Origin of the sequence: Pyxidicoccus caerfyrddinensis (genome assembly GCF_010894405.1) — a bacterium.
GTDB classification, from domain to species: domain Bacteria; phylum Myxococcota; class Myxococcia; order Myxococcales; family Myxococcaceae; genus Myxococcus; species Myxococcus caerfyrddinensis.
On record NZ_JAAIYA010000014.1, the window covers coordinates 1 to 113,617 of the forward strand.

General features: G+C 70.6%; 95 protein-coding genes, 1 tRNA gene and 2 pseudogenes (1 of these 98 cut by a window edge). 43 read left to right on the forward strand and 55 right to left on the reverse strand.

The annotated features are described in order from the left end of the window. The 6 genes and pseudogenes from G4D86_RS30485 to G4D86_RS30510 form a co-directional block, all read right to left on the reverse strand. Nucleotides 1-310 (reverse strand): annotated as a pseudogene (locus tag G4D86_RS30485) (TolC family protein); the annotation flags it as partial. A 215-nt stretch (nt 311-525) separates the two neighbouring features. Further along, on the reverse strand, nt 526-1,278 hold the full coding sequence (locus tag G4D86_RS30490) for a hypothetical protein (protein WP_163997595.1): 753 nt from the start codon (nt 1,276-1,278) through the stop codon (nt 526-528). A 126-nt stretch (nt 1,279-1,404) separates the two neighbouring features. Beyond that, nucleotides 1,405-2,214 carry a LytR/AlgR family response regulator transcription factor gene (locus tag G4D86_RS30495; RefSeq protein ID WP_163997596.1) on the reverse strand — a complete coding sequence of 270 codons (810 nt, stop codon included), beginning with the start codon at nt 2,212-2,214 and terminating at the stop codon, nt 1,405-1,407. Further along, nucleotides 2,211-3,389 carry a sensor histidine kinase gene (locus tag G4D86_RS30500; protein ID WP_163997597.1) on the reverse strand — a complete coding sequence of 393 codons (1,179 nt, stop codon included), beginning with the start codon at nt 3,387-3,389 and terminating at the stop codon, nt 2,211-2,213. The genes G4D86_RS30495 and G4D86_RS30500 overlap by 4 nt, the downstream gene beginning before the upstream one ends. Nucleotides 3,390-3,601: 212 nt before the next feature. Next, a complete protein-coding gene (locus G4D86_RS30505) occupies nt 3,602-4,180 on the reverse strand; it encodes a hypothetical protein (protein ID WP_163997598.1) in 579 nt (192 codons plus the stop codon). A gap of 252 nt (nt 4,181-4,432) precedes the next feature. Beyond that, nucleotides 4,433-6,247, reverse strand: a complete 1,815-nt coding sequence (locus G4D86_RS30510) for an acyl-CoA dehydrogenase (RefSeq protein WP_163997599.1) — start codon at nt 6,245-6,247, stop codon at nt 4,433-4,435. Nucleotides 6,248-6,417: 170 nt separating this feature from the next. On the opposite strand from G4D86_RS30510, the gene G4D86_RS30515 reads away from it, so the two are divergent. Continuing rightward, nucleotides 6,418-7,032 carry a hypothetical protein gene (locus tag G4D86_RS30515; RefSeq protein ID WP_163997600.1) on the forward strand — a complete coding sequence of 205 codons (615 nt, stop codon included), beginning with the start codon at nt 6,418-6,420 and terminating at the stop codon, nt 7,030-7,032. Nucleotides 7,033-7,120: 88 nt separating this feature from the next. Here G4D86_RS30515 and G4D86_RS30520 read toward each other — a convergent pair whose 3' ends face one another. From G4D86_RS30520 to G4D86_RS30545, 6 genes are all read right to left on the reverse strand, one after another. Next, nucleotides 7,121-8,245, reverse strand: a complete 1,125-nt coding sequence (locus tag G4D86_RS30520) for a slipin family protein (RefSeq protein ID WP_163997601.1) — start codon at nt 8,243-8,245, stop codon at nt 7,121-7,123. A gap of 336 nt (nt 8,246-8,581) precedes the next feature. Further along, nucleotides 8,582-8,655 (reverse strand) — tRNA-Ser (locus G4D86_RS30525). A gap of 304 nt (nt 8,656-8,959) precedes the next feature. Continuing rightward, the gene (locus tag G4D86_RS30530) at nt 8,960-9,964 is read right to left on the reverse strand and encodes a hypothetical protein (RefSeq protein ID WP_240360549.1); all 1,005 of its coding nucleotides are present in this window, start codon (nt 9,962-9,964) and stop codon (nt 8,960-8,962) included. A 334-nt stretch (nt 9,965-10,298) separates the two neighbouring features. Then, nucleotides 10,299-11,066: a PYX family subclass B1 metallo-beta-lactamase gene (gene blaPYX / locus G4D86_RS30535; RefSeq protein WP_163997602.1), complete on the reverse strand. Its 768-nt coding sequence runs from the start codon at nt 11,064-11,066 to the stop codon at nt 10,299-10,301. Nucleotides 11,067-11,288: 222 nt separating this feature from the next. Then, nucleotides 11,289-12,854: a mucoidy inhibitor MuiA family protein gene (locus tag G4D86_RS30540; RefSeq protein WP_163997603.1), complete on the reverse strand. Its 1,566-nt coding sequence runs from the start codon at nt 12,852-12,854 to the stop codon at nt 11,289-11,291. A gap of 10 nt (nt 12,855-12,864) precedes the next feature. Continuing rightward, nucleotides 12,865-15,054: a mucoidy inhibitor MuiA family protein gene (locus G4D86_RS30545; protein ID WP_163997604.1), complete on the reverse strand. Its 2,190-nt coding sequence runs from the start codon at nt 15,052-15,054 to the stop codon at nt 12,865-12,867. A 592-nt stretch (nt 15,055-15,646) separates the two neighbouring features. On the opposite strand from G4D86_RS30545, the gene G4D86_RS30550 reads away from it, so the two are divergent. Next, entirely contained in the window at nt 15,647-16,831 is a 1,185-nt protein-coding gene (locus tag G4D86_RS30550; RefSeq protein ID WP_163997605.1) for a hypothetical protein, read from the forward strand. A 21-nt stretch (nt 16,832-16,852) separates the two neighbouring features. Here the strand turns inward: G4D86_RS30550 and G4D86_RS30555 are convergent, their stop codons facing one another. The 4 genes from G4D86_RS30555 to G4D86_RS30570 all read right to left on the reverse strand — a co-directional run bounded on the left by G4D86_RS30555 (nt 16,853) and on the right by G4D86_RS30570 (nt 21,761). After that, on the reverse strand, nt 16,853-17,503 hold the full coding sequence (locus G4D86_RS30555) for a class I SAM-dependent methyltransferase (RefSeq protein WP_163997606.1): 651 nt from the start codon (nt 17,501-17,503) through the stop codon (nt 16,853-16,855). 67 nt (nt 17,504-17,570) lie between these two features. Next, nucleotides 17,571-18,209 (reverse strand): zinc ribbon domain-containing protein, encoded by a 639-nt coding sequence (locus tag G4D86_RS30560; protein WP_163997607.1) that lies wholly within the window; start codon nt 18,207-18,209, stop codon nt 17,571-17,573. Nucleotides 18,210-18,296: 87 nt separating this feature from the next. Next, nucleotides 18,297-20,420, reverse strand: coding sequence for a glycogen debranching protein GlgX (gene glgX, locus G4D86_RS30565; RefSeq protein ID WP_163997608.1), 2,124 nt, complete (start codon nt 20,418-20,420; stop codon nt 18,297-18,299). A 69-nt stretch (nt 20,421-20,489) separates the two neighbouring features. Beyond that, the gene (locus G4D86_RS30570; protein WP_163997609.1) at nt 20,490-21,761 is read right to left on the reverse strand and encodes a hypothetical protein; all 1,272 of its coding nucleotides are present in this window, start codon (nt 21,759-21,761) and stop codon (nt 20,490-20,492) included. 257 nt (nt 21,762-22,018) lie between these two features. On the opposite strand from G4D86_RS30570, the gene G4D86_RS30575 reads away from it, so the two are divergent. Then, nucleotides 22,019-22,231, forward strand: coding sequence for a hypothetical protein (locus G4D86_RS30575; protein ID WP_205519845.1), 213 nt, complete (start codon nt 22,019-22,021; stop codon nt 22,229-22,231). An 86-nt stretch (nt 22,232-22,317) separates the two neighbouring features. Here G4D86_RS30575 and G4D86_RS30580 read toward each other — a convergent pair whose 3' ends face one another. The 5 genes from G4D86_RS30580 to G4D86_RS30600 all read right to left on the reverse strand — a co-directional run bounded on the left by G4D86_RS30580 (nt 22,318) and on the right by G4D86_RS30600 (nt 28,750). Next, nucleotides 22,318-24,027: an NAD-dependent malic enzyme gene (locus G4D86_RS30580; RefSeq protein WP_163997611.1), complete on the reverse strand. Its 1,710-nt coding sequence runs from the start codon at nt 24,025-24,027 to the stop codon at nt 22,318-22,320. Nucleotides 24,028-24,153: 126 nt separating this feature from the next. Further along, complete coding sequence (locus G4D86_RS30585; RefSeq protein ID WP_205519847.1) at nt 24,154-24,735, reverse strand: hypothetical protein; 582 nt, start codon at nt 24,733-24,735, stop codon at nt 24,154-24,156. A gap of 159 nt (nt 24,736-24,894) precedes the next feature. Next, entirely contained in the window at nt 24,895-25,593 is a 699-nt protein-coding gene (locus G4D86_RS30590) for an MOSC domain-containing protein (protein WP_163997612.1), read from the reverse strand. 126 nt (nt 25,594-25,719) lie between these two features. Then, entirely contained in the window at nt 25,720-26,187 is a 468-nt protein-coding gene (locus tag G4D86_RS30595) for an Erp protein (RefSeq protein WP_163997613.1), read from the reverse strand. 37 nt (nt 26,188-26,224) lie between these two features. Next, nucleotides 26,225-28,750, reverse strand: coding sequence for an efflux RND transporter permease subunit (locus tag G4D86_RS30600; protein ID WP_163997614.1), 2,526 nt, complete (start codon nt 28,748-28,750; stop codon nt 26,225-26,227). Nucleotides 28,751-29,150: 400 nt separating this feature from the next. Between G4D86_RS30600 and G4D86_RS30605 the strand changes: the two genes are divergently transcribed. Both G4D86_RS30605 and G4D86_RS30610 read left to right on the forward strand, forming a co-directional pair. Beyond that, nucleotides 29,151-31,625, forward strand: a complete 2,475-nt coding sequence (locus G4D86_RS30605; protein ID WP_163997615.1) for an efflux RND transporter permease subunit — start codon at nt 29,151-29,153, stop codon at nt 31,623-31,625. A gap of 92 nt (nt 31,626-31,717) precedes the next feature. After that, nucleotides 31,718-31,990 carry a hypothetical protein gene (locus G4D86_RS30610; RefSeq protein WP_163997616.1) on the forward strand — a complete coding sequence of 91 codons (273 nt, stop codon included), beginning with the start codon at nt 31,718-31,720 and terminating at the stop codon, nt 31,988-31,990. A 7-nt stretch (nt 31,991-31,997) separates the two neighbouring features. Here G4D86_RS30610 and G4D86_RS30615 read toward each other — a convergent pair whose 3' ends face one another. Together G4D86_RS30615 and G4D86_RS30620 are read right to left on the reverse strand one after the other, a co-directional pair. Then, nucleotides 31,998-33,044, reverse strand: a complete 1,047-nt coding sequence (locus tag G4D86_RS30615) for an LLM class flavin-dependent oxidoreductase (RefSeq protein WP_163997617.1) — start codon at nt 33,042-33,044, stop codon at nt 31,998-32,000. A gap of 115 nt (nt 33,045-33,159) precedes the next feature. Next, nucleotides 33,160-33,996 carry a hypothetical protein gene (locus tag G4D86_RS30620; RefSeq protein WP_163997618.1) on the reverse strand — a complete coding sequence of 279 codons (837 nt, stop codon included), beginning with the start codon at nt 33,994-33,996 and terminating at the stop codon, nt 33,160-33,162. 152 nt (nt 33,997-34,148) lie between these two features. On the opposite strand from G4D86_RS30620, the gene G4D86_RS30625 reads away from it, so the two are divergent. Together G4D86_RS30625 and G4D86_RS30630 are read left to right on the forward strand one after the other, a co-directional pair. Next, nucleotides 34,149-35,069, forward strand: a complete 921-nt coding sequence (locus tag G4D86_RS30625; RefSeq protein ID WP_163997619.1) for an NAD(P)/FAD-dependent oxidoreductase — start codon at nt 34,149-34,151, stop codon at nt 35,067-35,069. 40 nt (nt 35,070-35,109) lie between these two features. Beyond that, nucleotides 35,110-36,000, forward strand: a complete 891-nt coding sequence (locus tag G4D86_RS30630) for an AraC family transcriptional regulator (protein WP_163997620.1) — start codon at nt 35,110-35,112, stop codon at nt 35,998-36,000. Between the two features lie 82 nt (nt 36,001-36,082). Here G4D86_RS30630 and G4D86_RS30635 read toward each other — a convergent pair whose 3' ends face one another. The 7 genes from G4D86_RS30635 to G4D86_RS30665 all read right to left on the reverse strand — a co-directional run bounded on the left by G4D86_RS30635 (nt 36,083) and on the right by G4D86_RS30665 (nt 42,665). Continuing rightward, the gene (locus G4D86_RS30635; protein WP_163997621.1) at nt 36,083-36,511 is read right to left on the reverse strand and encodes a hypothetical protein; all 429 of its coding nucleotides are present in this window, start codon (nt 36,509-36,511) and stop codon (nt 36,083-36,085) included. Between the two features lie 96 nt (nt 36,512-36,607). Next, on the reverse strand, nt 36,608-37,189 hold the full coding sequence (locus tag G4D86_RS30640; protein ID WP_163997622.1) for a protein-tyrosine phosphatase family protein: 582 nt from the start codon (nt 37,187-37,189) through the stop codon (nt 36,608-36,610). After that, nucleotides 37,186-38,178, reverse strand: a complete 993-nt coding sequence (locus G4D86_RS30645; RefSeq protein WP_163997623.1) for a hypothetical protein — start codon at nt 38,176-38,178, stop codon at nt 37,186-37,188. Before G4D86_RS30645 ends, G4D86_RS30640 begins: the two co-directional genes overlap by 4 nt. Then, nucleotides 38,168-39,412 (reverse strand): GtrA family protein, encoded by a 1,245-nt coding sequence (locus G4D86_RS30650; RefSeq protein ID WP_163997624.1) that lies wholly within the window; start codon nt 39,410-39,412, stop codon nt 38,168-38,170. The genes G4D86_RS30645 and G4D86_RS30650 overlap by 11 nt, the downstream gene beginning before the upstream one ends. After that, nucleotides 39,405-40,334: a phosphatase PAP2 family protein gene (locus G4D86_RS30655; RefSeq protein WP_163997625.1), complete on the reverse strand. Its 930-nt coding sequence runs from the start codon at nt 40,332-40,334 to the stop codon at nt 39,405-39,407. The genes G4D86_RS30650 and G4D86_RS30655 overlap by 8 nt, the downstream gene beginning before the upstream one ends. Next, entirely contained in the window at nt 40,312-41,646 is a 1,335-nt protein-coding gene (locus tag G4D86_RS30660) for an inositol-3-phosphate synthase (RefSeq protein WP_163997626.1), read from the reverse strand. Before G4D86_RS30660 ends, G4D86_RS30655 begins: the two co-directional genes overlap by 23 nt. Before the next feature lie 494 nt (nt 41,647-42,140). After that, nucleotides 42,141-42,665, reverse strand: a complete 525-nt coding sequence (locus G4D86_RS30665) for a pyridoxamine 5'-phosphate oxidase family protein (RefSeq protein WP_163997627.1) — start codon at nt 42,663-42,665, stop codon at nt 42,141-42,143. Between the two features lie 158 nt (nt 42,666-42,823). Here G4D86_RS30665 and G4D86_RS30670 point away from each other — a divergent pair, with 158 nt between their 5' ends. Continuing rightward, nucleotides 42,824-43,318 (forward strand): hypothetical protein, encoded by a 495-nt coding sequence (locus tag G4D86_RS30670; protein WP_163997628.1) that lies wholly within the window; start codon nt 42,824-42,826, stop codon nt 43,316-43,318. A gap of 23 nt (nt 43,319-43,341) precedes the next feature. On the opposite strand, the gene G4D86_RS30675 is transcribed toward G4D86_RS30670, so the two are convergent. After that, nucleotides 43,342-44,340 (reverse strand): aldo/keto reductase, encoded by a 999-nt coding sequence (locus G4D86_RS30675; RefSeq protein ID WP_163997629.1) that lies wholly within the window; start codon nt 44,338-44,340, stop codon nt 43,342-43,344. A gap of 250 nt (nt 44,341-44,590) precedes the next feature. On the opposite strand from G4D86_RS30675, the gene G4D86_RS30680 reads away from it, so the two are divergent. The 10 genes from G4D86_RS30680 (at nt 44,591) to G4D86_RS30725 (ending at nt 54,171) form a co-directional block, all read left to right on the forward strand. Beyond that, nucleotides 44,591-46,078, forward strand: coding sequence for a TrbL/VirB6 family protein (locus G4D86_RS30680; RefSeq protein WP_205519852.1), 1,488 nt, complete (start codon nt 44,591-44,593; stop codon nt 46,076-46,078). A gap of 147 nt (nt 46,079-46,225) precedes the next feature. After that, nucleotides 46,226-47,233 (forward strand): zinc-dependent alcohol dehydrogenase family protein, encoded by a 1,008-nt coding sequence (locus G4D86_RS30685; protein ID WP_163997630.1) that lies wholly within the window; start codon nt 46,226-46,228, stop codon nt 47,231-47,233. A 113-nt stretch (nt 47,234-47,346) separates the two neighbouring features. Further along, the gene (locus G4D86_RS30690; RefSeq protein ID WP_163997631.1) at nt 47,347-47,973 is read left to right on the forward strand and encodes a DUF1360 domain-containing protein; all 627 of its coding nucleotides are present in this window, start codon (nt 47,347-47,349) and stop codon (nt 47,971-47,973) included. 228 nt (nt 47,974-48,201) lie between these two features. Continuing rightward, the gene (locus tag G4D86_RS30695; RefSeq protein WP_163997632.1) at nt 48,202-48,540 is read left to right on the forward strand and encodes an HPF/RaiA family ribosome-associated protein; all 339 of its coding nucleotides are present in this window, start codon (nt 48,202-48,204) and stop codon (nt 48,538-48,540) included. Between the two features lie 186 nt (nt 48,541-48,726). Next, nucleotides 48,727-49,164, forward strand: a complete 438-nt coding sequence (locus G4D86_RS30700; protein WP_163997633.1) for a response regulator — start codon at nt 48,727-48,729, stop codon at nt 49,162-49,164. Nucleotides 49,165-49,444: 280 nt separating this feature from the next. Next, nucleotides 49,445-50,872, forward strand: a complete 1,428-nt coding sequence (locus tag G4D86_RS30705) for a sensor histidine kinase (RefSeq protein ID WP_163997634.1) — start codon at nt 49,445-49,447, stop codon at nt 50,870-50,872. After that, nucleotides 50,869-51,633 (forward strand): response regulator, encoded by a 765-nt coding sequence (locus G4D86_RS30710; protein WP_163997635.1) that lies wholly within the window; start codon nt 50,869-50,871, stop codon nt 51,631-51,633. The genes G4D86_RS30705 and G4D86_RS30710 overlap by 4 nt, the downstream gene beginning before the upstream one ends. Nucleotides 51,634-51,637: 4 nt before the next feature. Next, nucleotides 51,638-52,381: a sensor histidine kinase gene (locus G4D86_RS30715; RefSeq protein ID WP_163997636.1), complete on the forward strand. Its 744-nt coding sequence runs from the start codon at nt 51,638-51,640 to the stop codon at nt 52,379-52,381. Next, complete coding sequence (locus tag G4D86_RS30720) at nt 52,381-52,761, forward strand: response regulator (protein WP_205519855.1); 381 nt, start codon at nt 52,381-52,383, stop codon at nt 52,759-52,761. Before G4D86_RS30715 ends, G4D86_RS30720 begins: the two co-directional genes overlap by 1 nt. Before the next feature lie 18 nt (nt 52,762-52,779). Beyond that, nucleotides 52,780-54,171: an aminopeptidase P family protein gene (locus G4D86_RS30725; protein ID WP_163997638.1), complete on the forward strand. Its 1,392-nt coding sequence runs from the start codon at nt 52,780-52,782 to the stop codon at nt 54,169-54,171. A gap of 37 nt (nt 54,172-54,208) precedes the next feature. On the opposite strand, the gene G4D86_RS30730 is transcribed toward G4D86_RS30725, so the two are convergent. From G4D86_RS30730 to G4D86_RS30740, 3 genes are all read right to left on the reverse strand, one after another. Then, nucleotides 54,209-54,556 carry a helix-turn-helix transcriptional regulator gene (locus tag G4D86_RS30730; protein WP_163997639.1) on the reverse strand — a complete coding sequence of 116 codons (348 nt, stop codon included), beginning with the start codon at nt 54,554-54,556 and terminating at the stop codon, nt 54,209-54,211. Between the two features lie 35 nt (nt 54,557-54,591). After that, nucleotides 54,592-55,170 (reverse strand): carboxypeptidase-like regulatory domain-containing protein, encoded by a 579-nt coding sequence (locus G4D86_RS30735; RefSeq protein ID WP_240360551.1) that lies wholly within the window; start codon nt 55,168-55,170, stop codon nt 54,592-54,594. 339 nt (nt 55,171-55,509) lie between these two features. Next, nucleotides 55,510-55,941 (reverse strand): nuclear transport factor 2 family protein, encoded by a 432-nt coding sequence (locus tag G4D86_RS30740; protein WP_163997640.1) that lies wholly within the window; start codon nt 55,939-55,941, stop codon nt 55,510-55,512. Between the two features lie 241 nt (nt 55,942-56,182). Between G4D86_RS30740 and G4D86_RS30745 the strand changes: the two genes are divergently transcribed. The 3 genes from G4D86_RS30745 to G4D86_RS30755 all read left to right on the forward strand — a co-directional run bounded on the left by G4D86_RS30745 (nt 56,183) and on the right by G4D86_RS30755 (nt 60,202). Next, nucleotides 56,183-57,268 (forward strand): aldo/keto reductase, encoded by a 1,086-nt coding sequence (locus tag G4D86_RS30745; protein WP_163997641.1) that lies wholly within the window; start codon nt 56,183-56,185, stop codon nt 57,266-57,268. Nucleotides 57,269-57,785: 517 nt separating this feature from the next. Then, a complete protein-coding gene (locus G4D86_RS30750; protein ID WP_163997642.1) occupies nt 57,786-59,702 on the forward strand; it encodes an AgmX/PglI C-terminal domain-containing protein in 1,917 nt (638 codons plus the stop codon). A gap of 179 nt (nt 59,703-59,881) precedes the next feature. Next, nucleotides 59,882-60,202: a hypothetical protein gene (locus G4D86_RS30755; protein ID WP_163997643.1), complete on the forward strand. Its 321-nt coding sequence runs from the start codon at nt 59,882-59,884 to the stop codon at nt 60,200-60,202. Here G4D86_RS30755 and pdxA read toward each other — a convergent pair. The 5 genes from pdxA to G4D86_RS30780 form a co-directional block, all read right to left on the reverse strand. After that, a complete protein-coding gene (pdxA, locus tag G4D86_RS30760) occupies nt 60,126-61,148 on the reverse strand; it encodes a 4-hydroxythreonine-4-phosphate dehydrogenase PdxA (protein WP_163997644.1) in 1,023 nt (340 codons plus the stop codon). The genes G4D86_RS30755 and pdxA overlap by 77 nt on opposite strands. A 40-nt stretch (nt 61,149-61,188) precedes the next feature. Continuing rightward, a complete protein-coding gene (locus tag G4D86_RS30765) occupies nt 61,189-62,157 on the reverse strand; it encodes a peptidylprolyl isomerase (RefSeq protein ID WP_205519883.1) in 969 nt (322 codons plus the stop codon). 61 nt (nt 62,158-62,218) lie between these two features. Beyond that, the gene (locus G4D86_RS30770; RefSeq protein WP_163997645.1) at nt 62,219-63,211 is read right to left on the reverse strand and encodes a peptidylprolyl isomerase; all 993 of its coding nucleotides are present in this window, start codon (nt 63,209-63,211) and stop codon (nt 62,219-62,221) included. A gap of 74 nt (nt 63,212-63,285) precedes the next feature. Then, the gene (locus G4D86_RS30775; RefSeq protein ID WP_163997646.1) at nt 63,286-64,284 is read right to left on the reverse strand and encodes a peptidylprolyl isomerase; all 999 of its coding nucleotides are present in this window, start codon (nt 64,282-64,284) and stop codon (nt 63,286-63,288) included. Nucleotides 64,285-64,355: 71 nt separating this feature from the next. Beyond that, entirely contained in the window at nt 64,356-65,375 is a 1,020-nt protein-coding gene (locus G4D86_RS30780) for an alpha/beta fold hydrolase (protein ID WP_163997821.1), read from the reverse strand. Between the two features lie 145 nt (nt 65,376-65,520). Between G4D86_RS30780 and G4D86_RS30785 the strand changes: the two genes are divergently transcribed. The 3 genes from G4D86_RS30785 (at nt 65,521) to G4D86_RS30795 (ending at nt 66,729) form a co-directional block, all read left to right on the forward strand. Further along, nucleotides 65,521-65,862 carry a CBS domain-containing protein gene (locus G4D86_RS30785; protein WP_205519863.1) on the forward strand — a complete coding sequence of 114 codons (342 nt, stop codon included), beginning with the start codon at nt 65,521-65,523 and terminating at the stop codon, nt 65,860-65,862. Nucleotides 65,863-65,932: 70 nt separating this feature from the next. Continuing rightward, nucleotides 65,933-66,187: a GIY-YIG nuclease family protein gene (locus G4D86_RS30790; RefSeq protein WP_163997822.1), complete on the forward strand. Its 255-nt coding sequence runs from the start codon at nt 65,933-65,935 to the stop codon at nt 66,185-66,187. Nucleotides 66,188-66,360: 173 nt separating this feature from the next. Further along, nucleotides 66,361-66,729 (forward strand): hypothetical protein, encoded by a 369-nt coding sequence (locus tag G4D86_RS30795; protein WP_240360552.1) that lies wholly within the window; start codon nt 66,361-66,363, stop codon nt 66,727-66,729. 3 nt (nt 66,730-66,732) lie between these two features. Here the strand turns inward: G4D86_RS30795 and G4D86_RS30800 are convergent, their stop codons facing one another. Beyond that, nucleotides 66,733-67,047 carry a hypothetical protein gene (locus G4D86_RS30800; RefSeq protein WP_163997648.1) on the reverse strand — a complete coding sequence of 105 codons (315 nt, stop codon included), beginning with the start codon at nt 67,045-67,047 and terminating at the stop codon, nt 66,733-66,735. 87 nt (nt 67,048-67,134) lie between these two features. Here G4D86_RS30800 and G4D86_RS30805 point away from each other — a divergent pair, with 87 nt between their 5' ends. Continuing rightward, nucleotides 67,135-67,416 (forward strand): hypothetical protein, encoded by a 282-nt coding sequence (locus tag G4D86_RS30805; protein WP_163997649.1) that lies wholly within the window; start codon nt 67,135-67,137, stop codon nt 67,414-67,416. A gap of 16 nt (nt 67,417-67,432) precedes the next feature. Then, on the forward strand, nt 67,433-67,858 hold the full coding sequence (locus G4D86_RS30810) for a hypothetical protein (protein WP_163997650.1): 426 nt from the start codon (nt 67,433-67,435) through the stop codon (nt 67,856-67,858). A gap of 5 nt (nt 67,859-67,863) precedes the next feature. Here G4D86_RS30810 and G4D86_RS30815 read toward each other — a convergent pair whose 3' ends face one another. The 4 genes from G4D86_RS30815 to G4D86_RS30830 all read right to left on the reverse strand — a co-directional run bounded on the left by G4D86_RS30815 (nt 67,864) and on the right by G4D86_RS30830 (nt 71,074). Next, a complete protein-coding gene (locus tag G4D86_RS30815; RefSeq protein WP_163997651.1) occupies nt 67,864-68,556 on the reverse strand; it encodes a radical SAM protein in 693 nt (230 codons plus the stop codon). Between the two features lie 162 nt (nt 68,557-68,718). Next, nucleotides 68,719-69,555 carry an NAD(+) diphosphatase gene (gene nudC, locus G4D86_RS30820; protein WP_163997652.1) on the reverse strand — a complete coding sequence of 279 codons (837 nt, stop codon included), beginning with the start codon at nt 69,553-69,555 and terminating at the stop codon, nt 68,719-68,721. Between the two features lie 47 nt (nt 69,556-69,602). Next, nucleotides 69,603-70,568 carry a polysaccharide deacetylase family protein gene (locus tag G4D86_RS30825; RefSeq protein WP_163997653.1) on the reverse strand — a complete coding sequence of 322 codons (966 nt, stop codon included), beginning with the start codon at nt 70,566-70,568 and terminating at the stop codon, nt 69,603-69,605. A gap of 26 nt (nt 70,569-70,594) precedes the next feature. Continuing rightward, nucleotides 70,595-71,074 carry a MauE/DoxX family redox-associated membrane protein gene (locus tag G4D86_RS30830; protein WP_205519871.1) on the reverse strand — a complete coding sequence of 160 codons (480 nt, stop codon included), beginning with the start codon at nt 71,072-71,074 and terminating at the stop codon, nt 70,595-70,597. A 105-nt stretch (nt 71,075-71,179) separates the two neighbouring features. On the opposite strand from G4D86_RS30830, the gene G4D86_RS30835 reads away from it, so the two are divergent. The 3 genes from G4D86_RS30835 (at nt 71,180) to G4D86_RS30845 (ending at nt 73,835) form a co-directional block, all read left to right on the forward strand. Continuing rightward, entirely contained in the window at nt 71,180-72,100 is a 921-nt protein-coding gene (locus G4D86_RS30835; RefSeq protein WP_163997654.1) for a LysR family transcriptional regulator, read from the forward strand. 92 nt (nt 72,101-72,192) lie between these two features. After that, nucleotides 72,193-73,488: a SitA5 family polymorphic toxin gene (gene sitA5 / locus G4D86_RS30840; protein ID WP_163997655.1), complete on the forward strand. Its 1,296-nt coding sequence runs from the start codon at nt 72,193-72,195 to the stop codon at nt 73,486-73,488. Further along, nucleotides 73,485-73,835 carry a DUF2019 domain-containing protein gene (locus tag G4D86_RS30845; RefSeq protein ID WP_163997656.1) on the forward strand — a complete coding sequence of 117 codons (351 nt, stop codon included), beginning with the start codon at nt 73,485-73,487 and terminating at the stop codon, nt 73,833-73,835. Before sitA5 ends, G4D86_RS30845 begins: the two co-directional genes overlap by 4 nt. Nucleotides 73,836-73,869: 34 nt before the next feature. On the opposite strand, the gene gloA is transcribed toward G4D86_RS30845, so the two are convergent. From gloA to G4D86_RS30885, 8 genes are all read right to left on the reverse strand, one after another. Further along, nucleotides 73,870-74,256, reverse strand: coding sequence for a lactoylglutathione lyase (gene gloA / locus G4D86_RS30850; protein WP_240360553.1), 387 nt, complete (start codon nt 74,254-74,256; stop codon nt 73,870-73,872). A gap of 85 nt (nt 74,257-74,341) precedes the next feature. Beyond that, entirely contained in the window at nt 74,342-76,654 is a 2,313-nt protein-coding gene (locus tag G4D86_RS30855; protein WP_163997658.1) for a hypothetical protein, read from the reverse strand. A gap of 19 nt (nt 76,655-76,673) precedes the next feature. Then, nucleotides 76,674-77,066, reverse strand: a complete 393-nt coding sequence (locus G4D86_RS30860; RefSeq protein ID WP_163997659.1) for a hypothetical protein — start codon at nt 77,064-77,066, stop codon at nt 76,674-76,676. 20 nt (nt 77,067-77,086) lie between these two features. Further along, entirely contained in the window at nt 77,087-78,259 is a 1,173-nt protein-coding gene (locus G4D86_RS30865; protein WP_163997660.1) for an NAD(P)H-dependent flavin oxidoreductase, read from the reverse strand. A gap of 120 nt (nt 78,260-78,379) precedes the next feature. Further along, nucleotides 78,380-78,829 (reverse strand): GNAT family N-acetyltransferase, encoded by a 450-nt coding sequence (locus G4D86_RS30870; protein ID WP_163997661.1) that lies wholly within the window; start codon nt 78,827-78,829, stop codon nt 78,380-78,382. An 8-nt stretch (nt 78,830-78,837) separates the two neighbouring features. Then, nucleotides 78,838-81,672 (reverse strand): TonB-dependent receptor domain-containing protein, encoded by a 2,835-nt coding sequence (locus G4D86_RS30875; RefSeq protein WP_240360554.1) that lies wholly within the window; start codon nt 81,670-81,672, stop codon nt 78,838-78,840. Between the two features lie 79 nt (nt 81,673-81,751). Further along, the gene (locus tag G4D86_RS30880; protein WP_240360555.1) at nt 81,752-86,149 is read right to left on the reverse strand and encodes an AAA domain-containing protein; all 4,398 of its coding nucleotides are present in this window, start codon (nt 86,147-86,149) and stop codon (nt 81,752-81,754) included. Nucleotides 86,150-86,244: 95 nt separating this feature from the next. Next, a complete protein-coding gene (locus G4D86_RS30885; RefSeq protein WP_163997663.1) occupies nt 86,245-86,688 on the reverse strand; it encodes an HIT family protein in 444 nt (147 codons plus the stop codon). A gap of 253 nt (nt 86,689-86,941) precedes the next feature. On the opposite strand from G4D86_RS30885, the gene G4D86_RS30890 reads away from it, so the two are divergent. The 9 genes from G4D86_RS30890 to G4D86_RS30930 all read left to right on the forward strand — a co-directional run bounded on the left by G4D86_RS30890 (nt 86,942) and on the right by G4D86_RS30930 (nt 103,638). Then, nucleotides 86,942-88,603: a carboxypeptidase-like regulatory domain-containing protein gene (locus tag G4D86_RS30890; RefSeq protein WP_163997664.1), complete on the forward strand. Its 1,662-nt coding sequence runs from the start codon at nt 86,942-86,944 to the stop codon at nt 88,601-88,603. A 266-nt stretch (nt 88,604-88,869) separates the two neighbouring features. Continuing rightward, entirely contained in the window at nt 88,870-90,765 is a 1,896-nt protein-coding gene (locus G4D86_RS30895) for an Ig-like domain-containing protein (RefSeq protein WP_163997665.1), read from the forward strand. Between the two features lie 127 nt (nt 90,766-90,892). Then, a complete protein-coding gene (locus tag G4D86_RS30900) occupies nt 90,893-91,363 on the forward strand; it encodes a response regulator (RefSeq protein ID WP_163997666.1) in 471 nt (156 codons plus the stop codon). 117 nt (nt 91,364-91,480) lie between these two features. Beyond that, nucleotides 91,481-95,308 carry a bifunctional serine/threonine-protein kinase/formylglycine-generating enzyme family protein gene (locus tag G4D86_RS30905; protein ID WP_163997667.1) on the forward strand — a complete coding sequence of 1,276 codons (3,828 nt, stop codon included), beginning with the start codon at nt 91,481-91,483 and terminating at the stop codon, nt 95,306-95,308. Nucleotides 95,309-95,518: 210 nt separating this feature from the next. Continuing rightward, complete coding sequence (locus G4D86_RS30910) at nt 95,519-96,493, forward strand: ADYC domain-containing protein (RefSeq protein ID WP_163997668.1); 975 nt, start codon at nt 95,519-95,521, stop codon at nt 96,491-96,493. A 210-nt stretch (nt 96,494-96,703) separates the two neighbouring features. Continuing rightward, entirely contained in the window at nt 96,704-97,972 is a 1,269-nt protein-coding gene (locus G4D86_RS30915; RefSeq protein ID WP_240360556.1) for an efflux RND transporter periplasmic adaptor subunit, read from the forward strand. A gap of 39 nt (nt 97,973-98,011) precedes the next feature. After that, nucleotides 98,012-101,200 carry an efflux RND transporter permease subunit gene (locus tag G4D86_RS30920; RefSeq protein WP_163997669.1) on the forward strand — a complete coding sequence of 1,063 codons (3,189 nt, stop codon included), beginning with the start codon at nt 98,012-98,014 and terminating at the stop codon, nt 101,198-101,200. A 146-nt stretch (nt 101,201-101,346) separates the two neighbouring features. Next, nucleotides 101,347-101,583: a hypothetical protein gene (locus G4D86_RS30925; protein ID WP_163997670.1), complete on the forward strand. Its 237-nt coding sequence runs from the start codon at nt 101,347-101,349 to the stop codon at nt 101,581-101,583. 87 nt (nt 101,584-101,670) lie between these two features. Further along, the gene (locus G4D86_RS30930) at nt 101,671-103,638 is read left to right on the forward strand and encodes a 4-alpha-glucanotransferase (RefSeq protein WP_163997671.1); all 1,968 of its coding nucleotides are present in this window, start codon (nt 101,671-101,673) and stop codon (nt 103,636-103,638) included. A 164-nt stretch (nt 103,639-103,802) separates the two neighbouring features. Here the strand turns inward: G4D86_RS30930 and G4D86_RS30935 are convergent, their stop codons facing one another. Both G4D86_RS30935 and G4D86_RS30940 read right to left on the reverse strand, forming a co-directional pair. Continuing rightward, on the reverse strand, nt 103,803-104,585 hold the full coding sequence (locus tag G4D86_RS30935; RefSeq protein ID WP_163997672.1) for an AMIN-like domain-containing (lipo)protein: 783 nt from the start codon (nt 104,583-104,585) through the stop codon (nt 103,803-103,805). Nucleotides 104,586-104,672: 87 nt separating this feature from the next. Then, complete coding sequence (locus G4D86_RS30940; protein WP_163997673.1) at nt 104,673-105,680, reverse strand: DUF1028 domain-containing protein; 1,008 nt, start codon at nt 105,678-105,680, stop codon at nt 104,673-104,675. A 431-nt stretch (nt 105,681-106,111) separates the two neighbouring features. Here G4D86_RS30940 and G4D86_RS30945 point away from each other — a divergent pair, with 431 nt between their 5' ends. The 4 genes from G4D86_RS30945 to G4D86_RS30960 all read left to right on the forward strand — a co-directional run bounded on the left by G4D86_RS30945 (nt 106,112) and on the right by G4D86_RS30960 (nt 111,948). Continuing rightward, nucleotides 106,112-107,413, forward strand: a complete 1,302-nt coding sequence (locus G4D86_RS30945) for a pyridoxal phosphate-dependent aminotransferase (RefSeq protein WP_163997674.1) — start codon at nt 106,112-106,114, stop codon at nt 107,411-107,413. Nucleotides 107,414-107,641: 228 nt separating this feature from the next. Beyond that, on the forward strand, nt 107,642-108,934 hold the full coding sequence (locus G4D86_RS30950) for an NTP/NDP exchange transporter (RefSeq protein WP_163997675.1): 1,293 nt from the start codon (nt 107,642-107,644) through the stop codon (nt 108,932-108,934). A 57-nt stretch (nt 108,935-108,991) separates the two neighbouring features. After that, nucleotides 108,992-110,179 (forward strand): SDR family oxidoreductase, encoded by a 1,188-nt coding sequence (locus G4D86_RS30955; protein ID WP_163997676.1) that lies wholly within the window; start codon nt 108,992-108,994, stop codon nt 110,177-110,179. A gap of 206 nt (nt 110,180-110,385) precedes the next feature. After that, complete coding sequence (locus G4D86_RS30960) at nt 110,386-111,948, forward strand: hypothetical protein (protein WP_163997677.1); 1,563 nt, start codon at nt 110,386-110,388, stop codon at nt 111,946-111,948. 436 nt (nt 111,949-112,384) lie between these two features. Here the strand turns inward: G4D86_RS30960 and G4D86_RS54315 are convergent. Continuing rightward, a pseudogene (locus G4D86_RS54315) lies at nt 112,385-112,507 on the reverse strand (30S ribosomal protein S18); the annotation flags it as partial. 523 nt (nt 112,508-113,030) lie between these two features. Here G4D86_RS54315 and G4D86_RS30965 point away from each other — a divergent pair. Further along, a protein-coding gene (locus G4D86_RS30965) for a DNA topoisomerase 3 (RefSeq protein ID WP_240360557.1) crosses the window boundary here: on the forward strand, nt 113,031-113,617 show its 5' end (the start). It continues 4,117 nt past the right edge of the window; 587 of the gene's 4,704 nt are visible here — the first part of the coding sequence; the start codon lies at nt 113,031-113,033; its stop codon lies off the right edge, out of view.

Genomic DNA, 113,617 nt, shown 5'->3' on the forward strand with positions numbered 1-113,617 from the left:
CGCTCAGGTCCACCACCGACTGCGTCAGCGTCGCGGTGAGGGTGGCCACGGGCGTGGTGGCGGTGCGGCCGTCGCCAGCGGCCCCCGGGCTCACGCCCGAGGCGACATCCGGATTGAGCAGGTCATGCGCTACGCCAGCCTGCGCGCGTGCATTGGGCAGCAGCGTGCCCAGCGCCTGGCGCCAGCGACCACCGGCGCGCTCCACCCCGGCCTCCGCGCCTCGCAGGTCCGTGGAGCGCTCGCGCACGAGGGTGAGCGCCTCGTCCCAGGTCTTCACCAGCCGGGGCGCCGGCGGCACGGGGGTGAGCATCGCGTCCTCCCCTCGCGGCTGGACGACGGCCGCGGGGAGGCCGGAGGAGGTCGGCTCGGACTGTACCGAGGTGACTGCGAGCGCCAGGAGGAGGACGGGAGGGGGTGCCATATGCCGGACGTGGAAGAAGGAATTCAGTGACCGAGCGGAGTCACCGCGCACGCATCCCGAGGGAGCACCGAGCCCCCTCCGGGCGCAGAGGCGTCAGGCGCGGCTCAGCTGCGCGGGGCCGCCGGCTTGAACACCGAGGCCTCGATGGGCGCGTCGTAGTGGGCGCTCTGGATGACCTTCTCGCCCTTCTTGCCGTCGGCCTCCCACTGCACGCGGTGGCTCAGCTTGATGCCGTCCACGTCGCGGTAGTCGGAGAAGAAGGCCGTCTTGTTGTACGCCTTGCCCTCGTGCGTTCCCGTAGAGGTGCGGCGCACCTCCAGGAACGACTGCTGGTCGATGAAGCGGACTTCGGTGTTGCCACCCCGGGTGAGGACCAGCCTGAACGCGGGCGCGCCGTTCACCTGCTCCACGCCGTCCAGCTTCAGCGCCACGCCCTGGGCCTTCGGGTCCACGAGGGCGTCATCGAAGGCCGCGTACTCGGCCATCGTCGCGCTCTTCTCCTTGTCCAGCCGCTGCGGCGCCGCCGAGCCCTCCACCATCCAGCCGTGCTGGCCGTCGAACACCTTGCTCGTCCGGGTGCCGTTCTTCTCCATGTCGTAGCGCACGAGGTTGGGACGCGCGCGCTGCACGGTGGAGGTGGTGACGGTTTCGCCGTCTCGGGAGATGCTGGTGACCTGGAAGGACTTCGCGGCCTTGAGTCGCTCCTTGCCGCCCACGGCCTTCAGGTGCTTGTCCACGAGGGACTGGAGCGACAGCTGGCCCTGGTGGCACTCGGCACCCTCGCCTGCGGCGGCGATGGCGGGGGCGAGCGACAGACCGAGTGCGAGGAACGAGGAAACGAGGGACTTGTGCAGCATGGGGTGTGCCTCCGGGTAACGGTGTTGCGGGAGACACAGTGCCCTCGGGAGGGGCGCGGCGCTGGAGTGTTCAGCCGGTGGGGACGGGCGTGCGGCGAACGGGCCCCCTCATGCGGCGAACGGGCTTCAGCGCAGGTGCTGGAACTTCTCGCGATGGCTGCGGGCCACGCGCAGCTCGGCGCCGCCGGTGAGCACCACGACCAGGTCTCGCCGGCCTTCGTTGCGCAGCTCGCGGATGCGCCGCGAGTTGACGATGGCCGAGCGGTGGATGCGCATGAAGCGCTCCGGGTCCAGGCGCGCCTCCAGGCTCTGCATCGTCTCGCGGTGGAGGTACGCCTTCCCGCCCGCGTGAATCTGCACGTAGTAGTCGGCGGCCTCGATGTATTCGATTTCGTCCACGTCGAGGAACACCACGCGCCCCGTGTCGCGGATGGCGAGCCGGTGCACCCATGGCTCCGGCGCGGCGGCGGGCGCGGGAGCCGGAGGCGGCGTGACTTCACGGTCGCCGTAGGTGGAGAGCACGGACAAGAGCCGCTGACTGAGGTCGGACATGCGCGCCTGGCGAATCTGCGCCTTGGCGCGGCCCACGGCGTCGTGGAAGCGGTCGTCCCGGAAGGGCTTGAGGAGATAGTCGAGCGCGTGGATGTCGAAGGCGCGCAGGGCGTAGCGGTCGTACGCGGTGACGAAGATGACGGCGGGGACCTCGGTGGGGCCGAGGTGGGCGAGCACCTCGAAGCCGTTGAGCTCGGGCATCTGCACGTCGAGCAGGACGAGGTCGGGCCGCTGCTCGCGGATGAGGCGCACGGCCTCCGGACCGTTGCCGGCCTCGCCCACCACGCTGACCTCCGGGTCCGTGGCGAGCAGCAGGCGCAGGCCCTCGCGCGCCAGGGGCTCGTCATCCACGACGAGCGTGCGGATGCTGGCGGGCACGTTCATGACACGGGCACCTGCTCCGAGGCGGACTGGAAGGGCAGCTCCAGGCGGGCACGCACGCCGCCTCCGGGGCGGTTCTCCAGCGTGAAGGTGTGGCGGTCTCCGTAGAGCTGGTGCATGCGGGCGCGCACGTTGGCCACGCCGATGCAGCCGTCATGGGTGTCCCAGCCGGGCGCGAGTCCGGGGCCGTCGTCGAGCACCTCCAGCACCAGCCGCGCTCCTTCGCGCGAGGCGCGCAATTCCACGCGTCCGGCACCGGAGCGGGCGGAGAGGCCGTGCTTGATGGCGTTCTCCACCAGCGGCTGGAGGATGAGGCTGGGCACGAGCGCGCCGAGCGTGGCGGGGTCGATGGCGCGGACCACCTGGAGCCGGTCCTGGAAGCGGGTCTGCTCGATGTCGAGGTAGCGCTCCAGGAAGTCGAGGTCCTCGTGGAGCGGGACGTGCTGCCGGCCGGTGTTGTTGAGGGCCATGCGCAGCAATTCGCTCACGCCGGTGAGCATGCGGATGGAGCCGGCGGTGTCCTGCTTGCGCACGAGGACGGAGATGGCGTTGAGCGTGTTGAAGAGGAAGTGCGGGTGGAGCTGGGCGCGAAGGACGTCGAGCTGGGCGTGGACCAGGCGCGTCTCGAGCTGCGACTGGGCCAGCTCTCCCTCGCGGTAGCGGCGGTGGTACTCCACGGCGTAGCCGACGGAGAGGATGCCGCCGTAGATGAGCAGGTCGGTGACGATGTACTTGCTCAGCATCATCGGCAGGATTTGAGGCAGTGGGTTGTCGATGTACCACTGCTCTCCACAGGCCTTGGAGACGGTGTGGACGAGGACCACGTGGGGGAGCATGAGCGAGAAGAACGTGGACACGTGGACCGCGAGGCTTCGGGGCCAGGCGCCACGTTCCAGTCGCCAGCGCCGTCCCAGCCAGAGGATGAGCGGGGTGGCGAAGGCCCAGTACTCCCAGGCCGGGAGAATCATCATCAGGGCCCGGCTGAACGGATAGGTGGGGTCCTTGGCCTGCGCGTAGATGTAGTTCTGGCTCGCGCCGATGATGCCCGGCACGGCCCAGATGAGCAGGAGCGGCGGCAGGCGGCGCAACAGCCGGAGCAGCCCGGACGGCGCGGACACGGAGGACACCGGCCGCGGCGTCACGGCGGAGGACGGCAGGGCGGGAGAGGTGGATTCCACGGCGGCCTGAGTCTACGCCCGCGCCAGGGCCCCTTCCGAACCGGTGCAGCCAAAGGGCTCCGGGGTGCAGCGAACGGGAACGCCTGCCTGCTCCCCGACTTTCCGCCTGTGTGCGCGGGGAGGGCGGACCCGTGGACGTCAGCGGGAGGCCAGCCGGCCCAGCGACTGCGACACGTGCGCGCCGGGATGGTGTGTCCCCGGGAGCCTGGGTGTCAGCGCGAGGCGAGTCGGCCCTGGGTGTCGATGAAGAACGCGCCGTCACCCGCGACGACCTGCACGCCCTGACGCTCTTCCTCGATGAGCCGCACCGCACCGGCGACGCTCCAGGCGCGCTCGGTGCCCAACTCCAGCACACGTCCGTCGGCGGTGCCCGCGTACCGCGAGGTCAGCACCGTGTACGTGGCGTCCGGGGGCAGCACCTTGGCGAGCAGGCCCAAACGCTCCACGTACTCGGCGGCGCTCGCTTCCTCGGCGGGCGGCAGGGCCTGCCAGCTCACGTCGAGCACGGGCTCCAGGTGGAAGTCGGAGTCGAGCGAGACGATGCCCGCGTCCGTGGCGGCGAAGAGCTGCTCACCGGCGACCTCCAGGGCGAGGCACGTGGTGCCCGGCAGCCCTTCCTCCGTGCCGAGCACGCGCACGGGCTGACCATCGGAGGTGAGCACCTCCAGGCCCTCGGTGGTGCAGGCGATGAGGTGGCCCGCGAAGGGCTGCATCGCGTACACGGCGCCGGGCAGCGTGGCGGGAGAGGAGAGGGCGACGGCGGCGGCGATGGAGAGGGCGGAGAGCATCACGCCCGTCCCTCATTGCGAACGCCGGGCCAGCCACCGTTCCCAGGAAGGACGCGGGGATACGGGCGACACGGTGTGCGCCCCCGGCCACAGGTGCGGCCGGGAGCCAGCGGTGACGGTCCGCGTCACCGGCTCATCCAGGACGCAGGTACGGCCTGCACGGAATGAGGAGCCCCCGGCGACCGGTAGCCGCGGAAGGAAGCTTCATTCCACGAGGCCTCCGCCCGACGGGGACGGAGGCGCCCGCGTCCCGAATCAGAACGACTCTTCCGGCACGTCCATCAGGTCCAGCGTGCCCTGCTCCACCATGCGCGCGGCGTGCGCCAGGCCCGGGAGCACCTCGTGGCAGTACCAGCGCGCGCTGGCGAGCTTGCCCGCGTAGAAGGCCCTGTCACCGGGGTTGCTCTTCATCCGCTCCAGCGCCACCTGCGCGTGCCGCACCAGCAGCCAGCCGATGACCAGCTCCGCCACGGACATCAGCACGCGGTTGCCCTGAAGGCCCACGTGGTAGAGCGACTCGCCGAGCTTCCCCATCAGCGTGCCGAGCATCGTCTCCAGGTCGCCCAGCGCCCGGCCTAGCGCGGCGCGCTCGGCCTCCAGCTCCTTCCCGCCTCCGCCGCCCTCGGCCGTCTCGCGCACCTGGGTCAACAGCCCCTGCAGCGTCGCCCCGCCGTCCTTCGCCACCTTGCGCATGAGCAGGTCGAGCGCCTGGATGTGCGTGGTGCCCTCGTAGAGCGTGTCGATCTTCTGGTCCCGGATGTACTGCTCCACCGGATAGTCCGTCAGGAAGCCCGAGCCGCCGTGCACCTGGAGCGACAGCGCCAGCATCTCGTACGCCTTCTCCGAGCAGTAGCCCTTCACCAGCGGCAGCAGCATGTCGTTGAGCGCGTCCAGCTCGCCGGCCTCGGTGGCGCGGTGGCCGCCCTTCAACTCCACGCCGTCCTGCATGGAGGCGGTGAAGAGGCACAGCGCGCGCATCCCTTCCGCGTGGGCCTTCTGCGCCATCAGCATGCGGCGCACGTCCGGGTGGCGGAAGATGGGCACGCGCGGCGCCTTCTTGTCCCGCGCCTGCATCAGGTCCGCGCCCTGGAGCCGGTCCTTCGCGAAGGCCAGCGCGCGCTCGTAGCCCGCGGACAGCGTGGCCATGGACTTCACGCCCACCGCCATGCGCGCCTGCTCGATGATGTAGAACATCTGCCGCATGCCGTCGTGGACCTCGCCCAAGAGCAGGCCGCGCGCGGGCTTCCCGTCGCCGAACGTCAGCTCACACGTGACGGAGCCCTTGAGCCCCATCTTCTTCTCCAGCTTGGTGCACACCACGCCGTTGAGCTCGCCCAGGCGGCCGTCCTCCTCCACCCAGTACTTGGGCACCACGAACAGCGACAGCCCCTTGGTGCCCGGCCCCGCGCCCTCCGGCCGAGCCAGCACCATGTGCAGGATGTTCTCGGACATGTCCGAGTCACCGTTGGTGATGAAGCGCTTCACGCCTTCAATCTCCCAGACCTCGCCGCCCACGTGACGCGCCTTCGTGCGCGCGGCGCCCACGTCGCTGCCGGCGTCCGGCTCGGTGAGCACCATGCTGCCCTGCCAGCGGCGCTCCAGCATCAGCGGCAGGAAGCGCCGCTTCTGCGCGTCCGTCCCCAGCCGGTCGATGATGCGCGCCAGCAGGTTGCCCAGCGTGTAGAAGGCCAGCGCCGCGTTGGCGCCCGCCAGCAGCTCGAAGGCGGCCCAGCCCAGCGACGGCGGCGCGCCCAGACCGCCCAGGTGCGGCGGCTGCTCCAACAGGTGCATGCCCGCCTCGTAGAACGCGCTCATGGCGTTCTTCAGGCCCGGCGGCAGCGTCACCTTCCCGCCCTCCAGCTTCGGCGGGTTGTGCTCCGACTCGTCGAACGACGCCGCCAGCTCGCCCGTACACAGCTGGGCGAACGTCTGGAGCATCTGCCGCGCCGCCGTCTCGTCCAGGTCACCAAAGGGCGCCCGGCCGAGCGAGCTGTTCCCGATGTCGAGGAACTCGAAGAGGTTGAACTCGATGTCGCGCAGGTTGGGGACGTAGTGGCTCGCGGAAGTCATGGGCCGCGAAGCTAGCCGAGGTTGATTCGAGAGTCAGTCCTCGGGTGGGAGTCGGGATTCACCCATAGTGAAATCCAATTGCGAATGCTGGTGAAGCCTGCTTAGCCTCCAAAAGCCGTCATTCACGGCGGCGCATCGGCTCGCGGTCGGAGCCGCAAAAGGGGCCACTCATGACTCGTTGTCCTGTCGTGTCCGTCTTCCGTTCGTTGGCATTGCTGCTCGTGGTCGGCGCACCGCTCACCGCGGCCGCGCAGGTCTGTGACGACAATGCGCGCACGGCGTATCAGAACGCGGTGAACGCGGGGGCCACGGAGTCGGAGCTGGAGGCCCAGTTCGGTCAGTGTCGCGGCACGGTGACGCAGAGCGTGGTGGCGACGAGCACCAACTTCAACATCTTCTACGAGAAGATGAACAGCTGCGGCCTGCACCCGCAGCAGCGGCGTCCCGCGTGTGACGTGGAGATTCGCCAGGTCGGCGGCTACGGCGCCTTCCCCGCGGGCAGCAACGAGTTCGTGCGGTTCTGCTTCGACTGCGACCTCAACGGCGTCTTCGAGTACAGCGTGGTGGGCAGTGTGCACGTGACGAACAACATCTCGCCGCAGGGGCCGTCCTGGTACCACTCGGCCAACGCGGTGGCCGCGAACACGCCGGCCACGTGCGCGTGGGGCAGCGGCCGCACCATCCGCATGCGCGCCATCCTGTCGTGGGCCGCCCAGCCGGCGAGCTGCACGTCCAAGCCCATCTGGGGCAACTGGATTGACTTCCAGGCCCGCCTGGACCCGTGAGCCTCGCGCTGTCCTGAGGCACTGAAGCACGAAGGGCCTCCGGGGCATGTTCCCCGGAGGCCCTTGTTGTTTCGTCGAGCGGCTTCGCTCAGGAGCCCTTGAGCTGCAGCGTGGGCACCGCGCCCTCGCCGAGCACCAGGTGCACCTGGCCGACCTTGGAGGCCAGGTCCTTGTACGCCTCCAGCTCCTTGAGGCGCACCAGCAGCGGGTTCTCCGCGAGCACCTTCGCCGTCTGCGCCATGGAGCGCGTCGCGGCCGTCTCCTCGCGGCGGAGGATGACGTTGGCCTCCGCCTCCTTCTGCGCCTGGATGACCCGGTTGAGCAGCTCCTTCATCTCACCCGGCAGCACCACGTCCTTGATGCCGAAGCGCAACAGCTCCAGGCCCACCGTGTCCGCGCGGTCCTTCACGTCGGCGAAGAGGGACTCGGCCACCGCCTCACGGGAGGCGAGCAGCTCGTCCAGCGTGCGCACCGCCACCGCCTCGCGCGCCGCCAGCTGCATGGCGAGGTAGAGGATGTCATCCGGCGAGCGGGCCACCACGGCGAGCCGGCGCGCGTCCGCCACGCGGAAGGCCGCGGAGAGGTTGAGGCGCAGGCTGACGCGGTCCTTCGTCATCACCTCCTGGCCCGTGACGTGGAGCAGGCGCTCACGCAGGTCGATGGCCGCGAGCTGCACCTTGCGCGCGACCGTCCACGCCGCATGACGGCCGGCGGGCAGCACCGCGTCCAGCGAGCCGTCCACGTAGCGCAGCACGACGCTGCCCTCCGCGGCGATGGCCTCCACGTAGTCGCTCGCGGGCACGAGCGCGCGCACGTCGTCGCGCAGCGGGGCCGTGGCCACGCCGGACGTGTCCACGCGCTCCACGCGCACGGCGGGCGAGGCGGGCACCAGGGCGCGGCCGGGGATGCGCTCCACCGTCCACACCTGGTGCTGACCGCGGCCGAGCCACTTCGCGGGGCGGCCCTTGTGGAAGAGGACGGCGCGCTCGTCGGCGCCGAGCTCCACCACCTGGAGGTCCGCCTCCGGCACGAGGGCCAGCAGCGACGTGTCGAGGTTGACGAGGGGCTGCTCGGTGCTCACGCGCACCAGCCGCACCTTGCTGAAGGGGTAGACCAGCCAGTACCGGCCGGGCACGAGGTAGCGCGTCGGCAGCTCGTCCACGAGGACGAACGCCCGCTCGTTCTGCCCGACATCCACATGCAAGATGCTCATCGCGCACCTCCCTTCTCCCCGTTCAGGGGAGCCTGATGACCGGGACTGAGATTGCGCGCCTGCGCGCGCGGGTCCCGGGTACGACTGAAAAGTGAGAGCCCCACCCTTCACGGACTGAAGCGCCGACTGCGTGCCCGTTCCGCTTCCGGCCTCTCCGCGCTCGCGGGCCAGGCCATTCCACGGACGGCGGCAGGGGCTCCCGCTGACGGCTCGGGGTGGCCCTGTCGCCCTGGCGGAGGGCCGGGCGTCACAGCGGGGGAAGGTGGAAGTGGCGGACCAGCGTTCGCGTCAGCTCCGGGCAGGGCCCCCTGGTGGATGACCGATTTTGCAGATCGGATCAGAACGAAGGATTTGAACCTTCAACCCCAAGATTTCGAATCTTGTGCTCTTCCCAGTTGAGCTAGTTCTGAAAGGCCCCCGGAACGCCGGGAACCCTTCGTGGGCCTCACGGCGGCCCGGCCGGACGGCCCGATGTGAGGGAACCACCGCGAGCAATGGACCCGGGGACACCCTGTCCGGTGCACGAGCGCAGCGCGCCCACGCCCGGACCCGGGAGCCCGAGGACAGCCCCGTGGCACCTCTGGATTCCGTCAGTTCGCAGGGACGCCGCGGTGGCAGGGTGTCTGACAGCCCGCATGAATGCGACGGCCCTCGTCATCCAGTGCTCGGGTGAAGAGGGCCCATGCTGCCCGGGTTGCGGTGAGGCGGCCGTGCCTATTCGGGCGTGCCGGGCGGCTCGATGTCGGGCTCGAGCGGCGCCGGGGCCTTGGCGGCCTGCGGAGTCGGCGTCGCGAGGACGGACTGCACGGCCGGATAGGGCTCGAAGGCCTCGGAGGGTGCCGGGGGCTTGCAGGCCGTGGTGTCGTTCGACGCGCTCAGGAACGGGGTGCTGGTGTTCGCCTGGAACTGCCTCGCCGCCGAGGGCAGCGGGCACATGGGCAGAGGAGTGCCGGACGTCGGCTTCGCCACCGTGGGCCCGCGCGACGTGGACCTGGAGTCGGAGTTGCGCCGGGACGCGGCGTCACCGCGCGACGAGGAGTCACCCCGCGACTTGGAGTCCCCCTGCGCGAGCGAGTCGCTCTGCGTGTTCGCCTTGCCCTCGCTGGTGGAGGTGGACGTGGCCGTGGCAATCGCGGAAGGCGCGGGCTTCTTCGCCGCCTCGCCCAGCACCTCCGTCAGGCGGTTGTTGCTGTCGTGCAGCTGGTCCAGCGCATGGCCCATCGTGGCGTCGTGCTGCGTGCGCGTGCGCTCCAGGCTGGAGTCGTGCTGCGTGCGCTCCTTGTCGAGGTTCGCCTGATACTCCGCGCGGTCCTTCTCGAGGCTGGCCTTCAGCGTGTCCCGCTCCCGCGAGACTTCGCTCAGGCGCTGCTCCAGCGCGCTCTTCTCCGTGTTCATCACCGACTCCGCGCGGGCCATGCAGGCGCCGAGCACCTTCTCCTCGGGCTCGCGCTCCGGCATCGGCTCGCCGCGGTTCCAGGCCACCATCGCCATGCTCTGCCAGCGGTAGTCCGCGTGCATGACGCACTCCTGCACCAGGCGCGTCAGCCGGTCCTCGGACCAGATGGGCGTCGGCCGTGCACAGGGGCCCACCTCTTCCTTGATCGTAGAGGGAAACGTGCGGACCTGACGGACCCAGCAACCGTTTCGCTGCTCCAGCTTCGATGCCGTACACCCCGCCAGCCCCAACGCGAGCACCACCACCGCCGCCACCCGTTTCATGTCACCCCTCCATCCCCAACGCCGGCCCGCGTTCGCTGCGGGCACGGTAGGGACGGTGCGATCCACCGCCCATTCAATGGAGTCACACGGCATGCATGGGATGTCCGGGGTCCAACGAACCAGGGCAGGCAGCCGAGCGTGAAGTGACCCATTGCGCGTGCGCTGGCCAACGCTCACACGGCGGAGCGGGTGGAGAGAAGACTCCTCACCAGGGCCGCGATTGCACACCCGAGGCCCGCGAAAGCGCTTCCCGAGTGGCGCGCTTCCAACAGTGGCGACCCGGCACGGTGGTGCGGTGTACCGGGCCACGGCTGTTGGGAACTTGTGGAGGACTTCAGCGCAGCAGGGCCTGCGTGTGCGTGAGCAGCTCGGGCCCGCCGGGCTGGCCGTGGCCGGGCACCACCACCCGCACGTCGGGGAAGTGCTGGCGCGTGCGCTCCAGGCTCGCGGGCCAGGCGGCTACGTCCGCGTCCGACAGGTTGCCCAGGTCCTTCGCGGCGCCGTCCTTCACGAAGCAGCCACCGAAGAGCACCCCGCTGTCGCGGTGCCACACCACGATGTTGTCCGGCGCGTGGCCCGCGCCGGGGAAGAACACCTCCACCGGGCCCAGGGACTGTGACGGGGACACGGTGTCCGGAGGCACGGGCATGCCGCGCTCCTTCGCGAGCTTCGCCGTCTCCTCCAGCCCGTACACGGGAATGCCCTGCGCCACGAGCGCGGGCACGCCGCCCGTCCGGTCCACGTGGAAGTGTGTCACCACGGCCGCGCGCACCGGGCGGTGCAGCGTGTCGCGGGCCCAGGTCATGAGCTGCTCGGCGTGCCGCGCGTTCCACCCCATGTCCACGAGGAGCGCCTCACTGCCATCCTCGATGAGCAGCCCATTGGCGGGGTAGCGGTCGAAGTCCGCGCCCGCCAGTGTGGTGTGGAGCCACACGCCGGGCGCGAGCCGGCGCACGTGGATGTCTTCAGCCACCGTGTACTCAGACTGCATCGACGGCGTGGCGTCGGTGCCGCGCTCCGGCGTGGAGGCACATGCGACGCCGAGCAGGAGCACGGCGCAGAGGCGGAGTCGGAGTCGGAGGAGGGGGCGGGGCGGCGTCATGGTGAACCTCTGCGGGTGTGGTCCTGCGCCCGCGTTTCGGGGAGGACGCGCCCGGATGCAAACCATATGCGCGGTGGCGTGCGGAGGTTCATGTAGCGACGGTGGGCTTCGTCTCGTGCATCCCACTCCCGTGGCGCCCCCCTGCGGCCGCTCGGTGTCATGGCGGGAGAGGGACGCGATGACGGGAGCGGACCGTGAGGCCCGCTCCCGAAGCGCGAGCGCCTACAGCCCCCCGGTGTCGTAGTCAGAGGGCGCGTCCACGTGGAAGACGAGGTCCACGGTGCGCTGCTCCCCCGGGGCCAGCGCCACCTTCCACGTGGCGATGCCGTCCTCCGCCGCGAGCGTGTAGCCAGCCGTGGACTCCGGCTCCAGCTCCACCTTCACGTCGTCCAGCTCGGACACGGGGATGTGCTCGGCCAGCTCCACCTTCTCGGGGCGCGCGCGGAGGTTGGCGAGCTGGAAGCGGTAGACGTAGCGGAAGCGCTGCTTCCCACCGAAGAGCCCCTTCGGCCGCTGCACTTCCTCCACCACGGTGCGCTTCACGCGCAGGCCCTCTTCCAGTCCGAAGGTGAGCTCGAAGGGAGCGCCCTTCGCCACGCGCTCCAGCTGTTGGTGACCCAGGAAGCCCGTGTCGCGGAAGATGCTGACCGGGCCACCCAGCAGCGGGAAGGGCGTGCCATTGGACAGCCGCGCCACGCGGAAGACCACCGGGTGGAGCTTGGGCGCCGTGCGCCAGGAGAAGTCCGCCTTGAGCCGGTGGCGGCCCAGGCGCACCCGCACCGCGCTGCCGTCCCCGGGCACCCGCGTCGCCTCCTGCGCCTCCCACTGCACGGAGAGGCCCTGCGACACGACGCGCAGTCCCTCTCCCCCGGCCTCCCGCTCACCGGGGCCGGCCTCGGCGTGCCGCTGCTGCTCGTCGCGCCGCACCAGCACCTTGCGCTCCTTCGGCCGCTTCCAGGCGGAGACGTACAGCGGCGTCACCTCGGGCGGCGTGGCGTCCTGGCGCGGCAGCGCGGTGGAGAGGAAGAGCTTCGCGCCCGCCCAGTCCTCGCCCGTCGCCTGGCGCACGGTGGCCAGCGACGTCAGCTCGACGACTCCCGCGGCCTCTTCCGCGCGAGCCTCGTAGAGCGGCGTCCAGGACGTGCCGCCCACCAGGTACGTCAGCTCCACGGAGACCTGCGTGCCCTCGGGACACGACAGGCGCACCTCCACGCGCTGCTCGCTGCGCTCGGCGAGCGTCTTCAGGCGCGACAGCTCCGACTCCACCTCGGCCAGCTTCTGCTTGAGCACGCGCTGCTTCTCCGCGACGTCTCGCGCCTCCTTCACGCCGCGCAGCCGCACCGCCATCGCCGAGTCGAAGGCCGCGGCCCACGCGCGCGGGTCCGGCTTCGGCCCCGTGAGCTCGTGCGTGACGCGGTCCACGGCCACGTCGGTGAAGCCCTTGGACAGCCGGGCCAGGTCCCCCGCTCGCGCGGCGGCGGCCTCCAGCACCGCCTGCTCGCGGTCCAGCTCGAGGCCTCGGGCCTCCCACTTCTGGCGCTCGGGCTCCAGCGAGGCTTCGAGCGTCACGGTGTCGGCGGTGAGGCCCTCCAGGGTGGCGCCGGCGGCGCGGGCGCGGAAGCTCTCGCGCGAGGCCGCCTGGGGCAGGTGGTCGAAGACGGCGGTGGTGGCGCCAGTGCACGCCACTGTCTGTGCGCGAGTCACCTGCGCGCGGTCCGGGTAGATGACGACGGAGGACACCTGGGACGTGTTCACGAGCGCCAGGAGGGTCAGGGGCAGCAGGGTCATTGGAGGTTCCTCACGGGCTCTGGTTGAGGCGCCAGTGCTGCGGGCGGCGCAGGGTGTATTCGAAGGACACGGTGCTCTTGCTGGAGGGCGGCACCACCAGGTCCCACTGCAGCTCGCCCTTCTGCTCGTCCTGGCGGGCGGCGGGCGAGGTGCGCACCAGCTTCACCTCCACCTTGCCGTCCTGGCTGAGAGGCCATTGGTCCACCACGCGCACCTGTATGGGGAACGGATAGGGATTGGGCACCTCCAGCGTGACTTCGTAGGTGTTGAGGTCGTCCTTGGAGATGAAGCCCTCCCTGGCCTGCACCAGACGCACGTTGCGCGCGGTGCGCACGGCGGGGTCCACGCCGAGCGGCAGGGTGAAGGCCTCGCCGGGGACGACGAGCTTCAGCGCCGCGGTGCCGGCCGGGTCGGCCCCGACGAAGAGGGTGGCGTCACCGCCCGGCAGCACGGTGCGTGACGGGCTCTTGAGCTGGGCGACGAGGAAGGCGTCCTCCGCGAGGGCGGGGAAGACGTGGCGTTCCACCTGCACGGGCCAGGACTCGATGAGGAGGGGGACGACGCGCTCGCCCTGACAGCTGCGCACCGTCTCCGGACGTGGCGCGGTGAAGGCCAGGTCGTAGCCGCCGGCGAGCGAGGCGGGCAGGTCCTCCGACAGTTGCGGAGGCTGCCAGCCGGGCGGCGGCGCGAGGCCCACGTAGGAGTCCACGACGGGCTCGGGCCGGTAGGTGCTCGGGGAGGGCGGACCGCCGAGAGAGAAGCCCACCCCCGTGTTGGTGCTCCCCACGTCGACGGTGGGAGGAGCGCCCATGATTTCGACGACCTCGCCCAGGCTCTCCGGGAGCAGCTCCACATTCACCCGAAGGGTGTTTTCGCCCCGGAGTTGGATGTCGGATCGGGCGTAGGGCCGGTACTGCTCCTTCTCGAACCGGAGGGTGTAGACGCCGGGGGGCAGGAAGGGGATGCGGTAGTTGCCCTGCGCGTCCGTCACCACGGTCTCCTCTCCCCCGAGGCTGACGGCGGTCGCGGTCACGACGAGGTCGGGGACGGGCCTCCGGTCCTGGGCGTCGATGACGGTGCCCAGGAGGGTGCCACCGCGTGTGCCGGGGAAGAGGCGGCGCGCGCTCCGGGAGGGCTGTGGCGCCGACGCCTGGGAGGGACCGGAGGACTGCACCGTGGCGGAGGAGGACGGCCCGGAGGACACCGTCTCCGGGGCCTCGGAGGGAAAGGGCCTGCCCGCGCGCGTCAGCAGCTGCTGGCGCAGTGAGCGCACCAGGTCCGGCTCTGGTGTGCTCGGGGGCAGGGGCGGAGGTGCGCTGGCGCGCTCTTCCTGCCTTCGTGGCTCGGGGATGAAGCGCTCGAGGGTGCCGAGCTTCCACGTGGCGAACCGGGGCAGCGACGTGGCGGTGGAGGGCAGGGCGGTGCTGAGCGTAAGCTTCGCGCCCTCCCAGTTCTCGCCCGTGTCCTGGCTGACGCGGCCGGAGAAGGCCACCTGCACGCGCTGCTTCTCCGGCTGGAGCTGGAGCTCGTAGCGCGGGTACCAGCGGACGCGCTCGGGGACGAGATACGAGAGCTGCACCTTCGTGAGCCCCGTGCCGGAGAGGGTGACGGCCACCTCGATGCCTGGCTTCCGCGGCCACGTGCCGAGCTGGCCCGCCTCTTCGAGCCGCTTCTCGCGCAGGTCCTTGAGCGCGAGGGCACGGTCCTCCAGCTCGAGCATGCGCGCCTCCAGCTTCGCGGCGGTGTCGACGAGGAAGCCGGCGGAGGCGCTCCACGTCGTGGCCGGGGAGGGCGGCCGCTCGCCGGTGGCGGGGTTCATGGCGTACTGGTTGACCTCCGGCTGCACCCGGCGGAGCGCTTCGAGCTGGAGGCCCACGGCGGCGCGCTCGGCCTCGGCGCGGGCGAGGTCGTCATCCAGTCCGTCCAGCGTGGCGAGCAGCTTGCGCGCCTCCTGCTGGGGGAATGGCGGGGCGCTGGCGGGGCGCACGTCCACCGAGGAGACCTCGGCGCCCTGGGCCTCGACGCGGATGGAGTCGGGGTCCACGAAGTCCGGCAGCCGGGGCAGCTCCACCCGCTGGGTGCCCGAGACGGTGAGGGTGGCGGTCCGCACCACGCGGGCCCGGTCGCTGTACACGGTGACGGCGCTGATGGGCGCCTCGGTGGTGGCGTGGAGAAGGCTCGCGAGTCCGAGGAGGAGCATGGCGCCAAGCTATCCAGCGGGGCGCGGGCGCATCTTCACGGAGTCATCATGATGCGAGCACGAAAGGCTCATTCCTTGGAGGCGCGACGCTCGATGTCTGACTTTGGAGGGCCGGTACTGGCGAGGGATTGCCCCGGAGGTCCAGGCTTCTGTCAGCCCAGGAGCGTTTCTCCTCCACTTTCGGGCGTTGCCAGGATTCCAAGCCTTGCACAGGATGCATGTCCACAGCCGGGTGGCTTGTCCGCTTCCTCTGAGCGTGTTACCTGCGAGGTCATCTGGAGCGGAAGTGGAAGGCAAGACCTCGAAGGTTGAGTCCTGGATTGCTGGTCTTGACGGTCGTTCTGAGCTGATTGAGAGTTCCTGGTCTGCGGTTCGGTAAAGGCTGTGTTGCAGGGGGGAAACACATGGCGACGCTCAAGACTCAACTGCGCCGTTGGGTGGTGATTGTCGGGACGGCGGCCGCGCTGGGCGCGGGCACTGCATACGCGCAGATACGTGAAGCGATGTGCTGCTATCCCTGCACGTGCATGCCGAATGGCAGCATGGGCTATTGCTGTGGGCCCTGCTAACGCCGCTGTTCCGAGCGCGCGTCATGCCTCTGGCCATCCGACTCCTCCGAGCCTCCGCCGCGCCGATGGTCTTCGTCGCGGTCACCGCGCTTTCGTGGTTCCTCGTCACCGCCTGGTTCGGTTCGCATGAGCCCGAGGTCTGTCCCCCTGGCGCTACGGTGGAGTCACCACCCCCGGAGACGCCGCCTGCCACCGTCTCCAGGGTGGGCTACCAGTCCGCCGTGAGCGGCTCCGGCTTCACGCAGTCCCACGTCAGCACGGACGTGCGCTTCGCCTCCTCGCGGACGGAGGGTGTGCGGACTTCTTCCAGTTCCCTCCTCGACGAGCGTGAGGGCGCGTCCGAGGAGCTCGCCACGCTGTTGGATGGGCGCAAGGGGCCGCGCCCCGCCCACTTGATGGATTGCTCCCGCGACGGAGGCACCTTCCGCTGTGGCGCGTGCACGACGGACAGTGACTGTCCCGCCGGTCAGGGATGCATCATCAATTATGGCAAGGGCTCCTTCGAGTGCGCCGCAAGCGAGTGCGAGGATGATTCAGGTTGCTTCCCCGGCTCCGTCTGCCGTGTCGCCGCGGGAGGAGCTCCGGGACCGGTGATTCGCCGGTGTCTGCTGGCGGGAGTCCGCCTCGCGGGGGAGTCCTGCAGCCGGTGGCCCGCGACGCGCGAGGAGGCATGCGAGGAGGGGCTGCTGTGCATCAACCATCGCTGCGGAGCGCCCTGCGTACCGGGGGAGCCGGGGTCGTGCCCGGAAGGGTCCATCTGTGAGGAGGCGCCCAGTGGCGCGGCCTGCGTTTCGGATTGCCGCGAGCAGGGGTGCCCCACGGGCAAGCAATGCGCGGCGCTCAACGGTGGCGTCCACCAGTGCCTGGACCTCATCGTGGACGAGTGCTCCGACGAGAAGCCCTGTGCGCAGGGGGAGAACTGCATCGTCCGGGGACGCATCGGACGCGCGGGTCGGTTCTGCGCGGCCGCCTGTGATTCGTGGAAGACGGACAGCTGCTCCGGGAATCAGGTGTGCGGGATGGGCGGGCCCACGGGGAGCGCGTGTTATGCGAAGTGCGACCCGCAGGACCTGAGCACCTGTCCCCAGGGCTGGCTCTGCACGACGGTGACGGAGGACCTCCAGTCGTGGGGATGCCTGCCGGACTTCCTGAGCAGCGTTCCCGCGCCTCCGCGTCCTCGTCCCTCCGCAAGGCCCACGGCTCCGTGAAGTGAGCGTGGACGGGGCCGGCTACCGCCGCTCCACGTCCCACCAGCCGAACCACATCGTCCGTTGCTCCGTGAGGTGGACCCAGCCGGGCGCATGCACATACGCACGGGGCAGCAGGCCCGCGTCCGTCACCGCTCGCGCGGTCTCCTCGAACGAGTACAGGTGCAGCGCCACGGAGGGGCCCGCTGTCTGGACCTCGCGCGTGGACGCCTCGTGTCCCTCGAGCCCGGGCCGCCGCTCCAGCACGGTGAAGAGCAGCCGCCCTCCCGGCTCCAGCGCCGCGGAGAGATGGCCGAGCACGCGCGGCAGGTCTTCACAGAAGTCCAGGCAGCCGATGGCCAGCGCGACGTGGAAGCGGCCCCACTCCGCGGGGAAGGGCTGGTGGTAGCTGTGCAGGTGCCACGCGCCTTGCGGCCGCGCACGCCGCGCCAGCTCCAGCATCTCCTGTGACAGGTCCGTGCCCACCACGTCCACGGAGGCGTCCAGTCCCCGCGTGTGCAGCCCCGGCCCGCACCCCACGTCGAGCACTCGGCACCCGGGCTTCACCGCGTCCGCGAGGAAGCGCTCCACCCGGTCCTCGTAGCGGTGCAGCACGGGGAAGAGCGCCTCGTAGGCCGGGGCAATCTCCCCGTACACCTGACGCACTCCGTCTTCCTGCGTGTCCCGGGACATGGTGGCCGCAAGCCTACGCAGGACGAGGACCCGCATGGAGAAGAACCCACGCGAGCCCCCCGACGGCTCACCCGCTCCGGGGCGTGCCGCACTCCGGGCAGAACTTCGCGCGCTCGGGAATCTCCTGGCCGCACTTGCCGCAGCCCACCTTCTGCACCGCCAGCGGCTTGCCGCACTCGCCGCAGAACTTCCCGCCGTCCACCTTCGCGCTGCAGTGCGGGCAGGCCGCCACGCGCGTCGCTGTCACGTCGAGCGACGCCACCTGGTCCACCTTGCGCACCTTCTCGCGCGCCTGCTCCACCGCCACGTGCGCCTGGATGGAGGCCGCCTCCTCCGCGAGGTCCGGCGCACACGCCTCACACAGGCTGCGCGAGTCGTTCCAGCACGACTTCGGGCACACCCACTTCCCGCACCGCGTGCAGTTCTTGAAGTGCTTGCGCCCTTCCTCCACCGCCTCCGCGTAGGCCTCGTCCCAGCCCTGGCCGCGCAGCGCGTCCTTCAGGTGTGTGCCCGCGTGCGCCGCCCGGCCAATCGTCCCGCCGAAGAACGAGCCCGCCGCGCGGAGAATCCCCGTGGCCACGCCCACCTTGCTCGCGATGAACGGCGACATGTGCCCGTTGCCGCACTTGTCGCAGAAGAACTCGAACTGGAAGCCGTAGTCGTTCGAGCGGTCCGTGTAGTTCCGGGTGAACTGAATCATCGACATGCCGCGTGTGCCCCCTGGCAACTCATGCGGCACGCTAACACGGACGCGGCGCGCCCCTCACCGAGGGACGCGCCGCCGTATCTCCGCTCAGCCCTGGACCTGCCGGAACACCGCCAGCGAGCGGCCCGTCGCCTCGAACTTCCCGGGCGCCGGCTCCCCGCTCCGGTTGTCATCCGCCGTGTACAGCTCCAATTCCCACCGCTGCCCGGCCGCCGCCGGAGGCAGCTTGAAGGACACCGGCTCGTGGTGCGAGTTGAGCAGCACCAGCAGCGCGTCGCCGTAGATGCGCTGCCCGCGCTCGTCCGGCGTCGGAATCGCGTCGCCTCCGAGCAGGAACGCCAGCGAGCGCGTGAAGGGCTTCTGCCAGTCGTCCGCGCCCATCTCCGTCCCGTCCGGCCGGAACCACGTCAAATCCTTGTGCTCCGAGTCCCACAGGTGCGCGCCCTTGAAGAAGCGGCGGCGCTGCAGCACCGGCTGCCCGTGCCGGAACTGGATGAGCTTGCGCGTGAAGGCGAGCAGCTTCTGCCGCCGCTCGTCCAGGTTCCAGTCCACGTAGGACAAGTCATTGTCCTGGCAGTACGCGTTGTTGTTGCCCTTCTGCGTGCGGCCCATCTCGTCGCCCGCGACAATCATCGGGACGCCGGTGGACAGGAAGAGGGACGCCAGGAGGTTGCGCTTCTGCCGCTCGCGCAGGGCCACGACGTCCGCCTTGTCCGTCTCGCCCTCCACGCCGCAGTTCCAGGACTGGTTGTCGTCCGCGCCGTCGCGGTTGTGCTCGCCGTTGGCCTCGTTGTGCTTGTGGCTGTACGTCACCAGGTCGTGCAGCGTGAAGCCGTCGTGCGCGGTGACGAAGTTGATGCTCGCCTGCGGCTTGCGCCGCGCCTCCGCGTACAGGTCCGCGTTGCCCGTGAGCCGGTAGCCCATCTCGCCCGCGAGATTCTCATCGCCCTTCCAGTAGCGGCGCAGCGCGTCCCGGTACTTGCCGTTCCACTCGCGCCACGGCGCCGGGAAGCCGCCCACCTGGTAGCCGCCGAGCCCCACGTCCCACGGCTCGGCAATCAGCTTCGTGCGCGAGAGCACCGGGTCCTGGTGGATGATTTGGAACAGCGCCGCGTTCCGGTCGAAGCCGCCCTCGCCCGTGCGCCCGAGCACCGGGGCCAGGTCGAAGCGGAACCCGTCCACGTGCATCTCGTTCACCCAGTAGCGCAGGCTGTCGGCAATCAGCCGCGCCGTCTGCGGGTGGGACGCGTTGACGCTGTTGCCGCACCCGGTGAAGTCCAGGTAGTGACGCTTCTCCGGCATGAGCCAGTAGTAGGCCGCGTTGTCGATGCCCTTGAGCGACAGCGTGGGGCCCAGGTGGTTGCCCTCGCACGTGTGGTTGTAGACGACGTCGAGGATGACCTCGATGCCGGCCGCGTGCAGGTCCCTCACCATGGCCTTGAACTCGGCCACCGCGGCGCCGGGCGTCTTGCGGCTGGCGTAGTACTGCTCCGGCGCGAAGTAGCCGAGGGTGTTGTAGCCCCAGAAGTTGGACAGCTTCTTGTCGTTGAGGAACGAGTCGTCCGCGAAGGCGTGCACCGGCAAGAGCTCCACCGACGTGACGCCCAGCGCCTTCAGGTGGTCGATGACGGCCGGCGAGCCCAGGCCCGCGTAGGTGCCGCGCAGGTGCTCGGGCACGCCGGGGTGGCGCATGGTGAGGCCGCGCACGTGGGCCTCGTACAGCACCGTCTTGCGCCAGGGCACGTCCGGACGTCTGTCATTGCCCCAGTCGAAGAAGTCGCTCACCACCACGCTCTTGGGCATGCCGGCGGCGCTGTCCCGCTCGTCCTTCGCCAGGTCCTGCTGAGCGTTGCCCAGCGGATAGCCGAAGACGGGCTGGCGCCAGTCCACGTCGCCGTAGAGCGCCTTGGCGTACGGGTCCACCAGCAGCTTGTGGGGGTTGCAACGATGTCCGTTGGCCGGGTCATACGGGCCGTGCACGCGCAGGCCATACAGCGCCCCCGGCTCCAGGCCCGGCACGTAGCCGTGGAAGACGTTGTCCGTCACCTCGTGCAGCTCGAAGCGGTCGGTTTCCTTCGCTGGGTTGGCGGAGTCATAGAGACAGACCTCCACCTTGGTCGCCACCGAGGAGAAGACGGCGAAGTTGACTCCGGTGCCGTCGAACGTCGCACCACGTGGCCAGGGCTTGCCCGGCCATACTTCCCTACTCATACGGGCTCTCGATTCCTCTGAAGGAAATTGCCCGCTGAATGTGGGAGTGCCCCTCCGGGCCGGCAACCGTCAGGCGGCGGCAGCGTGGTCCAGTGAGCGCCAGGTCCCCAACGCCCAGTCCTGCTCCTCCGGGTCGTCGAAGCTCACCACGCAGAGGGCCCGCCGCCTGCCGGAGCTGCACACGGCGGTCAGCCGGCACTCGCCCGGCTCCATGTGCAGGGAGGCCCGGCCACTCACCCGCTCGCCGCGGTGCTCCAGCTCCAACGCCCGGCGCTCGGCGCTGGTGGGGGCCAGGCTCTCCTCGGCGCCATCCTCCAGCGGCATGAAGCGCACGCTGCGGCGGTGGTCCCTCGCCACCCACGTGCCGTCCTGCAGGTGCGCCTCCGCGAGCGAGCCGGGGATGCGAATCTCCCAGCCCTCCGGCAGCGCCACCTGCACCGCGCCGCGCCGGTAGCCCATGGGCAGGCCTCCCGTCACACCGGCCGCGCGGCGACGGACCTCCTCGGCCAGGGTGCCGCCGATGCCCAGATAGCCGAGCACCTCCTGCCACTCGCGCCAGGGGTAGGGCAGGGACGGGTCCTCGCGCCAGGCCGACTCCAGCAGGCGGGCCACGTCGCGGAAGAGGGCGCGCTCCTCGTCGAGCAGCGGCGGGCGCCACACCACGTCCGTCCACATGCGGCACAGGGCGCGGCTCAGACGCGTGCGCGCGTGCAGGCCCGGCTTCCACCAGGGGAACACGTCCATGCCGCGGCGCGGGTCCTCGTAGACGTTGCGCAGCCAACGCTCGTCGCGGGGCCCCAGCGGCGTGAGCAGCGCGCCGGGGTGCTCGAAGGTGTGGCCGAAGCGCATGGACAGTCCGAAGCCGGACTCTCCCTGGCGGCGCATGCGCAGCACCTGGGCCACGGACTCCTGGAGCGAGGCCAGCATGTAGACCTCCACCGGGCCCTCGTCGCCCGTGTGGAAGTAGCCCGTCGGGTCGCCCACGCCGGCCGCCTCGTCCGGGTCCGCCCAGGTGAGGCCGAGCTCCTGGCCAAGGCGCTTCACCATGTCGCAGAGGAAGATGTGGTAGCCGGGGCCCCCCGCGGACGTCTCGGCGGAAATCACCACCCGGGCGCCGCTGGCCGCGAGGACGGACACCTCACCGGCGGCCGGGTGCAGGCGCAGCCGGAGCAGGGGTGCGCCCTGGGGGCCGGTGCCCATGCGGACGCTCTCCAGCAGCTCCTCCGCGTGCTCATGGAACCAGGCGAGGGCCCGCCGCAGCCAGGGCTGGCCTGCCTCGGGGGGCGAGAAGGGGTTCCCGTCCACGTCGCGTCGGCCGGCCAGCAGCAGCTTCACACTCATTTGCCCCACCCGAGTTCAAGCTTCGGTTCCCTCTTTCCGAATAGCGTGTCTTGCCTCGAAGGTGCCACCGACGCGCAGTGCCTGCTCGCCCGTCCTCCACGTCGCCCGGAGTTGCGGGCGGGGCGGCGAGCGCACGGTGGGTTGTCTGTCCTTCGTGAACAAACAAGTCCAACTGTGTTGCAGCCGTGCAAGCAGGCGCTCGGATGGCGGGTGACCATGGACCGGAGGGCACACAGCTTGGTGGGCAGGAGGCTGCCATGAGCAAGAAGGACGTCCTGCACATTCCACCGGAAGCCCTGCCCACCGCGCCCGACCGCATCGCCAGCACGGAGGAGGAGCACCCGCACCGCGGTCCACCGTTACTGCAACCGGATGGCGGTCCCGGCAACAACCCCGGCTCCGGCGGCAACCCACGCATCATCGAGCCCGTGGGAACGCCCCGCCCGTATCCCGGCACCAGCGTGCAGTGAGCGCGCGGTAGCGCACGTGTGAGGGCCGCTCCCCAACCCGTTCGCATGAGGACGCGGGTGGGGAGCGGAGCAGTTTCCATCGTGCTTCAGCGCGCCTTGCGGATGGGCAGGAACACCGGCTTCCACATCCGCTGCTCCAGGTGTGCCTCCAGGTCCTCCGGGAGCTGCTCGCCGCAGACGCCTTCCTTCACCGCCTGGCGGATGACGGCAATCGCCACCTGCTTGCTCGCGGTGTGGATGCGGTCCATGCGCGGGTAGAGGCCGCCCTGCGCCAGCCGCTGCGCGTCCACGAACTCACCGAGCGCGAGCGCCGCCGCGGTGAGCATGCCATCCGTCACCCGCTTCGCGCGGCACGTGAGCACGCCCAGCCCCAGGCCCGGGAAGATGAACGCGTTGTTGCCCTGGCCCACCGGGTACAGCGCGCCGTTGAACTCCACGTCGTCGAAGGGACTGCCCGTGGCCACGAGCGCCCTGCCGTCCGTCCACCGGTACACGTCCGAAGGAATCGCCTCGCTGTTGGCCGTGGGGTTCGACAGCGCGAAGACCACCGGGTACGGCGTGTTCCGGGCCACCTCGCGCACCACTTCCTCGCCGAAGGCGCCGCGCTGGCCGGACAGCCCGAGCAGCACCGTCACCTTCGCCTCGCGCACCGTCTCCAGCAGCGAGGGAATGGCGCCCTGCACCTTCCAGCCCGCCACGCGCGAAGGCTCCTGGGCCAGCTCGCGCTTGTAGGGCTCCAGTCCCTTGCGGTCCTTGAGGATGAGCCCCTTGGAGTCGATGAGGAAGATGCGCTCGCGCGCGGCCTGTGCGCTCAGCCCCTGCAACTGGAGCCCGCGCACAATCTGCCGTGCGACACCTACGCCGCCCGCGCCCGCGCCGTGGATGACGAAGGTCTGCTGCGTCAGCGGCTGCTGGCTGCGCCGTGACGCCGCGAGCAGGCCCGCGAGCACCACCGCGCCCGTGCCCTGGATGTCGTCGTTGAGCGAAGGCAGCACGTCCTGGTAGCGCTCGAGCACGTCGAAGGCCTTCTGCTTGCTGAAGTCCTCCCACTGCAACAGCACGCGCGGGAAGCGGCGCTGGAGCGCGGTGACGAAGCGGTGGATGAAGTCGTCGTAGGCCTGGCCCTCCAGGCGCTTCATCCGCACGCCGAGGTACAGCGGGTCGTCGAGCAAATCTTGCCGGTTGGTGCCCACGTCCAGCTCCACGGGCAGCGTCACGGCGGGGTCGATGCCCGCGGCCGCCGTGTACAGCGACAGCTTGCCGATGCAGATGGCCAGCCCGCCGAAGCCCTGGTCGCCGATGCCGAGGATGCCCTCGTTGTCCGTGGCGACGATGAGCTGCACGTCGGGGAAGGGCGTCTCCTCCAGCAGCGAGTCGATGCGGTCGATGTTCTCCGGGTTGACGACGAGCCCGCGCGGGAAGCGGTAGATGCGGCTGAACTGCTCCACCGCCTGCGCCACCGTGGGCGTGTAGATGATGGGCATCATCTCCTGGATGTGCGTGTCCAGCAGCGCGTAGAAGAGCACCTCGCTGCGGTCCTGCAGCGCGCGCAGGAAGACGTGCTTCTCCAGGTCCGTCTTGAAGGACTTGAAGTTGGCGTAGGCGCGCGTCACCTGCTCCTCCAGCGAGGAGACGTGCGTGGGCAGCAGGCCCAGCAGGCCGAAGGCCTCGCGCTCCTCCCGCGTGAAGGACGTGCCCTTGTTGAGCAGCGGGAGCCGGGTGAGCAGCAGTCCCGGCAGGGACGTCTCCAGGTAGGGGCGGCCGTCGGCGTCGTACTTCTTCTCGTATTGTTTCATGGCGGAAGCGTTCCCTCTTCGCGGTGGCCACGCCAGCACGTCTTTTCAACCACCCCCTGGAAATGGCGATGCCCGCGCAGGGCCTGCGCGGGCACCGTCCACCCAGTCATGTGCGCCGGGCCGGGACTACTTGGTGCGCGTACCGGACTCCGGCACAGTGGTGCTGTCGTTGGACGTGTCCGTGGAGTTGCTGGTGTCCGGCGTCGTCATGTCGCCGCCCCTGTCACCCGTGCCGGCCGGGTCCAGCGTGGTGTCGTCGCTCGGCTCGGTGCTCACGTCGCTGCCGGAGCCGCCGGTGCCGGGGTCCAGGGTGGTGTCGGAGCCGGTGCCGCCCGTGCCCGGCTCGGTGGTGGTGCCGGCGCCGGTGGTGCCAGGGCCGGTGCCCGGGTCCACGCTGCCGGAGTTGATGTCGCTACCGGTGCCGGTGCCGCCTGTGCCCGGGTCCATGGTGCCGCCCGTCTCCGGGCTCATGCTCGGTTCATCCATGCCCGTGCCGCCCGTGCCCGGGTCGGTGGTGGTACCGGTACCGGTGCCGGTGGTGTCACCTCCCGGGGTGCCCGTGCTGGTGCCGCTGGTGTCACCGCCCGTGGTGGACGGCGCCGTCGGCTCTTCCTTGGTGGCGCCCGAGTCCGACTTGCAGCCGGTGCCCAGCGCGAGGATGCCGGCGGACAGAGAAGCGAGAACGAGCTTGGTCTTGAGGAACTTCATGTGGGTAGCTCCCAGTGAGTGTGAGGGGTTTGGCTGCTGCTGGTGGGGAACGTGAGCAGCCAGATTCCGGTGTGCAGGGGCCGCTCTTCTGGCTGCCTGCTCTTCGGGGTGGCACTGGGAACAAGACCCGGGGGTGACTCCCCGGGTCGGTACTGTGTGTCAGTCAGCGGTGTTGGGGCCCTGCAGCCGGGGGCGGTCATCACCCCGGGTGCCCCGCGCGCGGCGGCGCAGGGACTCGCGCCAGCCGGGGGCCAGTAGCTCGCAGTCGGCCAGCGCGGCCGCGGCGTCGGGCGCATGGCCGTGCATGGCGTGGTTGGCGAAGGCGATGGTGAAGGAGGGGAAGGGGCGCTCGAGGAGCTCCAGCGCATCGCCCTCGCGCACGGGGCCTTCCTCCAGCACGCGGAAGTACCAGCCGGTGCGGCCCGTCTCCTGGATGAGCAGCGCCAGGTCCTTGCGCTCCCAGCGGCGCGCGGGCTTCCAGCACGGCTGGCGCGGCTGGGACACCTGCACGCGGGCGCCGCCCACGCGCAGCACGTCACCGATGCAGACGGCGTCCTCCGTGCCGCCGGAGAGGACCCAGTTCTCGCCGAAGGCGCCCGGGCCCACGTCGTCGCGCTCCAGGCGCTCGCGCCAGAAGGCGTAGTGCGAGGCGGGGTAGGCGAGCACGGCCTTCTCGAAGCCGCCGTGGACCCGGAGGTCCGCCTGCCCGTCTCCAGCGAGGCCCGTGCGGGACAGCCACAGCGGCCCGGGCACCGGCTCCTTGAAGATGGCGCTCGTCCACGCCTGCGCCAGCGGCGACGCGGCTCCAGGCGTGCCCAGCTCGCGGGGCAGGCCCACTCGCAGCGAGAGGATGTTCATGGCTCCCGGGACAAAGCAGGCGCGAAGCCGGGTGTCCAGCGGGGCCGGGCCTGCCTCCAGCGGGAGTGCACGCAAGACCGCCGGGCGCATGGAGCGCGCCCGGCGGCCGCGTGTTTCAACCGTCGCCTAGAACCCGGTGCCGGCGTCGATGACGGAGCCACCGGTGGGCGGCTGGAACGTGCTGGACGAGTCGCTGGGATTCGGATTCAGCCCGGGCGTCGTGCCGGTGCCGGTGCCGGAGCCGCCCATGCCCACGCCCGCGTCCGTGCCGGTCACCGACGGGGTGCCGCCGGTGCCCGAGCCGCCCATCCCCGTCCCCGTCGTCCCGGGAGCCGTGGTGGGGGTGCCCGGCGGCGTGTACACGGGCGACGTGCCCGTCGTGGTGCTCCCCGTCGACGTACCCGTTGCGCCCGGAGCCGTCGTGTCCGGCGTCTGGGTGCCCGTGGCGGTGCCCGTGCTGGTGCCCGTGCCCGTGCTCGGCGTCGCCTGCGCCAGCGTCACCGGCGCCTCCGTCGCGCTGCATGCCGTCCCCAGCGCCAGGGTGCCCGCCAGCGCGCCTGCCCACATCCAACCCCGCTTCGTGTGCTTCACCATTGCTGCCTCCCTTCGTGGGTGTGCGTCCTTCAGCGTTTCAGCTCGTGTGCGTGGCGGGCTTCGAGCCCGGAGTCCCCGCCACCGTCGTCTCGTTCTCGTTCACCCGGCACGCCCGGCGGCGCCGCTGTCGGCGCTCGGAGAGCACGAGCAGCAGGGCCGGGAAGGCCACCAGCATGATGAGCAGGTTGCTGGCGAAGCCCAGGTTGGCCACCGCGCCAATGGAGTTGAGGCCTGGGTGGTCCGCGAGGAAGAGCGCGCCGAAGCCCATGGCGCTCGTCAGCAGGCCCCCGCAGATGGCCCGTCCCGTCTCCGAGTAGACAGCCACGAAGTCGCTGCCTGGCGACGACAGGCGCGTGAGCAGGTGCACGCCCGCGTCCACCGTGGTGCCGATGAGCACCGGCACGATGAGAATGTTGAGGTAGTTGAACTTCGCGCCCATCAGCGGCATCAGCCCCACCAGCGCCAGCAGCGACACCACCGTGGGCGCCAGGCACAACAGCGCCATGCGCAGCCCGCCCAGCGTGGCCCACATGGCCAGCAGCACCGCCAGCGTCGCGCCGCCGAGGATGAGCGGCCCCTCGTGCGTCACCATGTCCAGGATGTCCGCCATTACCATCGCTTCACCCGCGATGGGGCTGCGCTGGACGCCCTCGGGGTCCACGCCGCGCACCTCGCGCGCCATCGCGCGGACGGCCTTCCCGTCCGACAGGCTCACCGACGGGTACACCATGACGAAGCCGCCCGTGCCGCCCTGCCGGCTCTGGAACTGCTGGCGCACGCTGGCCGGCAAGTCGTTCCGCGTGAAGGGCTGTGCCCTGGCCTCGCGGCGCAGCGACGCCAGTTGCTCGCGCTGCTGCGGCGACAGGCGCTCCTCCGGGACGTCCTCCAGCTGCTTCGACAGGCGCTGGAGCACGGCCTGCTTCGCCTGCTGGTCCGCGGGGACGAGCGACGACAGCGAGGCCACGAAGTCGATGGTGGAGTCCTTGCCGTGCGCGCGCTGCGTCTCCTGGAGCGCGTGCACCATGGCCTGCTCCTGCTCCGGCGTGTCGGTGAGCACCACCACCGGCGTCTGCGAGTAGCCGATGATGCGGTTGACCTCGCGGTCCAGGACGAAGGACGGCAGGCCCTGGTCCTCCAGCGAGCGGAAGTCGTAGTCGAAGCGCACCCTGGGCACCTGCGTCAGCAGCCCCGCGAGCAGCACGGCCGACACGGCGGTGATGAGCATGCGGTGCCGCACCAGCACGCGGCCCATGGGCGAGTGGCGGGGCGAGGCCGCCGCGAGCCGGGGTCGCCACCTCCAGCGTGCGGTCAGTCCCAGCAGCGCGGGCAGCACCAGCACGTACGCGGCGACGAGCACCAGCATGCCCACGCCGGCAATGACGCCGAACTCACGGAACGCGCGGAAGCGCGAGGTGCCCAGCACGAAGAAGGTGAGCGCCGCCACCAGCGCGGACACCAGCGCCGCGCCGCCCGTGTGGGTGAAGGACTCGCGCGTGGCCTGCTCGGAGGACTCGCCGTCGCCGCGCAGGTGCAGGTAGCGCCCCAGCAGGTGGATGCCGTGCTCGATGCCCAGGCCGCCCAGAATCGCGCCGAGGAAGCCCGTGAGCAGATTCACCTGCCCGTACACCGCCCCCACCAGCCCGTACGTCCACGCCAGGCCCGCGCCCACAGGCGTCAGCACCAGCCCCACCGCGAGCGCGCTGCGGAAGTGGAAGAGGAGGTAGAGGAGCATCAGCGCCAGCGCCACCGCCGATGACACCGCGATGTCGCGCGAAATCTGCGCCTGCTGGTCCAGCTTCTTCTGGAAGGTGCCGGTGAGGTTGACGCGGAAGTCGGGGCCGTACTTCGACAGGTCCTGCGCGTCGAGCAGCCCGCGCACCTCGCCGATGATGCGGCGCGAGTACCCCAGGTCCGCGGAGGTGGTGTCCGGCTTGGCCAGCAGCACCACGCGGCGCGCGTCCGGGTCCAGGTAGTAGTCGCCCTCGTTGTTGGACAGCCGCTGCCCCGCGCTGCCGCCGTACTTCTTCTCCAGGTCGGAGAAGTCCAGCGACGGCGGCCCCTCGTCCAGCAGGTCCACGTAGAGGGGGTTGGCGCGCTGCTTCTCCCACTGGATGCGCGCCTCCAGCCGGCGGGAGACCTCCTTCAAGTCGTCCTCGGACAGGAAGTAGAGCGCCCTGTCGCGGAAGAAGGCGCTGGGCCGCTTTGCCTCCACGAAGCGGATGCCGGGCAGCGCCTCCAGCTTCGGCGACAGGTCGTTCGCGAAGCGCTCGAGGGACTCGGCGTTGCCACCTTCGCCCACCACCGCCACCCAGCCGAGCGCGCCGAAGCGCTGCTCCAGCGCGTGCAGGTCCTGCACGCTCTCGAACGAGTTCGGCAGCAGGTCCACCAGGTTGGCGTTGAGGCGCAGGTTCCGGGCGAAGAAGCCCCCCGCCGCGGCCAGCACCACCGCCAGCAGCAGGGCCAGCGCGGGACGCCGGTGGTTGTAGGCGGCCACGGCACCGACGGTGCGCTCTACACGCACCATCCACCTGCGCTCGCCCTGCGAAGTCGAGTCCGGTTCCATCGCTCGCCAGGTCCCGCCGTCCGGCCCACCGGCCCACCCGGTGGTACGGAGGACGGAGCGGCTTCCCCTCCCCCGGGTGCCCGCTGGCGCGGACCCCATGTCGCGGGGCAACGTGCCCACTCCCGAGGGGCCATGCAGTCCCACGCCGCCTGCCTGTCCGCTCTCCGGGGAGGCGGCGCGGGCCCCGCTCATGGACGGGATTCACGCGACTCACAGGTGGTTTTGCCAGCCCCGAAAAAGCAGGACAGACGGGCGGGCGTCCCCGCGAAACCCTTGTTACACAGGGCAGGTAATTCGTTACCTTACTTTCCGCCTTCCGGCATAAACGCGTTGACTCGACGGTTTGCGCGTGCCCAAGGTGGGCGGCGTTTGCCCCAGTCAACACAGCGGGTGTCGCAACATGGATGAGAAGCGTTGGTCGGAGCGTTTCGAGGGGGCGATGGGACGCCTGGCCGCACGGAACCACCGGCGGCCCCTTCAGGCCCTGCTGTTGACGCTGGTGCTGACGGTGGCGGGGCTCTTCTTCGCTCGGACGCTGTCGCTGAACGCGGACTTCGTGGGCCTGCTGCCCAAGAACTTCCCGTCCGTGCAGGACATCGACAAGCTGCGCAAGCGCTTCGGTGGCCAGGGCAACGTGGTGGTGGTGGGCATGGGCGCGGAGCCCGAGGCCCTCAAGCGCTTCGCGGATGACCTGGCGCCCAAGCTGGCGGCGCTGCCGGAGCTCCGCTACGTGTCGCACCAGCGGCCGAGCGCCTTCTTCGACGAGCACGCGCTGTACTACGTCGACCTCCCGGACCTGAAGACCATCCAGGAGCGCATCGACGCGCGGATGACGTGGGAGAAGGAGCAGGCCAACCCGCTCTTCGTGCGGCTGGATGACGCGCCTCCGCCGTCCGTGGACTTCTCCGACATCGAGCAGAAGTACACCGGCCGCGCCAACCAGCGCCTCTCCGGCCAGGGAGACCTCTACTACCTGGACACGACGGAGCGCATGGTGGTGCTGATGGCGAAGCCCCGGGGCAGCGCCGCGGACCTGAACTACTCGAAGAAGGTGGTGGGCCAGGTGGAGGACTTCCTGGCCACGCAGGACCTGTCGAAGTACGGGCCGGGCTTCAAGACGGCGGTGACGGGCACCTTCAAGAAGAAGATCGACCAGCAGCGCGTCATCGTCAGCGATTTGGCGAGCGCGTCCACGCTGGCCATGGTGCTGCTGCTGGCGTACCTGGCCTTCCACTTCCGCAGCGCACTGGCGGTGGGCCTCACCATGCTGCCGGTGCTGGCGGGCCTGGCGTGGACGTACGGCTACGTGGGGCTGGCGTACGGGCAGGTGAATCTGCTCACCGGCTTCCTCGCGGCGGTGCTGGGCGGCCTGGGCGTGGAGCACGGCATCCACCTGTTGGGGCGCTACGGCACGCTGCGCTCGGAGGGGATGACGTCCGAGGCGGCGGTGGCGGAGTCCTTCCGGCACACCGGCTTCTCCGCGCTCATCTCCGCGCTGGTGGCGGCGCTGACGTTCCTCTCGCTGGCCATGTCGGAGTTCCGAGCGTTCCGTGAGTTCGGCGTCATCGCCGCGGTGGGCATGTTGGTGAGTGTGTTCTCGTACGTGCTCATCCTGCCGGCGCTGCTGGGGCTGGCGTCGCGCTTCGGGTGGACGCCGCGGGTGCACGAGAGCTCGGCGGGGCCGCTGGGCCTGCTGGCGCGGTGGCTGCCGCGCTCGTACCGGGGCGTGGGGCTGGTGGTGGGCGCGGGCGTGCTGGTGCTCGTGTCGCAGGCGTACCGCGTGTCCTTCAACTACGACTCGCGCTCGCTGGAGGACTACAAGCAGGCGTCGGCGGTGCTGGACCAGAAGGTGAACAACATCCTCGGCTACTCGCAGACGCCGGTGGTGGTGTTGACGGACTCGCTGGACATGGAGCGCGAGGTGGTGCGCCAGCTGGAGGCGCGCAAGGCGGCGCGGGGCAAGGACTCCACCATCGACTTCGTGGGCGCGCTGGAGGACCTGGTGCCGCGGCAGCAGGCGGAGAAGCAGCAGGTGCTCCAGGCGATTGCGTCCAAGCTGGGCAAGCTGGACCCGGAGCGGCTGCCGGCGGACACGCGCGCCACGCTGACGCGCGCGCTGCACATGGCGGCGGCGAAGCCCTTCACGCAGGAGCAGCTGCCGACGAGCGTGCGCCACCAGTTCGAGAGCCTGGATGGGAGCACGGGCGGCGTGGTGCTGGTGTACGCGGGCGGAGTGAGTCTGTCGGACGGTGAGGGCACGCGGCGCTTCGCGAAGGAGGTGCGCGGCCTGCAGATGCCGGACGGCAGTCAGGTGTCCGCGGCGGGCGAGGCGCTCATCCTGGCGGACATCCTGGACATGGTGTCGCGCGAGGGACCGCGCATCCTGGTGGCGGCGGTGCTGAGCGTGCTCGCGGCGATGTGGCTGACGCTGGGCAAGCTGCGCACGGCGCTCATCTGCATGTTGCCCACTCTGCTGTCCGTCATCGGGCTGGTGGGCCTGATGTCGGTGCTGGGCCTGCAGTTCAACTACCTGAACATCATGGTGCTGCCGGTGCTGATTGGCACCACGGTGGACGCGGGCGTGCACCTGGTGCAGCGGCTGGGCGAGCCGGGCGCGGACTTCATCTCCGTGTATGGCGAGACGGGCCGGGCAATTACAGGCGGCCTGCTGACGAGCGCCATCGGCTTCGTGGCGCTGATTCTCGCGAAGCACCCGGGCCTCAACTCGATTGGAGACCTGGCCAACCTGGGCTTTGGCATCAACCTGGTCATCGTGCTGCTCGGCTTCCCGTCGCTGCTGCTGCTGGTGGAGCGCTGGCGGCGCCGGCACGGCACCACGCCGGAGACGCCCGAGGAGCCCGCGCCCGAGGCGTGAGCCGTTGGCTGACTCCCGGTGTCCTGGCTATGAAGCGCCATGAGGCCGCCGCGCCTGATGCGGCGGCCCCGAGCGAGACGGAAGGAAGAGCCATGACGCAGGGAATGATGCGGAGCGCGGGTCGTCGGTGGCTGGTGGCGGCGGTGCTGCTGGCCGCCGCGGGCTGCAGCCACGGGAGCAAGAAGGACAAGCAGGGCGACGTGCGCTGTGCGGAGTCGCGAGACCTCACGTGCGTCACCGGTGAGAGCTGCACCCTGGACCGCGACCGCGGCTGCGAGGTGTGCCGGTGCTCCCCGGCCGACGCGCTCACGCCCACGGACAACCGGCGGCCCGAGGCGATGCAGCCGACCCAGTTCGGGCGGTAGTCGCGGGCTAGCGGGCCTCGGCCGCCGACTCGGTGGTGCCGGGCCGCTGGAAGGCGCCGTCCATGGCCATGGCGTCATGGACCCGGGCGGCGATTTCGAACGAGTGCAGTCGCGCGGCGTGGTCGAAAATCTGGCCCGTCACCATCAGCTCGTCCGCGCCGGTCCGCTCGATGAAGGCCTCCAGTCCGCGGCGCACCGTGGACGGCGAGCCGATGACGGTGCACGAGAACATGTGCTCCAGGAACGTGCGCTCGGCTTCCGTCCAGCGTCCCTCCATGCTGTCCACGGGCGGCTGGAGCGGGCCCGGGGTGCCACGGTGCAGGTTGATGAAGGCCTGCTGGAGCGAGGTGGCCAGCCGCTGTGCCTCCGCGTCCGTGTCCGCCGCGAAGACGTTGAGGCCGAGCATGGCGTACGGCTTCTGGAGCGACGCGGACGGCTTGAAGTTCGCCCGGTAGAGGTGCAGCGCCTGCATCATCTGGTCGGGCGCGAAGTGCGAAGCGAAGGCGAAGGGCAGGCCGAGCGCCGCCGCGAGCTGCGCGCTGAAGGTGCTGGAGCCGAGGAGCCACAGGGGCACCCGCAGCCCCGCGCCCGGTACCGCGCGCACGGCCTGCTGCGGCGTGGCGGGCTCGAACCAGGCCTGCAGCTCCATGACGTCCTGCGGGAAGCTCTCCGCGCTGCTCATCAAGTCGCGGCGCAGGGCGCGGGCGGTGCGCTGGTCGGTGCCCGGCGCGCGCCCCAGGCCCAGGTCGATGCGGCCGGGGAAGAGGGCCTCCAGCGTGCCGAACTGCTCGGCGATGATGAGCGGCGCGTGGTTGGGGAGCATGACGCCGCCCGCGCCGATGCGAAGGGTGGAGGTGCCGCTGGCCACGTGGCAGATGACCACCGAGGTCGCCGCGCTGGCGATGCCCGTCATGTTGTGGTGCTCGGCCAGCCAGAAGCGCTTGAAGCCCCACCGCTCCGCGTGCTGGGCCAGGTCCAGCGTGTTGCGGAGGGCCTGACCGGCGTCACTGCCCTGGGGGATGGGGGAGAGGTCGAGGACGGAAAAGGGAATCATGGCCGTTACCTTTTGGCTGGAGCCGCTCTCTAACACCGGGGAGGAGCGAGCGCAGGCCGTTGTTCGGCGGCTCCCTTCGGTTTCGAGGAACGGTTCACTCCAAGGTAGCCATCGCTCAGCAGAGGAGCGGGTAGTCCGCCGGGCGGATGAGCAGCCGCCACCGGCCCCCGTCGCGGAACAGGAGCCCGGGCACGGCCTGCGCCTTCAGGCCCACGCGCACCAGGTGCACCTCCTGGACGCCGGAGCGGAGCGTGGCGACCCACGCGGTGGTGGGCTCTGCGTACTCGGCAAAGCTGGCGAAGAGGAGCTGCTGCTTCGCGTACAGGAGCGAGGCGCCCGGGCAGGTGAGACGGGTGAAGGGAGGCTGCTGCTCCTGGCGGCAGTCCGTGAGCTGGAAGGGCGGGGCGAAGAAGCCCACGCCGCCCTGCCGCTCCTCGAGCACCGCGCTGGCGTCGCCGTGAGACACCCAGCGGTAGGCCAGGGGGAGCAGACCCTCGGGGAGGGACGTGGCGGGAGTGCTCTCGTCCACGGGCACCTGGAACTCCTTCGCGGCCCACTGCTTCGCGGTGGGGGCCTTCTCGGGCTTGCCGGGGGGCGGGGTGCTCAGCGTCCCCTCGACTCGCCCCGCCAGGGCGGCGAGCCCTTCTCCGACGTCGGCCGTGCCGGGCTCCTGTGTGTAGACGCCCACGGTGTGGCACGTGGGCCGCCCGGAGTCGCACAGGTCGGCGCAGACGGCTTCGACGCGCTGGAAGCGGGCTGGAGCCAGGCCCTTCTTCCCGAGGAGCGTCATGACCTCGAGCCGGGACGCCACGCCTTCCGGCGCTGCTTCACCGAGGACGACGCGGAACGTTCGGCCGTGCTGGTCCTCCAGGGAATAGGGCGCGGTCCACCGCTCGGCAGCGGAGGCAGCGAGCGAGGTGAGCGTGAGTCCGAGCATCAGGGCGTTGCGCATGACGTCCTCCGGAAGCCGGCACAGGTTGCAAGGGGTGTTCCCACGCGGAGGAGGACGCCACCGTGGCCGGAGGGCCGCACACCCGAGGATCCGCCGATTCCGAGCGAAGCCACGCCCTCCCGCGCCGGCGGGCAGGCGAATAGCCATTGGGTATGACGACTCAGACGACGGACGTGGTGATTGTGGGTGGCGGTCCTGGGGGCTTGAGCGCGGCGCTGGTGCTGGGCCGTGCGCGCAAGAAGGTGCTCCTCTGCGACTCGGGCACGCCCCGGAACGAGGCGGCCGAGCACATCCAGGGCTTCGTCACCCGGGACGGCACGCCGCCGAAGGAGTTCCGCCGCATCGGCCGCGAGCAGCTCCGGCCCTACGACGTCGAGGTCCGCAACGTGCGGGTGGAGGGCATCGAGCGCATCGGCCCGCGCTTCCGTGTGCTGCTGGAGGGCGGCGGCACGGTGGACACGCGGCGCGTGGTGCTCGTCACGGGCATGGTGGACGTGCTGCCGGACCTGCCCGGCTACAAGGAGCTGTGGGGCAAGGCCATCTTCCAGTGTCCCTACTGCCACGGCTGGGAGATTCAGGACCGGCAGTGGGGCGTGCTCGCGTCGTCGGAGCTGATGCTCGACTTCAGCATGTTCGTGACGGGCTGGACGCGCGACGTGGTGGTCTTCACCGAGGGGGCGCTCGTGGTGTCCGCGGACAAGCGGGCGCAGCTGGAGCGGGCGGGCGTTCGCCTGGAGGAGCGGCGCATCCGCCGGCTCGTGCCCACGGCGGAGGGAGACGCGCTGGCGTCGGTGGAGCTGGAGGATGGGACGCGGGTGGAGCGGGAGTTCATCTTCGCCCGTCCGCCGCAGCGTCAGGTGGAGCTGGTGCAGCGGCTGGGGCTCGCGCTGGACGAGCAGGGCTTCGTCAAGGTGAACGAGTTCCAGGAGACGTCCATCCCCGGCATCTTCGCGGCAGGGGACCTCACGACGATGCTGCAGGGAGCGCTCATCGCGGCGTCGCAGGGGGCGATGGTGGGATACAAGATGAACCACACCCTGAACATGGAGTCCGCGGGCGTCAGTCATGGGTGACGTGGTTGAGCTCCGCGCACGGGCTCGCTACGAAGGCCACATGCCCTCCGAGTCGTGCACCCCGAAGCACTTCGTTTCACAGACGCGGAGGGACTTCGAGCAGGGGCGGCTGCCCATCATGGTGGAGCGACTGCAGGTGCGGGACTCGGGGATGCGAGGCCCCGCCGCCGTCCACACCTACGCGGTGGTGATGCTGGTGACGCGAGGCCAGTCCCGGGTGCGGCACGCGGGCGAGTTCGCGGTGCGCGCCGGGGACGTGCACCTCATTCCGCCCGGGGATCCGCATCGCGTGGGCGTGTCGGACGCGGAGGGCTGGGGGCTCGCCTTCCATCCGGAGGTGCTCGGCGGTGCGGACGGCATGGGGGAGGGGGCGTCGCGGCTCGGGCCGTTGATGCGGGTGCGCCAGGGCTGTCACCCCGTGCTGCGGCCCACGGCGGTGCAGCGCCGCCGGCTGCTGCGGTGGATGCGGCTGCTGGGAGAGGAGCTGGCGCACGCGGAGCGGGGCGGTGATGAGGCCGCGCTCGCGCTGCTGCGACTGGTGCTCATCGAGCTGGAGCGCATGTCGTCGCCCGCCGTCGCGCAGGAGTCGCCGTCGGTGGGACTGAGCCGCAAGGCGCTCACGTACATCGAGACCCACTGCCTCGAGCCGCTGTCGCTCGCGAAGGTGGCCAGGGCGGTGGGCCGCTCGTCCGCGCACGTGGCGGGCGTGGTCCGTCAGGAGACGGGCCGCACCGTGGGCGAGTGGATTCTGGAGTGCCGCATGGCCGAGGCTCGCCGCCGGCTGAGAGGCACGGACGAGCGCGTGGACATCATCGCCGAGCGCGTGGGCTATGCGGACGTGACGCACTTCATCCGTTTGTTCCGCCGTGTGCACGGTGTCACTCCGGCAGCGTGGCGGCGCAGGGTGACGGTTTCTGAGACTCGAGAGTGAATCATCTGGGCTGACACGCTCATGGGCCCGTCCGTGCCGCTCCTGCGCAACGGGCGAGAAGTCGCATGGGCAGGCTCACGCCCTACAACTCGCCAAGGATTCGGCTGTTCCTGTCGATTGCGTAGGTGGCTCCGACATCCATGATGGGCGTTTCGAGTTCGATGCCGCATCTGGAGAATCTGGGGAGGATGCGGGCGAAGTAGAGGTCGTCGTTCGCCTTCAGCACGGTGATGTCATACGTGTCCCTTCGGGAGAGGCACTTCGCCAGTTGCTCATTTCGAGCCTCGGCCTTGGCGTCAGGCGGAAGAAACTCGTTCATCGCGACTTCGAGTGCCGCTGCGGTGGGGCCGTCCAGGTGAATGCCCTGCTCCATGGAATCCGGGAAGGAGATCCTGGCCGCTTCCTCTGGAGGCGCGCGCTCGGCTCTCTTGACCTTGTGGTAGCCAAGGAGTGAGCAGCCATTCATCAGGAGAGAGAGGCAGAGGATGGTGAGGGCGGGGGCGAACTTCATGAGAAGCATCCTCGGGGGATTGTGAGGAGCAGGGGCTTCCGAGGGCCCGCGCGAGCAGACAGCTTGCACCCATACGGCGCGCTGTCAGGCCTGAAGCTACGCCGCGCGCTCGCCCGTCCGGGACTTCCACGCCTCGACGAAGTCCGCGAGACCGCCGAGCTGCCGGTCATTCAGCGTGGACTGCCACCGCGCCTTGCGCAGCTCACGGTACGCGTCAGGCGCTTCCCAGCCGCGCGCCACCATGACGGCCAAGCCCATCAGCGGGCCCCGCCCTACGCCGTGCTCGCAGTGCGTGAAGAGGTGCCCGCCCTTCTCCACCCGGGGCAGTGCCCACTCCACGCCGCGCATCAACTGCTCCACCGACGGTGGGTAGCGGTCCGTCACCGGCAGGTGGAAGAATTCGATTCCCAGCGCCGCCAGCGCCTTCGCGTCGTCACAGCGCTCCGCGCGCAAATCAATCACCGCGGTAATGCCACGCGCCTTCAGCTCCGCGTACCGAGAGCGCGGCACGCCGCCGCCCACGTGGAGCCAGTCATTCACGCGCGACACGTTGAGGCCCTGTCCGGGCAGCTTCGTGGTCCACTCCACGCACCGCGCCACCGAACGCAGCACCTGCTTGCGCACCCAGCCTCTCACTCCCGGCACATGGTGCACGTCGCGGAGCAGCGACACGCTCACTGGTCGCCCTCGAGCGTCACTTCCATCAGCCCCGCCAGCGGCGGCTTCCCCGCGCGCTCCAGCACCGCGCGGTGCAGGTACGTCACCGGCGAGCCCACCACCGGCTTCACCAGCCCGGCCAGCACGCCCAAATCCTCCACCGGCGCATCACGCTTCAACAGCTGCGTGGAGCGCAGCACCAGCGCCGCCCCGCCGTCCCCAAACACTTCCACCTTCCACACGCTGCGCTCCTTCGCGCCCTCGCGGCTCAGCGTGAAGTGCTCCAGCAGACGCGGCGACCCGCCCTCCTCCCACTCGTACACGGGGCCGAATTCACCGTCCTGGCCCTCGCGCGCCAGCAGCACCAGCCGCTCACCGCCGCGCAGCGCGCGGAAGCGCACCCAGCGCTTGGCCAGCTTCGCCGGAGCAATCGTCGAGCGCGTGTGGTCCGCGTACCCGCCACCCACGCGCGTCTCCTCTGCGGCCTTGGGAAGCTGCAGCGTCACCCGCAGCGGGCTGAACGCCAGCGTCACCTCGTGGCGGTAGCGCGCGCTGCCCACCTCCACGTCGGAGCCTTCGGGGGAGCGAGGCTGCACCGGCGCGGCGTACTCCAGCGCCACCCGCCCACCGTCCAGCGGCGCCTCCACCCGCGTGAAGCCACCCGCCGACCGCGCCGTGCACGCGCCCACCTGGAGCGTGCCGCTGGTCACGTCGTAGCTCCACTCCTTCTCGCCCACCTTCTTCTGCGGCGTCCACGCGCGCTGCCCGGGCTTGAGCACCGACGCGCGGCAGATGCCATGTCGCGAGCCGGGACCCAGGTTCGTCAGCGACAGCTGCACCAGGACGAAGGTGCCATCCTCCAGGTCCCCGATGAAGGTGAAGCTCTCCCCGTAGTTGTCGAGCGGGGAGGGCGTCGGCTCCAGCCCCGCGCCCGCCGCCCGTCCGGGCAGCGCGAGCGTGGTGAGGAGCACCACCACCATCAGGACCTGAAAGAGGGCTTTACGCAGCATGTGGGCGCTGCTCCAGGAGCGCATCCGGCGAGGCGTTGTCGTTGAAGACATAATCGCGCTGCAGGGGCAGGTTCCACGCGAAGTACACGACGCCGCGCACCAGCCACCAACCCAGCGCGTAGGGCAGTTGCGGATGCAACGTGAACAGCGCCACGCCACCCGCGTTGAGCAGCGCGCTCGTCCCGCTCACCACCGCGTAGCGCGCCAGCTGCCGCGACACCGCCGCGGTGCTCTTGAAGGTGAGCACGCGGTTGATGGAGTAGTTCACCACCGCGCCCAGCACGGAGCCCACCACCGTGGCCCAGGCGGGCAGCACGCTCAGCCACTCCACCAGGACCAGCACCAGCGCGAAGTCCGCCGCCGTGGCCACCGCGCCCGCCACCGCGTTGAGGCCGTAGATGGCCTTCTCGGAGCGCGCCTCCTGCCGCTTCGGCGCCAGCGCCTTCACCAGGTTCCGGAAGCGGGTGATGGCCGTGTAGTTGCTCATGATGGACACGAACACCAGGCCCACCACCGCCAGCCAGTGCATCGGGTGCTTCTCCTCGGGCCAGAAGATGGCCTCGAGGATGGGCGACAGCGCCGTGCCCACGCCCAGGAAGAGCACGCGCTCCAGCCGCTGCATGGCGCCGTCCCGCACGCTCACGCCCAGGCCCTCGCCCTTGGCGCGCACGTACGGCACCAGCGACGAGCCGAGCAGCGCCATCAGCGCGGGCAAGAGCACCCACGTGTCCCGGTAGTACCAGGCCAGGCCCATCAGCATCGCCGAGTCCACGTACCTGTCGAGCACCGAGTCCAGCGCCGCGCCGGCCGGGTTGGCCTCCTTGCGCGTGCGGGCGATGCGGCCGTCCATGACGTCGAGGATGCCCGCGGCCAGGAACAGCCAGCCGCCCAGCGCGAAGCGGCCCGCCGCCAGCGCCACACCGGCGGAGATGCCCAGCAGGCCCGACAGCATGGACAGCGCGTTGGCCGGCAGGCCCGAGCGCAGAATCACCGTCCACAAGGGCTGGATGACCCAGAAGAAGTAGTGCCGGAGGAAGAAGCCCACCAGCACCGTGCTGCCGCGCTTGAGCGTCTCCTCGTCGCGGGGGATGCCCTTGAAGGCGCACCGGATGCAGAAGAGCAAGAGCCCCCCGAGGAAGTAGGCACAGGCCAGAATCGCGGGGGCCAGCGCCGTCCAGATGCGGGCCGACGGAGACAGGTTTCCGCTCAGCCAGGCCATCAGGTTCTCAAGCACGGGTGTCTCCTCTAGAGGTCGTCAGGGGCACTGCGATGGGCGCCTGCGCCGTGCGGCGCGCGAACACCGCCTCCACCACCAGGAAGGCGGCGAGGGCCGCGGTCAACCCCGCGAGCACGTCCAGGATGTAGTGGTGCGTCAGGTACACGGCGGAAAACGACACGAGCGCCGAGAACAGCGCCGCGGGCACGCGCCAGGCCCAGCCCTTGTGCCACAGGAAGAACACCATCATGAACGGGTAGGACGCGTGCAGTGACGGCATCGCCCCGAAGACGTTGGTGTTCCGCGCGTAGAAGCTGGCGAAGTAGTGGATGCCCAGCAGCGCGTCGAAGCGCGCCGTGCCCGCCGGACTGGGCAGCGCCGCGAGGTCCGCGGGGCCGGGGCCGTACTTCAGGACGTACCAGGGGGGCGCCGCCGGATAGACGAGGTAGATGACCACGCCAATGGCGTTCACCAGCAGGAAGGCCCAGCACACCTTTTCGAAGCGCGTGTCCTTCTTCACGAAGAAGAAGATGGCCACGGCGAAGACCTCGTACAGGTAGGCCGCGTACGAGAAGCCGCAGAGAAGGTCCAACACCGGATTGAAGCGGGTGGCCCACCACTCGGGCCAGTTGAGGCCGCCGGGGGCGGGGAACAGCTGGCGCTCCAGCTCCCACAGGTCACCCGTGTGGATGGTGCCCCGCAGGAACAGCCAGAGTCCCTGGCTGTCCAGCAGCATACCGGTCAGCCATAGCGGGAGCCCGCCTGCCAGGAAGCGCCGCGTCCGGGGGCCCGCCCAGGCCACCCCCATCAGCAGCACGTCCGCGGCGACGTGGTCCCACCGGAGCCGACCGGTGGCCGCCACCAGCGCCACGTGGCCCGTCGCCAGGAAGGTGACGAGCCACGTGAACGGCGTGGCTCTACTTGGAGAGCGGGAGGTCATCCCCGTAGTAGTCGAGTCCGAGGTGGGTGATGGGCTCTTCGCCAGCGACGACGCGCAGCGTGTTCTTCAGCTTGGTCAGCTGGATGAACAGGTCGTGCTCCACCGGAAGGCCCGGCATGGCCATGGGGCTCTTGAAGTAGAAGGACATCCACTCCTGGATGCCGCGCCACTCCAGCCGCTTCGCCAGGTCCAGGAACAGGGCGATGTCGAGGACGAGCGGCGCCGCGAGGATGGAGTCGCGGCAGAGGAAGTTGACCTTGATCTGCATCGGGTAACCCAGCCACCCGACGATGTCGATGTTGTCCCAACCCTCCTTCGCGTCGCCGCGGGGCGGGTAGTAGTGGATGGACACCTTGTGCGCGTACTTCTTGTACAGCTCGGGGTAGAGCTCCGGCTGCAGGATGGTGTCCAGCACGCTCGACTTGGTGACTTCCTTGGCCTTGAAGGCCGCGGGGTCGTCGAGCACCTCGCCGTCGCGGTTGCCGAGGATGTTGGTGGAGAACCAACCCTCGAGGCCCAGCATGCGCGCCTTGAGCGCGGGGGCGATGACGGTCTTCATCATCGTCTGGCCGCTCTTGAGGTCTCGCCCGGCGACGGGGATGCCCTCCAGCTTCGCCAGCTCCTGCAGCGCGGGCGTGTCCACGCTGGCGTTGGGCGTGGCGTTGGCGAAGGGCACGCCCTCCTTCAGGGCCGCGTAGGTGTAGAGCGCGGTGGGGTTGATGTCCGGGCTGTTCTCGTCGAGCGCCTTCTCGAAGGCGGCCAGCGTCTTGAAGGACTCCGGCAGCGGGCGGAAGGTCTCCACGCTGCTGCACACCACCATCACGGCGCGCTTGGCGTTGAGCTCCTTCTTGAAGTCGCGGATGTCCTGGCGCAGCGCCTCGATGCTCTCGCGGTGCGTCTTGGTGGTCTTGGTGTGGTTCGCCTCGATGCGGCGGACGAACTCGGCGTCGTGGACGCCCTTCTTCGGCTTGATGTTCTGCAGGAAGGGCTTCACCTGCTCCAGGTGCTTGTCGTTCAGCACGCCGGAGCGCACCGCGACCTGGTACGCGTCCTCGCTGATGATGTCCCACGCGCCGAAGACGACGTCCTGCAGCTCGGCCAGGGGCACCAGCTCGCCGAGCTTCACGGTGCGGCCGTCGGTGCGCTTGCCCAGGCGCGCCGTGCCCATCTGCGTCAGCGAACCGATGGGCTGACCCTTGCCCTGACGTGCCAGCTCCACGCCCGCCATCAGCGTCGTGGACACCGCGCCCAGGCCCGGCACCAACACCGCCAGCTTGCCCTCGGGCTTCGAGACCGACCTCTTGTTTTCCATCTTGGAGTTCCTTCGAAGGGCGGAAACCAGTGCGCCCCGCTAGACGTATTCGAGTCCGCCGTATGCATTGCCTTCGGTACGATACCTATGGGGCATGCGGAAAATCTCGAAAGCGGATGGTTGATACTCTAAAGCGTTGTTGACTTCAACGTGATGTAGCCGGGCGCTCGTACCACGGTGTCGCAGGTCTGAATGGATCAGCCCGGGGCCAGCTACAAGGCGGGGCGAACGGGGCTGTCAGAGAAACACCACGACGTCCGGCGGATGACACCCACCCGACCGTACCCAGGCGATTTTGTCAGGGGTCCGAATTGACCTGGCCTGGGATGAGGTGAGGCGAAGGGTGGGGTGTGAAGATGCCCTACAGGGGTGTGGGACGCGCCGGCCCGGCGGGCCCTCTCATGGCGTCCGCGCGGAGCCGGCGCAACCGGAATTCTTGGAAGAAGAGACGGCGGCCCGGAGCGGTGCGGCCATCCCTCCTTATGTAGTGGGCCTCAGTGGGGCAGCGGGGCGTCGCCCAGGTCGAGCTTCTGGTTGTCGCCGGGCTTGTACGTCTCGCCGGTGAGGGCGGCCTTCACCATGCCGGCCAATTGCACCATGCGGCTGTTGGGTGTGTCCCAGTACTCGGCGCGCTCCACTCGCACGCACAGCAGGGCGAGCTCTGGATCATCCAGCCCGTCCGGGAACCAGGCCTTGAGGGTGGGGTTCCACAGCTCGCGGGCCTTCTCCTTGTCGAGCACCAGCCGGCAGCGGCCGCTCACGGAGACGTAGCGGTCCCGGGTGGGGTCCGAGTACGCGAGGCTGACGTGGTGGTCGTGCTCCACCTCGCCCACCTTGGGGGAGTGCTCGCGGGTGAAGAACCACAACTCCCCGTCGAAGTCCCTGTCATGGGTCCACATGGGGCGGCTGCGCAGGCTGCCGTCCTCCTCCACGGTGGTCATCATCGCGACCTTGATGCCCTTGATGAGGTCTCCGAAGTGCTGGACGACCTCGTGCGTGTCCTTCTTCTTGCTCGCCATGGCTGCTCCTCCCTGGGCGCTCAAGGTAGGTCGCGAGGCGGGCGGCGAGCATGAAGGGACCCCCTGCCCGCCGCCAGGGCAGGCAGGCGGTGTGGTAGTGGGCTTGCCGGGCCGCGGTGCTCCGTCAGGAGCGCAGGCGGGAAAGCGAGGGTGACGGAGTGCTGAAGACGGCGTGGAACGAGTGGAGCCTCAAGGCGCTGCAGCTGGAGACGGCGCTGCTGGCGCTGGAGGAAATCGAGCTGCCGGAGGAGATGCACGCGCTCCAGGACGCGGCGGAGGAGAAGGTGCTGGAGCTGGCGCGCGCGTGGAAGGCGAAGCTGCCGGCGAAGGAGCCGCGCAAGTGGGAGCGGCAGACGCTGCCGGCCGGCGCGCCGAAGGACGCCGAGCTGCAGGAGCTGGTGGCGGGCTTCCAGGAGGACGGCAAGGAGTGGACGCTCCTGCGCGCCACCAGCGACAAGAAGGAGGTGGTGGAGACGGTGGTGTCCGAGGGCCGCGCGTGCATGGCCGCGGGCGGCGAGTACTACCTGGGCCAGTGGGACGCGAAGGACTCCGTGCTGGAGGTGGGCCGCGACGACGACGCGGGCGAGCCGGGCACGGGGCTGGTGCTGGAGCCCACGGGCGAGCTGCAGTACGCGCCGGACCCGGAGCTGTAGCTTCTGCCTTCGAGAGCTGTCGCTCAGCTTTCGAGGACGCGGGCCATACGGGCGCGCTGCTTCTCGTCGGGGAGGCGGCCGAAGCCTGCGCGCAGGTTGTCGGCCACGTGGTCGGGGTTGCTCGTGGCGGGAAGCGGGCAGTGCACGGCGGGGTGGCCGAGGATGAACTTGAGGAAGAACTGCGCCCAGGTGGTGCAGTCGAACTCGGCGGCCCACTCCGGCACGGCGCGCCCGCGCACGCGCTGGAAGAGGGAGCCGGTGGCGAAGGGCTGCATGACGAGGACGGCCACACCGTGCTCGGCGGCGGCGGGCAGCAGGCGCGCCTCCGCGTCGCGCTGCGCGAGGGAGTAGGGCAGCTGCACGAAGTCCAGCTTCTCCTCGCGGATGAAGCGCTCCAGGTCATCGAAGGCGCTGCGCGAGTAATGGGTGACGCCGACGTAGCGGATGCGGCCTGCGGCCTTCCACTCGCGCAGCATGGGCAGCTGCGTGCGCCAGTCCACGAGGTTGTGGACCTGCATCAGGTCCATGCGGCCGTGACCCATGTGCTGGACGGAGGCGCGCAGCTGCGCGAGCCCTTCCGCCTTGCCGGTGGTCCAGACCTTGGAGGCGAGGAAGGGCGTCTTCAGCTCGCCGAGCGCCTCGAGCACGTCGCCGGTGACGGCCTCCGCGCGGCCGTACATGGGCGATGAGTCGATGAGGCGCGCGCCCGAGGTGAGGAAGCGGCGGAGGACCTCCGCGAGGGGGCCGCGCTCGGCGGGGGTGTTGCCCACGTCGAACGTCTGCCAGGTGCCGAGCCCGATGACGGGCAGCGCTTCGCCCGTGCTGGGGATGGGGCGGGTGAGCATGGCTTCTCCTCGGGAGGTGGGCTTCGCGGTGGGTGGAGCCGTGGGCTTCGCGGGTGGCCGTGGCGGCGTGGCCTGCGCGGAGGCGAGGGCCGGGAGCAGCAGGCCACCGAGCCCCGCGGCGAGCACCTCGCGGCGGGTCGTCGTGGACGGACGGGGCTGATCCGGAGTGGGGGCCATGGGGGAAATCTAGCGTCGGGCGTCGCGGGCCGGTGGGACATGGCCGCGAGGGTGTGGGCAGGAGACAGTTCCCGGGTGGAAGGTGGCGCCTTCCGAGGGGTGACACGGCCCGGTGACAGCTTTTCGCGGTGCCGGTGTTCCCTTCCACGAGTGGGGCGGCGACGTCCCCCGACGAATCTCTCTGTGTGGCCCCGGTGCCCGCGCGGTGCGGGCCGGGCCCCTCTCGGAACAGTCCAGGAAGGTCCAGGCGATGATGCGCAAGGTCTCGGTGTGTGCGGGGGTCGTGGCGGCGGTGGTGGCGTTCTCGGCCAGCGCCGAGGAGCCGAATACGGGCGTGCAGGCCTCCGGCTCGGTGCCGGCGGCCGAGTCGGCTCCGACGCGTGCCGGTGAAGGCAGCGACGCGGTGGCAGCCCCGGCCGTCGAGGGCCCTGGAATGGAGCGCGTCATGGCGGCGCCTCCGCTGGTGGACGCGGCCGTGGGTGGCGCGGTGAGCGCGGCCCCTGCGACGGACACGCCGACGGTGACGAAGGCGAAGGCGGAGCCCGCCGCGAGCCCGGAGGCGGAAGAGGTCCACATCCCCTTCAGCCTCTCGCTGGTGCCGGGCCTCAGCACGGCGGGCTTCCACACGAGCAACGTGGTCAACACCGTGTCCATCGGCCTCATCGCCACGCACGCGAAGCGGGTGGACGGGGTGGCCCTGGCGCTGGGCGCCAACTGGGTGGAGGCGGGGCTGAATGGCGCGCAGCTCGCGGTGGGCGCCAACGTGTCGCGAGGGCCGGTGACGGGCGCGCAGTTCGCCGTGGGCGGCAACGTGTCGGGCGGTGACTTCCTCGGCGTGCAGTCCGGCGTCGGCGTCAACGTGGTGCGCGGGGCGATGGAGGGCGCGCAGCTCTCCGTGGGCCTCAACACGGTGGCGGGCGTGGTGAATGGAGCGCAGCTCGGTGTCGGCGCCAACGTGGCGACGGGCGCCGTGCGCGGCGCGCAGCTCGCGGTGGGCGTCAACGTGGCGGGCGGCCCGGTGCGCGGGCTCCAGATGGCTGCGGGCGCCAACATCGCCTCCGAGGTGTCCGGCGTGCAGATGTCCTCGGGCGTCAGCTTCGCGCGGCACATCAAGGGCGGGCAGGTGTCCATCATCAACGTGGGTGGCAAGGTGGACGGCGCGCAGGTGGGGCTCGTCAACGTGGCGGGCAGCGTGGACGGAGCGCAGGTGGGGCTCGTCAACGTGGCGGGTAGCTCGGAGGGCGAGTCCGTGGGCCTGCTGAGCTTCGTGGGCAACGGGCAGGCGCACCTGCTGGCGTGGAGCAGTGACGTGTCGGTCACCAACGTGGGCGTCAAGCTGGGCGGCAAGCACCTCTACACGCTGCTCACGGCGGGCTTCACTCCGTCCCTGGGCGGAGACCGCCGCCGCTACACCGTTGGCGCGGGCTTCGGCGGACACATCCCGCTGGAGCGCTTCTACGTGGACGTCGACCTGGTGGGCAGCAGCCTGCACTCGCGGAGCTGGTTCAGCGACAAGGAGAACCAGCACGTCCTCGGGCAGCTGCGGGTGATGGGGGGCTGGCAGGTGGCGTCCCACTTCTCGGTGTTCGCCGGCGTCAGCGCCAACACGCTCACCAGCTGGAATGGCAGCGACGAGTGGAAGGAGGTGGGCCTCGGGCTCGACTGGCGTGAGGTCTCCGACAGCGGCCGCACCGTGGTGCGCATGTGGCCGGGTGTGCTGGCCGGCGTGCAGCTCTGACGGAGCGCGGGCTGTAGAAGTCGGCGGCGGACTCACTTCCGCTCGGTAGTGCCCTCCACCGCCCGCCTGCCAGACGCCCGTGGCGTGCTTCAGCGCGCGACGGGCGTCGCCATGTTCACCCTTGGAGCGTGCGAGGGAGAGCGGCCCATGGAAGGGACCATGCGGGCGATGGTGCTGCATGCACCGGGCGAACCGCTGCGAGAAGAGCGGCTCCCCATCCCACGTCCCGGCCCGGAGGAGCTGCTGCTTCGGGTACGGGCCTGCGCCGTGTGCCGCACGGACCTGCACGTGGTGGATGGCGAGCTGACGCACCCGAAGCTGCCCCTGGTGCTCGGCCATGAAATCGTGGCCACCGTGGTGGGCTCGGGCGAGGGAGTGACGGCCTTCCCGCCAGGGACGCGAGTCGGGGTGCCCTGGCTCGGCTGGAGCTGTGGTGTGTGCCGCTTCTGCGTCGCGGGCCGGGAGAACCTCTGCGAGCGGGCGCGCTTCACTGGCTATGACCTCGACGGCGGCTATGCCGAGTTCGCACTGGCGCACCAGCGCTTCTGCTTTCCACTTCCGGCCGGCTACAGCGACGTGCACGCCGCGCCGCTGATGTGCGCGGGGCTCATCGGCTTCCGAAGCCTGCGCCTCGCCGGAGACGCCGAGCGGCTGGGGCTCTACGGCTTCGGCGCCGCGGCGCACGTGCTCCTCCAGGTGGCGCGCTACCAGCAGCGGCGCGTCTTCGCCTTCACTCGCCCCGGTGACACCGAGGGCCAGCGCTTCGCGAGGGAGCTGGGCGCGGAGTGGGCGGGAGGCTCGGACGCGCTGCCGCCGGAGCCGCTCGATGCCGCCATCCTCTTCGCGCCCGTGGGCGCCCTGGTGCCCACCGCGCTGCGCGCCGTGGACAGGGGCGGCGTGGTGGTGTGCGGCGGCATCCACATGAGCGACATCCCCACGTTCCCGTATGCACTTCTCTGGGAGGAGCGCGTGGTGCGCTCGGTGGCGAACCTCACGCGCGCGGATGCGCTGGACTTCCTCGCGCTCGCGCCGGGCGTGCCGGTGCGCACCGAGGTGCAGGTGTTCCCCCTGTCCGCCGCGAACGAGGCGCTCAGTGCCCTGCGACACGGACACGTGCGCGGCGCGGCGGTGCTGGACGTGGACGCGCGGAGCTGAATGGGCTCGCGGTGGAACTTCGGGACGAGGGCCTGCCTGCCCGTCTGCCCATCCCTTGGGCCCGTCCCATGGGATGCGCAGTCTTCACGGACCATCTGGAGGCGACCCGTCCCATGAAGGCTCCGCAGGAGACCGGCCTCTTCGCCGGCTACGACGATGCGCATCACCCCCTGGGCTCCTACGCGGTGCTCGTCGGCGCCTATGGCGTGTCCGTGGCGGGCTTCCTCGGATGGACGGCGCGGAGCAGGCGCCGGTTGCCGGAGCGGACGGGCCTGGCGGACCTGGCGCTGTTCACGTTGGCGACGCACTCGATGACGCGGCTGCTGGCGAAGGACCAGGTGACGAGCTTCCTGCGCGCGCCCTTCGTACGCTTCCAGGAGAGCTCCACGGCGGGCGAGGTGGAGGAGGTCTCTCGCGGCACGGGGATGCAGAAGGCGCTGGGGCAGTTGTTGGGCTGTCCCTTCTGCCTGGGCCCGTGGGTGGCCGCGGGCCTGCTGGCCGCGCGCGCCGTGGCGCCGAGGCAGGCCCGGTGGCTGGGCTCCGTGCTCGCGCTCTCCGCCGCGTCCTCGTTCCTGCACCGCGCCTACGAGTGGGTGGGTGAGGGCCTGCACCGCACGCGCGAGGAGGTCCGCGCGCTGAAGGAACGCACGGACCGTGAGGAGGGCGTGCAGTTCCCCAGCGCGAGTACGTCGGCGGAAGCCCTGGAGCCGGGCCGCGCGCCCATCCCCGCGCCGAGCTGAGCGCGCCACCCGCGAGAGCCTCCGAGCCTCCCGACGTGCACGCACACGCCGCGCTCCAAAGGGGCATTGCGCCCCGCAGGAGCTGCGGCGTTGGGACATTTCGCCGCAAACACTGCGGGGGAAAGGTGCGACTCCGACGGGATTCCGCGGAGTTGGCGGTGGCCGTATCCATGCAATGGAAGAGCAGTGCAACCCGAGGCCCGACAGGGGCACAACCCGAGGCGGACGATGAAGCGAGCGCTGCAGATTACGTATCGCGGGATGGCGACGAGCGACGGTCTGAACGAGCACATCCGCGACCATGCAGACAAGCTGGAGCAGTTCTTCGACGGAATCGTGGGGTGCCACGTGGTGGTGGAGGAGCCGCATCGCCACAAACAGCAGGGCAAGCACTTCCACGTGCGCGTCGACGTGAGCGTGCCCGGCAGGAACATCATCGCGGCGAGGGACCCGGAGCAGCGCACGGGCCACGAGGACGCCTACCAGGCGGTGACGGATGCCTTCGACGCCGCCCGGCGCCAGCTCCAGCACTACGCGGAGACGCTGCACGCGCACCACGGGCAGTGACGGGCCTGCGCCTTCTCCCCCCACGGAAAAACTCAGCCCCAGCCTGATGCGGGAGCGCGGCTTCGTGTAGGGCAAGGTGCCCAATCCCTGGCGTCCCCACGCCGGGTGCCAGGGATTGGCGAAGAATCGGCGGCCACCCCCTGACGGAGCGCGGGCGGCGGGCGCTATCGTGCGTGCCCCCACGCCATGAATGCCCAGCGCCTCAAGGTGCTGCTGGTGGACGACGAGGAGACGGTCCTCGCCACCACCGCGGCCGTGCTTTCCGAAGACTTCGACGTCTACCCCGCGCGAGAGGCGGGCTCGGCGTTGCGGCTGCTGGCGCTCCACCGCTTCGACGTCCTCTGCACCGACTTCCACATGCCGGGGCGCAACGGCATGGACCTGCTGCGCGAGGCGACGCGGCTGCACCCGCACCTCGCCGGCGTGCTCGTCACCGGCTACCGCGAGTACCTGGACCGCAAGGACCAGCAGCAGGCCCAGGGCCTCTTCTACCTCGTGCTCAAGCCCTACCGGCCCCCGGACCTCATCGCGATGATTCGCCGCGCGGCGGAGGCCACCCGCCTCAAGCGCGAGATGAGCCTCATCACCTCCGGCCTCGCCGAGCGGAAGCGGGGGACGCGATGACGCCGTCTCCCCGTGGCATGCACTCGAGCCCCGGCGTGCAGGCAGGCGTGCCGTGCCCCGCCGTCGGACGAGGCGAGCAGGCGTCCTCCCCGGGGAGCGCCGCCACCCTCCAGGTGTTGCTCTATCATCCGCCCGGCCCGCGCCGCGCCGAGGTCCGCCTCACCCGGGCGTGGGGGCATTTCACAGACACACCAGGGCAGGCAGCCGTGGGGGCCGCATCCAACGTCTCACGTCGCACGCCGCTGGAGGGCCCGTCCGCAGTCCGGGCGGGAGGCATTCGATGATGCATTCGCAGGACGAAGACCGCGGCTCCGGGAGGGCGCTCAAGGAGCGGGCAGCGCTGCTCCTGAACGAGCACGTGGGCCGGGTGCGCAGCCGGACGGACCGGCTCCTCGCGGGACTGGCGGTGGTGCAGTGGGCCCTCGCCATCATCGTGGCGGCGGTCTGGTCGCCCGAGGGCTGGCTCGGCAAGGAGCACGGCGTCGACCTGGCCTTCCTGAAGACGGCCCTCCTCCTGGGCGCCGTCCTCACCGCCGTCCCCGTCTGCCTCGCCCGCTGGCGCCCCGGCACCACGTTCACCCGGCACGCCATCGCGGTGTCCCAGGCGCTCTGGTCCGCGCTGCTCATCCACCTGTCGGGCGGCCGCATCGAGACGCACTTCCTCGTCTTCGCCTCGCTGGCCCTGCTCTCCCTCTACCGGGACCCGAAGGTGCTGCTGTCGGCGACGGCCATGCTCGTCGCGGACCTCGCGGTGCGAGGCGCGCTGTGGCCGGAGTCCGTCTACGGCGTGCTCCACCCGGAGTGGTGGCGCTTCCTGGAGCACGCCTTCTGGATTGCCGCCTTCGACCTGGTGCTCCTCCACGCCTGCCGCGGCATGTGGCGCGAGCTGCGCGAGGTGGCGGTGCGCCGCGCGGAATTGGAGCTGGCCCGCGAGCGCGAGGGCACGAAGGCGCGCGAGCTGGACCGGGCCCTGCGCGAGCTGGGCGGCTTCCAGGAGCACCTCATCCGGGTGGAGAAGCTGGCGGCCGTGGGCCAGCTCGCCGCCAGCGTGGGCCACGAGCTGCGCAACCCGCTGGCCGCCGTGCGCAACGCCCACGCCTACCTGTCGCGCAAGTTGACGAAGGACCCGGTCGGCGCCGCCGAGGACCCGCGCGTCCCCCAGTTCCTGGGCGTCATGGAGCGCGAGCTGAATGCCTGCGCGAAAATCATCTCGGACCTGCTCGACTTCGCCCGCGAGCGTCCCCCCGCGCTACAGCCCTGTCCGCTGCGCCCGCTGGTGGACGAGGCCCTGAGCGTGGTGCCCCAGCGCGAGGGGGTTCGCATCGTCAATGGCGTGCCGGAGTCGCTCCCCGTTCCCAACCTGGACAAGGAGCAGTTCCGCCAGGTCCTGGTGAACCTGGTGCAGAACGCGGTGGAGGCCATGCCCCTGGGTCGTACGGGGGAGGTTTCAGTGCTGGCGGAAGGCGGGGAGGCAGGGCCCTGGTCCGTTCGCGTGGTGGACGACGGTTCGGGCATCCCCCCGGACGTGCTCCCGAAGATATTCGAACCCCTCTTCACGACCAAGACGCGAGGGACGGGCTTGGGACTGGCCATTGTCGCCAACATGGTGCAACGTCACGGGGGCACAATCTCTGTGCGCAGTGAAGCGGGTCGGGGGAGCGAATTCACCATTCAGCTCCCCGCGTCCGCGGCGGCACAGGCCGCGTGATGGAGGAAGTGGCAGTGGGCCCCGCTCGCATCCTGCTGGTCGACGACGAGGAGTCGCTCCGCATCACCCTCGCGGCGAACCTGGAGCTCGAGGGCCACACCGTGCTGGAGGCCTCCTCCGGCGAGGACGCCCTGCGACTGCTGAGTGAGCAGCAGGTGGACGTGGTCCTCACCGACATCCGCATGCCCGGGCTGCACGGGGTGGAGCTCTTGCGCCGCATCAAGCAGGAGCGCCCCGACATGCCGGTGGTGCTGATGACGGCCTTCACCGCGGAGGAGCTGGTGGACGACGCGCTCGCCGAGGGCGCCTTCACCGTGCTCCCCAAGCCCTTCGACGTGGCGCACGCGCTGGACACGGTGCTGCGCGCGATGCGGGCGCCCCAGGTATTGGTGGTGGACGACACCGAGAAGGTGGCCCAGGCCATGGTGCGGGCGCTGAGCACGGTGGGGCTGCGCGCGAAGGCCGTCTACAGCGGCGAGGAGGCCCTCACCTCGCTGCGCTCGGGCGCCTACGACGTGTGCGTGCTGGACCTGGTGATGCCGGAGATGAGCGGTCCGGAGCTGGTGAAGAAGGTGCGTGAGGCGGACCTGTCCGTCGCCGTCATCGCCGTGTCCGGGCACGTGGTGCCGGAGATGCTGCGCGTGGTGGCGGCCCAGGGGGCCGTGGTGTGCATGACGAAGCCAGTGCCCCTGCGCGAGCTGGTGCAGGCCATCGCCCGGGTGCGAGGCCGGCCGCAGGGCCCCTTCGGCGCGAGGAACTGACGGAATGTCCGGGCGTGGAGACCTGCAGGCACGGGAGCGGGCAGCGGTGGCGGATGTCGTCGCGTCCACGCTGCGCCATGACCTCCGCAACAAGCTCGCCAGCATCCGCAACGCTTCCTTCTACCTGATGCGGCAGATGAAGAAGACGGAGGTCTGGAACACGGACCCCCGCGTGGAGATCTTCTTCCAGCTCATCGAGAAGGAGCTGACGTCCGCCGAGGAGCTGCTCTCCAAGCGCAGCCCGCCCGCGGTCGGAGGCCCGAAGCCCCACTGCCGCCCGAGCGAGGCGGTGGAGCGCGCGCTGTCCCAGGCGAACGTGCCCGGGGGCGTGCGGGTGCAGCGGGAGCTGACGGAGAAGGCCGAGGTGGCGCTGGACCGGGAGGACCTGGCGGTGCTGGTGGGCTGCCTCGTGGACAACGCGGTGGAGGCCATGCCGCGCGGGGGGACGCTCACCGTCCGGACGAAGGACCTGGAGGACGACGGGGTGTCGCTCCGCGTGGAGGACACGGGCGAGGGGCTGGCGCCGGAGGCGTACTCGCGGGCCTTCGAGCCGTTCTTCACGACGAAGCCCGGCCATGCGGGGCTGGGGTTGAGCATCGTCCACCGGGTGGCGCTGCGGCATGGGTGGCAGGTGGACGTGGGGGCGGGGGCTAATGGAGGCACGTTCGTGGAAGTCGTCTTCACGGGCCCGGACGTGGGGCCCGGCTCGCGGCTCGTGGGCCGCGATGAGAATCAGGGGAGCAAGTGATGGAGACGAGCTGGACCTTCGGGCGCTGCCTGCTGCTGGTGGAGGATGACCCTTCCAACCGGATGACGCTCGCGGCGCTGCTGGAGGATGCGGGCTTCGCCGTGGTCACCGCCGGCTCCTACGCGGAGGCCGCGAATCTGCTCACCCGCCCACGTGCCTACGACGCGGTGCTGCTGGACCAGAGCCTGGGTGACGGCTTCGGGACCGGGCTGATTCCGCTGGTGCGCCACCACATGCCGAAGACGAAGGTGGTCTTCGTCACCGGACACGACGGGAAGATCGACATGCCGGTGGACGCGGTGTTCCGCAAGGGCGGCCACTTCGACGACCTGCTGGCCTTCCTCTTCAAGCTGCTGCCCCAGCGTCCGCTGGGTGCGTAGAGCCGGAGTTTTCGCCTCATGCTTCCCGAGTCTTCCGAACGCGCCGCCCTCGTGCGGCGGCGTGAGCTGCTGGCCCATGCCCTGGGCAGCGCCCCCGCCGTGATTGCGTCGGGCCGCCCGCGCCCGCGCAACTACGCCGCGGACCAGTTCCCCTTTCGCGCGTCCAGCCACTTCCTCTACCTCTTCGGGCTGGCGGCGCAGGACGGGCTGGGCTTCTACGACGGCCAGGCGTGGACGCTGTACCTGCCCGAGCCCGGCGCGGACGACGCGCTGTGGGACGGCGCGGTGCCGGGCTTCGCGGAAGTGGCGGAGCGGACGGGCTGCCCGGTGCGCTCGCGCGCGGAGCTGCCCTCGGTGCTTGCCTCGGCTCGGATGACACGGGCGGTGGCCACGCTGCCCACGCCGGACCTGGAGACGTGCCTGGACGTGGAGGCGCTGCTCGGCCGGCAGGTGCGGCCCGGGAAGCTGCTCCCGGTGGACGAGCCGCTCGCGGAGGCGATGGTGGCCCTGCGGCTTCGCCATGATGATGCGGCTGTAGCGCAGTTGCGTCGCGCCGCCGAGGCCACGACGCCGGCCCACCTGGCGGGCATGCGCGCGACGCGGCCGGGGGTGCTGGAGGCGGCGGTGCGCGCGGCGATGGAGGCGGAGTTCGTGGTGCGCGACGTGCGCCCGGCGTACCAGCCCATCGTCACGGTGCACGGCGAGGTGCTGCACAACCTGAAGTACCACCACGTGCTGCGCGAGGGAGACCTGCTGCTGGCGGACGTGGGCGGCGAGAGCCCGGGCGGCTTCGCATGCGACGTGACGCGCACGTGGCCGGTGACGGGGCGCTTCAGCACGACGCAGCGCGAGCTGTACGAGGTGGTGCTGCGCGCGCAGAAGGCGAGCATCGCCCTGGTGCGGCCGGGGGTGGGCTACCGCGACGTGCACCTCGCCGCGCACCGGGAGATGGCGCGCGGGCTGGTGGCGCTGGGCATCCTCCGGGGCGACGTGGAGGAGCTGGTGGCGGACGGGCTCACCGCGCTGCTGTTCCCCCATGGCATCGGCCACCTGATGGGGCTGGACGTGCACGACATGGAGGACCTGGGAGACCGGGCCGGGTATGCGCCGGGGCGCACGCGCTCGAAGGAGTTCGGTCACCGGTACCTGCGGCTGGACAGGGATTTGGAGCCCGGCATGGCGGTGACGATTGAGCCGGGCCTCTACCGCGTGCCCGGCATCCTGGAGGACGCGGGCCTCACCGCGCGCGCTGGGGACAGGCTGAAGCGCGACGTGCTGGCGCGCTACTCGGACGTGCGGGGCATCCGCATCGAGGACGACGTGCTCGTCACGGCGGACGGGTGCGAGGTGCTGACGGCCGCCATCCCGAAGGAGGCCTCGGACGTCGAGGCGGTGATGGCTCGGCGGTAGCGGGGGCCCGGTGGCGAGGGAGGTTCCCTCGCCACCCTCAGCGCTTGACGCGCGCTCGCGTGGGCGGAGCGGGCCGTGGGTCCGCATCCTCCACCAGCGAGATGAGGGCGGACACGTTGCGGTGTCGCTCGATGGGGTGGCGCAGGGGCTGCTCCCTCGCGACGGTGTAGCGATTGCGGCGGCCCTCGCGCTCGCGCTGGAGGTAGCCCGCGTCTTCGAGGTCGCTCACGATGCGCTGGACGGCGCGCTCGGTGATGCCCACGCGGATGGCCACGTCGCGCAGGCGGACCTCGGGGTCCGCGGCGATGCACAGCAACACGTGCGCGTGGTTGGTGAGGAACGTCCAGGAGGGAGAGTCCGTCCGCTCGCTGTCCGAGGTCGCCATGGCGGTGCGAACGCTATCCCAGCCTCCTGGCCGCGTCAGCTCCAGCTTTGTCCATCCAGCTCGGGGAAGCTGACCTTGCACTGTCCGGGATTCACACCGTCCACGCGGGCGTAGCCATTCTTGTTGAGCGTGCCCTCGCGCGTGGAGCCGTCCGGCAGCGTCACCAGGTAGCGCGCGTGCGGCACGGGGCGGCCCTCCTCGTCCTTCAGCTCGACGGCCAGCCACGTCGGCTCCGCCACCGGAGCCTCCACGGGCTTCGGCAGGGGTGGCTCCGCCCACGGCGGAGCCACGAGCACGGGACGCTCCACCTCCAGCGCCACCAGCTCGCCATGGGTGAAGGCCTCGGCGAGGCGCCGCTTGAGCCGCTGTTCATATCGGCCGCGCTCCAGGCCGGACAGCCCGATGGGCGCGCCGCCACCGAGCGCCTCGTACATCGCCTGCAGCGTCCGCGCGGCGAACGTGGTCAGCAGATGGTCGAGCGACGAGGTGACGAACACGTCCGGCACCCGCTGTTGTTTCGACTCTCGCGCCTCGTGGCCGGTGGATGAGACGACGAGCCAATCCGCGCCTCGGGCTGGCAACAGCCACCGGCGCTCCCCCTGAAAGTGCGGCATGTGGAAACCCCCCACGCCGAGTCTGGACGCGCGGGGTGCATCACTGCCGAGGAGCCACGGCGGTCCTGTCTGACAGGCATCGGCTCGCGGCGCGCCTGTGCACCGTGGGACGTCGGGCTCGGCCCGTCAGACCAAGGGCCTTCGCCCGGGTGTGCGGCGTGGGACGCCAGCCCTGCCCATGGGGGCCGTGCTCGGCGAGACGGCTCGCTAGGACTGAAGTGTCTGCGCAGCGCGGCACCTGAATGCGCGGTGCCGCCCGGGGGCTCTCGAGTGCGCCGGGGCGAGGAACCCGGCGTGGCGCGGGCATGCACGCGGTGCTTCCTTCACGCGGCGATGCACTCAGCGCGATTCGGGCACGGGGGGGCCACCCTCCGCCGCGGCCTCGGGCGCGGCCGGGAGGCTGTGCGCGAGGACCATGTGCCACCGCCCCTCGCGCCACTTGCAGACGTCCGTGAAGGTCTGCGTGTCCGTCACCTCGGTGCCGTCGGCCAGGCGCACGCGGGCCCGCTGCTCGCCCGTGAGCACGCCGGTGTCTCCGAAGACGTGGGCGCGCAGGGAGGAAATCTCGAGGTCCAGGATGTCTCCCGGAATGGCGGCGACGCTGGAGATGAAGGCCTCGCGGTCCGTCTCCACGTCGCCCGTGCCGCGGAAGACGAAGTTCTCGCTCAGCAGCTCGCGCAGCCGGGCGGCATTGCGCTCACGGATGGCCTGGGTGACGGAGCTCTCCAGTTCCAGCAGCTCACGGTGGGCACGGGCGGGCTCGGGACTCATGGGCGAAGGGCTCCGGAGGGAAGGGTGGCTGCATGCGCAGGCTGCCAGCAGCGAGAGGAGCAGGAACAGGCGGGGCATGCGGAGGTTTCAACACGATTGACGGCGCGCGCGCCAGCAAGGCGTCACGTGCGCGTCAATCGTTCCGCGACGCGGTGGCGGAGCCCGCGGCGTCGCGTTAGTGCACGGCCTCTTTTCGGGCCCGTCCTCCGCGTTTTCAACCCATCCCCTCATGGGAGCACTCATGCCGTTGAACCACTACGTCACCCTGGGCCGCTCCGGCCTGCGCGTCAGTCCCCTCTGCCTCGGTGCCATGACGTTCGGCGAGGACCTGGGCTGGGGCAGCAACGTCGAGACGTCCAACGCCATCATGGACCGCTTCCTCGAGCGGGGCGGCAACTTCATCGACACGGCCAACGTGTACACGCGTGGGCACTCGGAGAAGATCATCGGCGACCACCTGGGCCGGCACTCCAGCAAGCGCGAGCGCGTGGTCATCGCCACGAAGTTCCTCGGCAACCTGTTCCCCAGTGACCCGAACGGCGGCGGAGCGAGCCGCAAGGCGATGATTTCCCAGTGCGAGGAGTCGCTGCGCCGTCTGCAGACGGACTTCATCGACCTGTACTGGATGCACGTGTGGGACATGCACACGCCCATCGAGGAGACGCTGCGAGCGATGGATGACCTGGTGCGCTCAGGGAAGGTCCGGTACCTGGGCATCTCGGATACGCCGGCGTGGAAGGTGGCGCAGGCGCAGGTGACGGCGCACTTCCGCGGGTGGACGCCGCTGGCCGCGCTGCAGATTGAGTACTCGCTGCTGGAGCGCACGGTGGAGGGCGAGCTGATGCCCATGGCGCGCGAGCTGGGGCTCGGCGTGACGCCGTGGTCTCCGCTGAAGAGTGGGGTGCTCAGCGGCAAGTACACGCGGGAGAACGCGGGCAAGGTGAAGGCGGACCGCGGCGCGTGGGCGGAGAGCGCACTGAATGAGAGGACGTACGGCATCATCGACGTGCTCCAGCGCGTGGCGAAGGAGCTGAACACCACGGTGGCGCGCGTGGCACTGGCGTGGGTGCAGGGCCGGTCGGGGGTGACGTCCACCATCATCGGGGCGCGCACGCTGGAGCAGCTCGACAACAACCTCGGCGCGCTGGACGTGCAGCTCAAGCCCGAGCACGTGAAGGCGCTCGATGATGCCTCCACCCCGACGCTGAACTTCCCCGCCGGCTTCATCCAGGGCTCACCCACGTTCATGCACGGCGGCCTCACCGTGAATGGCGTCACCGCGCCCGAGTGGCCCATGGCACCGAAGTCCGACAAGGAGCGCTGGTAGCCTCGCGCCGCCTCGACGTCGCCGGAACGGACGTTCCATTCCGCGTCACGCGGGTCCACGTGGGCCGGCGTGAGTCGATAAGGAGCGCTGGTAGCCCCGCGCCGCGATGGCGTCGGAATAGACGTTCCGTTCCGCGCCACGCGGGCCCTCCCGGGCCGCCGCGAGTTGGCAGGGTGCGCTGGTCGCCCCGCGCCGCGATGTCCGCGGAATGGACGTTCCGTTCCGCGCTATCGCAACCGTGTTGCCGTCGGCCGTCGTCACCCCGCTCGTGCACGTGGAGTTCCTTCGTGCGCCTCGGGCGTGAAAAACCGCTGAGGCCCGAAGCGCGATGTCGGCATGCGTGCGCGGCTCGGCCCCGACGTGTGCGGGCTCGGTGGAGCACTGGACAGGCAGGGTCCGTCCGCGGGGCAGAGCGTTCGCGGGAAGACATTCGTGGGTAGCGCGCCGGAGACCCATCGCTACCTTGCTGGCCCTGGCGCGATCCGGCCGGGATGTCAGCGCGGGCGAGGGAGGGCGTGTGGGCGAGCTTCTGTCAGGGGCCGAGGGGCAGTTTCGGGGGCAGGGGATGGGGACGCCGGGCACGGGGCCGGCGGGATGCGAGCGCGGGCCGGTGCCGGGCGTGCCGCCGAGCGTGGAGGACGCGCTCGACGGTGACCTCGACGCGTACCTGGACCGTGAGCTGTTCGTGCGTCCAAGCACGGACTCCGCTGCGCAAGCGTCCGAGTCCGAGTCCACCAATGCGGCCACCGGGAGCATGCGCGCACTGCTCGACCTGGCCGACGAGGAGTCCGAGTGGCTCGAGACGCTGCCCGCGCCCACCCCCCGCGTGGCCGAGCTCCCGGAGCCCGAAGCGCCAGCGGTGGAGATTCCCGAGTGGATGCGCATGTCGCCGGGCGCGAAGGTGACGACGCCCTTCGCGGCGATGCTCTCCCCTGCGGACCCGACCACGGTGCCGGCACACGGTGAGGCCGAGTCCGCGGGGACGGACGCCGCGGGTCTGCCGACGACGCCGTGGAGTACGCCGACTTCCGCACAGATGGCGAGCGCTCCAGCGTATCCAGGCAGCCTGCTCCCGGGGATTGCACCGCCGCCGCCCGGCGTGACGCTTCCTGCGTGGGCACCCCAGCACGCGGCGCCCATGGCGCAGTATCCGCAGCAGTGGGGCATGCCGCTTCCCGCGCATGCCGACCCCAAGCGCATCGCTGGCATGAAGCCCGGCGCCTTCGTGGGCGCGGCGGCGGTGGGTGCGCTCGCGGCGGGGATGCTGCTCGTCGCGGGCCTGCACTTCCAGGAGCACAGGTCGGGAACGCCCGTGGCCACGGTGGGCGGGCAGTCCATGGGACAGGGAACGCTCACGGGCGCATCTCCGTTCGGCGCGGCGCAGGCTGGCAACACCGGCTCCCTGCCCGCTGGAATGAACGGCGCGGCGCAGGCGGGTGCAACCACGGTGCTGCCTTCGGGCCTGGTGGGAGCGACCCAGGCGGCTGGCCTCACGGGCCAGCCCGACATGCCGCTAACGTCGGTCGTGGCGGGCGCTGCACAGCCCGGCGTTCCGGGTGTCCCCGGCACGATGGCCCTGTCGCAGAACGGCATCACCAGCACGGTGTCCGGAGCGCAGACCGGCCCCGTCGGCACCCAGTCGGTCGAAACCCCGGGAACGTCGGAGCCGTCAGGAGTGCAGCAGGCCGCGGCCTCGGTTGCTGGCACCGTGCTGTCGACCGCGCAGGGTGACGTGCGGAGCGTGGCGAACGGCCTGCGCGCCGGCCCGTCATCACCGGCGCCGTTGAATGGCTCCGCGGTGGGGGGCACCACGCTCACCAGTGGCCAGCCCGGCACCGTGGCGCTGCAGATGCCTTCCGCGCGCAAGTCGCCCGCGAAGACGGTGGTGGCCGCGCGCCCCGCCGCCAACACCCAGGACGAAGCCGAGGCCGCTCCCAGCGAGCTCACCTTCAAGGAGTCCGAGTCCTCCAGCGCCGACGAGGAGTCCGCTCCCGCCGAGGCCGCCGATGCCGAGGAGGAGCAGCAGTCCGAGCTGGACGAAGACTTCGCGCGGGAGCTCGGCTTCACCGAGGAAGCGGAGGCGAAGGCCGCGGCGCCCAAGGCTCCCGAGCGCACCGTCTACATCCCGCCCGCGCCGGACGCGAAGGAGCAGCTCACGCCGGACGACGTGAAGGCCGTGGTGGTGGCGAACCAGCCGGCCATCACCGCCTGCATCCGCCAGCACGCCCAGGGCACGCCGGTGGAGAAGGGCGGCCGCTTCCTGGTCCGCTGGTCGGTGCTCCCCAGCGGCGACACGTCTGGCGTCTCCATGGACACGGACACGCTGAAGGCCACCGAACTCGCCCATTGCATCGAGGACGTGGTGCGCCGCTGGAAGTTCCCGGCCCACCAGGTTCGCATGCAGGAGCCCATCCGCTTCCCGTTCGTCTTCTGAGCCGAGCGGGAGGCGCGTCACTCCGGGGCGACGGGAGCGGGCTCTACTCCGGAGAAGCCCACTGCGGAGACGCACGTATCCGCATGGCGGCGGACCGGGGGAGCACGCGGCTCCTCAGTCGGAGAGCGAGCCCTCACGGACGAGCGGCGTGGCACTCCGGCCCCTATGCTTCCCACCTGATGCCGCCGCATGAAACGCAGGAACCCGAGCCCACGGAGCTGCACGTCTGCCACCGCTGCCTGGTGCGCCTGGACGCGAGCGCCGGCGGCGTGGACCTGCCGCGCCGGCTCAAGGAGACGCTCTGCGCGCGCGGCCTCGCCGGCAGCACGGTGGTGATTCCCTCCGGCTGCCTGGGCTACTGCCCCATGGGACGCGTCAGCGTGCTGGTGCTCCCGGGCAGCGGCACCGGCGCGCACGTGCAGCTCATCGACCCCGAGAAGGACGGCGAGGACCTCGCCGAGCACCTCGCGCGCCTGCCCCCGCCAGCTGCGCCGCCTTGAGCAGTGCCTCCACCATGGGCACGCAGCTCGCCTGTCCCTTCCCGGCAATCGCATACGCGGTGCCGTGGTCCGGCGACGTGCGCGGCATCGGCAGTCCCAGTGTCACATTCACGGTGCGCTCGAAGTCCAGCGCCTTGGCGGGGATGAGGCCCTGGTCGTGGTACATGGCCAGCACCGCGTCGTATCGCCCGGCAATCTCATCCGGCCGCGCGAACAGTCCATCCGCAGGCACCGGCCCGTACGCGTCCACCTTCGCCGCGCGGGCCTTGCGGATGGCGGGGCCAATCACCTCCACCTCCTCGCGTCCCAGCAGTCCGCCCTCGCCCGCGTGCGGGTTGAGCCCCAGCACGGCGATGCGCGGGCGCCGCCCAACCACCGGCTCCAGGCTGCGCGACAGCAGCTTGAGCTGCGCGGTGAGTCCCTCCACGGTGAGCAGCTTCGGCAGTTGCGCCACGGGCACGTGGTTGGTGGCCAGCGCAATCCGCACGCGCGGCCCGTCCATCATCATCAGCACGTCCACGCCGAAGGCATCGGCGAGCACCTCCGTGTGGCCCATGAAGGGAATGCCCGCGCGCGAAATCTGCTCCTTCGACACCGGCGCCGTGCACAGCGCGTCCACGTGCCCCGCGCGCATCGCTTCAATCGCCGCCGTCACGTACGCGTACTGCGCGCGGCCTCCCGCCTTGGAAGGGCGCCCCGGTGTGCGGTCCTTCTCCGCCAGCCGCGTCACCTCCACCACGGTGGGGCCGTCCACGCGGCCCAGGGCCTCGGGCGTCACGCGCGCGTAGCGGCGGAAGACGGGGAAGCGCTCCAGGGTGGGCCCGTCCCCGAAGACGACGGGGACGAGCACCTTGCGCAGCTTGGGGAGCGCCAGGGCCGAGGCCGTCACCTCCGGCCCGATGCCCGACACGTCACCCAGGGAGATGCCGACGAGAGGAAGACTCACGCCTCGCAGCATCTCCCCAAGGGCGCCAGTGCGGAAGGGACTACAGCTTCACTTCGACGCTGGCCTTCTGGCGCAGCTCGGCGACGTACTGCTCCAGGAACTTCTCCGTCTTCTCCTGGTACAGCTTCGCCTCCAGCTTCGGGCGCATCTCCTCGTAGGAGGTGGCCGCCACCGCGCGCTTCTCCTCCACCTTCAGCACGTGCCAGCCGAAGTTGGTGCGCACCGGCTCGCTGACCTCGCCCTCCTTGAGGGTGAAGGCCACGCGCTCGAAGGCGGGCACCATGACGCCGCGCTTGAACCAGCCCAGGTCTCCACCGTCGGACGCGCTGGGGCCCTCGCTGCGCGCGCGCGCCAGGGCGGAGAAGTCCATGCCCGGCCGCCGCGCCTCCACGGCGATGGCCTCGGCCCGCTTGCGCGCGGCCTCCACCTGCTCCGGCGTGGCCTTGGGGTCCACCTGCACCAGGATGTGGCGCGCGTGCACCTCCGAGTCCTCGCTCTCCATGCGCGCGAACTGCGCGTAGGCGGCCTTCAAGTCCTCCTCGGTGACCTTCACCTTGGGGCCAATCTTCACGCGCAGCAGGCGGTCCCGCAGGATGCGCTTGCGCAGCATGTCCCGGTAGGCGGCCATGGTGAGGCCCTCGCCCGCCAGGAGCTGCTCGAACTGCGCCGGCTCGGTGATGTTGTTCTGCTGGCGCACGTCGGCGACGAGCTCATCCACCTCGGCCTCGGTGGCGGTGATGCCGAGCTGGGCAATCTCCCCCTCCATCAGCTTCTCGCCGATGAGGGTGTCCAGGGCCGTCTTCATCAGCAGCGCCCGCTGCTCGGCGCGCTTCTTGGGGTCCGGGCTGTTGATGCGCGACAGCTCCGGGGCCACGCGCTGCTGCACCTCGGACAGCGCGATGATGTCGCGGTTCACCACCGCGGCCACCCTGTCCACCATCTCCGCGCGTGCCGCCGTGCCGCCTCCGAAGAGCGCCGCCGCCGCGATGACCGCCACCAGCTTCTTCATCTCGAGCATCCTTCCGAGCTCCACCGGGTCCGTCCAACCACCGTCCCGGCCGTGCATTCCGTCACTTCGCCGCCGCTTGCGGCGCCGGCTTCCCGCGGATGGCCTGCAGGGTGGCTTCGTTCACCTGGACCTGCGCCTTCTCGCGCAGCTCCTTCTCGAACGCCTCCTGCGCCTCCGTGCGCTTCTTCTCCAAAATCTTCGCTTCCACCAACTGCCGTACCTCGGCGAACTCCCGCTTGCGTGCCGGCTTGCGCTCCAGCACGCGGAACAGGTGGTAGCCGTATTCGGTGGAGACCACATCCGAAACCTGCCCCACGGGGAGCTTGAATACCACCTCGTCGAAGGCCGGGGGCATCTGCCCGCGGGGGAAGAAGCCGAGGTCCCCCCCCACCTTGCCGTCCGCGCTGAGGGAATACCGGCGGGCCAGGTCGGCGAACTTCTTGCCCGACTTGAGCTGCGCCTGGAGCTTGCGCGCGTCGTCCAGGCCCTTCACCACCATCTGCGCGGCGTGGACCTGCTCGGGCTCGTTGAACTCCGCCTCGTTGGCGGCGTAGTACGCGCGCAGCTCCTCCTCCGTCACCGCCACGCGCGAGTAGACGTGGTTGGCGAACAGCTTCTCAATCGTCAGCCGGCTCGTCTCCCGCTCGCGCAGCTCCGCCATGGACAGCCGCCCCTGGGCGAGCACCTCGTTGAAGTTGCCCGCGGGGTAGTCGCCGGACAGTCGCAGCACGCCCCGGTCCACCTCCTCGGGGGTGACGGTGAGGTTGTTGCCGCGCGCCGCCTGGAGCAGCAGCATCCGGTGGATGCAGGTGTCGAGCAGCGTCCGCTTGAAGGGCTCCACCTCCTCGGGCGTGCGCTGCGGCGCTTCCGTGGAGGCCAGCTCGCGCCACAGCTCCTGCTCGAAGTCAGCGCGGCTGAGCACCTCGCCATTCACCGAGGCGACCACCGAGGCGTCGGGGTCCTCCTTCGGAGGCTTGTTGCAGGCCAGCCCCGGTCCCAGGGCCATCAGCAGGGCGAGTGGGACGAAGAGCGCACGGGTGGGATGAAAGCGCATGCTCGGATGCCTCGGGGAAGGGAGGGGGCGACTCCCGTAGGTGGGGCCGGCGGGCCGGAAGGGCAAGCGGGCAGTCATGGCGCGGGCACCGTGCCGGGCAGGGGGCCGGTGGGCTTGCGCATGGGGGCGGCCACGTCCAGCGGCACCCGCGCGAGCGCGTCCGGGTCTACCGACAGGGACAGCCCCTGCTCCACGCGCGCCAGGTACTCCGCCCAGGCGCGGGAGCGCTTCTCGCCCTCCAGTCGCACGCGCAATTCCTCGCGCACGTCGTCCAGGGTGAGGTTCAGCGCGGGCCGGCGCGCGCGCAGCTTGAGGAAGTGCAGCCCTGCGTCCGTCTGCACCACAGCGCTCAGCGCGCCTTCAGTTGCGAGCGCCCGCGCCGCCGCCGCCACTTCCGGCCCGTACGCGCGGGCCAGGGCGTCGTCGGAGAGGAAGCGCAAATCGCCATCCAGCGGCGCCGTGCGGGGCTCCTCGCTGTGCTCGCGCGCGAGCGCACCGAAGCCGGCGAAGTCGCTTTCAGGCAGGGCCTTCGCGCGCGCGAGCAGTGCCTCCGCGCGCTTCTTCGCATCCGCCACGCGGGCCACATCCGAGCGCGGCGCGGCGAGGAAGACGTGGGACACGCGCACGGCCTCGGGCCGGACGAAGTCCTCGCGGCGCGCGGCGTAGGCGGCCTCCAATTCCGCGTCGGTGACGTGGACGGGGGCCTCCTCCAGCTGCGCGCGCATCAGCCGATTCACGAGCGCGCGCTTGGTGGCCTCCACCACCTCGGGATCATCCTGGAGCCCGCGGGCGAGCGCGTCGCGTACCAGCAGCTCGAAGCGGGCCATGGACTCCACGTACTCGCGCCGGGCCTGGGGGGCGAGGTAGCGCTCGCGCAGGGCGGGGCTCTGCTCCTCGAATCGCCGGGCGAGCTCCTCCGCCGTCACCGAGTCGCCACTCCAGCGGGCCACCGCCTGCCCTCCCGCCTGCCGCGTGTGCCGCAAGTCCAGCTCCGCGCGGCCCTCGCCGGGGGCGCGGCCGCACGCGGCGGACACCAGCAGGGCGAGGGGGATGAGGCGGGCGGACACGGACATGCGCAAGGGGCTTCCCGGTAGCACGGCGAGGAGGGCCGGACAACCCGGGGGGAAGGGCCCTGTGCGCCGCCTCACGACCGGGTCGCGTGCGCGGAGAGGAACGCCTCCACCAGGGGGAAGATTTCGTCCGGGGCCTTGCGGCCGAGGATGAGGTCCGCGTGCCCGTAGTCCGCCCCGAAGCCATGGGCCCGGCCGGCGACGAGGAACTTCACCGGACCGCCCAGGGCCTCCTTCGCGCGCGCCACCGACATGGGCGGGGCGAGCAAATCCTTGCTCCCGGCCAAGAGCAGGAAGGGGATGCGCACCCGGGACAGGGACTCGCGGTAGTCGAAGCCGCCGTCATACGAGGTGAAGCGGTTGGTGGAAATCCAGCGGGCGAACTGGCGCCCCACGCCGCCGGACACGTTGGCGGGCACGTTGGCCAGCGCCTTGCGCACCACGTCCGGCTCCATGTTCTCCGCCAGCATCATGTACCGGCTGAGCGGCCCCGGCGGCGCGCCGAAGAGGGCGAGGCTCGTCACCCGGCCGGTGGGGATGACCTTCAGCTGCAACAGCGGCTCCACCTTCTGGATGAAGGTGCGCAGCCCCGGCTGCACCGCGAAGGTGAACGGGCTGCCCAGCACGGCCGCCGCGCGCACCGGGGCCTCCGGGTTCTTCGCCAGGTGCGCGTAGAGGGTCAACCCGCCCTTGGAATGACCGACCCAGAGCACTTCCTTCGCACCTGTGGACAAGACGGTTCGCACCGCGGTGCGCACGTCGTGTTCCGCCTGATCATCAAAATTGAAGTCCGTGCACTCGCCCGCCAGCCCCCGGCCGCGCAGCTCCAGCACCCACGCCTCGAAGCCCGCGCGGGCCAGGTAGCGGGCCATGCTGTACTGCTCGTCGAAGTCCAGGTGGAAGCGGTTGGCGCCCAGGCCGTGGCACAGGATGACGGGCTCCGCGTAGCGCCGTTCTCCTCTCGGGTGGTAGCGCCCCAGGGCAATGGCGGCGCCGTCGTCCGTGGGTACACGATACAGCTCGTCCGGCCGGAAGCTCAGCGTCAGCAGCCCCTCCTTGCCGCGGGCCACCGTCCGCGAGAAGAGGTCCGCCATCCGTCCCAGCCGCGCTACCTGTCTGCGTGTCACCCAACCAGTCTAAGCCCGTCCGTGGCGCCATGCTGTGTTGAATGGCCACCCTCACCTACTCCCGGCAGGGCTGTTGCAGGGAGATGTGCGCGTGATGGCGGGAGGACGCTGCATGAGGCAAAACCGGGCTTTCAAGGAAGCGTTGTCCTCCTTCATCGCCACCGTTTTTCCCACAGATACCCTCCTGCGTGCCCTTCGCGAGATGGAGCGGCACCAGGTGCGGATGTTGGGGGTGGTGGGTGAGGGGGGTGGGTTGTTGGGATTGGTGAGCGAGGCGCACATCCTCGCGGCGTGGGGGGATGATCCCCTCTCGCCAGTCTCCCGGGTCATGGCGAGGGTGAAGCCTCCGCCCCGGGAGCGGACGCGCCTGCGGCTGTTGAGGTTCCAGTTGCACCTGCCACGGCTGCGCAAGAAACAGCGCGGCCCGGCGGCCCCGGCGACCGGGAAGGAGTGAGGCGTCCGGCCGGCGGGGGCGGTACAGTGCGCCCGCCGTGTCGGACGAAACACCCACCTGGTCTGTCTACATGCTGCGCTGCTGCGACGGCACGCTGTACACCGGCGCCACCAACGACCTGGAGCGCCGGCTGGCCACCCACGGGCGGGGTCGCGGAGCCGCCTATACGCGCGCCCGCCTGCCCGTCACCCTGGTGTGGAGCGAGTCCGTCGGGGACCGGGGCGCGGCCCTGCGCCGCGAGGCCGCCATCAAGCGCCTGTCCCGGGGGGACAAGCTGCTGCTGGTGGCCGCCCGGAGGAAGCCTCCCGCGCGCCGCCGGAAGTGAGCCCATCCGACGTTTCCCCTGGGACTGGCGAGCAGGGATGACTACCGGTGTTGGACCTTTCAGCCGGGCGTGTGACTTCCATCATGGATTCCAGGACTTTTCCGGAAGGTGCCCCGATACACCCGAGCGTGGGGACGCGTTAGGGTAGGACCATTCTTCGCAGGGGGAAGTCCATGTCTCGGTCGTCTTCGGGAGTCATCGTGGCGCTGGCGCTGGGGGCCATGAGCCTCGGCTGCCTGGTCAACCAGCCGCCGGAGGTCACGGTGGGGCCGCGCCCGAATCCTCTCTCCGTGTCGCCGGGGGGCGAGGTGTTGCTGGAGCTGGAGGTGGTGGACCCGGACGGGGACGAGATGCAGTACGAGTGGGTGCAGATTCCCGCCGAGCCCGCGGGCCACTTCAGCGACACGCACGCGCGCAACCCCACCTGGATTGCGCCGCAGGTGTCGGAGACGTCGACGTTCAACATCACCGTCACGGTGACGGACAACGAGGGCGGTGGCGTGCTGGGCACCACGCCCCCGGTGCTGGTGCGGGTGCAGTAGTCGTCAGGCGGTGGCGCTGGGGGTGGCAGGGGGCGGCGTCGTCCCCGCCTGCTCCCGGGCGCGGCGGCCGGCGCGGCGCACGAAGAGCACGCCGAGGATGAGCATGACGAGCGCGCCAATGCCCGCTCCGATGGCCTGGTAGGTGAGCAGCGAGGACGTGGTGCCCCGAATCACCTGCGGCAGGTTGCACACCGTCTGCGTGGCGAAGGGCGTCTCGTTGTACCAGCCGAGGAAGGCGGGGCCGACCAGCGAGGCGACGACGATGCCCAGCAGGGCTCCCGCGAGGACGAAGTTGAACAGTGTCTTGGCGGTGTTCATGGCAGGCACCTCGGCGGGTTGACGTCGGGCCGTGCTTAATATGCGCACGGTGCGGTGGCCAGGAATGGGACGTGTTAAAGGGGGGGCGTGCCGCTGCTTCCGCTCGCCATCCTCTTCGGTCTCATCGCGCTGGTCTGCGCCGTCACCCTGCTGATTCACGCGTTCCGACGGAGCGTGGGCACGGGCGTCATGGTGCTGCTCATTCCCTGCTACGTGCTGTTCTATGCGTTCAGCCAGTTCGAGCATCCGCGCAAGGGACTCATCGTCGCCGGCTTCATGGCCAGCACTGTGCTGGCGGCGGTGTTCCTGGGGCTGGGCGCGCACGGGCTGAGCGAGCTGTCCTCCCACGTCCCGCCCCCGGGCTTCTGAAGGCACTCCGCCTGTGATGTCCACGCCTGGCGGGGCCCGCTGCGCCACCCACCCGGACGTCGCGGCGGTGGCCACGTGCGCGCGCTGCGGCAACTTCCTGTGCGGCGACTGCACGGAGGTGGTGGGCGAGTCCCCCTACTGCGAGCCCTGCGTGGTGCTGCTGCGCCGCGAGGCCCGGCCGTCGCGCGTGGTGCAGGGGGCGCTGGCGCTCAACGTGCTGGGGCTCTCGTGCCTGCCGTGCTCGCTGGCGCTGCCGCTGCCCACGCTGGTGGCGGGAGTGGCCGGGCTGGTGCTGAGCACGCGCGAATTGCGGCGCATCCGCCGCGGTGAAGGCCCCGAGAAGGGCCGCACGCAGGCGCAGGTGGTGCTGGGGCTGGGCGTGCTGAACGTGGTGCTGTCCGGCCTGTGGCTGCTGTGGCTGCTGCTGCCACGCGGCGCCTGAAGGCGTCACACGCCGCGCGCGTTCGGGTCCCAGAGGTACTTGTGCATCTGGAGCTGGAAGCGGACGGCGAGCCTGTCGTCGATGACCCACTCGGCGAGCTGGCGCGGGTGGAGCTTGTCGTAGACGGTGGAGAAGAGGATGCCGTAGGGCTTCTGCAGCAGGCGGTGCTCGGCGATGAGCGCCTTGGACCAGTCGTAGTCCTCGCGCGAGCCGATGACGAACTTCAGCTCGTCATTGGCGTTCATCGACGTGAAGTTGCGGTAGTCGTTGCGCGAGTGCTCGCCCGAGGACGGCGTCTTCATGTCCACGATTTTGTGGACGGCCGGAGGCACGAGCCGCACGTCGATGGCGCCGCTCGTCTCGAGCAGCACCTTGAGGCCGGCGTCGAGCAGGCCCTGCATCAGCGGGTAGACGCCGGGCTGGAGGAGGGGCTCGCCGCCGGTGACTTCCACGTTGGGGGTGTTGAGGGCCTTCACCTCGGCGATGACGTCCGCGTTCTTCCGGCGCTGGCCGCCGTGGAAGGCGAACTCGCTGTCGCAGTAGGTGCAGCGCAGGTGGCAGCCGGTGAGGCGGACGAAGGCGCAGAGCAGGCCGGCGTGGGAGGACTCGCCCTGGACGGAGAGGTAGACCTCCTTCACCACCACGGAGTCAGCGGTGGGGACGAGGCGGGGCTCGATGTGCGGGCGCGCGGCGGGCATGGCTTCTTGCTTCGTCTTCCGGATGCGTCGGGGAGGGGCGCTTCAACCGCACTGTGAAGGTGAAAGCAAGTGCGGACCCCTGAAGACGGACGGTAACGGGCTCGCTGACGCCCGGCATTCCCGGGCAGGGAAGCGGGCGGGCCCTCTGGAGGCGGCTCGCCTTCAGGGCGTTGCGGGTGGGCCCTTCACGCGCTCGACGAAGGAGTCGATGAGCTGGCGGGCGATGCTGATGCGCGGGGGGATGCGGGGGAGGTTGTCGGGGGTGAACCAGTGGGCCTCGGCGATTTCCTTGGGGTCCACCTGGATGTCGCCCCCGGCGTACTCGGCGGTGAAGCCCACCATGAGCGAGCGCCCATAGGGCCACGGCTGCGAGCCGAAGTAGTGGATGTTCTTCACCTCGATGCCGACCTCTTCCTTCACCTCGCGGGCGACGCACTGCTCCAGCGTCTCACCGGGGTCCACGAAGCCGGCGAGCGTGCTGAACATGGGCTCGGGGAAGGTGGCGTTGCGGCCGAGCAGCATCGTGTCGCCGCGGGTGACGAGGACGATGATGGCGGGGGCGATGCGCGGGTAGAAGGGCGTGTGGTCCACCGGGCAGCGGCGGGCGCGCTCACCGGGGACGAGCTGGGTGGGCGTGCCGCAGCGGCCGCAGAAGCGGTGGGTGAGGTCCCACTCGGCGATGGAGATGGAGCGGCCCACCACGGCGAAGCGGACGTCGTCCAGGCGCCGGTAGAGCGAGCGCCCGGGGACCTTCTTGAAGCCGTCGGGCGGGGTGAAGTCCTCCGGGAGGACGGCCGCGTAGCAGTCCTGCCCGTCGAGGGCGCCGAGGTAGTGCGCCTCGGTGGCGAGCTCCGGGAAGGCCGCACCGGTGGGAATGGAGACAGCGCCCTCGTGCTCCTGGACGAGCACGTCCATGCCTCGGGCGAGGAAGAGGAGGGCGCCGTCGCGAGGACGGGCGGGCGGCTCATGGCCGGGGACGAAGTGCGGGGCGGTGCTCACGGGGGCACCTTAACGGGCGCGAGGCCGGTGTGCAGGTGTCCCGTGCTTCAAGGCTGGGAAGCGGCGGCCAGTGCGCCCTCGCGCGGGGTGAGGGGGCTCTCCAGGGCGATGCGGGCCAGCTCGTCCTTGCGCGCGAACCAGACGCCGGGCTGGCGCTTCGCGTAGGCGATGAACTCCTCGAGTACGCGTGCGCGGGCGGGGCGGCCGCCGATGCGGTCGTGCATGCTGATGGACATCATGCGGCGGCGGGTGGCGGACTCGGCGAGGAGGGCGTCGAACTCGTGGCGCAACTCGCTGGCGAACTGGTCCGCGCTGAAGTGGCGTTCCTCGAAGAGGACGATGTCGTTGAGGCCGAGCGTGTAGGGGACGACGGCGAAGGGCTTGCCATTGACGGGTACGAGGAAGGGCTCGTCCCGGCTCACGTCGTCGATGTGGTAGAGGAAGCCCAGCTCCTGGAGCAGCGGGAGCGTGTTCGGCGTGCCGCGCAGCCAGAAAGCGTTGAAGCCCACGGGACGGGTGCCGGTGGCGCGGAGGATGCTCTGGATGTTGGCCTCGTAGGAGGCACGCTCCTCCTCGCGAGTCATGGAGAACTGCGGCGTCCACGTCTGGCCATGCGCTGCGGCCTCGTGGCCTCGCTGGACGACTTCGCGGGCGAGCGCGGGGTTCAGGTCCACGGCGGCGCCGACCATGTGAGATGTCACCTTGACGCCCTGGCGGTCGAACACGTCGAGCAGCCGGGGCAGGCCCTCCTTGTAGCCATACGCGTACCACGTGGAGGTGGGCAGGTCGGGGTAGCGCGAGTCGATGGGCGGGAAGGGCCCGCTCGCGCCGTGCTCGGGCTGGGCACCGGCCTCGAACTGCATGGAGATGGAGATGGCGAGCCGGGCGCCGTTGGGCCACGCCTCCGCTTTGCGGGCTCTCGGGGCGGGACGGGGCGAAGCAACGGAGGTCGCGGCGACGGCCGCGCCGGCCACGGCGGTCTGGGTGACGAACTCACGGCGGGACAGGGACATGGTGGGACTCCGATTCGGATGGGGTTTCAGGCCCGGCTCGGGTGGGAGGCGGAGAGGGCGCCTTCCGGACGGCGGGAGCGCAGCAGGCCGTCAACGGTGAAGCGGGCATCGGCGGCGCGGGAGAGGAGGACGTAGTAGGCGAGCGCGTAGCTGAGGTGCAGGCCCACGGCGCTCCATTCCTGGCGCAGGCACTCGCCGAAGGTGAGCGACGCGAGGACGACGCCTCCGGCGACGAGCGCGAGGCGCAGGCGCAATCCCAGCAGGATGCACAGGCCCACGGCGAGCTCCACGAAGGGCAGGCCCACGGCGAAGGCGCGCACGCTCCACTCCGGCAGCGGTGTGTTGGCGAAGCCCTGTACCAGCGCGTCGGCGAAGCTGCCGGGCGCGCCCACGCGGACCAGGCCATGCACGGTGAGGTTGGTGCCGAACACGAGCCGGAGCACTGCGTGCGCGAGCTGGCGGTCACTGAGGTGGCTCGGGGCGGTGTCGTGATTCTGGAGACTCATGGTTCTCCTCCTGTGTGGAGCGGTGATGTCTCTTGAATGCGCCACGAGGTCCGGCTTGAACAGGCGTCAGGGATGCACGACATTCGTGCGCGAGGAGCACGAATCATGGCGAGCCGGGACCGCTTCGAGGCGCTGCGGACATTCGTGGAGGTGGCGAGGGCGGGCAGCATCGCCGGGGCGGCGCGGGCGCTGCGGCGGGTGCCGTCGGCGGTGAGTCGCGAGCTGGCGGCGCTGGAGGAGCGCCTGGGCACGGAGCTGGTGCAGCGCACGACGCGGCGGCTGCAGCTCACGGCGGCGGGGGAGCGCTACCTGGGGCACGCGCGAGGCATCCTCGAAGCGCTCGACGAGGCGGAGCGGGACCTGGCGGAGCAGGGAGTGCCGCGAGGCACGCTCCGTGTCTCCGCGCCGGTGCTCTTCGGGCAGCACGTGCTGGTGCCGATGATGAATGAGTTCCTCCGAGCGCATCCGGCGGTGAGCCTGGAGTTGGTGCTGGAGGACGCGATGGTGGACTTGGTGGAGGGCGGCGTGGACGTGGCGCTGCGCATCGCGCCGAAGCTGGAGCCGAGCGCCCTGGTGATGCGGCGGCTGGGCATGCAGCCGTACGTGCTGTGCGCGAGCCCGGGCTACCTGCGCGAGCAGGGGACGCCGAGGCGGCCGAGGGAGCTGTCGGGACACGAGGTGCTGCTGCCCCAGCGAGGCCCGGCGGCGCGGCCGCTGGAGTTGCGGCACGCAGGGCGGACGCAGGAGGTGCGCCCGCCGAAGTGCCGTTTCCGGTGCAACAGCCTGCCGGCGCTGCACCGGGCAGCGCTCGAGGGAATGGGCATCGCGGTGCTGCCCGAGTACCTCGTCGCGAAGGAGCTGGCGTCCGGAGCTCTGGTGCGGGTGTTGGCCCCGTTCCGTCCCGCACCGCGCTTCGTCTCCGCGGTGTACCTGCGCCGCACCGCGATGCCCGCGCACGTGCGCGCGTTCCTGGACTTCATCGCAGCGAAGGCGTCGGAGCGGTTCCCGGCGACGGAGGAGAAGTGAGCCCCGTCCCTTCTCGGAATACTTTGCGTGGGTATCAGCCCACCTGGCCTCAGCCACGGTGTCCTTCCGACGCAAGGACAAGGGGATTGCCCATGTCACTTCACCGTGCGGTGTCGGTGGTACTGCTGCTGGTTCTGGGATGCGCGAGCCCGCGCGTCATACGCCTCGATACTGGCGAGGGTCGACCTCTGGAATACGTACCACCCACCTGGGACAGGTCGGTTGGGGTGGACAAGCGCGATTTCGAGCACGCACTCGCGCGGCTGGTGCTGGAGGTGCCCATGTCACTCCGGCCATCCGAGGCGGGCTTGTTGGTGCGTGCTTCGACCTACGGTGCCACGCTGGATTCGACCTGGCACGGTGTGCTGCGCAACCACTACGGTCGATGGTGTAGGGCACACGAGGCCGTCGGTGACTGTCTCTCCCTCTTGGAGGACGGGCTGCACTTCAGTCCCACGGACAAGCTGTCGCTGGCGCTGGGCATGTCGCTGGAGCCGATGCGGGAGAGCATTGGCGAAGCCGTGAGGGACACCCTCAATCCTCAATTCTTCTACGCCGTGGTGGTGACGGGACTCGCATCATGGGTGGCGCTGGCAGCGGCACCCGAGCCGGTATTCACGAAGGCCGCGGCCGTGATGGCGGCGGTGGTCATGGTGTACCTGGGCATTGATGCGTTCCTGTCGGTGGTGAAGGCCTGCTTCGAGCTGAAGCAGGCTTCGGATGCAGCCAGGACATTCCAGGAGCTTGAAGAGGCTGGCGTGCGATTTGGCGGCGTTCTGGGGCAGCAGGGGGCACGTGTATTCGTGCTCGCCATGACGGTGCTGCTGAGCAAGGGCGTGACGGGAGGTGCGGCGGGGCTGGCCTCGCGGATGCCAATGCTCCCTGCATTCACGGAGGCCTCCGCGGTAGGCGCCTCACAGGTAGGCCTCAACCTGGCGGCAGTAGGAGCTGTCAGCGCGGTCTCCATCACCGAAGGAAGCCTCGCGCTGACACTGGCACCCGGAGCTGTCGCCATGGCTGCCCTGGGCCCGAACCATGGAGGCGCCGCATCCGGTGCCGTGGGGTTCAAGGCCTGGGGCTCGTCCAGCGGGCTGCGGAAGGCCCTGGGGTCCGCGGGGCCGGGGCGGCAGTGGCACCATGTCGTCGAGCAGACACCAGGCAACGTTCAGCGGTTCGGGCCGCACTCGCTTCACAACACCCAGAACGTCATCCCGCTGGATACGTCTCTGCATGAGAGAGTGAGTGCGTTCTATTCCTCGAAGCGCTTCTTCATCACCAACTCCGAAACGTTGACGGTACGGGAGTGGTTGAGCACGCAGTCCTTCACTGCCCAGCGCGACTTCGGGCTGATGGCCATCCAGAACATCCAGAAAGGAATCTGGCGGTGACTCTCGAGGAACTCGTCGAGGAGTTCGCACGGCACGTGGCCGCGCAGTCCGACGCCATCCTTCAGGGGGATGCCAGGACCGGAAACAAGCACGCGGGCCGCTACATCGCCGCATTCAAGAAGCTGCGTGCCGCAGGCGACGCTGGCAGGGATGCACTGGCTGTGTTGCTGACACATCCTCGGATGGATGTGCGGGTCGGCGCCGCTGCATGCCTGCTTCGCTACCGCACCGAGGATGCGAAGGCGGTGTTGATGGCCGCCGCCAGAGGCGAGGGCCTCGCTGCGTTCGAGGCCGCGCAGGTGTTGAAGAACTGGGAGAGCGGCACGTGGGGCCTGGACCCCGTGTAGCGCTCCGGGGCTGCCGGAGCGCTCACCCGAGCCCTCACGTCCCCTGCTGAATCAGCTCCACGCGGTACCCGTCCGGGTCCTCGACGAAGGCAATCACCGTGGTGCCGTGCTTCATCGGCCCCGGCTCGCGGACCACCTTGCCCCCGGCCTTCCGGATGGCGTCGCACGTGCCGTGGATGTCATTCACGCCCAGGGCAACGTGGCCGTACGCCGTGCCCAGCTCGTACTTCTCGACGCCCCAGTTGTAGGTCAGCTCCAGCGCCGGGTGCGCGTCCTCGGGGCCGAAGCCCACGAACGCCAGCGTGAACTTCCCATCCGGATAGTCATGGCGGCGCAGCAACTTCATCCCGATGACGCGGGTGTAGAAGTCGAGCGACTTCTCCAGATTTCCAACGCGCAGCATGGTGTGCAGGATTCTCATGCGCGCTTCATAACGCCCCGGACGCGTCGCGTCTCGGCACTCCAGGGCCATCCGTCCCGAGCTGTCCGCTGCCCCGCACGCAGTGTCAGTTCGCTGTCTTCGCCGGCACCGTGAAGGCGCCTGCCTCCACGCGCGACTCGGTGAGGGGCCGCCCGTCGGGCCCACGGGCGCCGATGCGCGAGCCATCGCCGCCGGCGTGCCACAGGCCCACCAGCACCTTCCACTCGCCGGCCTCCCAGTCCGTCGTGGACACGGCGAAGGCGTCGCGCAGGAGCGTGTCCCTCGGAGCCTCGCGGAGGAAGAAGGTGCCGCCCAGCACCGCGTGGTCCGCGTTCTTCCGCTTGCTGCCCTCGGGGCCGGGCAGGTGCACGAACACGCCGGCCGAGCGTGGCACCGGCCCCGTCACCCGCCAGTAGAGCACCATGTGCAGCAGGCCCTCCGCGTCCGGCGTCGAGGGCACCTCCGCCGCGACCAATTCCACCGGTGCGTCGAAGCGCACGTCCAGGCGCCGCGCGAGCGGAGGCAGCGAGGCCACCTGCATCGACGAGCCATCCGGATTGCGAGGCACCGCCCGCGCCACCGGCTCGCGCCACGCCGTCAGCAGCGCGGCCCAGACGAACAGCGGCACGGACGCCACCATCAGGGCTTCCGGCCCCAGTCGATGCATCCGCCCCCGCGAGCGCCACGCGAGGAAAACCAACCCCACCCACGCGAGCGCCGACACCACCGTCCCACCGATACCCGAGCGCGGCAGGAAGCGCAGCACCACGCGGTGCTCGCCCGCCGGCAGTTGCACACCGAGCAGCCCGTCCCGCGACACCACCTCGCCCACCGACGCCTTCCAGCCCGGGTGCCAGTTCTGATTCACGAGAAGCACCGCCGGCCGCGTCGCCGCCACGTCCACCTCCACGCGGTTGGGCGTCCACTCCACGCGGCGCGCGGTGCCGGACGCCGCGTCCTCCAGATACTCCTCCTGTGGCAGGTCTCCGCGCAGGCGCTCGGACATGGGCACCGGCCACGCTTCACCACAGGCGATGGAGCCCCGGTTGATGGCCACGAAGTACCCCTGCGCCCACCGGTTGCCACGTGCCTGCGCGAAGGGCCGCTCCGCTTCAGGCGGCGTGGGTGGAGGCTCGGCGAGCAGCGTCGCCCAGTGGGTGAGCCGGGTGAACGCGTGGACCTGCACGCCCCAGCCCGCCACCACCAGGCCACACGCGAGCGCCGCGCCCCAGCTCCAACGAGGCGAAGGCGAGCGCCCCGCCCGCACCAGGAGCATGGCGAGCCCCAGCGCGGCCAGTTCAGCGATGAAGAGTCCCGCGGGGACGAGGAAGCGCTCCGGGTAGCGCAGCGTCCCGAAGATGGGCAAGAGCCGCAGCCCCGCGAACAGTGAAGGCTTCGCCGAGTAGCCCGCCGCCATCCACACGCACAGCGCCCCCAGCACGAAGGGGTACAGCGCGCGGCGGCGGCTCAGCACCACTGCGACGGGTACGAGCGCGAGCGCCACGGCCATGAGGAAGAAGTTGCCCGGGTTGCTGTGCCCCGAGGACGCCGGAAGCTCGAGCAGCATGCGCCCCAGCGTCTCAATCGAATGCCCCGGCGTGCCCGCCATGACGCGCGGCGAGGAGCGCATCGTCTCCAGCAGCGGCCACAGCCGGTACGCGCACGCGGCCAGGGTGAACAGGGCGGTGGCTCCCAGTCCCCACAGCGCCGTGCGCCACCGCGCGGTGCCGCGCATCCCGTACAGCGTGCGCCCCGCCTCCAGCGCGACGAAGAGGGCACCCATCGGCACCGGGTACGTCCCGCCGAAGCCGAGCAGCAAGGCGAAGACGCCCGCCACCAGCGCCGCGCCTGCCACCTTCCCTCGCGCGGCCTGGTAAGTGCCCACGAGCAGCCACGGCAGCAGCAGGAAGCCCGCGAAGTTGAGCCAGCCAATGGACCACGACAGCGCGGTGAACCCAGTGAGGCCGAACAGCGGCGCCGCGCCCAGTGCCCCTAGCGCGGAGCCCACGCGCCGCCGCGCGTAGCGGAAGAAGCCCTCCATGCCGAGCACGAGGAAGGCCCACAACACCACCGGCTCCGCGCGTCGAGCACCCAGTGCCGCGGACACCAGCAGCGTCGGTGACGCCACGCGCGTCTGCGGACTGCCGAGCGCGTACTGCCCGCCGCACGACCATGGGTTCCACAGCGGCAGCTGTCCGTAGCGCGTCAGCGTGCGCGTGCCCGCGTCCTCGTACGAGTGCAGCAGGTGTGAGTCGCGGAAGTCACTCAGCGCTCCGGCCCGCGACAGCGGGTACCAGCAGGCCACGAGGGCCAGCAGGCCGAAGAGGGCCAGGCGCGGGCCGGGAAGCGAGGCGGCGTGGTGGGCGGCGCGGAGCAGCCGTCGGGAAGGAGGCGTCATGGGCGGAGGCGGGCGCGCTTCAGTCGTAGAAGGGCCGGGGCTTGCACGGGCTGGCGGTGGCCTTGCGTGGAGGTTGGACGGGCGCCGAGTGCAATTCCGCGTCGATGGCGTCGAACACGTCCGTCACCGGCACCCCGCGCTTGCGGGCCTCGCCCACGGCCCAGCTCCGCTCGGAGGCGCCGAAGTCGTCGTCCTGGGACCAGTGGTCTCCCGGAAAGGAATGGCGCGAGCGCAGCCGCCAGCCGGGCTCCTCGGTGGCGGCAGCGCGGCCCACCTCGGTGCGCTCGGCGGGGGACAGGCGGCGCTCGGCCCCGGGCACACGCGAGGTGGCGGCCCGCACCACCGCCGTCGCGCCACACAGCGCGAAGGCCAGCCAACCCGCGAGCGACGCGCGCCTCCAGAGGGAGCTCATGGAGGCGCTCCTACTCCAACTCAGCCCCGGTCGTCCTCTTCGGCGTCACCGTCCAGGCCGTGCGGCCCGGAGAGCACCTGGTGCGCGTGCTCCATCATCTCCACCACGATTTGACCCGCGGGCTGCACGCCTTCGATGCGCGCCATGCTGGCGCCGCTGGCGGGCATGCACATCTCCTCCAGGTCGCCCTCGGTGCCGGGCGTGGGAATGAAGGAGCAGAACTTCGGCATCGGGAACGGCGCGTTGCCGCCCGGGGCACCGGGGAACAGCGTCGTGGTGCCGATGCGCTCCGGCGGAGGAGGCGGCGTCGGGATGCGGTCCTCGCGGCCGGCCCACTCGCGCACCACGCGGTTGCGCAACACACGCATCCGTTGGCCCGGCCACTCCGGGCCGAAGAGGGTGGTGAACTCCGAGTCGCCCGCGTCACCGTCCACCAGTCGCTGCTTGAAGCCCGCGTGCGCGTAGGCCTCCACGGAGGCCACCATGCGCGTGCCCACCCAGACACCGTCGGCGCCGTGGAAGAGGGCGCGCGCCGCGCTCAGTCCGTCGGCGATGCCACCAGCGGCCAGCACCGTCACGTCGCGGGCCAGCGGGCGCAGCTCGCGCACCAGCTTCAGCGTGGACACGGTGCTCCGGTTGTGGCCGCCGGCCTGCCGGCCCTGGGCGATGAGTCCGTTCGCGCCCCAGTCCAGCGCCTTCCTCGCCGCCTCCACCGAGGGCACCTGCATCCACACCTTCGTGCCCGCGGCCTTCAGCGCCTTCACCCACTCCGAGGGCGGCGTGTCCCAGTGGAAGGAGACGACGGGCACGCGCTCGGCGATGCAGGTGTCGATGTGCTCGCGCGTGGTGAAGTCCTGGCCGCCCGCGCTCGCGACGATGAAGTTCACCCCGTACGGGCGCTTCGTGCCTGCCTGGATGGCCTGGAGGCGGGCGCGCAGGAAGGGTGCCGGCTCGGGCGCGACGCCGAGCATGCCGATGCCGCCTGCTTCCGACACGGCAATGACGAGCGGCGGCAGCGCCACGAAGCCCATGCCCGCGCTGACGAACGGATAGTGAACGCCCAGCTCGCGCGTCAGCCGCGTGTGCAGCGTGTTGCCCTGCAGCACGTAGATGGGCCGCCGGGGTCCGTCGGCGGTGTCGTCTGCCTCGGGCGCGCTGTCTTCCGGGGAACGTCCATCGTTCGTGCCGTTCATCGTGTCTCCTGGAGGTGCCGGCGAATCGGGATTTCAGAGGTTACCAGCACCCCCGTGGATCATGCGCATGGGTGGGGAAGACGCCACCCGGGTTGGTGGGCGGGTGACAGCTGTCCCACCCTAGATGTCGAGCGCCTTGCGCATGTGCCGATGCGGAATTCCGACCTCGGTGAAAGGCTCTCCGTAAACGGCATAGCCGAGGCGCTCGTAGAAGGGGACGACGGGCCCGCGCGCGTGGAGGTGGACGTGGGTGAAGCCCCGGCGGCGCAGCTCCTCTTCCAGGGAGCGCACCAGCCGGGCGCCCAGTCCCTGTCCTTGGAGGTGGGAGGCCACGGCCATCTGGAAGAGGCGGCCGCCGTGCGCGTCCTCGGGGTTGAAGAGGACACATCCCAGCACGGTGTCGCCCTGGTGCGCCACGAGGTGGAGGCTGTCCGCTTCGAAGGGGAAAGCCACCTGGGCGCGGGTGAAGCCGAGCGGCTCGCGCAGCACGCGGAAGCGCAGCTCCAGCTCGCCCGCGTACAGGGCGTGGCCGGGGTGGATGAAGCTGAAGGACAGCACGGCGTCGGACATGGCAGCGGTCAGAAGGTGCCGGTGAGCTGGAGGGTGAAGGTGCGGCCGTACTGAGGCACGGGGGCGATGGAGTTCTCGTCCGACACCGGCAGCGTGTAGCGCGTGTCCAGCAGGTTGTGCACGCCGGCGAAGTAGCGCAGCGGGCCGTAGTCGCCGGAGAGGCCGAAGCCGACGAGCAGCGCCTCGCCGCTGTCGGCACCGCCCGGGCCGTCGGCGCGCGCGCTCTGGTAGGTGGCCTGCGTGGCCAGCCGCATGTCGCCGCCGCCCAGCGGCATCAGCAGCCGCCCGGAGACGAGGTGCGCGGGGGCCGCGGCGGTCACGTCGTCGGTGGCGTTCTTCAGCGTCACGTACGAGTAGCTGACGTCCACCAGCAGCCAGCGGCCCGGCTGCCAGTGCACGCCGGCCTCCGCGCCCCAGGCCAGCGTGGTGTCGTCGGCGTTGACGAAGCGCAGGCACGCGGTGGTGCCGCAGTCGCCGGAAGGGGTCTCCTCCGCGCGGAGCTGCACAAGGCTGGAGATGCGGTTGTGGTAGCCGGCCACGGTGACGCGCAGCTCGTCCGTCAGGTCGTGCGAGTGCTCCAGCTCGAAGGTGGTGATGGTCTCCGGCTCCAGCGTCTTGGCGGCGCCCTGGGAGATGCCGTCCGCGTAGTAGAGCTCGTAGACGTTGGGCGCGCGGAAGGCGCGGCCTGCCACCAGCTTGGTGAGGCCCGCGTCGTAGGGCCGGGCGATGAAGGCCAGACGCGGCGTAATCGGCGTGGTGTCCAGGTCCAGGTACTTGTCCAGGCGCAGGCCGGCCGAGACGCTCAGCCGCGGGTGCAGCTGCCACTCGTCGAGCAGGTAGGCGGACACCAGCGTGCGGTTCTGCGCGGGCAGCTCGTCGCCGGCGGCCGTCTGCCGCACGCGCAGCTGCGCCTGTCCCTCCACGCCGAGGGTGAGGCGGTTGCCCTCGAAGAGGCCCAGGCGCGCGCGCGCCTCGGCGGTGAGCCAGTCCGCGTCGCCCTCTTCCCGGGTGGGCCCGCCCTCTGCCTCCGGGTAGACGTAGGTGCCCTCGTAGCGGCTGAGGTCGAACGCGCCGCGCATGGACAGGCTGAAGCGCTCGGAGAAGTCGCGCTCATAGCGGGCCTCGGCGAAGGCGCGCAGGTCCTGCACGATGTTGCCCTTGACGCCCGGCACGGTGCCGTACGGGGCGGTGGGCAGCTCCTTGGAGCGGACGTTGAACACGGCCTGCGCGGAGAAGTTACCCAGGCGGGCCTTCAGCGAGCCGCCGGCCGTCTTCTCCGCGTCCAGGCCGGTGACGATGAGGTCGTTGCTCCCCAGCCGCGTGGTGTCCGCGCCCGAGGCGCTCAGGGCCGCGGCGCTCACCAGCACGGAGCGGTCGCCACTCTCCCATGCGGCGGTGGCGTGCCCGCGCGTGGTGCCCAGCGCGCCCACCGCGCCGGTGACTTCCAGGCGGTGGTCCGGGCCGAGCGACTCGCGCGGCACCACGTTGATGACGGCGAAGAAGGCGCCGGTGCCGTACAGGGCGGAGCCGGGGCCACGCACGACTTCGATGCGCTCCACCTCCTGGAGGTCCACGCTGAGGTCATGGGCGGCATAGCCCTGGCCGGCCCAGACGTCGTTCATGGAGTGGCCGTCCCAGAGGATGAGGACGCGGGTGTTGAGGTCGCCCGGGGGCGAGAAGCCGCGCACGCCCAGGTAGGTGTACGTCCGGTCGTCGGTGAGGAAGATGCCGCGCACGCCGGAGAGGGCCTCGGCGAGGGTGCGCCAGCCGAAGGCGCGCAGCTCCTCCTGGGTGAGCACGGTGGTGGAGGCGGGGGCCTCGTCCACGGACACAAGGCTCTTGGACGCGGCGCGCACGGGAGGCGGCGCGTAGCGCAGCTCGGCGTGGACCTTGACCTCCTGGTCGGCCACCACCGTCACCGTCTGGCGCAGCGGGCGCACCTCGCGGCTCTCGACCTCGAGGGTGTGCTCGCCCTCGGGGAGGGTGACGACGGTGGGGGTGAAGCCGGTGGGCTTGCCATCCACGCGCACGGCGGCGCCGTCGCGGTTGGCGGTGACGACGAGCCGGCCGGTGGGGCGGTCCTGCACGCGCAGGGACACGGCGAGGGGCACGTTGCCGTCGGGAGGCACGTCCACCACGTACTGGCCGGGGGCATAGCCGGGGGCGCGCACGTAGAGGACGCGCTGGCCGGGGGACAGGCGGGCGCGCCCGGGCAGGCGGGCGATGACGGGGCCGTTGGGGGAGTCGCGCACCTCGGCGCCCTCGGGGGTGCCGGACAGCTCCACGCCGCCGGTGATGAGGACCAGCTCGAAGGTCTGCTCGGCCTCGCGGCCGCGCACCAGGGAGAGGGTGGCCTCGGCGGAGCGGTAGCCGTCCTTCTTCACCATGACTTTGTGACGGCCGGGTGTCAGCGCGAGCGTCTGGGGCGAGCGGCCGCGGCTGCCCAGGTCCATGCGGTCCACGAAGACCTCGGCGCCCTTGGGATTGGTGGTCACCTTGACGAGGGCCACCTTGGGGCGGAGCCGCTCCACCGAGCGGGAGACCTCGGCGGCATCGTCGGAGGGGAGGTCCTCGGTGAGCAGGTCGTTGTAGTAGCGGTACGCCTCGTTGAACTTGTTCAGCGCCTCGAAGCAGCGGGCGATGTTGAAGAGGACGTTGCGGTTGGGGACCAGGCGGTAGCTGGTGAAGTAGGAGCGCAGCGCCTCGGCGTACTGGCCCCGGGCGTAGGCGTCGTTGCCGAGCTCGAAGGCGATGTCGGCCTCGTCCGCGTTGTTGTCCGCGAGCACGGGGCTGGACAGGAGCAGGAGCGACAGGAGGAACAGGCCGTAACGGGAGGGAAGCATGGCGCGGCGGCCATTCTTCCCTCTCTGGGAGGGCAGGTCCATGGGGGGCTGCCGGTTGGCAGCCTGGAGGCCGAGACTCTCAGTGCACCACGGGGCGGGCGGTACCCGTGGCCTGGGCGGGGGCGGGGGCGGGCTCACGCATGAGCTTGTCTCCCGCGGACTGGAGGACGCGTGTGGTGGCGCCCTGGGGGTCTCGGAAGAAGTGGGGCGTCCACAGGCGCACGAGCTTCCAGCCCTGGCCCTCCAGCACTCCGGTGCGGAACAAATCCCACTCCACGCGGTCCGCGGCCTTGGGGTAGCGGGTGCCGTCGCACAGCACGCCCACGGTGACGTCGCCGGGGTTCGTCGGGTGGTGCAGCGCCAGGTCCACGCAGAAGCCGTCGTTGCCCCAGTGCACGTCCGACGAGACGCGGTGCTGCCGCGCCAGGTGTCCGGCGAGCGCGCGGGCGAACGTGGACCCGGCTTCCGTCTCGCGCTCGCGCACCACCGTTTCGCGAGCCACCGGCGTGGCCGTGCCGGCCTGCGCTTCGGCGTCATCGCGGGCGTATTCGGCCGTGAGGGCCTCCGCGAACTGGAGGTAGGCGAAGAGCAACCAGCCGCCGTTGGGCTGGCGGCCCTTCTCCACCGGGGGCAGGGACAGGTAGCTCTCGCGAGGAATGGACGTGACGAGGTGCACCTGCTGCCGCGCGCGGGTGACGAGCACGTTGAGACGCCGGCCTCCGCCCGCGCTGCCCAGGGGGCCGAAGCGACGGTAGAAGCGGCCCTGCCGGTCCGGGCCGTAGGTGGTGCTGATGATGAGGTGGTCTCGCTCGTCGCCCTGGACGTTCTCCAGGTTCTTGACGAAGAGGCCCTCGAACGAGCCGGCGCCCCGCCGTGAGCGCGCCGCCGTCAGCCGCGTCGCGAAGGTGGAGTCCTCGGCGGCCATCTCATCGAGCACGTCGGTGATGGCGTCGCGCTGCGCGAGGTTGAAGCAGGCGATGCCGATGGAGGGAGGCTCGGGCTGTGCGAGCAGTTCCTTCACCAGCGTGCCCACGGCGCGGGCCTCGATGGGGTTGACGCGCTTCTCGTAGGTGCCGGCCACGGGCAGCAGCCGCAGCGGGGCATGCGGCGCGCGGTGGGACGGGTGCGCGGGAATGGCCTGGAGCCGCTTGTCGTAGAAGTGGTCGTTGCTGAAGGCGATGAGGTCCGCGTTCTGCGAGCGGTAGTGCACGTCGAGGTAGCACTGGTCGATGTCCAGGTTGAGCGCGGCGGACAAGAGGTCCTCCACCTCGGCCTGTTGCTCCTCGAAGAGGCCCTGCTCCGACTCGGCCTCCAGCTCCTGGCTCTGCACCACCGCGGACTCGAAGAAGCGCGTGGGCGGGAGCTGCTTCGGGTCTCCGGCGATGACCACCCGCTTCGCGCGGGTGAGCACGGGGAGCGCCTCTTCGAGCCGGCACTGCGAGGACTCGTCGAAGATGACGACGTCGAAGATGGGGCGGCGGGGGAAGATTTGAGCCACCGTCTGCGGGCTGGCCATCCACACGGGGCGCACGTCGAAGAGCGGGTCTCCGCCGTCGATGCCCTGACCGGTGGCGATGACCTGGCGCACGCGCATGGCGCGCTCGCCACGCAGCATGAGCCGGCGGCGCAGCTCCGCGCCCTGGCTGTTGAGCCGGCCGCCAGTGGCCGCGAGCAACCGCTCCCGCTGGCGCTGCGTCCACCGGTGGACGAGCGCGTCGCGCACGAGGACGCGTTTCTTCTCCTCCAGCGCCCGGTAGCGCGCATGCGTGGTCTGCACGCGGTCCGCGTCGATGTGCTGGAGCGCCGGGTCCTCGCGCAGCCGGGAGGACACCTCGGCGGCCAGCGTCTCCTTCAGCACCGCGAGCCAGCCGCCCTCCACGTCCGCGCCCTGACGGGCCAGTCCCTCCACCGCGGCCTCCAGCGCGGGAGGCATGCCGGACAGCAGCGTGCGCAGGCGCAGCAGGCCCTCCACCGTGGACAGCCGGGCCTGGAAGGAGGTGACGACAGGAGAGAGCTTCCCGCCCGCGCGCAGCTCGCGGGAGCGGGCCTGGAGCCACGCGGTGGAGAACAGCCCTGTCTCCGGGAGCCGCGCCTCCAGTCGGGCCACGGCCTCGCCCCGGGCCGCGGACTGGCGCAGGCCGGAGAGCAGTGCGGTGCGCGCGCCCGCGTCGCCCTTGAGGGCCCGACGCACGGCCTCGCGGCACGAGGCGAGGAGCGGTGTGCTGTCCAGCTCCCCCAGCAATTCGAAAAGGGAGGCGTGCGTGCGCAGGCCGCGCGAGAGGGCTTCGTCGGTGAGCGGCTCGGTGGCGCCGGGGGAGAGCGTGGTGCGGTGGTACTCGGTGAGTACCGCCCGGGCGCGAGCGCCGGAGAGGAAGCGGTTGACGCGCTCGGCGGCGGCGATGCCCAGGGTGAGGCCGAACTGCTGGAGCACCCTGCGCGCGCCGGCCTTCCGGGCGAAGTAGAAGAAGGCGTACCACTTGCGAGCAATGTCCAGGTACGTGCCCAGCGTGGCGAGCGCCGTGGACAGCGCGCCCAGGGCCTGGGGCTGCTCACGGTGGACCAGGGCCAGCTCCGTATCCAGCGGCCCCTCGGCGAGCACCTGCGTCTGCGGCGCCAGCCCGTCGAGCTGGGCCTTCGCGGCCCGCACCGCGTCCGGTGACGCCGTGCCCCAGCGGGCGAGCACGTCCGGGCTGGCCGTCTCCAGCAGCGGGGCCAGCTTCTCCGCGAACGCGGCGCGCGCAGTGCCTTCCGCCCGAGGGTCCGCGCCAAAGGCCGGCACATCGGGAGTGGCCAGCGCGTCCGCGTCGCGAGCGGCCAGGGCCACCGCGTCGAGCCGCTCGCGGTACGTGGCCACTGGCCGGGCAAGGTATGTGGCGAGGTCGATGCCGAGGGCCTCGCGCCAGGGGTTGTCCGGGTAGCCCTCGCGGACGCCGCGCTCGAGCACCTCGCGAACCTCGCGCTCGCGAGGCGACACGTCCGCGAGCCGCGCGGAGGCGAGGCTCGCCACGGTGGGAGCCAGGGCCTCGGAGGGCTCCAGGGCGAACCACTGGCCCACCAGCTCGTGGAAGGAGGGCACGGTGCCGCCAGCGGGGCGCTCGGAGAGGGCGCGGTCGGAGGTGGCCAACTCGTCATGGAGCGACTGCAGCTCCGCATTCACCCGGGCCAGCTCGGTGGACACGGCCGCGTCGGTGCGCGTGTCCGGCAGCGAGTCGAGCTGTTCGCGGATGCCCATGTAGAGGTCGCGCTGGTCTCGCTGGGCGTCATGGACGACGGCACACAGGTTTCCCAGGCCGAGGTGGTCCAGGCGGTGCTTCACCACGTCTAGCGCGGTGCGCTTGTCGCAGACGAGCAGCACGCGCTCGCCGCGAGACAGGTGGTCGCCGATGGCATTGGCGATGGTCTGCGACTTGCCGGTGCCCGGGGGGCCATGCACGACGAGTCCCCGGCTGCTGCGCGCCAGCCGCACCGCGCGGGCCTGACACGGGTCGGCCACGGTGACGAGCCGCTCCTCATCCGCGCGCTTGAGGCCCTCCAGGTTGGGCTCGCCGCCGCCATGTCCCGAGGGAGCGCCGAGCGACACGTCCACGCGGAGGAAGCTCTCGAGCGGGCCGGAGATGGGCTCGCCATCGACGAGGGCCCGCATGTCGTCCACGAGGCTCTGGTTGGACAGCGGGTACAGGCCGAGCACCGCGCTGGAGAGGATGTCGGGCCGAGCGTCATCGTCCGTGCGCGGCACGGGCGACAGGGGCGTGGTGGCGGAGAAGGGAGAGGGCGCGGGCAGGTCGAGGGCCTTCGCCACGGCGGAGACGAGCTCGTTCAGTTCGCGCCAGGGGTCGGCGCCGTCTTCGTCGGCGAAGAGCTCACCGAAGCGCTGGCCGGTCTGCTGCTCCACCCAGGCGAGCAGTGCGGTGTTGGGCGCGACGCGGTCCACGCCCTCCTCGGCGCCTTCGAGCTCCACGGAGGGAGCGCGGCCCTTCTTGAGGGTGAGGCGCACCGGCACGAAGGCGATGGGGGCGAGGATGCGCCGGGTGCCGAATCCGCGCTTGTCCTTCGCGCCCGGGGGCAGGTGCAGCAGGGGGAAGCCCACGTGCAGCACGTGGGCGCCGGTGTCCTGCTCGAAGGTGCGAGCGTCCTCGACGATGGTGGCCAGCTTGCGCAGCAGGGCTTGCTGTTCCTCCTCGGCGCGCGTGGGGGAGGCGGCGCTCGGTGCGTCCGTGTCTGGCTCGGTGGAGTCGCTCACGAGCGAGGCACTGGGACTGCGTTGATCCTCCGCGACGGGAGGCTTCGGCTCCGTGGAGGGAGGCTTCACCGCGAGCCGGACCCCGGCCTTGTCACCGAGGAGGGCGGCCAGCACGGTGTGGGGCGCGGTGCCATCGAGCCGGCCCAGCGCGGCGAGGTCCACACGTTGCCGGCTGTTGTGGGGGCGACAGTTGAGGCTCGGCCCGGACGCGAGCGCGGCGTAGAGCCGCTCGAGCATCTTCTCCAGGACGCGGTTGCGGGGCTCGGTCGGCAGGACGGCACCTCTCGAAGGGAGGAAGGCCGGCTGTCTATCACGCGGATCGGGCGCGAGGCTCAGCGCGACAGCGCGGCGGCGAGCGAGCGTGCCGTGGTCTCCAGCTCCTCCGCCGGGCGATGGTCGGCGGGGGCGGCGTCGAAGGCGGCGCGGCCCCACAGGCGCTGGGGCGTCTGGGCGAAGCGGGGGATGAGGTGCAGGTGGAAGTGGCGGAGCACGTCGCCGATGGCGAAGGCGTAGGCGTGCTCGGCGCCGAGCACCTCCCGCTGGGCGCGCATCACCCGGGCGGCGAAGGGCCCGAGCTCGCGCGCGGAGTCCTCGTCCAGGTCGTACCAGGCGCGCACGTGCCGCTCGCTGGAGATGACCACCCAGCCAGGGACGGGGCTGGGAGACGCCACGCCATGCAGCACCAGCCCCGGAGCCCGGGCGAGCACCCCACCCACCGGCCGGGTCTCCCCGCGCACGATGGCGCAGCCAAGGCACGGATCATTCACGTCCGACATGGCCTCACCCTAGCAGGCGCGGACGGGAGCAGGACCTGGGAGGGGATGGGTCGTGATGGACCTCTCACCTCGGATTCTTGGGAGGGGAGGGCGGGTGCTGATCCAGCACGGGGTGTGGGGCGCGGATGTAGGTGCGGGCTGGAAGTACGGGGACCCACGTCTTGACGGGATGGGCTCGGGTCGGAGAGTGTCCGCTCCACGCCCTTCCAAGTGTTGGGGCGCCGATATTGGGGAATTTCCTTTAAAGGTGGGGATGATGAAGAAGCATCTGGTTTTTGCCGTGGTGCCGTTCCTTGCGCTGGGCTGTGGCGACGATCTCAAGGACGAGAACGGCGACGGTATCGCGGACGGCGTGCGTGAGCCGGACAGTGTGACGGTGGTGACGCCCGCCAATCCGAAGGGCACCGTTTCGGGCCAGGTGCTGGGCACGGACCTGAAGCCGCTGGGCGAGGCTTCGGTGAAGATGACCATTGGCAGCTCCGCGGAGCCGGTGGCGACCACCACGGATGCCGAGGGCAACTTCGAGTACACGGATGTGCCCGCCGGCTCGCAGGTGCTGCTGACCTTCACGAAGCAGGGCTATGCCACGCTGCGCGCCACCGCGACGGTTCCGTCGTCGGCGGGCAACGTGCCCATCAACAACGGCAACGCGAGCTTCGGCCCCATCACCCTGGCGAAGCTGGACGGCACGCTGAACTTCCTGCTGGTGACGCCGACGGGCCGTCCCGCGGCCGGCGTGAAGGCGACGCTCGAGGCCACGCCGGCGGGCTCTATCATCCTGTCCAACAACGAGAACACCTCGCTGGTGGTGAGCACGGTGGTGGTCGAGGCGACCTCCAACGAGCAGGGCGCCCTGGTGTTCACGGGAGTCCCCAGCGCGCCGGAGATGGCGCGGCTGCGCAGCGGCTCGGGGCAGTACAAGCTGTGGGTCTCCCCGATGGACACCGACAACAACGGTATCCCGGAGACCGGTGGCTATGTGAACAGCTACGCGGGTTCGGATGTGGTCGCGAACAGCACCCTCCGCATCATCAACCTGCCCTTCTCGCGGCCGACGGGCGGCGCGCTGACTGTCGAGAGCAGCAACGTGGCCAGCCTGACGAGCAACTCGGAAAGGCTCGACCCGCTGCGCAACGTGATTCGCGCGGGCGAGCCCATCCACCTGTTCTTCAACCAGCCGGTGCAGCAGGGCTCGCTGCTGGCGCGCCTGACGGACGAGTACGCTCGCGAGTCGCTGTCGGTCACCGCAACCGTGAGCAATGGCGGCTACAGCGCTACCATCAATCCGGGCGCCACGTTGGTCGATGGCAAGGAGTACAACCTGGACGTGCGCGCCGTGTCCGCCGAGGGCGGCAGCATCTTCACCTCCACGGGCTTCTTCTTCGTCGGGGATTTGAACAGCCCGCGGACGATTTCCATCACGGACGCCCGTTACCAGGAGACCTCGACCGCCAGCCCGAGCCAGCTCAACAGCGGTGAGACGGTCTACATCAACTTCAACTCGCCCATCTCCCGTGCGTTCACCAGCGCCGGGCACGTCTATGTGCACGTGAACTTCGACATCGGTGGCGCTTCGCCGGGCGTGGTCGGCGACTATCCGGGTGAGGTGAACAACCCCGTGGGCTTTGAGCTCTTCAACGCCGAGCCTACGGCTCCCATCCAGACGCGCATCCCGGCCGAGACCCCGGTGTTCCAGATCAACTCCTCGGGTTACACGACCCGTTGGGCGTTCACCTTCTCTGGCGTCAACTCCGTCTCGAGCGTGAGCTTCAGCTCGCTCAACATGGTGGTGTCCTTCTCCAAGCTTCCCTCGCGCTACATCAACGGCACCTACGAGAGCTTCTTGGGCCAGCCTGTCACGAGCGAGCTGGCGGTGACGGGGATCTCCCAGCAGCCCGTGCCCATCGCGCCGTGATGAGCGGTCAGGGTTGAGTTTCCAGTACTGAGTGGTCTTCTCAGCGCCCCCGTGGAATGGGTTCCACGGGGGCGCTGCTGTTCTGGGGGAAAGCCCCCCGCAAGAGCTGTAGCGGGCGTCCACGAAGCGGGATTCGGGTCTCCGCGATGGAGTGTGCCGCCGGGTGAGCTGCCGCCCAATGGGTGGAACCCCTGGTTCTTCCAGGGGACTGCTGGCTGCTCCCCACAGTACGCGTCGGAACAACGAGTGCATTGCCAGTCCGTGCCATGAACCAATCCCCACGTCTCGCTGTACTCGCTGTCCTCCTGTTCTGTGCATGCATCGACCTGCCGGAAGTCGAACAGGTTTCGGAAACCCCTGATGCCGGTGAGCCGGATGCTCACGTCGAAGATGCTGGAACACCGGACGCTTCGGCTCCGGACTCGGGCACCTCGGACGCGGGTACCCCGGACTCGGGCACCCCGGATTCGGGCATGCCCTCCCTGACGGTGACGCTCGTCACCTCACGGTCGGTCACCAACAGCGACGTTCAGGTGAGCGCCACCGTGGCGGGAGCCTCACCAGACGAAGTCGAGCTCCTCGCGGATGGCGTCGTTGTTGCCACCCTGGCTTCGCCCTACGAGCTCCGCTGGAGTGCTCAGTCCCTCGAAGAGGGCACCCACGTGCTCTCAGTGAGGGCGACCCTGGAAGGACGCAGGTTCACGAGTGAATCGCATACCCTCATCGTGGACAGGACGCCGCCTCGCCTGGTCTCTCAGACGCCGCTGACGGGTTCTCAGGCCGTTTCCGTGCACCAGACGGTGCGGGCGACCTTCTCCGAGCCTCTTGATTCGACCACCGTGAGCGCCGAGTCCGTGAAGTTGCTGTCTGATACAGGCGTCATCGCCGCGGAGGTCGTGCTTGAGTCCGAGGGAACTTCGCTCACGATACTGCCCGCACCTCTTCTGCCTGCTGATGCGGTCGTGCAGGTGGAGTTCGAAGGTGCTGTGGCGGATCTCGCAGGCAATGCCGTCCAGGCGCTTTCGGAGCCCTGGAAGTGGACGGTTCCCGGCTTCCTGCCTCTGGGTGAACCCCTGAGCGCCAGTCCGACCGAGAGCTCGCAGTCGATAAGCCCGTCGCTTCAAATCGATGGAGCCGGACGGCCTGTCGTTGCGTGGGTGGGCGGAATGGGAGTCGAGTCGCCCTACGGCGTTCGAGTCAGGAGATGGATTGGCAGTGGCTGGGAACAGCTGGGCGGCGTGCTCGAGGTGCCGGTGGGCTCCACCAGCACCTTCTGTTCACTCACCATAGATGCAGATGGGCGGAGCATCGTTGTCTGGCATGAAGTTCAAAGCACTACTGGATCCACGAGCATGCACACCCGCCGTTGGAATGGGTCGGCCTGGGATGTGCTGGGAGATGTGCCCCTGCGCCAGCAAGGCAGTGCTGACCTCATTGTCTCCAAGGGAAACAGACAAGGGCAGATTGCGCTGGCTTTCGTGGAACAATACCAGGGCAATGATCAGGTTCTAGTTGGGCGATGGAACGGCACGACCTGGGGCATGTTGGGAGGGGGGCTCAAGGTCAACTCCTCCCGGTTCGTCTCCGGCATTCAGCTGGCCATCGATGCGGCAGGAAATCCCGTGGTCGCTTGGAGCGAAAGTACCTCAGGAGGAGACATTGCGGCCTACATGCGGCGCTGGAATGGCAGTTCCTGGGATGCCATCACGATGCCCGTGCAAACCTTTCCGGGGGAACTGCTCATCGATGACTCAGGTGCCCCCGTCCTCGACGCGCGCGTCTGGAATGGAACCGCCTGGAGTGCTCAACTCCGGCGGTGGAATGGGAGCTCTTGGGCAACGCTCGGTAACCCCATCAGCCTCTTTTCTGGGGCAACCAATTCCGCAGCGATTGCTAGCGCCCTCGACACACAGGGAAGATTGAACGCACTGGTTGCCGAGCTAGAAGTCGCAGGAGGGCCCGCCGTTTTCTACATCCGTCGTTGGAACGCGGGAGCGTGGGAGCCGGTAGGCAGCATCCTGAGGAAGAACTCCGGCTCGAATCCTTTTGGAGCGACCCTGCTCGTCTTGGACTCCTCCGGGCAGCCTGTACTGGCACGGGCCGAACAGTCGGAGAGCGATCCCGGCAGCCGCAAAGTCCACGTCTACACGCCCAACAACTGAGTCCTCCACCGAACACTCCCCTCGCGCCGCCGTCCCATTCGCCAGAATGGGGGTGGGGACGGGCGCGTCGGAAGAGTCGTGTATAGATTCCCGACCGCCCTTTCCCTACACGTGAGGCGTCGGTTCCATGAAGCGAACGGCCATGACAGCCCCGGAAGTCGAGGCGCCCGCCAACGCCCGCCCCACCCCTGCCGGCAACAAGAAGCGGGTCCTCGTCGTCGACGACTTCGACGACGCGCGGGAGATGTACGCGGAGTACCTCGAGTTCGTCGGCTTCGAGGTGGACACCGCCTCCAACGGCAGGGAGGCGGTGGAGAAGGCACAGGATGGAGACCCGGACATCATCCTGATGGACCTGTCCCTGCCCATCATGGACGGCTGGGAGGCCACGCGCCTCATCAAGCAGGACGCCCGGACGCGGGACATCCCCGTCATGGCCCTCACCGGCCACGTGCTCGCCGGCAACGCGGAGCACGCGCGGGAGGCCGGCGCGGACGAGTTCGTCGCCAAGCCGTGCCTGCCCCAGGATCTGGAGAACAAGATCCGCAACATGCTCAAGCCCAGCAAGGCGAAGGGGAAGAGCGGGCAGGGGAGCTGAGCCACCCGACATCCCCATTGCCCGGCATCGGACACTCGGGGCATCACTGTTCCGCTGCGCATCGTTCCCTGCCCCCGTCCGGTTGACCCCTGGCGGGAGGATGCATAGGCACCCCCTGTGGGCTCTTCCCCCGCTGCCTCCCCGTCGCCGCCCGACGCGTGGACTCCCCCGCAGGAGTTCGACGAGTACCGGCTCGTGCGTCCCATCGGCCGCGGGCGGACGGGCCGGGTGTACCTGGCCCACGACACGCTCCTCGAGCGCCCGGTGGCGGTGAAGTTCATCCCCGCGCTCGGCTCCAACGCCCTGGCCCGCTTCCTCGTGGAGGCCCGCGCCGCCGCCCGCATCCAACACCCCAACGTCGTCACCCTCTACCGGGTGGGACAACTGGAGGAGCAGCCCTACCTCGTCTCCGAGTTCATCCGGGGCGTCAGCCTGGACCGGCTCTCCAAGCCCCAGTCCTGGGAGCGGGTGCTGTCCATCGGCAGGGACCTGGCGCGCGGCCTGAGCGCCGCCCACCGGCGCGGGGTGCTCCACCGCGACATCAAGCCCGGCAACGCGGTGCTCACCGAGGCCGGCGAGGTGAAGCTGCTCGACTTCGGGCTCGCCAAGCTGCTGGACGAGGCCGCCGAGCCGGGCGAGGCCTCCGCCCGCCCCGCGGGCGCCGCCGTGGCGCCGAAGCTGCCGGAGGACCTGGACCCGGAGGCCAGCCCCAACTTCTCCGCGCGCTCGCTGGACGGCGTCTTCCTCCCCTCGCTGCCGAGCGGCGCGCTGGTGGGCACGCCCTACTACATGTCCCCCGAGGCCTGGGCGGGCGAGGACCTCACGGCCCGCAGCGACGTGTACTCGCTGGGCGTGGTCCTCTACGAGCTGTGCGCGGGCCGTGGCCCCTTCCGCGACGTGCCCTGGCGGGACCTGCCCAAACTGGTGCAGACGAAGGACGCCCGTCCCCTGGCCCAGGCCGCGCCCGACGTGGACGCCGCCTTCGCGGCCGTCATCGACCGGTGCCTGCGCCGCGAGCCGGCCGAGCGCTACACCTCCGCCGCGCACCTGCTCGACGCGCTGGAGGCCCTGGCCCGCGACGAGGCGCCCACCGACGTCCCCGAGGGCAATCCCTACCGCGGCCTCCAGGCCTTCGAGGCCGAGCACCGGGGCGTCTTCTTCGGCCGCCGCCGTGAGCAGCGCGCGGTGCTGGACAGGCTGCGCGCCGAGTCCTTCCTCCTCATCACCGGTGACTCCGGGGTGGGCAAGTCCTCGCTGTGCCTCGCCGGCATCCTCCCCGCGGTGGTGGAGGGCGGGCTGGAGGACGGCCGCCGCTGGCACACCGCGCGGCTGGTGCCGGGCCGCAGGCCCATGGCGGCGCTGGCCGCCGCGCTCGCCCCGCTGCTGGAAATCGAAGAGGAGCCGCTCGCCGAGGCGCTGCGCAACGAGCCCTCCTCCCTCGTCCGCCGGCTGCGCGCGAGGCTGGGCGCGCGCGACGGCCTCCTGCTCTACATCGACCAGCTCGAGGAGCTCGTGACGCTGGCCTCCCCCGTGGAGGCGGCGCTCGCGGGCCAGGCGCTGGGCACCCTCGCGGAAGGGGCCAGTGGGGTGCGGTTGCTGGCCACCGGCCGCAGCGACTTCCTCACCCGCCTCACCTCCGTCTCCGGCCTGGGCGCGGAGGTGCCGCGCGCGCTGTACCTGCTGTGCGCCCTGACGCCCGAGGAGACGCGCGAGGCCGTCACCGGCCCCGCCCGAGTGAAGGGCGTGCGCTTCGAGTCCGAGGCGCTGGTGGACGCGCTCGTCGCCTCCACCACCTCCGCGGACGGCGGACTGCCGCTGCTCCAGTTCGCGCTGGCGGAACTCTGGGAGGCCCGCGACGCGGAAGGCCGCGTGATTACCCAGGCGGCGCTGGACTCGCTGGGCGGCGTGGCCGGAGCGCTGGCGCGGCACGCGGACGCCGCGGTGGCGCGGCTCCTGCCGGACCAGCGCAGTGCCGCCAGGGGCGTGCTCCTGCGCCTCGTCACCGCGGACGGCACCCGCGCGCGCAAGACGGACCGCGAGCTGGTGGGGGACGACGCGCGCTACCGGGCCGCGCTGGAAGCCCTCGTCCACGCGCGCCTGCTGGTGGCGCGCGAGGCCCAGGAGGGCACCTCGTACGAGCTGGCCCATGAAGCGCTGCTGTCCGGCTGGAGCACGCTGGCGCGCTGGCTGACGGAGGCCGCCGAGCGCCGCGAGGTGCAGGCCCGGCTGGAGGCCGCCGCCGCGCACTGGGAGAAGCTGGGCCACGCGCGCGAGGCGCTGTGGGGCCCGCGCCAGCTCGCCGAGACGAAGCTGCTCGACGTCGGTGAGCTCACGCGCCGCGAGCAGGACTTCCTCAAGGCCTCGCGCCGGACCATGGTGCGCAGCCGGCGCATGCGGCAGGTGCTGGCGGCGGGCTTCATCCTGTCGCTGGGGCTCGTCTACGGCGGCCTCAAGCTGCGCGAGCGCTGGGGCCTGGACAAGCAGGTGCGCGCCGAGCTCCAGGAGGCCGCGCTCGCCCTGCGCGCGGTGGGCCAGGAGCGCGCGGCGCTGGGCTCCGAGCGCGCCGAGGCCTTCCGCCTCTACGGCAGCGGCCACCGCGCGGACGCCGACAAGCTCTGGGGCAGGGCGGGCGCCCAGGCGGTGGCGGTGCGCCACCGCTATGACGCCGTCGCCGGCCGGCTGGAGCGCGCGCTCGCCCTGGCGCCGGGCCGCCCCGACGTGCGCGAGGCGCTGGCGGACTTCCTCTACGAGCGCGCCCTGTGGGCCGAGCAGGATGGCGACGCCGCGACGCTGCCCACGCTGCTCCAGCGCCTGAAGCTCTACGACGTCTCGGGCGCGCGCTGGCAGCGGTGGAACGCGCCCGCGCGCCTCACGCTGGAGACGCCCGTCCCCGGCGTCCAGGTGGAGTTGCGGCCACTGAGCCGGGACGCGCAGGGCCACGAGCAGCCCGGCGAGCCGCTGCCGCTCGTCGCGGGCCCGTGGGTGGACGTGCCGGTGCCGCCGGGGCGCTACCAGCTCTCCCTGCGCGCGCTGGGCCACGAGCCGGTGGTGCAGCCCGTGCTTCTGCGGCGCGGGGAGGCACGCAAGCTCGGCGTGCCCCTGCCGCGCGTGGGCGCGGTGCCCGAGGACTTCGTCTTCGTCCCGCCGGGAGAGGTGCGCTTCGGCAGCTCCGCCGAAGCCAGCGTGCGCGAGTTCTTCAACGCGGTGCCGCTGCACGCCGTGGACGTGCCGGCCTTCTTCATCGCCCGCCACGAGGTGACGTACTCGGACTGGCTGCGCTTCATCGAGTCCCTCCCGTCCGATGAGCGCGCGAAGCGCCTGCCCCGCGTGGGCACCGGTGGCTACGCGGGGCTGCTCGCGCTGGACCGCGTGGACGGCACCTGGCGACTGCGCTTCCAGCCCGGCAGCGAGCCCTACGTCGCGCGGGCCGGTGAGAAGCTGCGCTATGCCAACCGCACGCGGCGCGTGGAGCAGGACTGGCTGCGCTTCCCCGTCAGCGGCATCACCTTCGCGGACGCGGAGGCGTACGCGGCCTGGCTGTCCTCCAGCAGCCGCGTGCCCGGCGCGCGGCTGTGCTCGGAGCTGGAGTGGGAGCGCGCGGCGCGTGGCGTGGACGGGCGCGAGTACCCGCACGGCGACACGCTGGGCCCGGACGACGCCAACATCGACACCACCTATGGCAAGCAGCCCGGAGGCTTCGGCCCGGACGAGGTGGGCAGCCACCCCGGCTCGCGCAGCCCCTTCGGCGTGGACGACCTGGCCGGCAACGTCTGGGAGTGGACGCGCTCCTGGCTGGAGCCGGGCAAGGCGGTGGCTCGCGGCGGCAGCTTCGCCTTCGCGGCCACCTCCGCGCGGGCCACCAACCGCGAGCTGCCGGAGCCCGAGCTGCGCGACGTGACGATGGGCATGCGCGTGTGCGCGGACCCGCCGCCCTCGGGGCCCTGAGCCGCCTGCCCGCACGCCGGGCATGCTGCCAACCTCACACCCCGCGTTACCCGACGCTGGAACCCCCGGTCCTCCCTGGCGTGCCAATGCACTGCTCGCGAGCGGACGCTGCAAGTGCCCGTCCGCATGCGGGAGTCTTGCGGTGCACGGCGAGACTGCAAATGTTGCAAGCCGTAGGACGGGGCTGGGTCGGGTCGGGGAGGTCGGGTCATGGGCGAGTGGCGGGTGGTGCGGGCGGTGGTCGTTGCCTGCGGGTTGGTGGGGTGTGCGGGTGGCTCGGTGACGGAGCCCGAGCTCAAGCCAACGCTGCAGTCGAGCGTGGCGGAGCTGGCGGCTCCCAACGGACGCAACCTCAACGGGCGCAACCTCAACGGACGCAACCTCAACGGCACCTCGATGGGGGCGCTGGTCTCCGTGAATCTGTCCGGCGTGTACGCCGCGGACAGCGTGGATGACCCGATGAGCTCGGCGTGGCTGCAGGGCAGCGTCTTCCACGGCTTCAACGGGGGCCGCGAGGTGTCCGGCCTGGACTTCCTCGGCGCGCGCTTCACCGGCAACCTCGGCGGCGGCCAGACGGTGGAGCTGCGCGTGGACGCCATCAATCCGGCCACCGGCGCGAGCGGGGACATCTGGTCCTACCGCGTCTCCTTCCTCGACAACACGGACGGCACCTGGAAGCCCGCGTGCCCCGCGGCGGATGGCTCCGCGCTGGATGCCATTCCCGTGTCCGGCACCTGGAACTACAAGGAGGGCGTGTTCGGTGGTGGTGCGCACCTGGACGACCCCAGCCTCTTCACCTTCGCCTGCGAGGGCGCGGCCATCGCCAAGTGCATCCACTTCGGCTACCGGCCGTGGGCCACGGCGGCGGACGGCCGCAGCCTCGAGGACCACCACCAGGCCTGCACGCGCATGGTGCGCGCGGACTTCTGCGGCGACGGCACCTCGCACACGCAGGATGGCAACTGGGTGAACCTCTACGACGCGCTCGGCGTGCAGCAGGACACCGAGTCGTGGCTGCTGGAGGCCGAGTGGAACACCGACGGCGCCCTGTGCGCCTCGTCGTCCACGCGCTCCACCGTGCCGGTGAGCTGCCCCAACAAGCCCCAGGTGTCGGGCTGCGGACAGCCGGGCCACTTCCGCACCGGCACCCTCATCATGAGCGAGGTGCCCTCCACGACGCCGTGACGCGGCGTCTCCCGGACACCTGAACCGCGCCACGGAACGCGTCCTGAGCGGCTCGTCCGCACGCCTGCTCCGCTTTCAGGCAGTGGACACGCGGGCCTTCCGGGTGCGGAACGACACCGGGTGCGGCTACCGGAGGCAGGGGGCCGACACCATGGTTAGCCGGCTCGCCGGGGCCATGAGGCCGGCCCGGCGGAGGACGGGAGACTCGCCGTGAAACGCGTGCACGTGAGCGGGAGGACGCGAGGCTGGGGGCTCTGGCTGCTGCTGGGCCTGACCTGTGTCGTGGCCGGCTGCAAGAAGGACCCGGACGGAGCGGACGCGAAGCCCGTGGAGCCGGTGGTGACGCTCGGGCAGGAGAACGTGACCCGCGCCGAGGTGCGAGAGCTGCAATCGGGCCCCGGCATCTCCGGCACGCTGCAGGCGCGCACGGCGGCCGCGGTGCGCGCGGAGGTCGGCGGCACCATCCTCGACATCAAGGCCGAGCAGGGCCAGCGGGTGAAGAAGGGGCAGGAGCTGGCGCGCATCGAAGACGCCACCCGGAGGGACCAGCTCATCGCCGCGCGCACCACCGTGCGGACGGCCAGCAGCGCGGTGCAGGTGGCCCGCGCCGAGGAGGAGCGCAGCGCGATGCTCGCGAAGGCGGGCGTCATCACCCAGCGCGAATTCGAGCGCGCCCAGCTCGGAGTGTCACAGGCGGAGGGGCAGCTCGCGGAGGCGCGCTCCCGACTGGCCCTGGCGCAGGAGCAGGTGGGCCGCGCGCGCATCATCGCGCCCCTCGACGGCGTGGTGAGCGAGCGCCAGGCGAGCGCGGGCGACGTGGTGCAGCCCGGCGCGCCGCTCTTCACGGTGGTGGACCCGCGCACGCTGCGGCTGGAGGCCGCCGTGCCCGCCGCGCAGCTGGAGCAGGTGAAGACGGGCACGCCGGTGGAGTTCCAGGTCACCGGCTACGGCGAGCGCGCCTTCAGCGGCAAGGTGGAGCGCATCAACCCCGTGGTGGACCCGGGCACCGGCCAGGTGCGCATCTACGTGGCCATTCCCAACACGGACCTCGAGCTGCTCGCGGGCCTCTTCGCGGAAGGCCGTGTGGCCTCGCAGGAGCGGCGCGCGCTGGCGGTGCCGGTGGATGCCATCGACGAAGCCAACGGCGGCCCCTCGGTGCTGCGCATCCGCGACGAGCGCGTGCAGCGCGTCCCTGTGAAGCTGGGGCTGCGGGACGACGTCGCGCAGCAGGTGGAGGTCCGCTCCGAGCTGCAGGCGGGAGACCTGGTGCTGCTCGGCTCGGCCCGCGACGAGGTGGGCGAGGGCTCGCGCGTGAAGGTGCAGGCGCCGCGTCCGGAGTCGAAGCCCGTGGCGGAAGACGGCCCGGGCGTCGGCGGCTCGGAGGCGCCGCCCGCGGCTCCGAATCAGCAGGGACACGCCCCCTCCACGCAGCCGAGCACGCGGGGCACCGCCGAGGGCGCGACGTCGCCTTCGCGCTGAGGCCGCCCTCGTCCCATCGCATCCGCCGGGAGTCACTCCGTGTTCATTTCGGACTTCGCCATCAAGCGTCCCATCGTCACCATCACCGCGATGGTGGCCCTGGTCGTCTTCGGCCTCGTGGCCCTCTGGCAGCTGGAGACGGACGAGTTCCCCGACGTCCAGCAGCCCGTCATCAACGTCACCATCGTCTACCCGGGCGCGTCGCCGGACACGGTGGAACGCGAAATCGTGGAGCCGATTGAAGACGCCATCTTCGCCATCAACGGCGTGGACCCGAAGGAGACGACGTCCACGGCCACCGACGGCCTCGCCACCTTCACGGTGTTCTTCAACTTCGAGAAGGACATCCAGGAGGCGTCCCAGGACATCCGCGACGCCATCTCCAGCAAGCGCGCGGACCTGCCGCAGGAGATGGAGGAGCCCATCCTCACGCGGTTCGACCCGGCGGACCAACCCATCGTCTCGCTGACGCTCACCTCGGACCAACTCGACGTGGCGGCGCTGTCGCGCGTCGCGGACCCGCTGGTGGTGGGCGAGCTGCGCTCGGTGCCGGGCGTCGCGCAGGCGGAAGTGGTGGGCGACGTCGAGCGGGAGATGACGGTGCAGCTCAAGCCGCGGGCGATGCAGGCCGCCGGCCTGTCGGTGGCGGAAGTCGTGGGCGCACTGGAGGCGCAGAACCTGGCGGCGCCGGTGGGCCGCATCAACTCGAAGCTGTCCGAGGAGTCCATCCGCCTCAAGGGCCGCCTGGTGCGCGTGGAGGACTTCCGCGACATGGTGGTGGCCACGCGCAACGGGCAAGTCATCCGCCTGTCCCAGGTGGCGGACGTCTTCGTGGGCTCCGAGGAGCCGCGCACGCTGGCGCTCTATGACGGCGCGGAGGCCGTCGGCATCGACGTGCTGAAGTCCAAGGGCTACAGCACCACCGAGGTCGCCGACGCGGTGCGCGCGCGCGTGGATGCGCTGCAGAAGCGTCTGCCCGCGGGGGTGAAGCTGGCCATCGTCCGCGACGCGGGCGTGCGCGTGGAGAACGCGGTGGAGAACGTGCAGTCCGCGCTGTTGGAGGGCGCGATTCTCACCGTGCTGGTGGTGTTCATCTTCCTCAACTCGTGGCGCTCCACCGTCATCACCGGCCTGGCGCTGCCGGTGAGCGTGCTCGCCGCCTTCATCAGCGTCTGGGTGTTCGGCTTCACGCTCAACACCATGTCGCTGCTCGGCCTGACGCTGGCCATCGGCATCCTCATCGACGACGCGATTGTGGTGCGCGAGAACATCGTCCGCCACATCGAGATGGGAAAGGACCACTACACGGCGTCGCGCGAGGGCACCGCGGAAATCGGGCTCGCGGTGTCGGCGACCACGTTCTCCATCGTGGCCGTGTTCGTCCCGGTGGCCTTCATGTACGGCGTCGCGGGGCAGTGGTTCAAGCCCTTCGCCCTGACGATTGCGTGCGCGGTGCTGGTGTCGCTGTTCGTCTCTTTCTCGCTGGACCCGATGCTGAGCGCGTACTGGCCGGACCCGCAGGTGGAGAAGGGCGCGCGGCGCGGGTTCATCTCCCGGCAGTTGACGCGCTTCAACAGCTGGTTCGACCGGCAGGCGGACCGCTACAAGCTCGTCATCGCCTGGGCGCTGGACCATCGGCTGGCCATGGTGCTGGTGGCGGTGGGCTCGCTGGTGGGGGCGCTCGTGCTGCAGGGCACCGTGGGCGGCGCGGGCTTCGTGCCGGTGAGTGACCGCGCGGAGGTGGAGGTGCTGGTGGAGACGCCGCCGGGCTCTAGCCTGGATTACACGCGGCGCAAGGTGGAGGAGGTGGTGCGCCTCACCCGCGCGCACCCGGAGGTGGCCTACACGTACAGCACCATCGGCGTGCCGCTGCCGCTCAGCGCGCCGGGCGTGGACCAGGCGCTTGTGTACGTGCGCCTCAAGCCGAAGGCGGAGCGCGACGTGAGCCAGGACGCGCTCGGCCGCATCTTCCGCGACGAGCTGAAGACGTTGGGCGGCGCGAAGGTCTCCGTGTTCACCTCGGGCTTCGGCGGTGCCTTCAAGCAGATTCAATTGGAGCTGCGGGGGCCGGACCAGAAGGTGCTGACGCGGCTCGCGCAGGAGGTGCAGAAGCAGATGGAGGCGGTGCCGGGCGCGGTGGACGTGGGGCTGTCCACGCGCGGGCAGAAGCCGGAGCTGGAGGTGGAGCTGAACCGCGGGCTGGCGGGGCAGCTCGGCGTCACGGTGGGACAGGTGGCCCAGGTGCTGCGCCCGGCCTTCGCGGGCCTGGACGTGGGCGACTGGGTGGACCCCATTGGTGAGACGCGCGACGTGATGATTCGGCTGGCGCCCGAGGCGCGCGACAACCCGAACGACCTGGCGCAGCTGCCCATCCGCGTGGCCGGAGTGCAGGGCGGTCCGATTCAGCTGGTGCCGCTGGGGCAGGTGGCGGACATCCGGCGGACGCTGGGCCCGGCGCAGATTACGCACCTGGACCGCGAGCGCGTCATCAACATCCAGGCCAACACGCAGGGGCGCTCGCTGACGGAGGTGATGACGGAAATCCAGGAGCGGGTGAAGAACGTGCAGCTGCCGTCCGGCTACACGCTGACGACGGGCGGCGAGTCCGCGGACCAGGCGGAGGTCTTCACGCGCGTGTTCATCGCGCTCGGGGTGGCGTTGCTGCTGATGTACCTCATCCTCGTCATCCAGTTCGGTTCGTTCCTGGACCCGCTGGCCATCCTCCTGTCGCTGCCGCTGTCGCTCATCGGCGTGGTGCTGGCGCTGCTCATCACGCGCGACACGCTCAACATCATGAGCCTCATCGGCGTCATCCTGCTGATGGGCATCGTCGCGAAGAACGCCATCCTCCTCATCGACTTCGCGAAGTGGTCTCACGAGAAGGGCATGCCGCTGCGCGAGGCGCTCATCGAGGCGGGACGCATCCGCCTGCGGCCCATCCTCATGACGACGCTCGCGCTGGTGGCCGGCATGATTCCGGTGGCGATTGGCGCGGGCGAGGGCGGCGACTTCCGCGCGCCGCTGGGCCGCGCGGTGATTGGCGGCACGATTACGTCCACGCTGCTGACGCTGCTGGTGATTCCGACGGTGTACGAAATCCTGGTAGACGGCCGGAACTGGATGAGCCGCAAGCTGCGCAAGGTCTTCCACATGCGCCCTCCCCAGGAGCAAGGCCCGCACGGTGGGGGTGGCGAGCCGCGCCCGGTGCCGCAGGCCCGTCAGGACTGAGCTGCGAGTCCGTCAGGCGGCGCCCCTCCGTTTCGTCCCGTCGGCTCAAAACCGACAAAGGACACGGAAGCATGGGCTGGGCCACGGATGCGCTTCAGGCGCTCGAACGAGGTGAGCAGGTAACCGTCCGTCCACGAGGAGGCTCCATGCGGGGCCGCATCGAGGACGGGCAGCGGGTGACGCTGGGACCGGTGGACCCACAGGAGGTGGACACCGGGGATGTGGTGCTGGTGCGGTGGAAGGGCGGCGTCCTCCTGCACCTGGTGAAGCAGGCCACGAAGGACCGGGTGCTCATCGGCAACAACGTGGGCCGCATCAACGGGTGGGCCCAGCGGACGGCGGTGGTGGGCCGGCTCGTCAAGGTGCATCCACTCGGGTCCTGAGCTCGCCGGACGTTGATGTTGAACGTCTGGCCCACCAGGACGGTTGGCGCCTCGCGCGGAGGCCCGTAGGGTCGGTCGCTGCACGATATGGCTCCAGCGCCGCTGCCCGAAGACCACCACCGGCTCGTCACCGAGGCGCTCGCCGCGCTCGATGTCCGCAACTGCGTGTTGAGCATCCACGACCCGAGCTTCCCCAGCCTCCCCGAGGAGGACACGGGCTGGGGCTCGCCATACTCGGAAGGGGCGGCACGCTTCCTCGCCTTCGCGCGGGAGCTGGGCTTCAACGGCATCCAGCTCGGGCCGCAGGGACAGACCACCGAGTTCAACGCGTCGCCATATGACGGCACGCTCTTCTCGCGAAACCTCCTCAACGTGGCGCTCGCGCCGCTGGAGGAGCCCGAGCCGTGGGGGGCGCTCCTCCCGCGTGGACGTGTGGCCGCACTCTCCGCGAACCGTCCGCACGGTGCCAGCCCGGGGGAGCGCTACCGTCACGCCTTCCGCACGCAGCTCACCGCGCTGCACGAGGCCTGGGAGTCCTTCCGCCGCCAGCGCGAAGCCCCGGACGCGTCTCCCGCCATTCACGCGCTGGCCGCACGCTTCGGCACCTTTCGCCGGCAACACCATGCGTGGCTGCTCCGCGACGCCCTCTTCGACGTGTTGTGCGAGGAGAAGCACGAGCCGGACTGGAGGCGCTGGAGCGACTCGCTCGACGGACGGCTGTGGAGCCCCCGCCGTGAGGAGGAAGCCGCGGCCGCCGCGCGCCTCGTGGAGTTGGAGGCCCGGTACGCGGACGCGCTGGAGCGCTACGCCTTCTTCCAGTTCATCGTGCATGTGCAGCACCAGTCCTTGCGGGAGCGCACGGCGGAGTGGCGGCTGAAGCTGTACGGCGACTTGCAGATTGGCTTCTCGCCGCAAGACACGTGGGCGTGGCAGGGGCTCTTCCTGCGCAGCTACCTCATGGGCGCGCCGCCCAGCCGCACCAATCCGGATGGCCAGCCGTGGAACTACCCCGTGCTGGACCCGGAGCAGTACTTCGAGGACGACGACGCGGGCGTGGCCGCGGGGCAGCGGGCCGGGCCGGTGCTGCGCTTCATGAACGCGCGCATGGACAAGATGCTCGGCGAGTACGACGGGCTGCGGCTGGACCATCCGCACGGACTCGTGTGCCCGTGGGTGTACCGCGCGGACGCGATGGATGCGCTGTGGGCCGTGCAGCACGGGGCGCGCCTCTTCTCGTCACCGGACCTGCAGGACCATCCGGACCTCGCGCGCTACGCGCTGGTGCACCCGGAGCAACTGGACCGCACGGTGCCCCGATACGCGGACCGGGAGGTGAAGTACCTCACGCCGGAGCAGGTGCGCCGCTACAGCGTCCTCTTCGACACAATCGTGAGCGCGGCGCGGCGCAACGGGCGGGACCTCGGAGATTTGCTCGGCGAAGTGCTCAGCACGCTGCCGTATCCGCTGGAGCGGGTGCTGGCGCAGTACGGGCTGGGGCGCTTCCGCGTGACGCAGAAGGCGGACCTGAGCAACCCGGCGGACGTGTACCGCAGTGAGAACGTGGCGCCCGAGGACTGGGTGATGGTGGGCAACCACGACACGAAGTCCCTGTGGCAACTGGTGGGGGAGTGGCAGTGGCGCGGCAAGCTGAAGGCGCAGGCGGACTACCTCGCGTGGCGCCTGTGTCCGGAGGAAGCAGAGCGAGAGGACTTCGCGCAAAGGCTGGCGGCGGACCCGGGGCTGCTGGCGCAGGCGAAGGTGGCGGACCTGTTCGCCAGCCGAGCGCGCAATGTCATGGTGTTCTTCACGGACCTGCTGGGAATGACGGAGACGTACAACACGCCCGGCACGGTGGACGCGCGGAACTGGTCCCTGCGAGTGCCGCAGGACTGGGCCCGCGAGTACCGCGAGCGGCTCCGAGGTGACGCGGCGCTGAACGTGCCCGCGGCGCTGGCCATGGCCCTGCGCGCGAGAGGCGCCGAGACCCGCAAGCGACATCATACTCTGCTCGCCGGCCTGGACCGGCTTGCAGGCGAGCTACGCGCCAGGCCGTGACGCATCCACGGTGCGGACCAACAGGCGAGCCGTGACGCGTCCGGCTCGGACCGACAGGCAAGCTTCACGGTGGCGTCGGGACTTCGCGAGCCCTCATCCCCTGCACGAGTGCATGAACCCGGCGAGGAGCGCGGTTCCACGGAGCCGCGCTCCTCACGGTGACGTCAGTGCTGCACGTCCACCACGAGTCGCGTCGGCTCGTGCAGCTCCATGACGCGGTACTTGTTGGGCCCCTTGTTGCCGAGCACCCACGTCACCTCGCCCTCGAAGTCACACGTGCGCTCCAGCTCGAGGATGACGGGCAGGCCGGGCTTCAGCTCCCGCTCCGCGACGGTGGCCTGTCCCTTGTCGTCGTGACCCCGCGCGGGAGTGAGCGTCACCTGGAGCCAGCCCTTGCCGGCCACGGTCGTCGGGTCTCCCGAGCCGCACTTGATGATGGGCTTGTCCACGTACTCCAGGCGGTAACCCGGGAGACTGGCACCGTCGAACTCGAACACCACGCGGTCGAAGTCCGCGTGCTGCCCCGCACGCACCGAGCGCAGCGTCACCGGCATGCCCGGGGCGCGCTTCAGCGTCACGTTGCCCGCCGTCCACTCGCGGTTCTTCACGTCCTCGGGAGGCTGCCCCGTCGCAGCCCCAGCAGCAGGCGCCGGAGTCGGAGGCACCGGGGGAGGCGTGGGCGCCGCCTCGGGAGCATCCTCCGGCTCCTGCTCCGCCTGGGCCACCGGCACCATGCCCCCGTCACTGGGGAGCACGACATGCACGGGTGGCTTCGCGGCGGCCTCGCCCTCACGGGGCAGGGTGCCCGGCGGCGGGCCCGAGGGCTGGGCGGGTGAATCCTCCGGAGCGGGCAACTCCGCCGCGGGATGCGGAGGCCCCTCCTCCTTCTTCGAGCACCCGGCGATTCCGATACACCCCGCGAGCCACAGCGACGTCAGCCTGCGCATCGTCCGTCTCCTGGCGGCCCGCTCGGTGAGGGCCGGTGGCCCCCATCTCTCACGAGCGGCGCCCGGGTGCCAGCATCACCGCGCGTCTCACTGCCCCGGTGTTGGGCCGACGAGCGCGCCCAGGTCCGCGTCGCGCAGGAAGTTGACCAGCACACCGTCAATCTTCCGCACGCCGTCCACCACCACGGTGGGCTTCTCGAAGAAGAGGTTGTTCCACACGAAGTCGGCCAGGGCCTGCTCGGCGCTCTGGGGCCAGCTGGCATCCATGGGCCCGCGGTAGTACCCGAGCTTGTGCAGCGCGCGCTTCACCACCTTGGTGTTCTCCCGGTCCAGCGCCACGAGGTCCGCCGTGTACGTCACGGCGAGGCCGCCCTGGTAGCGGTTCAGCTGCACCTCCAAGTCGCGCATCGCCGTGGTGCTGCCGTGGGTGACGGCCTCGGCAATCACGTGCGTGTAGAAGGCGGAGTCGTCCGTGCTGTTCCACACCCGCACGACGCCGGAGCGCTCGCCATTGCGGTCCCCACCCACGCGCGAGCCGGCCTTGAGCGAGGCGAACAGCCGCTGCGGCAGGCTGCCCCGGGCCTTGTCGAAGCTCTCGGCCATGACCCGGCACATGTCGGCGGTGGTCTGGTTGTTCGCCTGCACCACGTAGGTGGCGCCCTTCACGGAGCACCGGAAGTCACTGCTCTCCTCACCCGTGCGCTGGCCCACCGTCACGCTGCCGTCGGGGTTCAGCTTCACCGCGGCGAGCTGGCGGTACGCGCCATACGGGTCCGCCGCCATCACCGTGTCGACGGCGGCCTGCGGCGAGTCGCCCGAGTCGATGCGGGCGATGACGGCATTCGCGTCATCCACCGACGGCAGGTACATGGAGGCCACCGCCACGTCCGGGCGCCCGTAGGGCACCAGCCCGCTGACGCCGCTGGGGAAGGAGATGACGGCCATGCCGCACGACTTCTCCACCGGGTCGCACGCGACGATGGCGCGCGTGCCGAACAGGCGCGTGTTGACGGCGGGACGGTCCGCCGCGGACGCGGTGGAGGACGCCAGCAGCAGGGACGAGAGGACCAGCAGGCTGCGCTCGAGGAGCTTCATGGTGGGGACCTCGGGACGAGGGACTCCCATCCGACACGCGTGAAGTCCGCGCGGCGGTGGGGTTCCACGGGGTGGGTTGTGGAGTCCCGGGCCGCGATGCCATCCGCCCCGGGCACTGTCGGGACGAAAAACGACGCGCCTGCCTGCTCATATCGGGGACTCGGGACGGCCCCGGAATACCGGCCGGCTGGGGCTTCGCGGAGTCTCACCGGCCGAGGCGCTCCGACCTTTCCGGAGAGGGCCCGGTGTCCTGGCTGCCCGGAACACGGTGGAGCCGGCGTGTGTCACTTCCCGGAAAATTGAAACAGCGGCGCTCCGGCAACCGGATGCAAATGCATGACACACGGAGGGCCGGGCCGCGGTTATGGTGCGCGCCCGGCCGCAGTCCGCGTGGCCCCCTTCAACGCGAACGAACCGGAGAGCAACACCTCATGGCAATCGACCTCACCTCCCTTCCCCGCCCGTCACGGGATGATTCCACCGTGGGCACCATGGCGAGGGGTCTCGTCGGCAGCGAGATCCTCAAGATCGCCGCGCAAATCCGGGAGCTCGTCGCCAAAGGCCAGAAGGTGTGCAACCTCACGGTGGGCGACTTCGCGCCGAAGGAGTTCCCCATCCCCGACGGGCTGCGGCAGAACATCGCCACCGCGCTCCAGGCCGGGGAGACGAACTACCCGCCGTCCGACGGCGTGCTCGACCTGCGCCAGTCGGTGCAGCGCTTCTACGAGCGCGCGCTCGGCCTGAAGTACCCGCTGGAGGGCATCGTCATCGCCGGCGGCGCCCGCCCCATCATCTACGGCACCTACCGCGCCGTGCTCGACGAGGGTGAGACGGTCGTCTACCCGGTGCCGTCGTGGAACAACAACCACTACGCGTACATCATGGGCGCCAAGAGCGTGGTGGTGGAGACGGACCCCGCGCACGGCTTCATGCCCACCGTGGAGCAGCTCGCGCCGCACCTGCCCTCCGCGCGCCTCTTGTGCCTGTGCAGCCCGCTCAACCCCACCGGCACCATGATTTCGCCGGACGGGCTGGCCGCCATCTGCGAGCGCGTCGTCGCGGAGAACCGCGAGCGTGAGAAGCGCGGCCAGAAGCCGCTCATCCTCATGTACGACCAGATTTATTGGGTGCTGAGCTTCGGCGCGGTGAAGCACGTGACGCCGGTGGAGCTGGTGCCCGAAATCGCGCCGTACACCGTCTTCGTGGACGGCATCTCCAAGGCCTTCGCCGCCACCGGCGTGCGCGTGGGCTGGGGCGTGGGCCCGCCGACCATCATCGCCCGCATGCGCGACGTGCTGGGCCACGTGGGCGCCTGGGCGCCCAAGGCCGAGCAGGTGGCGGTGGCCCGCTACCTCGACGACACGCAGGCCACCGAGTCCTTCCTCACGGTGATGCGCCAGCGCGTGGACGAGCGGCTGGAGGCGCTGCACAAGGGCTTCACGCGGATGCGCGAGGCGGGCCTGCCGGTGCAGCACATCGCCCCGCAGGGCGCCATCTACCTCAGCGTGCGCTTCGACCTGATTGGCAAGGGCGGCCTGAAGACGAACGACGACATCCGCAAGCTGCTGCTGGAGAAGGCCAGCTTCGCGGTGGTGCCGTTCCAGGCCTTCGGCCTCCCCGCCGACACCGGCTGGTTCCGCCTGTCCGTCGGTGCCACCTCGGTGAAGGAAATCGAGGAGGCCCTGCCCCGCGTGGAGGCCGCCCTCCGCGAGGCGCTCGCCGCCGGGAAGTAGTCCGTCCCAGCCATCCGGTGGGGCACCGTCCGCACGAGGTCCCCACCGTGCCCGGGCCCTGGAGAACGGACCCGGGGACGCCAGGTCTCACGGCATTTTCGGGCCGGAACCGGACGTTCTTCCGGACGGGGAACCCGGGAATACACTGCCCGGGCTTCCGTTGGTCCGGGCCCGTGCCCGGCCGGGACTCAGGCGTCCGGGCTTCCCTCAACGCGTGCCATCCTCACCATGCTCAAGCGATTCGTGGACGTCCGGGACGAGGAGGTGGGCGCGGTCCTCGGCTCGTTCCTCTACTTCTTCACGCTGATGTGCGGCTACGCCATCCTCAAGCCCATCCGCACGGAGCTGGGCACGGCGGGCAGCGTGAAGGATTTGCCCGAGCTCTACACGGCGACGTTCCTGGTGATGCTGGCGGTGGTGCCGGCCTTCTCGGCCGTGGTGGCGCGCTGGCCGCGGCGCGTCGTGATTCCGCTCGTGTATCGCTTCTTCCTGCTGTGCCTGCTGGTGTTGTTCGCGCTGCTGAAGCTGGGAGTGGCGCCGGTGCTGGTGTCGCGCGTCTTCTTCGTGTGGCTGAGCGTCTACAACCTGTTCGTCGTCTCCATCTTCTGGAGCTTCATGTCGGACGTCTTCGCCAGCGGCCAGGGCAAGCGTCTGTTCGGCTTCATCGCCGCGGGAGGCACCACGGGCATGCTCGTGGGGCCCTTCCTGGTGGGGCGCCTCGCGAAGCCGCTGGGCCCCGTCAACCTCATCCTCATCACCGTGGTGCTGCTGGAGGTGAGCACGCAGTGCGTGCGCCGGCTGGCGAACTGGGCCCATGACGTCCAGCACCAGCCCCCGGCCGCGGAGGGCCCCGTGGGCGGCGGCGTGCTCGCCGGGCTGCGGCTCCTCGTGACGTCGCCGTTCCTGCTGGCGCTCGGGCTCCAGGTGCTGCTGTACGCGGCCACGTCCACGTTCATCAACTTCCAGGAGGTGCGGCTCGTCTCCGAGGTGGGCAAGGACGCCGCGCACCGCACCGCGCTGTACGGCGACATCGACTTCTACGTGCAGCTGGCGACGCTGCTGTTGCAGGCGCTGGTGACGGGGCGCTTCATCTCGAAGCTGGGGCTGGGCGCGGCCATGGCGGTGGCGCCGGTGCTCACCGCGCTGGGCTTCCTGGGGCTGGCCGCGGTGCCGGTGCTGGGAGTGCTGATTGCCTTCAAGTCGGTGCGTGGGGCGAGCCACTACGCGCTGGAGCGCCCGTCGCGGGAAATCCTCTTCACCACGGTGGACCGCGAGGCCCGCTACAAGTCGAAGAGCTTCATCGACACGGTGGTGTACCGGGGCAGCGACACGCTGAGCGGGTGGCTCCAGGAGGGGCTCAAGGGCCTGGGCATGAGCATGTCGGGCCTGTCCCTGGTGGCGGTGCCGCTGGCGGGGCTGTGGCTCGCGGTGTCGCTGTACCTCGCGCGACACCAGCGGAAGCACGCCGGCACTCCGGCCACGCTCGGGCCCGCGGTTCCCGATAATGTCCCGGCCCGCTGAAGGCGGCCCGTCCGCACGCAGTCCCTCGAAGCAACAGGGCAACAGGAGAAACACGGCATGAAGCTGTCCCGCAGAGGAGTGATTCAGGGAGCGGCCGCGGTGGGCTCGCTCTGGGCGCTGGGCTGTGCCTCGTCGAGCAAGTCCGGCGCGGGCGGTACGGATGCGGACACGGGCGCGCAGGGGCAGGCCGCGAAGGTGCCGCCGCCGGGCAAGCCGCAGAACATCCTCATCCTCGGCGGCACCCAGTTCCTGGGCCCGGCGCTGGTGGAGTTCGCGCGCTCGCGCGGCCACACCGTCACCCTGTTCAACCGCGGCCGCACCAACCCCAGCCTCTTCCCGGACGTGGAGAAGCTGCAGGGCAACCGCGACCCGAGCAAGGACACGGGCCTGAAGGCGCTCGAGGGCCGCAAGTGGGACGCGGTGGTGGACACCTCCGGCTATGTGCCGCGCATCGTGAAGGCCTCGGCGGAGCTGCTGGCGCCCAACGTGGAGCACTACGTCTTCGTCTCCTCCATCTCCGTCTACAAGGACCTGTCGCAGTACGGCGTCGACGAGTCCTCGCCGGTGGCGACGATGACGGACGAGACGGATGAGAAGGTGATGGAGAACTACGGCGCGCTGAAGGCGCTGTGCGAGAAGGCGGCGGAGACGGCCATGCCGGGCCGCGTCCTCAACGTGCGCCCGGGCCTGATTGTCGGGCCGGACGACCCGTCGGACCGCTTCACCTACTGGCCGGTGCGCGTGGCGCGCGGCGGCGAGGTGCTGGCGCCGGGTGACGGGCAGGACCCCACGCAGTTCATCGACGCGCGAGATTTGGCCGCGTGGATCATCCTCGGCGTCGAGCGCCGCACGAAGGGCGTCTTCAACGCCACGGGCCCCAGCCAGCCGGTGCTGATGGAGGACCTGCTGGAGTTGACCAAGAAGACCACGGGCAGCGACGCGAGCTTCACGTGGGTGGACACGGCCTTCCTGGACAAGCAGAAGGTGGCGGCCTGGACGGACATGCCGGTGTGGGTGCCGCGCACGGGTGAGGAGAAGGGACTGGGGAGGATTGGCATCGAGAAGGCGGTGGCCACGGGCCTCACCTTCCGGCCCACGGCGGACACGATTCGCGACACGCTGGCGTGGTTCAAGACGCTGCCGCCCGAGCGTCAGGCGAAGCTGTATGCCGGCGTCACCGCCGAGCGCGAGAAGGAAGTGCTCGCGGCCTGGCACCAGGAGAAGGGCACCGCGAAGGCGGGCTGACGGCCCTCAGGCGCGGATGACGGTGACGGGGAGGCCCGAGGGTGTACGGGCCTCCTCGGCGCGGGTGCGCTCGGCGTGGCTGTCCCGGTGGATTCCCGGCACTCCACCCCGCCAGTTCTTGCAACCGGGTAGACAGCTTGACAGGAGAGGTGCGCGGCACGGCTCGCCCTCACGGTGGAGTCTCTGTCCGCCGCGAGGGAGCGACGATGACGCCCGACCTGAACCTCTCCGTCTTCCTGCCGCGAGCCCGCGCGCTGAGCGTGCTGCTGGCCCTGGTGCTCGCGGCCTGCGGTGGCAAGGAGGTGAAGCCCGACGACCCGCTGGATGCCGGCACGGGCGTCGCGGACGCGGGCACGGACGACACGGATGCCGGCACGGACGACACGGATGCCGGCACGGTCGAGACGGGCGCCTGCGCTCCGCTGAAGCTCGAGCGTGATTTGCAACTCGATGGCTTCCGTACCGACCACTACACCTGGCGTGACGACGACTGCCGGCCGCGCTCGGCCGCGCTCGTGCGCAACGACGCCACGGACCCGGCGGGGTGGAACGGCGGCTACCTGCGCCGCTACACCTACGAGGTGCAGGGCGCCACGCGCACCTGTGACGGCGCGCACGACCAGGTCCCCGGCTGGGGCATGGTGGTGTGCCACCTCAAGGACGGCGCCACCTGGGGCAACTGGACCGAGGGCATCCGCGGCACCGGCCGCACCCTCTTCGAGGGCCGCCACCACGCGCTGCACGAGTTCCGCTGGCCGCTCCCGCTCGACGGCCACGTCGTCAACGTCACCGTGCACTACCTCTTCGCCACCGGCCGGAGCCACCCGCTCTACGCGATTACGCACGACGCCTCGGGCTTCGCCGCCGACCTCATCGAAGCCGACGTGCGCTCGCCCTACGGCGACCTGCTCTTCGACGACAACGCCAACGCCGAAATCGCCGGCCTGGGCTGGGGGGACCGCAACCGCTTCGTCACGCTCTCCTCCCCGGTGACGATGAACACCGGCTGGGACTATGCCGCTCCCAACGTCGTCCCCTACACCCGCATGTGGACGGCGGCGCCGGACGCGGAGATGGGCGTGGTGCAGACGCAGACGTGGGAGCAGAAGCCCGCGGGCGGCTACTGGCTCTACCCCAGCCGGGGCGCTCGCGACGCGGACGGCCCCATGCCCGTGGACTACAACTGGACGTACCAGCTCAACCAGTACGAGCTGCCGACCACCACCCAGTCGCACCGCCTGGCGTGGGGCAGCAACTTCGGCGCGGTGGGGCAGCGCCAGTACCCGCGCTATGGCGACGACGCCAACCTCTCCGGCCACCCCTACCAGAGCTACTCCACCTTCCTGGTACTGGGCACCCATGCCAGCAACCCGGTGCTGAAGCTGGCCGCCGAGGTGGAGGCCTGGCAGGGCGTCCGGCTGATGGCCACCGAGGGCACCGTGGCCACCCGCGGCCCCGGAGGCGTGGGACGTGCCGACGCCGTGACGTACGACGTGCCCGGCTACAACCCCGTCTACGCCACCTGGGAGGCCCAGGCCGCCAGCAACCGCGCCACGCTCCGCTTCGAGGCCGGCGCCCGCAGCCTCACGCACCCCCTGGTGGTGCTGCGCGGCTACACCGCCTCGACGCCACCCACCCGCGTCACGCTGGACGGACAGGCGCTCACGGCGGACGTGGACTACTTCGTCTCGGTGGACGCCGCCGGAGACACGCTGTGGCTCACGGTGAACCGCACCCTCACCGGCACCATGACGCTGCACGTGGAGTGAGGCCGCCGGGCCCGCAAAAAGCTACGGGGGATGCCCCGATGGACTCGGAGCACCCCCCGGATATGACCCATTCTCGGGTTCGCTCTCCCCCTCTTGGCGAGCGTGACCCCGGGTCCCCCTACCGCAGACGCCACCGCCCCCGCGGCAACGTCCTCCGACCCGCCCTTGATGTGTCCGGAGGGCCTTGGACCCCTCCAGCGAACCTTTTCGAGACGCGCATCCCCCCGGTGCGCGTCAGGGCTCCGTGCGGCGCGTGTCCGGTACCCCTTGTACCGACACCCGCACGAGCCGTGACTCCCCCTTCGAGCGTCCGGCGTCCTCCCAGGCCACCGCGGGCCGCGAGAGTGCTCGCAGCCGCGCCAGTGTCTGGGCCCGTCCGAACGTCTGCGGGCGCATGGATGCCACCCGCGTCACATTCCCCATGACTTCATGAAGTGACTCGGCGGCGGTCGACTTCGCGAGTACCGCCAGCTGCGTCCGCTTCGCCCCCGCGAAGACGGCCAGTGCCGGTACCGCGATTCCCCCTGTCTCCCCCTCGACCGCCCCCTGCCACTCCCCCCAGGACTGACGCCCTGGCCTGCGAATCGTGGCCCCTGTGTCTCCGCGCGACATGCCACCGGGCCTCATGCTGCCCCCCGGAATCCCCTGGCCCGACTCATGCGCGACGTGTGACATCTGCTCCCCCCCCTGCACCAACAGTGAAGCTGCTTCCCCCTCGTCGTCAGGCGCCGTTGGCGACTGGCAACAAGGGCATACTGACCCAGGCGCGGGGAGCAGTTTTCTTCTGCCGCGCCAAATGCTTGCGCGAAGGCGCCAGCGCGCGTGGACCCACCATGCGAGGGCGGGATGCCTCGGTTGTTTCCCCATTTCCTCAGACCTGGAGCGTTGGGAACGGGCGCACGCGGATGTGACACGGCCCGCGTGGATTCCTCCTCGGCCGGCCGTAGAGCGGGCAGGCGTGACGGGTAGGGACAGCGGGGCTCGGGCATGTCAGCCTGTCGCGATAGGGGAGAGGGCTTCCGCGGCGCGCCAGGGCCTCTACCCAGGGCGTGGGCGGAGCGGGCGGGAGGGGACAGGGCTTCATGAGGTGGGACGAGATGGGCGAGTCGCCCCGCGAGGACAGGCTCGGGAGCAATGACGGCGCGCACGCTCGTGCCGGAGGGCGGGGCTCCGCCTCCGTGCTAGCGGTGCTGGCGGAGAAGCCGTCCGTGGCGCGAGACATCGCCCGGGTGCTGGGGGCCAACGAGCGCGGGGACGGCTACCTCAAGGGTAACGGCTACGTGGTGACGTGGGCCATCGGCCACCTGGTGGGCCTGGCGCAGCCGCACGAGATTCGCCCGGACTGGAAGAAGTGGAGCCGCGCGCTCTTGCCCATGCTTCCGGCGGAGTGGCCGCTCGTCGTCTCCAAGGAGACGCACACCCAGTTCGGGGTGGTGAAGCGCGTGCTCAACGCGCCCGAAGTCTCCACCGTGGTGTGCGCCACGGACGCGGGCCGCGAGGGCGAGCTCATCTTCCGCTACATCTACGAGGCCGCCGGGTGCCGCAAGCCGGTGCGCCGGCTGTGGGTGTCCTCGCTGACGGAGCGGGCCATCCGCGACGGCTTCCAGAAGCTCGCGGACGGGCGCGAGTACGAGCCGCTGGCCGCCGCGGCCATGGGGCGCAGCCGGGC

Coding starts and splice junctions, on each gene's coding strand:
- G4D86_RS30490 (WP_163997595.1), bottom strand. CDS start 1,278: ATGCTGCACAAGTCCCTCGTTTCCTCGTTCCTCGCACTCGGTCTGTCG.
- G4D86_RS30495 (WP_163997596.1), bottom strand. CDS start 2,214: ATGAACGTGCCCGCCAGCATCCGCACGCTCGTCGTGGATGACGAGCCC.
- G4D86_RS30510 (WP_163997599.1), bottom strand. CDS start 6,247: ATGACTTCCGCGAGCCACTACGTCCCCAACCTGCGCGACATCGAGTTC.
- G4D86_RS30515 (WP_163997600.1), top strand. CDS start 6,418: ATGACTCGTTGTCCTGTCGTGTCCGTCTTCCGTTCGTTGGCATTGCTG.
- G4D86_RS30520 (WP_163997601.1), bottom strand. CDS start 8,245: ATGAGCATCTTGCATGTGGATGTCGGGCAGAACGAGCGGGCGTTCGTC.
- G4D86_RS30530 (WP_240360549.1), bottom strand. CDS start 9,964: ATGAAACGGGTGGCGGCGGTGGTGGTGCTCGCGTTGGGGCTGGCGGGG.
- blaPYX (WP_163997602.1), bottom strand. CDS start 11,066: ATGACGCCGCCCCGCCCCCTCCTCCGACTCCGACTCCGCCTCTGCGCC.
- G4D86_RS30540 (WP_163997603.1), bottom strand. CDS start 12,854: ATGACCCTGCTGCCCCTGACCCTCCTGGCGCTCGTGAACACGTCCCAG.
- G4D86_RS30545 (WP_163997604.1), bottom strand. CDS start 15,054: ATGCTCCTCCTCGGACTCGCGAGCCTTCTCCACGCCACCACCGAGGCG.
- G4D86_RS30550 (WP_163997605.1), top strand. CDS start 15,647: ATGCCTCTGGCCATCCGACTCCTCCGAGCCTCCGCCGCGCCGATGGTC.
- G4D86_RS30555 (WP_163997606.1), bottom strand. CDS start 17,503: ATGTCCCGGGACACGCAGGAAGACGGAGTGCGTCAGGTGTACGGGGAG.
- G4D86_RS30560 (WP_163997607.1), bottom strand. CDS start 18,209: ATGTCGATGATTCAGTTCACCCGGAACTACACGGACCGCTCGAACGAC.
- glgX (WP_163997608.1), bottom strand. CDS start 20,420: ATGAGTAGGGAAGTATGGCCGGGCAAGCCCTGGCCACGTGGTGCGACG.
- G4D86_RS30570 (WP_163997609.1), bottom strand. CDS start 21,761: ATGAGTGTGAAGCTGCTGCTGGCCGGCCGACGCGACGTGGACGGGAAC.
- G4D86_RS30575 (WP_205519845.1), top strand. CDS start 22,019: ATGAGCAAGAAGGACGTCCTGCACATTCCACCGGAAGCCCTGCCCACC.
- G4D86_RS30580 (WP_163997611.1), bottom strand. CDS start 24,027: ATGAAACAATACGAGAAGAAGTACGACGCCGACGGCCGCCCCTACCTG.
- G4D86_RS30585 (WP_205519847.1), bottom strand. CDS start 24,735: ATGAAGTTCCTCAAGACCAAGCTCGTTCTCGCTTCTCTGTCCGCCGGC.
- G4D86_RS30590 (WP_163997612.1), bottom strand. CDS start 25,593: ATGAACATCCTCTCGCTGCGAGTGGGCCTGCCCCGCGAGCTGGGCACG.
- G4D86_RS30595 (WP_163997613.1), bottom strand. CDS start 26,187: ATGGTGAAGCACACGAAGCGGGGTTGGATGTGGGCAGGCGCGCTGGCG.
- G4D86_RS30600 (WP_163997614.1), bottom strand. CDS start 28,750: ATGGAACCGGACTCGACTTCGCAGGGCGAGCGCAGGTGGATGGTGCGT.
- G4D86_RS30605 (WP_163997615.1), top strand. CDS start 29,151: ATGGATGAGAAGCGTTGGTCGGAGCGTTTCGAGGGGGCGATGGGACGC.
- G4D86_RS30610 (WP_163997616.1), top strand. CDS start 31,718: ATGACGCAGGGAATGATGCGGAGCGCGGGTCGTCGGTGGCTGGTGGCG.
- G4D86_RS30615 (WP_163997617.1), bottom strand. CDS start 33,044: ATGATTCCCTTTTCCGTCCTCGACCTCTCCCCCATCCCCCAGGGCAGT.
- G4D86_RS30620 (WP_163997618.1), bottom strand. CDS start 33,996: ATGCGCAACGCCCTGATGCTCGGACTCACGCTCACCTCGCTCGCTGCC.
- G4D86_RS30625 (WP_163997619.1), top strand. CDS start 34,149: ATGACGACTCAGACGACGGACGTGGTGATTGTGGGTGGCGGTCCTGGG.
- G4D86_RS30630 (WP_163997620.1), top strand. CDS start 35,110: ATGCCCTCCGAGTCGTGCACCCCGAAGCACTTCGTTTCACAGACGCGG.
- G4D86_RS30635 (WP_163997621.1), bottom strand. CDS start 36,511: ATGAAGTTCGCCCCCGCCCTCACCATCCTCTGCCTCTCTCTCCTGATG.
- G4D86_RS30645 (WP_163997623.1), bottom strand. CDS start 38,178: ATGCTGCGTAAAGCCCTCTTTCAGGTCCTGATGGTGGTGGTGCTCCTC.
- G4D86_RS30655 (WP_163997625.1), bottom strand. CDS start 40,334: ATGACCTCCCGCTCTCCAAGTAGAGCCACGCCGTTCACGTGGCTCGTC.
- G4D86_RS30660 (WP_163997626.1), bottom strand. CDS start 41,646: ATGGAAAACAAGAGGTCGGTCTCGAAGCCCGAGGGCAAGCTGGCGGTG.
- G4D86_RS30665 (WP_163997627.1), bottom strand. CDS start 42,665: ATGGCGAGCAAGAAGAAGGACACGCACGAGGTCGTCCAGCACTTCGGA.
- G4D86_RS30675 (WP_163997629.1), bottom strand. CDS start 44,340: ATGGCCCCCACTCCGGATCAGCCCCGTCCGTCCACGACGACCCGCCGC.
- G4D86_RS30680 (WP_205519852.1), top strand. CDS start 44,591: ATGATGCGCAAGGTCTCGGTGTGTGCGGGGGTCGTGGCGGCGGTGGTG.
- G4D86_RS30685 (WP_163997630.1), top strand. CDS start 46,226: ATGGAAGGGACCATGCGGGCGATGGTGCTGCATGCACCGGGCGAACCG.
- G4D86_RS30690 (WP_163997631.1), top strand. CDS start 47,347: ATGAAGGCTCCGCAGGAGACCGGCCTCTTCGCCGGCTACGACGATGCG.
- G4D86_RS30695 (WP_163997632.1), top strand. CDS start 48,202: ATGAAGCGAGCGCTGCAGATTACGTATCGCGGGATGGCGACGAGCGAC.
- G4D86_RS30700 (WP_163997633.1), top strand. CDS start 48,727: ATGAATGCCCAGCGCCTCAAGGTGCTGCTGGTGGACGACGAGGAGACG.
- G4D86_RS30705 (WP_163997634.1), top strand. CDS start 49,445: ATGATGCATTCGCAGGACGAAGACCGCGGCTCCGGGAGGGCGCTCAAG.
- G4D86_RS30715 (WP_163997636.1), top strand. CDS start 51,638: ATGTCCGGGCGTGGAGACCTGCAGGCACGGGAGCGGGCAGCGGTGGCG.
- G4D86_RS30720 (WP_205519855.1), top strand. CDS start 52,381: ATGGAGACGAGCTGGACCTTCGGGCGCTGCCTGCTGCTGGTGGAGGAT.
- G4D86_RS30725 (WP_163997638.1), top strand. CDS start 52,780: ATGCTTCCCGAGTCTTCCGAACGCGCCGCCCTCGTGCGGCGGCGTGAG.
- G4D86_RS30730 (WP_163997639.1), bottom strand. CDS start 54,556: ATGGCGACCTCGGACAGCGAGCGGACGGACTCTCCCTCCTGGACGTTC.
- G4D86_RS30735 (WP_240360551.1), bottom strand. CDS start 55,170: ATGCCGCACTTTCAGGGGGAGCGCCGGTGGCTGTTGCCAGCCCGAGGC.
- G4D86_RS30740 (WP_163997640.1), bottom strand. CDS start 55,941: ATGAGTCCCGAGCCCGCCCGTGCCCACCGTGAGCTGCTGGAACTGGAG.
- G4D86_RS30745 (WP_163997641.1), top strand. CDS start 56,183: ATGCCGTTGAACCACTACGTCACCCTGGGCCGCTCCGGCCTGCGCGTC.
- G4D86_RS30755 (WP_163997643.1), top strand. CDS start 59,882: ATGCCGCCGCATGAAACGCAGGAACCCGAGCCCACGGAGCTGCACGTC.
- G4D86_RS30765 (WP_205519883.1), bottom strand. CDS start 62,157: ATGAAGAAGCTGGTGGCGGTCATCGCGGCGGCGGCGCTCTTCGGAGGC.
- G4D86_RS30770 (WP_163997645.1), bottom strand. CDS start 63,211: ATGCGCTTTCATCCCACCCGTGCGCTCTTCGTCCCACTCGCCCTGCTG.
- G4D86_RS30775 (WP_163997646.1), bottom strand. CDS start 64,284: ATGTCCGTGTCCGCCCGCCTCATCCCCCTCGCCCTGCTGGTGTCCGCC.
- G4D86_RS30780 (WP_163997821.1), bottom strand. CDS start 65,375: ATGGCGGACCTCTTCTCGCGGACGGTGGCCCGCGGCAAGGAGGGGCTG.
- G4D86_RS30785 (WP_205519863.1), top strand. CDS start 65,521: ATGAGGCAAAACCGGGCTTTCAAGGAAGCGTTGTCCTCCTTCATCGCC.
- G4D86_RS30790 (WP_163997822.1), top strand. CDS start 65,933: ATGCTGCGCTGCTGCGACGGCACGCTGTACACCGGCGCCACCAACGAC.
- G4D86_RS30795 (WP_240360552.1), top strand. CDS start 66,361: ATGTCTCGGTCGTCTTCGGGAGTCATCGTGGCGCTGGCGCTGGGGGCC.
- G4D86_RS30800 (WP_163997648.1), bottom strand. CDS start 67,047: ATGAACACCGCCAAGACACTGTTCAACTTCGTCCTCGCGGGAGCCCTG.
- G4D86_RS30810 (WP_163997650.1), top strand. CDS start 67,433: ATGTCCACGCCTGGCGGGGCCCGCTGCGCCACCCACCCGGACGTCGCG.
- G4D86_RS30815 (WP_163997651.1), bottom strand. CDS start 68,556: ATGCCCGCCGCGCGCCCGCACATCGAGCCCCGCCTCGTCCCCACCGCT.
- G4D86_RS30825 (WP_163997653.1), bottom strand. CDS start 70,568: ATGTCCCTGTCCCGCCGTGAGTTCGTCACCCAGACCGCCGTGGCCGGC.
- G4D86_RS30830 (WP_205519871.1), bottom strand. CDS start 71,074: ATGAGTCTCCAGAATCACGACACCGCCCCGAGCCACCTCAGTGACCGC.
- G4D86_RS30835 (WP_163997654.1), top strand. CDS start 71,180: ATGGCGAGCCGGGACCGCTTCGAGGCGCTGCGGACATTCGTGGAGGTG.
- sitA5 (WP_163997655.1), top strand. CDS start 72,193: ATGTCACTTCACCGTGCGGTGTCGGTGGTACTGCTGCTGGTTCTGGGA.
- gloA (WP_240360553.1), bottom strand. CDS start 74,256: ATGAGAATCCTGCACACCATGCTGCGCGTTGGAAATCTGGAGAAGTCG.
- G4D86_RS30855 (WP_163997658.1), bottom strand. CDS start 76,654: ATGACGCCTCCTTCCCGACGGCTGCTCCGCGCCGCCCACCACGCCGCC.
- G4D86_RS30860 (WP_163997659.1), bottom strand. CDS start 77,066: ATGAGCTCCCTCTGGAGGCGCGCGTCGCTCGCGGGTTGGCTGGCCTTC.
- G4D86_RS30865 (WP_163997660.1), bottom strand. CDS start 78,259: ATGAACGGCACGAACGATGGACGTTCCCCGGAAGACAGCGCGCCCGAG.
- G4D86_RS30870 (WP_163997661.1), bottom strand. CDS start 78,829: ATGTCCGACGCCGTGCTGTCCTTCAGCTTCATCCACCCCGGCCACGCC.
- G4D86_RS30875 (WP_240360554.1), bottom strand. CDS start 81,672: ATGCTTCCCTCCCGTTACGGCCTGTTCCTCCTGTCGCTCCTGCTCCTG.
- G4D86_RS30880 (WP_240360555.1), bottom strand. CDS start 86,149: ATGCTCGAGCGGCTCTACGCCGCGCTCGCGTCCGGGCCGAGCCTCAAC.
- G4D86_RS30885 (WP_163997663.1), bottom strand. CDS start 86,688: ATGTCGGACGTGAATGATCCGTGCCTTGGCTGCGCCATCGTGCGCGGG.
- G4D86_RS30890 (WP_163997664.1), top strand. CDS start 86,942: ATGATGAAGAAGCATCTGGTTTTTGCCGTGGTGCCGTTCCTTGCGCTG.
- G4D86_RS30895 (WP_163997665.1), top strand. CDS start 88,870: ATGAACCAATCCCCACGTCTCGCTGTACTCGCTGTCCTCCTGTTCTGT.
- G4D86_RS30900 (WP_163997666.1), top strand. CDS start 90,893: ATGAAGCGAACGGCCATGACAGCCCCGGAAGTCGAGGCGCCCGCCAAC.
- G4D86_RS30910 (WP_163997668.1), top strand. CDS start 95,519: ATGGGCGAGTGGCGGGTGGTGCGGGCGGTGGTCGTTGCCTGCGGGTTG.
- G4D86_RS30925 (WP_163997670.1), top strand. CDS start 101,347: ATGCGGGGCCGCATCGAGGACGGGCAGCGGGTGACGCTGGGACCGGTG.
- G4D86_RS30930 (WP_163997671.1), top strand. CDS start 101,671: ATGGCTCCAGCGCCGCTGCCCGAAGACCACCACCGGCTCGTCACCGAG.
- G4D86_RS30935 (WP_163997672.1), bottom strand. CDS start 104,585: ATGCGCAGGCTGACGTCGCTGTGGCTCGCGGGGTGTATCGGAATCGCC.
- G4D86_RS30940 (WP_163997673.1), bottom strand. CDS start 105,680: ATGAAGCTCCTCGAGCGCAGCCTGCTGGTCCTCTCGTCCCTGCTGCTG.
- G4D86_RS30945 (WP_163997674.1), top strand. CDS start 106,112: ATGGCAATCGACCTCACCTCCCTTCCCCGCCCGTCACGGGATGATTCC.
- G4D86_RS30950 (WP_163997675.1), top strand. CDS start 107,642: ATGCTCAAGCGATTCGTGGACGTCCGGGACGAGGAGGTGGGCGCGGTC.
- G4D86_RS30955 (WP_163997676.1), top strand. CDS start 108,992: ATGAAGCTGTCCCGCAGAGGAGTGATTCAGGGAGCGGCCGCGGTGGGC.
- G4D86_RS30960 (WP_163997677.1), top strand. CDS start 110,386: ATGACGCCCGACCTGAACCTCTCCGTCTTCCTGCCGCGAGCCCGCGCG.